General features: G+C 71.2%; 94 protein-coding genes, 2 tRNA genes and 4 pseudogenes (2 of these 100 running past the window's edge). 29 read left to right on the top strand and 71 right to left on the bottom strand.

Annotation, left to right across the window (positions count from 1 at the left end; all coding sequences use genetic code 11):
* Both AQI70_RS04405 and AQI70_RS04410 read left to right on the top strand, forming a co-directional pair.
* Positions 1–220, top strand: the end of a protein-coding gene (locus tag AQI70_RS04405) for an oligopeptide/dipeptide ABC transporter ATP-binding protein (RefSeq protein WP_208607277.1). 791 nt of this gene lie to the left of the window's left edge; 220 of the gene's 1011 nt are visible here — the last part of the coding sequence; its start codon lies beyond the left edge, outside the window; its stop codon occupies positions 218–220.
* Complete coding sequence (locus AQI70_RS04410) at positions 217–1152, top strand: dihydrodipicolinate synthase family protein (RefSeq protein WP_062144348.1); 936 nt, start codon at positions 217–219, stop codon at positions 1150–1152. The genes AQI70_RS04405 and AQI70_RS04410 overlap by 4 nt, the downstream gene beginning before the upstream one ends.
* 188 nt (positions 1153–1340) lie before the next feature.
* On the opposite strand, the pseudogene AQI70_RS40875 reads toward AQI70_RS04410, so the two are convergent.
* The 7 genes and pseudogenes from AQI70_RS40875 to leuA form a co-directional block, all read right to left on the bottom strand.
* A pseudogene (locus tag AQI70_RS40875) lies at positions 1341–1541 on the bottom strand (hypothetical protein); the annotation flags it as partial.
* On the bottom strand, positions 1537–2727 hold the full coding sequence (locus AQI70_RS04415; RefSeq protein ID WP_062144351.1) for a sialidase family protein: 1191 nt from the start codon (positions 2725–2727) through the stop codon (positions 1537–1539). The gene AQI70_RS04415 and the pseudogene AQI70_RS40875, both read right to left, overlap by 5 nt.
* A gap of 39 nt (positions 2728–2766) precedes the next feature.
* A complete protein-coding gene (locus tag AQI70_RS04420; protein ID WP_062144355.1) occupies positions 2767–3426 on the bottom strand; it encodes a response regulator in 660 nt (219 codons plus the stop codon).
* Positions 3423–4619 (bottom strand): sensor histidine kinase, encoded by a 1197-nt coding sequence (locus AQI70_RS04425; protein WP_244181469.1) that lies wholly within the window; start codon positions 4617–4619, stop codon positions 3423–3425. Before AQI70_RS04425 ends, AQI70_RS04420 begins: the two co-directional genes overlap by 4 nt.
* Before the next feature lie 119 nt (positions 4620–4738).
* A complete protein-coding gene (locus AQI70_RS04430; protein WP_107116897.1) occupies positions 4739–6814 on the bottom strand; it encodes an MMPL family transporter in 2076 nt (691 codons plus the stop codon).
* Between the two features lie 168 nt (positions 6815–6982).
* Entirely contained in the window at positions 6983–7681 is a 699-nt protein-coding gene (locus tag AQI70_RS04435; protein ID WP_062144361.1) for a TerB family tellurite resistance protein, read from the bottom strand.
* A gap of 272 nt (positions 7682–7953) precedes the next feature.
* Positions 7954–9675, bottom strand: a complete 1722-nt coding sequence (leuA, locus tag AQI70_RS04440; protein WP_062144364.1) for a 2-isopropylmalate synthase — start codon at positions 9673–9675, stop codon at positions 7954–7956.
* 341 nt (positions 9676–10016) lie between these two features.
* Between leuA and AQI70_RS04445 the strand changes: the two genes are divergently transcribed.
* From AQI70_RS04445 to AQI70_RS04460, 4 genes are read left to right on the top strand one after another with little or no spacing between them, the layout of a single operon-like run.
* Complete coding sequence (locus AQI70_RS04445; protein WP_062145076.1) at positions 10017–11087, top strand: M4 family metallopeptidase; 1071 nt, start codon at positions 10017–10019, stop codon at positions 11085–11087.
* A gap of 21 nt (positions 11088–11108) precedes the next feature.
* A complete protein-coding gene (locus tag AQI70_RS04450; protein WP_004001392.1) occupies positions 11109–11375 on the top strand; it encodes a protealysin inhibitor emfourin in 267 nt (88 codons plus the stop codon).
* Between the two features lie 46 nt (positions 11376–11421).
* Positions 11422–12738: a GH1 family beta-glucosidase gene (locus tag AQI70_RS04455; protein WP_062144367.1), complete on the top strand. Its 1317-nt coding sequence runs from the start codon at positions 11422–11424 to the stop codon at positions 12736–12738.
* Positions 12735–13976 carry an MFS transporter gene (locus AQI70_RS04460; RefSeq protein WP_062144370.1) on the top strand — a complete coding sequence of 414 codons (1242 nt, stop codon included), beginning with the start codon at positions 12735–12737 and terminating at the stop codon, positions 13974–13976. The genes AQI70_RS04455 and AQI70_RS04460 overlap by 4 nt, the downstream gene beginning before the upstream one ends.
* Positions 13977–14073: 97 nt before the next feature.
* On the opposite strand, the gene AQI70_RS04465 is transcribed toward AQI70_RS04460, so the two are convergent.
* Positions 14074–14928, bottom strand: coding sequence for an NAD-dependent epimerase/dehydratase family protein (locus AQI70_RS04465; RefSeq protein WP_062144373.1), 855 nt, complete (start codon positions 14926–14928; stop codon positions 14074–14076).
* A 119-nt stretch (positions 14929–15047) separates the two neighbouring features.
* On the opposite strand from AQI70_RS04465, the gene AQI70_RS04470 reads away from it, so the two are divergent.
* Together AQI70_RS04470 and AQI70_RS04475 are read left to right on the top strand one after the other, a co-directional pair.
* Positions 15048–15896 carry a helix-turn-helix transcriptional regulator gene (locus AQI70_RS04470; protein WP_062144377.1) on the top strand — a complete coding sequence of 283 codons (849 nt, stop codon included), beginning with the start codon at positions 15048–15050 and terminating at the stop codon, positions 15894–15896.
* Positions 15897–16307: 411 nt separating this feature from the next.
* Entirely contained in the window at positions 16308–16784 is a 477-nt protein-coding gene (locus tag AQI70_RS04475) for a hypothetical protein (RefSeq protein ID WP_062144380.1), read from the top strand.
* A 90-nt stretch (positions 16785–16874) separates the two neighbouring features.
* On the opposite strand, the gene AQI70_RS04480 is transcribed toward AQI70_RS04475, so the two are convergent.
* Both AQI70_RS04480 and AQI70_RS04485 read right to left on the bottom strand, forming a co-directional pair.
* Positions 16875–17213 carry a P-II family nitrogen regulator gene (locus tag AQI70_RS04480; protein ID WP_062144382.1) on the bottom strand — a complete coding sequence of 113 codons (339 nt, stop codon included), beginning with the start codon at positions 17211–17213 and terminating at the stop codon, positions 16875–16877.
* Positions 17210–18535, bottom strand: a complete 1326-nt coding sequence (locus tag AQI70_RS04485) for an ammonium transporter (protein WP_062145078.1) — start codon at positions 18533–18535, stop codon at positions 17210–17212. The genes AQI70_RS04480 and AQI70_RS04485 overlap by 4 nt, the downstream gene beginning before the upstream one ends.
* Positions 18536–18700: 165 nt before the next feature.
* Between AQI70_RS04485 and era the strand changes: the two genes are divergently transcribed.
* The 5 genes from era (at position 18701) to AQI70_RS04510 (ending at position 24316) form a co-directional block, all read left to right on the top strand.
* Positions 18701–19663: a GTPase Era gene (gene era, locus AQI70_RS04490; RefSeq protein WP_107116898.1), complete on the top strand. Its 963-nt coding sequence runs from the start codon at positions 18701–18703 to the stop codon at positions 19661–19663.
* Positions 19664–19995: 332 nt separating this feature from the next.
* Positions 19996–22143, top strand: coding sequence for a PhoH family protein (locus AQI70_RS04495; RefSeq protein WP_062144388.1), 2148 nt, complete (start codon positions 19996–19998; stop codon positions 22141–22143).
* A 15-nt stretch (positions 22144–22158) separates the two neighbouring features.
* On the top strand, positions 22159–22656 hold the full coding sequence (ybeY, locus tag AQI70_RS04500; RefSeq protein ID WP_004001382.1) for an rRNA maturation RNase YbeY: 498 nt from the start codon (positions 22159–22161) through the stop codon (positions 22654–22656).
* Positions 22653–23960 carry a hemolysin family protein gene (locus tag AQI70_RS04505; RefSeq protein WP_062144390.1) on the top strand — a complete coding sequence of 436 codons (1308 nt, stop codon included), beginning with the start codon at positions 22653–22655 and terminating at the stop codon, positions 23958–23960. Before ybeY ends, AQI70_RS04505 begins: the two co-directional genes overlap by 4 nt.
* Complete coding sequence (locus tag AQI70_RS04510; protein ID WP_062144393.1) at positions 23957–24316, top strand: MmcQ/YjbR family DNA-binding protein; 360 nt, start codon at positions 23957–23959, stop codon at positions 24314–24316. The genes AQI70_RS04505 and AQI70_RS04510 overlap by 4 nt, the downstream gene beginning before the upstream one ends.
* Positions 24317–24436: 120 nt before the next feature.
* Here the strand turns inward: AQI70_RS04510 and AQI70_RS38335 are convergent.
* Positions 24437–24610, bottom strand: a pseudogene (locus AQI70_RS38335) (MFS transporter); the annotation flags it as partial.
* A 6-nt stretch (positions 24611–24616) separates the two neighbouring features.
* Here AQI70_RS38335 and AQI70_RS40005 point away from each other — a divergent pair.
* Both AQI70_RS40005 and AQI70_RS04515 read left to right on the top strand, forming a co-directional pair.
* A pseudogene (locus AQI70_RS40005) lies at positions 24617–24752 on the top strand (XRE family transcriptional regulator); the annotation flags it as partial.
* A gap of 28 nt (positions 24753–24780) precedes the next feature.
* Positions 24781–25134, top strand: a complete 354-nt coding sequence (locus tag AQI70_RS04515) for a cytidine/deoxycytidylate deaminase family protein (protein WP_004001377.1) — start codon at positions 24781–24783, stop codon at positions 25132–25134.
* Between the two features lie 28 nt (positions 25135–25162).
* On the opposite strand, the gene AQI70_RS04520 is transcribed toward AQI70_RS04515, so the two are convergent.
* Complete coding sequence (locus AQI70_RS04520; RefSeq protein WP_062144395.1) at positions 25163–25546, bottom strand: nuclear transport factor 2 family protein; 384 nt, start codon at positions 25544–25546, stop codon at positions 25163–25165.
* A gap of 112 nt (positions 25547–25658) precedes the next feature.
* Between AQI70_RS04520 and AQI70_RS04525 the strand changes: the two genes are divergently transcribed.
* On the top strand, positions 25659–26456 hold the full coding sequence (locus AQI70_RS04525; protein WP_062144397.1) for a VOC family protein: 798 nt from the start codon (positions 25659–25661) through the stop codon (positions 26454–26456).
* Positions 26457–26484: 28 nt separating this feature from the next.
* Here the strand turns inward: AQI70_RS04525 and AQI70_RS04530 are convergent, their stop codons facing one another.
* The 3 genes from AQI70_RS04530 to AQI70_RS38955 all read right to left on the bottom strand — a co-directional run bounded on the left by AQI70_RS04530 (position 26485) and on the right by AQI70_RS38955 (position 29409).
* On the bottom strand, positions 26485–27600 hold the full coding sequence (locus tag AQI70_RS04530; RefSeq protein WP_062144400.1) for a carbohydrate kinase family protein: 1116 nt from the start codon (positions 27598–27600) through the stop codon (positions 26485–26487).
* A 211-nt stretch (positions 27601–27811) separates the two neighbouring features.
* On the bottom strand, positions 27812–29101 hold the full coding sequence (locus AQI70_RS04535) for a glucarate dehydratase family protein (RefSeq protein WP_062144403.1): 1290 nt from the start codon (positions 29099–29101) through the stop codon (positions 27812–27814).
* Entirely contained in the window at positions 29098–29409 is a 312-nt protein-coding gene (locus tag AQI70_RS38955; RefSeq protein WP_159042608.1) for a hypothetical protein, read from the bottom strand. The genes AQI70_RS04535 and AQI70_RS38955 overlap by 4 nt, the downstream gene beginning before the upstream one ends.
* Before the next feature lie 103 nt (positions 29410–29512).
* On the opposite strand from AQI70_RS38955, the gene AQI70_RS04540 reads away from it, so the two are divergent.
* Positions 29513–30307, top strand: coding sequence for an IclR family transcriptional regulator (locus AQI70_RS04540; protein ID WP_062144406.1), 795 nt, complete (start codon positions 29513–29515; stop codon positions 30305–30307).
* Between the two features lie 439 nt (positions 30308–30746).
* A complete protein-coding gene (locus AQI70_RS38960) occupies positions 30747–30908 on the top strand; it encodes a hypothetical protein (RefSeq protein ID WP_159042609.1) in 162 nt (53 codons plus the stop codon).
* Here the strand turns inward: AQI70_RS38960 and AQI70_RS04545 are convergent.
* From AQI70_RS04545 to AQI70_RS04565, 5 genes are all read right to left on the bottom strand, one after another.
* Positions 30901–31893 carry an adenosine deaminase gene (locus AQI70_RS04545; protein WP_062144409.1) on the bottom strand — a complete coding sequence of 331 codons (993 nt, stop codon included), beginning with the start codon at positions 31891–31893 and terminating at the stop codon, positions 30901–30903. The two genes, AQI70_RS38960 and AQI70_RS04545, sit on opposite strands and share 8 nt — an antisense overlap.
* A gap of 20 nt (positions 31894–31913) precedes the next feature.
* Positions 31914–32819, bottom strand: coding sequence for a ribonuclease Z (locus AQI70_RS04550; protein WP_062144412.1), 906 nt, complete (start codon positions 32817–32819; stop codon positions 31914–31916).
* A 12-nt stretch (positions 32820–32831) separates the two neighbouring features.
* Positions 32832–33185, bottom strand: a complete 354-nt coding sequence (locus tag AQI70_RS04555; RefSeq protein ID WP_062144416.1) for a histidine triad nucleotide-binding protein — start codon at positions 33183–33185, stop codon at positions 32832–32834.
* A gap of 116 nt (positions 33186–33301) precedes the next feature.
* On the bottom strand, positions 33302–36568 hold the full coding sequence (locus AQI70_RS04560) for a S41 family peptidase (RefSeq protein ID WP_079051136.1): 3267 nt from the start codon (positions 36566–36568) through the stop codon (positions 33302–33304).
* 74 nt (positions 36569–36642) lie between these two features.
* A complete protein-coding gene (locus AQI70_RS04565) occupies positions 36643–37140 on the bottom strand; it encodes a hypothetical protein (protein ID WP_062144419.1) in 498 nt (165 codons plus the stop codon).
* 326 nt (positions 37141–37466) lie between these two features.
* On the opposite strand from AQI70_RS04565, the gene AQI70_RS04570 reads away from it, so the two are divergent.
* Entirely contained in the window at positions 37467–37859 is a 393-nt protein-coding gene (locus AQI70_RS04570; protein ID WP_062144421.1) for a hypothetical protein, read from the top strand.
* Here AQI70_RS04570 and AQI70_RS04575 read toward each other — a convergent pair.
* The 5 genes from AQI70_RS04575 to hrcA form a co-directional block, all read right to left on the bottom strand.
* Positions 37801–38193, bottom strand: a complete 393-nt coding sequence (locus AQI70_RS04575; RefSeq protein WP_062145083.1) for a VOC family protein — start codon at positions 38191–38193, stop codon at positions 37801–37803. The two genes, AQI70_RS04570 and AQI70_RS04575, sit on opposite strands and share 59 nt — an antisense overlap.
* Before the next feature lie 20 nt (positions 38194–38213).
* Positions 38214–38963 (bottom strand): 16S rRNA (uracil(1498)-N(3))-methyltransferase, encoded by a 750-nt coding sequence (locus AQI70_RS04580; protein ID WP_062144424.1) that lies wholly within the window; start codon positions 38961–38963, stop codon positions 38214–38216.
* Complete coding sequence (locus AQI70_RS04585) at positions 38960–40045, bottom strand: nitronate monooxygenase (RefSeq protein WP_062144427.1); 1086 nt, start codon at positions 40043–40045, stop codon at positions 38960–38962. The genes AQI70_RS04580 and AQI70_RS04585 overlap by 4 nt, the downstream gene beginning before the upstream one ends.
* 148 nt (positions 40046–40193) lie before the next feature.
* A complete protein-coding gene (dnaJ, locus tag AQI70_RS04590) occupies positions 40194–41330 on the bottom strand; it encodes a molecular chaperone DnaJ (RefSeq protein ID WP_004001361.1) in 1137 nt (378 codons plus the stop codon).
* On the bottom strand, positions 41331–42347 hold the full coding sequence (hrcA, locus tag AQI70_RS04595) for a heat-inducible transcriptional repressor HrcA (protein WP_062145086.1): 1017 nt from the start codon (positions 42345–42347) through the stop codon (positions 41331–41333). It abuts the gene before it with no gap.
* Positions 42348–42511: 164 nt separating this feature from the next.
* On the opposite strand from hrcA, the gene AQI70_RS04600 reads away from it, so the two are divergent.
* Entirely contained in the window at positions 42512–43255 is a 744-nt protein-coding gene (locus AQI70_RS04600) for an MBL fold metallo-hydrolase (protein WP_062144430.1), read from the top strand.
* Between the two features lie 42 nt (positions 43256–43297).
* Complete coding sequence (locus AQI70_RS04605; RefSeq protein WP_062144434.1) at positions 43298–44113, top strand: DUF3097 domain-containing protein; 816 nt, start codon at positions 43298–43300, stop codon at positions 44111–44113.
* Here AQI70_RS04605 and AQI70_RS04610 read toward each other — a convergent pair.
* From AQI70_RS04610 to AQI70_RS04620, 3 genes are all read right to left on the bottom strand, one after another.
* Positions 44091–44669, bottom strand: a complete 579-nt coding sequence (locus AQI70_RS04610) for a Uma2 family endonuclease (protein ID WP_062145087.1) — start codon at positions 44667–44669, stop codon at positions 44091–44093. The genes AQI70_RS04605 and AQI70_RS04610 overlap by 23 nt on opposite strands.
* Before the next feature lie 100 nt (positions 44670–44769).
* Positions 44770–46002, bottom strand: a complete 1233-nt coding sequence (hemW, locus tag AQI70_RS04615) for a radical SAM family heme chaperone HemW (RefSeq protein ID WP_062144437.1) — start codon at positions 46000–46002, stop codon at positions 44770–44772.
* Positions 46003–46029: 27 nt separating this feature from the next.
* Positions 46030–48048: a SpoIIE family protein phosphatase gene (locus AQI70_RS04620; RefSeq protein ID WP_425264602.1), complete on the bottom strand. Its 2019-nt coding sequence runs from the start codon at positions 48046–48048 to the stop codon at positions 46030–46032.
* 651 nt (positions 48049–48699) lie between these two features.
* Between AQI70_RS04620 and AQI70_RS04625 the strand changes: the two genes are divergently transcribed.
* On the top strand, positions 48700–52833 hold the full coding sequence (locus AQI70_RS04625) for a HAMP domain-containing protein (RefSeq protein ID WP_208607278.1): 4134 nt from the start codon (positions 48700–48702) through the stop codon (positions 52831–52833).
* Between the two features lie 12 nt (positions 52834–52845).
* Positions 52846–53418, top strand: coding sequence for a response regulator (locus AQI70_RS04630; protein WP_062144444.1), 573 nt, complete (start codon positions 52846–52848; stop codon positions 53416–53418).
* Positions 53419–53516: 98 nt separating this feature from the next.
* Here AQI70_RS04630 and AQI70_RS04635 read toward each other — a convergent pair whose 3' ends face one another.
* Together AQI70_RS04635 and lepA are read right to left on the bottom strand one after the other, a co-directional pair.
* Positions 53517–55391: an AMP-dependent synthetase/ligase gene (locus AQI70_RS04635; RefSeq protein WP_062144447.1), complete on the bottom strand. Its 1875-nt coding sequence runs from the start codon at positions 55389–55391 to the stop codon at positions 53517–53519.
* Positions 55392–55662: 271 nt separating this feature from the next.
* Positions 55663–57531: a translation elongation factor 4 gene (gene lepA / locus AQI70_RS04640; RefSeq protein WP_062144450.1), complete on the bottom strand. Its 1869-nt coding sequence runs from the start codon at positions 57529–57531 to the stop codon at positions 55663–55665.
* 246 nt (positions 57532–57777) lie between these two features.
* Here lepA and rpsT point away from each other — a divergent pair, with 246 nt between their 5' ends.
* Entirely contained in the window at positions 57778–58044 is a 267-nt protein-coding gene (gene rpsT / locus AQI70_RS04645) for a 30S ribosomal protein S20 (protein ID WP_004001350.1), read from the top strand.
* A 185-nt stretch (positions 58045–58229) separates the two neighbouring features.
* On the opposite strand, the gene AQI70_RS04650 is transcribed toward rpsT, so the two are convergent.
* The 10 genes from AQI70_RS04650 to leuS form a co-directional block, all read right to left on the bottom strand.
* Positions 58230–58628 (bottom strand): nuclear transport factor 2 family protein, encoded by a 399-nt coding sequence (locus AQI70_RS04650; RefSeq protein WP_062145092.1) that lies wholly within the window; start codon positions 58626–58628, stop codon positions 58230–58232.
* Positions 58629–58775: 147 nt separating this feature from the next.
* A complete protein-coding gene (locus AQI70_RS04655; RefSeq protein ID WP_062145093.1) occupies positions 58776–59171 on the bottom strand; it encodes a nuclear transport factor 2 family protein in 396 nt (131 codons plus the stop codon).
* A gap of 119 nt (positions 59172–59290) precedes the next feature.
* Entirely contained in the window at positions 59291–60280 is a 990-nt protein-coding gene (gene holA, locus AQI70_RS04660; protein WP_208607279.1) for a DNA polymerase III subunit delta, read from the bottom strand.
* A gap of 81 nt (positions 60281–60361) precedes the next feature.
* On the bottom strand, positions 60362–60607 hold the full coding sequence (locus AQI70_RS04665; protein WP_062144456.1) for a hypothetical protein: 246 nt from the start codon (positions 60605–60607) through the stop codon (positions 60362–60364).
* On the bottom strand, positions 60604–61452 hold the full coding sequence (locus AQI70_RS04670) for an arylamine N-acetyltransferase family protein (protein ID WP_062144459.1): 849 nt from the start codon (positions 61450–61452) through the stop codon (positions 60604–60606). The genes AQI70_RS04665 and AQI70_RS04670 overlap by 4 nt, the downstream gene beginning before the upstream one ends.
* Positions 61453–61456: 4 nt before the next feature.
* On the bottom strand, positions 61457–64129 hold the full coding sequence (locus AQI70_RS04675) for a ComEC/Rec2 family competence protein (RefSeq protein WP_062144462.1): 2673 nt from the start codon (positions 64127–64129) through the stop codon (positions 61457–61459).
* Positions 64126–65298 carry a ComEA family DNA-binding protein gene (locus AQI70_RS37020; protein ID WP_079051137.1) on the bottom strand — a complete coding sequence of 391 codons (1173 nt, stop codon included), beginning with the start codon at positions 65296–65298 and terminating at the stop codon, positions 64126–64128. The genes AQI70_RS04675 and AQI70_RS37020 overlap by 4 nt, the downstream gene beginning before the upstream one ends.
* Positions 65299–65490: 192 nt before the next feature.
* Positions 65491–66336, bottom strand: coding sequence for a DegV family protein (locus AQI70_RS04685; RefSeq protein ID WP_062144469.1), 846 nt, complete (start codon positions 66334–66336; stop codon positions 65491–65493).
* A gap of 92 nt (positions 66337–66428) precedes the next feature.
* Entirely contained in the window at positions 66429–67166 is a 738-nt protein-coding gene (locus AQI70_RS04690) for a hypothetical protein (protein ID WP_079051161.1), read from the bottom strand.
* 123 nt (positions 67167–67289) lie between these two features.
* On the bottom strand, positions 67290–70163 hold the full coding sequence (leuS, locus tag AQI70_RS04695; RefSeq protein WP_062144475.1) for a leucine--tRNA ligase: 2874 nt from the start codon (positions 70161–70163) through the stop codon (positions 67290–67292).
* 469 nt (positions 70164–70632) lie between these two features.
* Between leuS and AQI70_RS04700 the strand changes: the two genes are divergently transcribed.
* The gene (locus AQI70_RS04700; RefSeq protein WP_208607280.1) at positions 70633–71955 is read left to right on the top strand and encodes a ferric reductase-like transmembrane domain-containing protein; all 1323 of its coding nucleotides are present in this window, start codon (positions 70633–70635) and stop codon (positions 71953–71955) included.
* Positions 71952–73571: an NADH-quinone oxidoreductase subunit NuoF family protein gene (locus tag AQI70_RS04705; RefSeq protein WP_062144481.1), complete on the top strand. Its 1620-nt coding sequence runs from the start codon at positions 71952–71954 to the stop codon at positions 73569–73571. Before AQI70_RS04700 ends, AQI70_RS04705 begins: the two co-directional genes overlap by 4 nt.
* Before the next feature lie 121 nt (positions 73572–73692).
* Here the strand turns inward: AQI70_RS04705 and AQI70_RS04710 are convergent.
* The 9 genes from AQI70_RS04710 to AQI70_RS39500 all read right to left on the bottom strand — a co-directional run bounded on the left by AQI70_RS04710 (position 73693) and on the right by AQI70_RS39500 (position 79032).
* A tRNA-Ala gene (locus AQI70_RS04710) sits at positions 73693–73765 on the bottom strand.
* A 234-nt stretch (positions 73766–73999) separates the two neighbouring features.
* A complete protein-coding gene (locus AQI70_RS04715; RefSeq protein WP_003976229.1) occupies positions 74000–74233 on the bottom strand; it encodes a hypothetical protein in 234 nt (77 codons plus the stop codon).
* Positions 74234–74738: 505 nt separating this feature from the next.
* A tRNA-Ala gene (locus AQI70_RS04720) sits at positions 74739–74811 on the bottom strand.
* 109 nt (positions 74812–74920) lie between these two features.
* Positions 74921–75592, bottom strand: a complete 672-nt coding sequence (locus AQI70_RS04725; RefSeq protein ID WP_062144484.1) for a histidine phosphatase family protein — start codon at positions 75590–75592, stop codon at positions 74921–74923.
* A complete protein-coding gene (gene rsfS, locus AQI70_RS04730) occupies positions 75583–76029 on the bottom strand; it encodes a ribosome silencing factor (RefSeq protein WP_004001332.1) in 447 nt (148 codons plus the stop codon). The genes AQI70_RS04725 and rsfS overlap by 10 nt, the downstream gene beginning before the upstream one ends.
* Positions 76030–76142: 113 nt before the next feature.
* Positions 76143–77834, bottom strand: coding sequence for an LCP family protein (locus AQI70_RS04735; protein WP_062144487.1), 1692 nt, complete (start codon positions 77832–77834; stop codon positions 76143–76145).
* Positions 77835–77859: 25 nt separating this feature from the next.
* A complete protein-coding gene (gene nadD, locus AQI70_RS04740; RefSeq protein WP_004001330.1) occupies positions 77860–78498 on the bottom strand; it encodes a nicotinate-nucleotide adenylyltransferase in 639 nt (212 codons plus the stop codon).
* Between the two features lie 80 nt (positions 78499–78578).
* Positions 78579–78743, bottom strand: coding sequence for a hypothetical protein (locus AQI70_RS39495; protein WP_004001329.1), 165 nt, complete (start codon positions 78741–78743; stop codon positions 78579–78581).
* Positions 78744–78873: 130 nt separating this feature from the next.
* Positions 78874–79032, bottom strand: coding sequence for a hypothetical protein (locus tag AQI70_RS39500; RefSeq protein WP_004001328.1), 159 nt, complete (start codon positions 79030–79032; stop codon positions 78874–78876).
* A gap of 124 nt (positions 79033–79156) precedes the next feature.
* Between AQI70_RS39500 and AQI70_RS04745 the strand changes: the two genes are divergently transcribed.
* Positions 79157–80266: a M48 family metallopeptidase gene (locus AQI70_RS04745; RefSeq protein WP_079051138.1), complete on the top strand. Its 1110-nt coding sequence runs from the start codon at positions 79157–79159 to the stop codon at positions 80264–80266.
* 750 nt (positions 80267–81016) lie between these two features.
* On the opposite strand, the gene AQI70_RS04750 is transcribed toward AQI70_RS04745, so the two are convergent.
* The 5 genes from AQI70_RS04750 to proB all read right to left on the bottom strand — a co-directional run bounded on the left by AQI70_RS04750 (position 81017) and on the right by proB (position 86357).
* Complete coding sequence (locus tag AQI70_RS04750) at positions 81017–82090, bottom strand: SCO2583 family membrane protein (protein ID WP_062144493.1); 1074 nt, start codon at positions 82088–82090, stop codon at positions 81017–81019.
* 121 nt (positions 82091–82211) lie between these two features.
* The gene (locus AQI70_RS04755) at positions 82212–82787 is read right to left on the bottom strand and encodes an SCO2584 family spore wall biosynthesis protein (protein ID WP_062144496.1); all 576 of its coding nucleotides are present in this window, start codon (positions 82785–82787) and stop codon (positions 82212–82214) included.
* Between the two features lie 206 nt (positions 82788–82993).
* Positions 82994–84280: a glutamate-5-semialdehyde dehydrogenase gene (locus AQI70_RS04760; protein WP_004001324.1), complete on the bottom strand. Its 1287-nt coding sequence runs from the start codon at positions 84278–84280 to the stop codon at positions 82994–82996.
* An 81-nt stretch (positions 84281–84361) separates the two neighbouring features.
* Positions 84362–84796, bottom strand: coding sequence for a hypothetical protein (locus AQI70_RS04765; protein ID WP_004001323.1), 435 nt, complete (start codon positions 84794–84796; stop codon positions 84362–84364).
* Between the two features lie 454 nt (positions 84797–85250).
* Positions 85251–86357 (bottom strand): glutamate 5-kinase, encoded by a 1107-nt coding sequence (proB, locus tag AQI70_RS04770; RefSeq protein WP_062144499.1) that lies wholly within the window; start codon positions 86355–86357, stop codon positions 85251–85253.
* Positions 86358–86600: 243 nt separating this feature from the next.
* Between proB and AQI70_RS04775 the strand changes: the two genes are divergently transcribed.
* On the top strand, positions 86601–87980 hold the full coding sequence (locus AQI70_RS04775; RefSeq protein WP_062144502.1) for a polysaccharide pyruvyl transferase family protein: 1380 nt from the start codon (positions 86601–86603) through the stop codon (positions 87978–87980).
* Between the two features lie 231 nt (positions 87981–88211).
* Complete coding sequence (locus tag AQI70_RS04780; RefSeq protein WP_062144504.1) at positions 88212–90257, top strand: hypothetical protein; 2046 nt, start codon at positions 88212–88214, stop codon at positions 90255–90257.
* Here the strand turns inward: AQI70_RS04780 and AQI70_RS04785 are convergent.
* From AQI70_RS04785 to AQI70_RS04865, 17 genes and pseudogenes are all read right to left on the bottom strand, one after another.
* On the bottom strand, positions 90226–91449 hold the full coding sequence (locus AQI70_RS04785) for a glycosyltransferase family 2 protein (RefSeq protein WP_062144507.1): 1224 nt from the start codon (positions 91447–91449) through the stop codon (positions 90226–90228). The two genes, AQI70_RS04780 and AQI70_RS04785, sit on opposite strands and share 32 nt — an antisense overlap.
* A gap of 221 nt (positions 91450–91670) precedes the next feature.
* A complete protein-coding gene (locus tag AQI70_RS04790) occupies positions 91671–93752 on the bottom strand; it encodes a hypothetical protein (protein ID WP_062144510.1) in 2082 nt (693 codons plus the stop codon).
* Positions 93753–93899: 147 nt separating this feature from the next.
* Positions 93900–95399: a bifunctional cytidylyltransferase/SDR family oxidoreductase gene (locus tag AQI70_RS04795; RefSeq protein WP_062144513.1), complete on the bottom strand. Its 1500-nt coding sequence runs from the start codon at positions 95397–95399 to the stop codon at positions 93900–93902.
* A 183-nt stretch (positions 95400–95582) separates the two neighbouring features.
* Positions 95583–96776 (bottom strand): hypothetical protein, encoded by a 1194-nt coding sequence (locus AQI70_RS04800; protein WP_062144516.1) that lies wholly within the window; start codon positions 96774–96776, stop codon positions 95583–95585.
* A 92-nt stretch (positions 96777–96868) separates the two neighbouring features.
* Entirely contained in the window at positions 96869–98428 is a 1560-nt protein-coding gene (locus AQI70_RS04805) for an alkaline phosphatase D family protein (protein WP_062144519.1), read from the bottom strand.
* Positions 98429–98636: 208 nt separating this feature from the next.
* Positions 98637–100124, bottom strand: coding sequence for an FG-GAP and VCBS repeat-containing protein (locus AQI70_RS04810; protein ID WP_062144522.1), 1488 nt, complete (start codon positions 100122–100124; stop codon positions 98637–98639).
* Positions 100125–100164: 40 nt separating this feature from the next.
* Complete coding sequence (locus AQI70_RS04815; RefSeq protein WP_062144525.1) at positions 100165–101682, bottom strand: FG-GAP-like repeat-containing protein; 1518 nt, start codon at positions 101680–101682, stop codon at positions 100165–100167.
* Between the two features lie 50 nt (positions 101683–101732).
* Positions 101733–103160 (bottom strand): FG-GAP repeat domain-containing protein, encoded by a 1428-nt coding sequence (locus AQI70_RS04820; protein WP_159042610.1) that lies wholly within the window; start codon positions 103158–103160, stop codon positions 101733–101735.
* A gap of 262 nt (positions 103161–103422) precedes the next feature.
* The gene (obgE, locus tag AQI70_RS04825; protein ID WP_062144531.1) at positions 103423–104868 is read right to left on the bottom strand and encodes a GTPase ObgE; all 1446 of its coding nucleotides are present in this window, start codon (positions 104866–104868) and stop codon (positions 103423–103425) included.
* 135 nt (positions 104869–105003) lie between these two features.
* Positions 105004–105258, bottom strand: a complete 255-nt coding sequence (rpmA, locus tag AQI70_RS04830; protein WP_004001310.1) for a 50S ribosomal protein L27 — start codon at positions 105256–105258, stop codon at positions 105004–105006.
* A gap of 14 nt (positions 105259–105272) precedes the next feature.
* On the bottom strand, positions 105273–105593 hold the full coding sequence (gene rplU / locus AQI70_RS04835; protein ID WP_004001309.1) for a 50S ribosomal protein L21: 321 nt from the start codon (positions 105591–105593) through the stop codon (positions 105273–105275).
* 236 nt (positions 105594–105829) lie between these two features.
* A complete protein-coding gene (locus AQI70_RS04840; RefSeq protein ID WP_062144534.1) occupies positions 105830–110089 on the bottom strand; it encodes an Rne/Rng family ribonuclease in 4260 nt (1419 codons plus the stop codon).
* 262 nt (positions 110090–110351) lie between these two features.
* Positions 110352–111134: a TIGR03936 family radical SAM-associated protein gene (locus AQI70_RS04845; protein ID WP_062144537.1), complete on the bottom strand. Its 783-nt coding sequence runs from the start codon at positions 111132–111134 to the stop codon at positions 110352–110354.
* A 48-nt stretch (positions 111135–111182) separates the two neighbouring features.
* Positions 111183–112295, bottom strand: a complete 1113-nt coding sequence (locus AQI70_RS04850; RefSeq protein WP_062144540.1) for a hypothetical protein — start codon at positions 112293–112295, stop codon at positions 111183–111185.
* A gap of 80 nt (positions 112296–112375) precedes the next feature.
* The gene (locus AQI70_RS04855) at positions 112376–113554 is read right to left on the bottom strand and encodes a M20 family metallopeptidase (RefSeq protein ID WP_062144543.1); all 1179 of its coding nucleotides are present in this window, start codon (positions 113552–113554) and stop codon (positions 112376–112378) included.
* 38 nt (positions 113555–113592) lie between these two features.
* Positions 113593–113901 (bottom strand): annotated as a pseudogene (locus tag AQI70_RS04860) (AbgT family transporter); the annotation flags it as partial.
* Positions 113902–114080: 179 nt separating this feature from the next.
* Positions 114081–115343 carry the 3' portion of a TIGR03960 family B12-binding radical SAM protein gene (locus AQI70_RS04865; RefSeq protein ID WP_062144549.1) on the bottom strand. 711 nt of this gene lie beyond the right edge of the window, so 1263 of the gene's 1974 nt are visible here — the last part of the coding sequence; the start codon falls outside the window, past its right edge — the gene reads right to left on this strand; the stop codon is at positions 114081–114083.

Below are 115343 nucleotides of genomic sequence, written 5' to 3' on the forward strand. Positions count from 1 at the left end.
CCCGCTGGCCGGGCCGGTCCCGTCGGCGACCCGGCCGCCGAGCGGGTGTCCGTTCCGGACGCGGTGCTGGAAGGCGGACGCCGTTTGCGCGGAGGTGATGCCGCCGTTCGTGGCCGCGTCGGCCCCGGAACACCGTTACAGGTGTCACCATCCAGTGGAGGAAGGCGAGGCCACCCGCGACCTCGTACGACAGAGCCACCACTCCAGGGAGCCTTCATGACGATCCCCACCCCGCTCACCGGTGTCGTCCCGCCCGTCTGCACGCCCCTGACACCGGACCGCGAGGTGGACGTCCCGTCCCTGCTCAGGCTGGTCGACCACCTGGTGGAGGGCGGGGTGCACGGCCTGTTCGTACTCGGTTCGACCTCGGAGGTGGCGTATCTGACCGACCGGCAGCGGCGACTGGTGGTCGAGGCCGTGGCGGGGCATGTGGGCGGCCGGCTCCCGCTGCTGGCCGGCGTGATCGACATGACGACGCCGAGGGTGGTGGACCACGTGCGCGAGGTCACCGCGGCGGGTGCGGACGCGGTCGTGGCGACGGCGCCCTTCTACGCCCGCACCCACCCCGCCGAGATCGCCCGCCACTACCGCCTGATCGCGGCGGCCTCCCCCGTCCCCGTCATCGCCTACGACATCCCGGCCGCCGTCCACACCAAGCTCCCCGCCGACGTGATCCTGGACCTCGCCGCCGAGGGCACGGTGGCCGGCCTGAAGGACTCCAGCGGCGACCTGGCCGGGTTCCGCCAGGTCGTCACCGGCGCGCGCAGCCGTCCCGACGTCACGGGCTTCAGCGTACTGACCGGCTCGGAACTCCTCATCGACGCCGCCCTCGCGCTCGGCGCCGACGGCGCGGTGCCGGGTCTCGCCAACGTCGACCCGCAGGGCTACGTCCGGCTCGACCGCCTGTGCCGGTCCGGCGACCAGGAGGCGGCCAGGGCCGAACAGGAACGCCTGTGCGCCCTGTTCGGCATGGTGACCGTCGGGGATCCCGCGCGGATGGGCGGCGGCTCGTCGGCGCTGGGCGCGTTCAAGGCGGCGCTGTATCTGCGGGGGGTCATCGAATGTCCGGTGACGGCGGAGCCTCAGGTGCCGTTGTCTGCGGAGGAGGTGGAGCGGGTGGGGAAGTATCTGGCGGGGGCGGGGTTGCTGTAGGGCGGTTCTCGCCCCCGCCGCCCCTACCCGTCCCATCCTCCAGGGGCTGCCGCCCCTTCGACCCCGCCAGGGGGCTCCGCCCCCTGGACCCCCGCTCCTCAAACGCCGGAGGGGCTGGTTTTTCGGCGCCGACGGCATCATGCAGCCCGTCCGGCGTTCAAGGACGAGGTTGCACCGTCCCGAACCCCCGCCCACCCGTAGGGGGCCGCCACCTCTCGGCGCCGGTGCGCATCATTCAGCCCGTCCGGCGTTTGAGGACGAGCCCCCTTCAGGGCCGAAGCGGGGGTCTGGGGGCCGCAGGCCCCCAGCGGGGTCGAAGGGGCAGCGCCCCTGGAGGATGGGACGGGTAGGGGCGGCGGGGGCGAGGAACCCCGGCGGTGACCGCTATCTCAGGTCAGCCACCGGCAGTCGTCGGAACTCGATCGTCTCGTACGTCCCCGTCAGCCCCGTCTCGTACAGGACCCCGACCGTGCGCCGGCCGAGCGGCACCAGGTCGGAGTAGGCCGCCCGCCGCTCGGAGAGCGTCCGCGCCTTCGTGAAGGTCGCTCCTCCGTCCGTGCTGCGCCATACGGCCATCGCCTGGCGGGCGGTGGGCACGGACGGGGCGGAGAAGAGCAAGGGGGAGCCACGACCGGGGAGTTGGAGGACGCTGCCCTCCACCACCGGGACGTCGTTCAGGGTGGGCTGGACGGTGTACGGACGGTCCAGCGTCTCGGCGCCGTCGCTCGAGTGGCTGTCGAGCCGGTTGCCGGTGCTCGTGCCGTGCTGGTCGCGGGCGCTGAAGTACAGCCTGCCGTCGGGGAGTTCGGCGGCCGTGGACTCGTTGGCGTTGGCGAGGCCGTCGTAGGAGTCGTCCACGAAGCCGACCCGCCAGTTCCGTCCGCCGTCGTCGCTGTAGATGGCATGCGCACCGTAGTACCTGGGTTCCTGGCCGGTGTCCGCCGAGCCGGCCACGGGTGCCGCCGAGTGGTTGGACGGGACGACCAGCCGCCCCGCGTACGGCCCCCGGCGGAGCGCGATCGCATGGCCCGGCCCCGTCGCGTACCAGCGCCAGTTCGCCGGTTTCACCTGCCGCGTGATGTCCCGGGGAGCGGAGAAGTGCCGGCCGTCGTCAAGGCTCCGCTGGACGAACACCCGGCGGCTCTGCTCCGGCGTCGCCTCCCCCCGCATGATCTCCGCCTCCGTCACAGCACCGCTGTTGTAGGAGGTGACCAGCACGACCGCGCCGGTGCGCGGATCCACCACCGGCGCCGGATTGCCCAGGGTGTCCCCGTTCCCGGCGGCGACCACTGTCAGCGGCCCCCAGCTGCAACCCCCGTCGAGCGATCGCCTGAGGACGACATCGATGTCCCCGGTGTCCCCGGCACCGTCGTGCCGGCCCTCGGCGAAGGCCAGGACCGTGCCCCGCGGGGTCGTGATCGTCGCCGGGATGCGGTAGGTGTCGTAGCCGCCCTCGCCCGAGACATACGGGACGGAGGACGTGCAGCCGGTGGCCGCCGAGGCGGGTGCGGGCACGGTGAGCGGGACAGTCAGGAGGACCGCGGTGGCCAGGAGTGTGCGGCTCAGGATGGTCATCGAGCTCCCTTGACGGAGTGTCAGACATTGACCTGTCCGTCACAGGGTGCCCGGTGCCACCAGCCCCGACTCGTACGCCACGATGACCAGCTGCGCCCGGTCCCGCGCCCCGAGCTTCCCCATGATCCGGCTGACATGGGTCTTCGCGGTCAGCGGGCTGAGCCCCAACGCCTCCGCGATCTCCGCGTTGTTGAGCCCGCGCGCGACCAGCGTCAGCACCTCGCGCTCGCGTTCGGACAGGCATTCGGGCCCGCCCGCCGCGGGTGCGGACGGGCTGCGCAGGAACCGCTCGATCAGCCGTGCCGTCGGCCCCGGCGACAGCAGGGACTCCCCCGCCGCCACCGTGCGGATGGCGTCGAGGAGTTCGGCCGGCCGGGTGTCCTTGACGAGGAATCCGGAGGCACCGGCCCTCAGCGCGTCCACGATGTTCTCGTCCGTGTCGTAGGTGGTGAGGACCAGGACCCGCACCCCGGCCAGGTCCTCGTCCGCCGCGATCAGGCGGGTCGCCTCGATGCCGTCGAGGTCGGGCATGCGGATGTCCATCACGACGAGGTCGGCGCGGGCGCTGCGGGCCAGCTCCGCGGCCTCCCGGCCGGTGGCCGCCTGGCCGACCACCGTCATGTCCGGGGCCGACTCGACCAGCATGGCGAACGCCTCCCGGACGAGCGTCTGGTCGTCCGCGAGCAGGACGCGGATCATCGGTCTCCTTCCCGGCCGGTCCCGAAGTCCGTTCCTGTCGGCAGTACGGCGCTCACCCCGAAGCCCCCCTCGTCGCGTGGTCCGGCGTCGAGTGTGCCACCCACGCTGCGGGCCCGCTCCCGCATGCCGATCAGGCCGTAGCCCGGGTTCCGCGCCCCGGGGGCGGGGCCCGAGCCGTCGTCGGCGACCGACACGCGCAGGGCGCCCTGCTCCTCGTACAGTTCGACGCGTACGGCCGGTTCGGGCCCCGCGTGCCGGACCACGTTCGTCAGCGCCTCCTGCACGATCCGGTACGCGGCCGCCCCCACGGCGGGCGGCGCCTGACGCACCCGTACCGCCGACTCGACCCGCGCCCCCGCCAGCCGCGCCGCCTCCACCAGGTCGGGCAGACCGTCGAGCCCGGGCAGGGGGCCGCGTGCCTCGCCCGCCACGCCCTGTTCGCGCAGCACCTCCAGCGTCGTACGGAGTTCACCGCGCGCCGTGCGGCAGGTCTCGGCGATGTCGTCGAGCGACTTGGCGATCGTCTCGCGGTCCAGCCGCTCCGGGTCCGCCGCCAGGACATGCGCGGCCACCGACGTCTGCACGCCGATCAGGGTGATGCTGTGGGCGAGCAGGTCGTGCAGGTCGCGGGCGATGCGCAGGCGTTCCTCGGCGACCCTTCTGCGGGCCTCCTCCTCGCGGGTGCGTTCGGCTCGTTCGGCGCGCTCGACGATGGCGGCGACGTACTGGCGGTAGTAGCGGACGTCGATGCCGCAGAAGAGGAACGCGACGACCCAGCCGGAGATCCGCAGGACCTCCATGGTGCCGTCGGGGTTGGTGAGGGCGTTGAGGGCCAGCGTCACGCCGAGGACGGTGGCGCCGGTGAGCAGCGTGCGGCGCACCGTGCCGGTCGCCGCGACTGTGTACAGCACCACCATGGTCGCGAGAATGGGCGCGGCGTGGTTGTTCTCCAGGGCGTGGTACGGCGTGATGCAGACCATCACCACGAGCAGGACCAGCACCGGGCGGCGGCGCCGCCACACGAGGGGCACGTGCGCGGCGAGCAGCAGGGTCCAGCCCAGCGCGTCGGGCCGGAGCTCCTGGTCGCCGAACAGGGCCATGCCGGTGGCGAGGGCGGCCCACGCCACGGCCAGCAGCGCGTCGTTGCGCGTGCGATGCGGGGCGGTCAGGGGGTCGCGGTTGACCGCCGCCATGATCCGCTCGCCCACGCGGGGCCTGCCCGCCGCTGTCGTCGTCTGCCGCACCGGCTCATCCTCCGCCACGCGGGCGCCCCTCCGGGAGGGGAGGGACGCCCGGACGGTGCGGGGGAGGCTCACACCGGCTCCGGCTGGCGTTCCCGCCGCACCGCGGGCTCCGGCGCCCGGGAGAGCGCGCCCGGCCACCACACCTTGCGTCCCAGCGCCACGCTCGCGCTGGTGACCAGGTAGGTGCGGACCAGGAAGGTGTCCAGCAGCACCCCGACGGCGATGACGAAGCCCAGTTCGACGAGCGGCACCAGCGGCATGCTGGTGAGCACTGCGAAGGTGGCGGCGAGGACGAGCCCGGCGGAGGCGATGACGCCGCCCGTCGTGCGCAGCGCGGTGAGCGCGGCCGACGCCGGTTCGGCGCCCTTGAGGGACTCCTCGCGCATCCGGTGCATCAGGAAGATGCCGTAGTCGACGCCCAGCGCCACCAGGAACACGAAGGACAGCAGCCCCAGCCCCGGATCCGTGCCCTCGAAGCCGAAGACCGGCCCGAAGACGAGTCCGCCGATGCCGAGCGCCGCGCCCCACACCGCGACCACGGCCGCCACCAGCATCAACGGCGCGACGAGCGAGCGCAGCAGGGCGATGAGGATCAGCAGCACGGACAGCAGCACGAGCGGTACGACGACCAGGCGGTCCCGGGCGTTGGTGTCCTCCAGGTCGAGCTGCTCGGCGCTCGGCCCGCCGACGTAGGAGCCGTCGAGCCGGTCGCGCAGGGCCTCGATGGTGGCGGTCTCCCCGGCCGACTGGGGCGGTGCGGTGGCGAGGACGGAGATCTCGGTCCAGCCGTTTCCGGTACGTCCCTCTCGCGCGCTGTCGACGCCCCGGGTGCCGCGGATCGACGCGAGCGCCTCCTCGGCACGGTCTTCCGGTGCGATGACGGTGATGGGCTGGGTGCCGCGCTCTGGGTAGGCCTCGGCGAGCGTCTGCATGGCGGCGACCGCGTCGGGCTTGCTGGTGAAGGAGTCCTCCTGCTTGAGGCTGCCGGGCAGGTTCAGGGCGCCGAGGGCCAGCGCGCCGAGCAGGACGGCGCCGCCCGCGAGGACGGCCGACGGCCGGCGTCCGGCGGAGCTGCCCATCGCGGTGAACAGGGACCGGCGGGCCTTGGGCGTGCTGCCGTAGCGGGGCACGAGCGGCCAGAACACGCGGCGGCCGAGCAGGACGAGGATCGCGGGCAGCAAGGTCAGCATGGCGGCCAGCGCGCACAGCACACCCACCGTGCCCAGCGGGCCCATGCCCCGGCTGGAGTTGAGGTCGGCGGCGAGCAGGCACAGCAGTCCGGCGGCGACGGTACCGGAGGAGGCGAGCACGGCGGGCCCGCAGCCCCGGAGCGCGGCGGCCATGGCGTCGTATGGCCGCTCGATGCGGCGCAGTTCCTCGCGGTAGCGGGAGACGAGCAGCAGGGCGTAGTCGGTGCCGGCGCCGAAGACCAAGATGGTCATGATGCCGGAGCTCTGGCCGGAGACGGAGGTGCCGAACCACTGGTTGAGCCCGTACGCCACGCCCATCGACAGATAGTCGGCCGTCCCCGCGACGGCGAGCGGCACCAGCCACAGGAAGGGGCTGCGGTAGATGAGGATCAGCAGCAGGGCCACGACGCCCGCGGTGGTGTAGAGCAGCGGTCCGTCGAGCGAGTTGTAGACCTCGGCGGCATCCGTGGCGAGTGCCCCCTCGCCGCCGACGTCGACGCTCAGTCCGTCGCCGCCCCGCGCGATGTCCCGGACGGAGTTGACCAGTTCGTCGCGGGCCTCCTCGTCCTGGCCCGGTTCGGTGCTGGCGACCGGGTACATCAGGGTGGTGCCGTCCTGGGACGGGATGCCCCGGGGTTCGCCGGTCAGTTCGTGCGCGCTCGCGATCCGGTCGATCTGGTCGGCGGCGGTCGCCTTGTCGGCGGCGGTCAGTCCCCCGTCCCGGTGGTAGACGACGACCATCTCGGTCGCCTCGCCGCCGGGCAACTGGTCCTGGATCTTGGCCACTTGGGTGGAGTCGGCGCTCGCCGGCAGATAGTCGACGGCGCGGTCGCGCTGGACGTCCGCCAGCTTCGACGCGAACGGTGAGGCGATCGCCAGCACGGCGATCCACAGCCCCAGCACGATCCAGGGCACGGCCCGCCTTCGCCGTGCAGCTGTCCTTACGGCCCCCATCTGACGGGCCTCCCTCCGGGTCGGGTGTCCGGTCCGGTTCCAGACTCCCGGCGGAAAGGGGCCGGATCGTCGGACGGGAGGGCGAGTTCGGGAGTACTGCCGGGGACGGCTGAACGGCGGAATTACTCCCCTGGGAGTACTGCGGGGCGACGACTGTCCCGCGGCCGGCTACGACGGTGTGCGTGCCGCCGCCGCCAGCAGCCGTGTCACGTCCTCGGCGCAGATGGTGAGGGCGGCGCCGACGGTCGCGAGGACATCGCGCTCGGCGGGTGTGTAGGGACCGTCGGCCAGCGCGATCCTGGCCCCCTGGAGGAGGATCGACTCACGGCCGGGCGGGGCGAGGTGCGGGGCGAGGGGGTCCAGGGCCTCGTGGAGCTCTATGGCCAGCCCGGCCCCGCAGGGCTCGGAGAAGACCCGGCCGGTGTCGGCGGCCAGCGCCTCGACCAGGGTGTTCAGCTGGTCCTCCGTGCAGTCGTCGAAGCCGGCGGCGCGCACGGCGGCCGCCGCGGTCTCCAGGGACGTACGGGAACAGGTGCCGCCCGCCGCCAGTACCGCCAGGGCGACGGTGTGGACGGCGTCGCGGAGCATCGCGGAGAAGCGGGTGGTGGTCGGATGGTCGAGGACGTCGGTGCCGAAGTGACGGCGGCAGGCCGCGCACTCCACGACGGGACCGGTCTCGCCGCGCGGCAGGACGGGCACACCGAGGAAGGTGAAGCGGCGGTGTCCGGTCAGCCGCTGGTAGTTGCGGTCGCCTCCGCAGCCGGGACAGAAGAACTCGCCGTCACCGGCGGCCGACCACGCGGTGCGGGTGCCCAGGATGCGCGCAAGCCTGGCGGCACGGCCGTCTCGTCCCCGTCCTGGCAGCACGTCGCACCTCCGTAACCACGCGGCCACATCGCCGCGCTTGCGTGATGTTAGCCACATTGCGGAGGCACAGTCATTACCCCGGACGAGACCTTTCCGTGACCTGCACAGGTCAATGGCCGAAACCGAACGGGCCCCGCCCGCCGACAGACGGCGGACGGGGCCCGAAAACCCGGGTACGGCAACGCCCTAAAGGGGCGCGGGGAACTGCGCGACAAGCCACAGCGAGCCCGCAGTCACCCACTCATCAGTGGGCCTACGGCGAGAGTGAACCGTCAACGAGCGGCCCGGTTGACGGCGGACACAACCGCCTTCAGCGAGGCCCGCGTGGTGTTCGCGTCGATACCGATGCCCCACAGGACCTTGCCGTCGATCGCGCATTCGATGTAGGAGGCGGCCTGCGCGGAGGCGCCCTCGCTCATCGTGTGCTCCTGGTAGTCCAGCAGGCGTACGTCGATCCCGACGGACTGCAGGGCGTCGAAGAAGGCCGAGATCGGACCGTTGCCGGAGCCGGTCAGGACGGTGTCCTCGCCGTCGACCGTGGCCTCCACCTTCAGCGTGTCCACGCCGTCGGTGTCGGTCGTCGACTGGTTGTTCTTGACCTGGATCCGGCCCCAGGGGTTCTCCGGGTTCGGCAGGTACTCGTCCTGAAAGACCGACCAGATGTCGGCGCCGGTGACCTCGCCGCCCTCGGCGTCCGTCTTCGCCTGGATGATCCTGGAGAACTCGATCTGCATCCGGCGCGGCAGGTCCAGCTTGTGGTCGTTCTTCAGGACGTACGCGATACCGCCCTTGCCGGACTGCGAGTTGACGCGGATGACCGCCTCGTACGACCGCCCGACATCCTTCGGGTCGATCGGCAGGTAAGGCACCGCCCACTCGATGTCGTCGACCGTGACGCCCTTGGCGGCCGCGTCGGCCTCCATCGCGTCGAAGCCCTTCTTGATGGCGTCCTGGTGGGAGCCGGAGAAGGACGTGTAGACCAGGTCGCCCACGTACGGGTGGCGCGGGTGGACCTCCATCTGGTTGCAGTACTCCCACACGCGACGGATCTCATCGATGTCGGAGAAGTCGATCTGCGGGTCGACGCCCTGGGAGAACAGGTTCATGCCCAGGGTGACCAGGTCGACGTTGCCGGTGCGCTCACCCTGCCCGAACAGACAGCCCTCGATGCGGTCGGCGCCGGCCATCAGCGCCAGCTCGGCCGCCGCCACGGCCGTACCGCGGTCGTTGTGCGGGTGGACCGACAGGCAGACGTGCTCGCGGCGGGAGAGGTTGCGGCCCATCCACTCGAAGCGGTCGGCGTGCGTCGACGGCGTCGAACGCTCCACGGTGGCGGGCAGGTTGAGGATGATCTCGCGGCCCGGGCCGGGCTGCCAGACGTCCATGACCGCCTCGCAGACCTCCAGTGCGAAGTCCAGCTCGGTGTCGGTGAAGATCTCGGGGCTGTACTGGTAGCCGAACTCGGTCTCCGGGCCCAGCAGCTTCTCCGCGTACTCCATCACCAGGCGGGTGCCGTCGACGGCGATCTGCTTGATGTCGTCCTTGGAACCGCGGAACACCACCCGGCGGAAGACGGGGGCGGTGGCGTTGTACAGGTGGACGGTGGCGCGCTTGGCGCCCTTCAGCGACTCGACGGTCCGCTCGATCAGGTCCTCACGGGCCTGGGTCAGTACGGAGATGGTGACGTCGTCGGGGATGGCGCCCGGTTCCTCGATGATCGACCGCACGAAGTCGAAGTCCGTCTGTCCCGACGCCGGGAAGCCGACCTCGATCTCCTTGTAGCCCATCTTGACCAGCTGGTCGAACATCCGGCGCTTGCGCTCGGGCGACATCGGGTCGATCAGGGCCTGGTTGCCGTCGCGCAGGTCGGTGGAGAGCCAGCGGGGAGCGACGGTGATCCGGTTGTTCGGCCAGGTCCGGTCGGGGATGTCGACCTGCTCGTAGCGGCCGTACTTGTGGATCGGCATGGAACTGGGCTGCTGGCGGTTCGCCATGATTGCGTGGGCTCCTCGTGAAGTCCGGAAAGTCCCGGTGTCCGGAAGGACGGCCGACGACGCAACGCCAAAGCTCCGCGGGGAGGGAGTCGGCCTATGACTACAGGCCCTCGCCGCGGCAGCTAAGGAGAAGCAGCCCGAAACGCATGATGCTCCGCATGCTAGCCGAGCCGCTCCCGTGTGCGGGATGCCGTATCAGTATGCGGGACCCCGGGGACGAAATGGGGCAAAAAGTGCTCCATACCACTTCGTCACGGAGCGTGCAGCTCCCTGTCCGCATATTTCACCAATCATGGTTGCGGCTGGTGACACACTCATGACGCAGTGCAATGGTGCCGGGTATGACGACGAACGGGGGCTTCGAGCCCGTCTTCTGCACCGTCGTACCGCCACACGTCCTCGACAAGCTGGCACGGAACGACGACCCCGCACTCTCCGGTCCCGCCCGGCGGACCCTGATGCGCGACAGCGAGCTGCGCGGCCGGCGCCGCGTCACGACCGAGTTCGCCCTCGCGGCCGCCCCGACGGCGAAGGCACCGTCGGACCAGCCGCTGCGCACGATCTACGACGCCGAGCACGGGACCGCCCTGCCCGGCACCAAGGTCCGCGGCGAGGGCGGCGAGCCCGGCCGGGACGCCACGGTCAACCGCGCCTACTCCGGGCTCGGCGCCACCTTCGACCTCTTCCTCAAGGCCTACCGGCGCCACTCCATCGACGGCGACGGCCTGCCCCTGAACGCCACCGTCCACTACGACGAGAACTACAACAACGCCTTCTGGAACGGCGAGCAGATGGTGTTCGGCGACGGTGACGGCGAGATCTTCCTCGACTTCACCATCCCGATCGACGTCATCGGCCACGAGCTCACCCACGGCGTCACCCAGTACACGGCCAACCTCACCTACTACGGCCAGCCCGGCGCCCTGAACGAGTCGATGTCGGACGTCTTCGGCTCCCTCATCAAGCAGTACACGCTCGGCCAGACCGCCGCCGAGGCCGACTGGCTGATCGGCGCGGGGCTGCTCGCCCCGAGCGTCTCCGGCAAGGCCCTGCGCTCCATGAAGGCCCCGGGCACCGCGTACGACGACGACGTGCTCGGCAAGGACCCGCAGCCCGCGACCATGGACGACTACGTCCGCACCGGCCGCGACAACGGCGGCGTCCACATCAACTCCGGCATCCCCAACCACGCCTTCTACCTGGCCGCCACCGCCCTCGGCGGCCACGCCTGGGAGAAGGCGGGACAGATCTGGTACGACGTCCTGACCGGCGGCGAGCTGTCGGACCGGGCCATGTTCACCGACTTCGCGGGGCTCACCGTCAAGGCCGCGCGCGAGCGCTTCGGTGACGGCGGCGATGAGTTCCAGGCCGTGCAGAAGGCCTGGGAGCAGGTCGGGGTGCGGATCCTGTGAGTCCGTACTAGACAGGGACCCATGCGTATTCAGGTGCGGCGCACGGGCGGATTCGCGGGCATCGAGCGGCATGCCGAGGTGGACACCTCGGGGCGGCCCGACGCCCAGGAGTGGCACGCCCTGGCCGAGCGCGCGGTCGCGTCCGGCCGGGGCACGCCTCCCATCGGGGTGCCGGACGGCTTCAGCTACCAGATCACCGTGGACGGCAAGACGGTGTACTGCGCCGATCCCCGGCTCACCGACGAACAGCGCAAGCTGATCTCCAGAGTGCTCAAGGAAGGCGCGTAACGGGCAGTTCCCGCCGGGGCGTTGACTTCCGTTACCGCCGGTACGGATGATCCGGCGCATGGCGACTGACCCGATACCCCAGTTCCCGGCCGGCTTCCTGTGGGGCGTCTCGACCTCGGCCCACCAGATCGAGGGAGCGGCGGACGAGCGTGAGAAGTCCGTGTGGGACGCCTTCACGGCCGAGCCGGGAAGGGTGAAGGACGGTTCCACGGCCGAGGTGGCCTGCGACCACTACCACCGCTACCGCGAGGACGTGGCCCTGCTGGCCGGCCTCGGCGTGGACGCGTACCGCTTCTCGGTCTCCTGGCCCCGGGTGAACGCGCCGCAGGGCCTCGACTTCTACGACCGCCTGGTGGACGAGCTGTGCGCGGCGGGCGTACGGCCGGTGCCGACGCTGTTCCACTGGGACCTTCCCCTCACGCTGGACTGGCTCGACCGGGACACGGCCGCCCGCTTCGCCGAGTACGTGTCGGTGGTCGCCGAGCGCCTGGGCGACCGCGTCACGAAGTGGATCACCCTCAACGAGCCCGCCGAGCACACCCTGCTGGGCCACGCCCTCGGCACCCACGCCCCGGGCAGGCAGCTGCTCTTCGACGCCCTCCCCGTCGCCCACCACCAGCTGCTGGCCCACGGTCTCGCCGTACGGGCCCTGCGCGCGGCCGGCGCCACGGACATCGGGATCGCCAACTCGCACGGGCCGACCTGGCCGGCGTCGCGGGAACAGGCGGATGTGGAGGCGGCGGACTTCTACGACGTCCTGCTCAACCGTCTCTTCGCCGATCCCCTGCTGCTGGGCGCATACCCGGCCGGGCTCGGCGAGTTGATGCCGGGCGACGTCGAGTCGGACCTGAAGGTCATCGCGGAGCCGCTGGACTTCTACGGCGTCAACTACTACGCGCCGACCCGCGTGGGCGCCCCGCAGGGCACCGAGACCGAGTTCGGCGGGGTGAGCATGCCCGCCGAACTGCCCTTCTCGGTGCGGGAGATCGAGGGCGTGCCGACGACGGACTTCGGCTGGCCGGTGGTCCCCGAGGGCCTGACGGAGCTGCTCACCGGCTTCCGGGAACGCTACGGCGACCGGCTGCCGCCGATCGTCGTCACCGAGAACGGCTGCTCGTACGAGGGCATCGACGACCAGCGGCGGATCGCCTACCTGGACGGCCACATCCGCGCGCTGCACCGGGCGGTGGATGCGGGCGTGGACGTGCGCGGATACTTCGTCTGGTCGCTGCTGGACAACTTCGAGTGGGCCGAGGGGTACGCGCGGCGGTTCGGGCTCGTCCATGTGGACTACAAGACGCTCACCAGGACCCCGAAGGCGTCCTACGCCTGGCTGCGGGACGTGCTCCGGGCACAGGGATGACAGCCGACGCCCTGGCCGAGCCCGTCGACCGGGTCGGCCGGGGCTGGACGGCCGCGTTGTCGCTGGCCAACGTGGCGATCTGGGTGGGCTGGTACGGCCCGCTGCAGATCCTGCTGGCCCAGCAGGCGGCGGCCTTCGCGCCCGGCACGGGGATGTCGAAGGAGACGCTGCTGGCGTGGGTGACCGGCGCGGGCGCGGCGGTGTCGCTGGCGGCGAACCCGCTCTTCGGCGCGCTGTCGGACCGCACCACGGCCCGCTGGGGCCGCCGTACCCCGTGGATCGTGGCCGGTGCGGCGGGCGGCGCGCTGTCGTTGCTGCTGCTCGCCGGTGCGAGCGGGCTGTGGGCCATGGCGGTCGGCTGGTGCCTGGTGCAGCTGACCCTGAACGCGGCCTTCGCGGCGGTGACGGCGGCGGTGCCGGACCGGGTGCCGCGGCTGCAACGGGGCGCGGTGGGCGGCTGGTTGGGGGCGGCGCAGATCCTCGGGGCGGTCGCCGGGACGGGGCTGGCGACGGCGGCAGGCGGGATCGCGGCGGGGTATGCGGCGTGCGCGGTGTTCGCGGTGGTGGGGGTGCTGCCGTACGTGCTCGGGTACGGGGATCTCCGGCTGGACGTCGCGGACCGGCCGCCCTGGTCCTGGCGTTCGTTCGTACGGGGCTTCTGGCTGAGCCCGCGCCGCTACCCCGACTTCGCCTGGGCCTGGCTGACCCGCTTCCTGATCAACCTCAGCAACGCGCTGGTGATCCTCTACCTCCTCTACTACCTGCGGGACCGTCTGCACCACGCCGACCCCGAGCAGGGCGTCCTGGTCCTGACGGCGGTGAACAGCGTGACGCTGCTGGCCACGGTCGTGGTGGGCGGCGTGTGGTCGGACCGGCTGGGGCGGCGTAAGCCGTTCGTGAGGTGGTCCGGGGTGGTGATGGCGGCGGCCACCGGGCTGCTGGCTGTCTGGCAGACCTGGCCGAGCGCGATCGTCGTGGCGGCGCTGCTGGGGCTCGGCCTCGGGGTGTTCATGTCGGTCGACTTCGCCCTGATGACGGACGTACTGCCGAAGGCCCTCGACCGCGGCAAGGACCTCGGCGTCATCAACGTCGCCAATGCCCTCCCCCAGGTGGCGGCCCCCGCCCTCGCCGCGCCGATCGTGACGCACCTCGGTGGTTACCGCGTGCTGTACCTGGCGGCGGCGGGGGTCGGGCTGGCGGGGGCCGTCCTGGTGGGGCGTATCAGAGGCGTGGACTAGGCGCGCCCCAAAGGGGCGCGGGGCCGTGTTGAATAGCGGCTACCGCCGCGTGGGCGCGACCAGCCACAACGGACCGGCAGACGACCACCGGCCCCGATCAGAGCACTCCGGCATCCCTCGCAGCGTAGACCGACGGGTACAACGGCCGATAACCCAGCTCCCGCCGAATCCGCTCCGTGGAGGTGATCGCCAGCCACGGGTCGGGATCGGTGCGGGTGTACAGCTCGGCGGGGACCTCGACACCGTTGAGCTGGTGCAGTTCGACCGCCGTGACCGGGGCGTCGTCGGCGATGTTGTAGATCCGGCCGGCGATGCCCGGCGCGTGCAGGACGCGCAGCAGCCCCTGGGCGACGTCCGCGTGATGGCCCATGTGCAACCGCTGGGTCGCCGCCCAGTTCCCGGCCCACATCAGGGACTGGGCGAGATGCGGATCGCCCTCGCCGTAGACGAAGGGGAGCCGGGCGACGCGCACGTCGAGGCCCTCCAGTGCGAGCAGCTCCCGCTCGGCCCGCGCCTTGGACTCGGGGTAGGCGCCCCACATCGCCCCGCCGGGCCGGCTCTCGTCGTCCTCGGTCAGCGGCCGGCCCCGTCCGGCGCCGTACACCAGCCCCGTGCTGACCTGCACGAACCTCCGCACCCCGGCCGCCTGTGCGGCGCGGCCCAGTTCCACGGCCGCGTCCCGGTTGACGGCCCACGCCTCCTCGTCCGGCACCCCGCGGAAGGACGCGGCGACGTTCACGACGGCGTCCACCCCGGCGACCGCCTTGCCGAGCGCCTCCGTGTCGCGCAGGTCCCCGACCACGACCTCGGCGCCCAGCCCCGCGAACGGCTCGCCGCGCGCCGCGTCCCGCACCAGGACCCGTACGCCCTCCCCCGGCCGGGCCTGCGCCAGCAGCCTCGGCACAAAGCGTCGGCCGACCTGCCCCGTCGTACCGGTCACCAATGTCAGCATGATCTGCTCCTCTCGTCGCCGACCAGCCTCCGCCGGAGCGGGTACGAGCGGGAGAGACCTGTTGATCAGGGGATCGGCAGTCCCTGGATAAGGCGCGGGAGCTGCCGCAGGCTGGATGGGTGAACCGAGCCGAACTCGCCGACTTCCTGCGCCGTGGCCGTGCCCGGCTGACCCCGTCGGACGTGGGCCTGACGCCGGGCACCCGGCGTCGCACGCCCGGCCTGCGCCGGGAGGAGGTGGCGCAGCTGGCGGGCATGTCGGTGGACTACTACACCCGCCTCGAACAGTCCCGCGGCCCACACCCGTCCCGCCAGATGCTGACGGCGCTGGCCCGCGCGCTGCGCCTGACCGACGTCGAGCAGGACCACCTGTTCCATCTGGCCGGCGAGGAACCCCCGCGCCGCGAGACGGCGTCGGCGCATGTGCGTCCCGGGCTGCTGCTGATCCTGGACCGGCTGCACGACACACCGGCGCAGGTGGTGAACGACTGCGGCGAGGTGCTGGCCCAGAACGCGATGGCGCGAGCGCTGGTCGGCGATGTGCTGTCCCGCCCGCGGCGCGAGCGCAACCTGACCCGCCTGTTCTTCCTGGACCCGACCGCCCGCGCACTCTTCCCCCAGGAGGACCTCACCGGCCATGCGCGCGCCCATGTGGCCACCCTGCGCGCGGTGGCCGCGGCTCGCCCCGACGACCCGGAGCCGGCCGCGCTGGTCGCCGAACTCCGGGAGGCGAGCGAGGAGTTCGCCCGGCTGTGGGACGAACACGAGGTGTCCCAGCGCAACAGGGCGACGAAACGCTTCGTGCACCCCGTGGTCGGCCTCCTGGAACTGGACTGCGAGGTCATGGTCAGCCACGAGCACCACCACCTCCTGGTCGTCCACACCGCCCGCCCGGGCACCGCCGCGTACGAGCGCCTTCAGCTCCTGCGGGTGGTGGGCCTGCAGGACATGTCACCCAGCAAGGCCTGACCGTACGGAACGGGCCGCCCGCTCCGGATCCGAGCCGCCGTCTTCCACCCTCCCTCCGGAGCCTCCGGAGCACGCGGGCGACTGGCTGGCCCCCGACCGCTTCCACCCGTCGGCGGAGGGCTATCGGGCCTGGGCGCGGGTGCTGGCGGCGCGGCTCGCGACGCTGACGGAGGCGGCGGTGCAGCTGACGGAGGCGGCGGTGCCGCTGAGTCGACCCGTTAGTTGACCCGTGAGTAGTTGAGGCCGGAAATCACCCTTGCCGACCCTCACCCCAGGCGCATCAATGGAAACGACGGTTCCGACGGACCGTCAGATTCAGTTCTCCACGCAGTGTGTCCGCATCCACCTGCCGAGCAGTTCCCCCCACCCCCACAGCAGGAATTCCCCCACCTCGAAAGGGAGCGGATCCCCATGAGACGAACGCGTATCGGAGCAGGTGCGGCACTGGCGGCCGGGGCCCTCGCGGTCACCGGACTGGCCTTCGCGCCCGCCGCCCTCGCCGTCACCCCCGCCACCGCGACCATCACCGCCGACTGCGGCAGCTTCGGCGGCGGCGAGGCCACCCTCACGGCGACCCAGAACGGCACCGCCGCCACCCTCACCGTCAACTCCTCCGCGATCACCGCGCCGATCGCGCTCGGGGAGGACTCGATCTCCTCGACGCTCACCCTGGTGAAGGCGGGCGGCGGCACCGTCGCCTTCACCGGCACCGAGAACCCGGCGATGGCCGCCGGCGACCCCGTCCAGGTCGGCCCGCTCAGCGGCACCGTCGCCTCCGGGGACAGCCTGGAGGCCTTCGGCGGCTCGCTGAAGATGACCGTCTTCGGCATCACCATCACCTGCACGGCGACCGGGCCGCAGTCGCCGGGCCCGTTCGTGTTCGACTGAGGCGCGTGAGGAGCTGACGGGGCGCGGTCCCGGCGCTGTACGGCTATAAGGCGTGGCGGCTTTGCTGCTTGGCGGCTAAAGCTGTACGGCTTACAGCGCGTCGGGACCGCGCTCGCCCGTCCGTACGCGTACGACCGTCTCGACCGGCACCGCCCAGACCTTGCCATCGCCGATCTTGCCCGTCTGGGCGGCCTTCACGATCGCGTCGATGACGTCGTCGGTCGCCGCGTCCTCGACGACGACCTCGATGCGGACCTTCGGCACCAGGTCGACCTGGTACTCCGCGCCCCGGTACACCTCGGTGTGGCCGCGCTGACGGCCGTAGCCGCTCGCCTCGGTCACGGTCAGGCCGTGCACGCCGAGTTCCTGGAGGGCGGTCTTGACCTCGTCGAGCCGGTACGGCTTGACGATCGCGGTGATCAGCTTCATGCCTGCTTCTTGACCTTCTGCGGGGCGGGGACGGAGGAGGGGACGGACGAGGTGGCCGTGACCGGGGCGCCGTGCCCCAGGACCCCGTGATCGTAGGCGCTCTCGGCGTGCACCGTAAGGTCCAGGCCGGTGTGCTCCTGCTCCTCGCCCGCCCGGAAGCCCATGGCCCTGTCGATGACCTTGCCGATGCCGTAGGTGACGAGGAAGGCGTACGCGGCCACGGCCACGACGGCCACCAGCTGCTTGCCGAGCTGCGCGAGTCCGCCGCCGTAGAGCAGGCCCTCGGCGCCGCCCGTCATGGTGGCCGTGGCGAAGACGCCGATCAGCAGGGTGCCGATGACACCGCCGACCAGGTGGACACCGACGACGTCCAGGGAGTCGTCGTAGTTGAGCTTGAACTTCCAGCTGACGGCGTAGGAGCAGACGACACCGGCGGCCAGGCCGATGACGAGCGCGCCGAGCAGGGAGACCGAGCCGCAGGAGGGGGTGATGGCGACCAGACCGGCGACCGCGCCGGAGGCCGCGCCCAGCGTCGTCGGGTGACCGTCGCGCTTCTGCTCGACGAAGAGCCAGCCGAGGAGGCCGGTGCAGCCGGCGGCGAGGGTGTTGAGGAAGGCGGCCGCGGCGAGGCCGTTGGCTCCCAGGGCCGAACCGGCGTTGAACCCGAACCAGCCGAACCAGAGCAGACCCGCGCCCAGCATGACCATCGGCAGGTTGTGCGGCCGCATGGCGTCCTTCTTGAACCCGAGCCGCGGACCGAGGACCAGGCAGAGGGCGAGGCCCGAGGCACCGGAGGTGATCTCGACGGGCAGACCGCCGGCGAAGTCGAGGGCGCCGAGGCGGTCGAGGATCCAGCCGCCGGGGCCCCAGGTCCAGTGGGCGACCGGAACGTATACGAGCAGCGCCCAGACCGGCACGAAGACCATCCAGGCCCCGAACTTCGCCCGGTCCGCGACCGCGCCGCTGATCAGGGCGGCCGTGATGATCGCGAAGGTGAGCTGGAAGGTGGCGAAGAGGAGGGTGGGGACGGTGCCCTGGACGCTGTCGGGCGCCAGGCCCGCCATCCCGGCGTGATCGAGGCCGCCGATCAGCCCGCCGCCGATGTCGTCGCCGAAGGCGAGGGAGTACCCGCAGGCCAGCCACACGATGGTGACCAGGGCGATGGACACGAAGCTCATCATCAGCATGTTGAGGACGCTCTTCGTGCGGACCATGCCGCCGTAGAAGAGGGCCAGGCCCGGGGTCATCAGCAGGACGAGGGCGGTGGCGGCGAGCAGCCAGGCGGTGTCGCCGGTGTCGACGCCTGCGGCGGCGAGGGTCATGGTCGTCTCCATCGGGGTGGGGGCTCGACAGAGATTCACCGGCCTGCGTTTCCGGGCACGTACGGATGTGTTTCGGTGAGGTTTCATTGCGCCGGGGTTTCCGACATCTCACGGGACGGGAGGTGAGGTGCCCGTGGTACGGCGGGCACTTGTGGATCAGGGAGAATGGGCCCCATGAGCGTTCGAACCCAGTCATCCGAGCAGCCGGCCGAGGCTCCCCACCGCGCCGGCTTCGCCTGCTTCGTGGGCCGCCCCAACGCGGGCAAGTCCACCCTCACGAACGCTCTGGTCGGGCAGAAGGTGGCGATCACCGCCAACCAGCCGCAGACGACGCGGCACACGGTGCGGGGCATCGTCCACCGCCCCGACGCCCAGCTGATCCTGGTCGACACCCCCGGGCTGCACAAGCCGCGCACGCTGCTCGGCCAGCGGCTCAACGACGTCGTACGGACGACGTGGGCCGAGGTCGACGTGATCGGTTTCTGCCTTCCGGCGAACGAGAAGCTGGGCCCGGGTGACCGCTTCATCGCGAAGGAACTGGCGTCCATCAAGAAGACGCCGAAGATCGCGATCGTCACGAAGACCGACCTCGTGGACGGCAAGACGCTGGCCGAGCAGCTCATCGCCATCGACCAGCTCGGCAAGGAGCTCGGGTTCGAGTGGGCGGAGATCGTGCCGGTGTCGGCGGTCGGCGACAAGCAGGTGGACCTGCTGGCCGACCTGATCGTCCCCCTCCTGCCGGAGGGGCCGGCGCTCTACCCCGAGGGTGACCTCACCGACGAGCCGGAGCAGGTGATGATCGCGGAACTGATCCGCGAGGCCGCGCTGGAGGGCGTCCGCGACGAGCTCCCCCACTCCATCGCCGTCGTCGTCGAGGAGATGCTTCCCCGCGAGGACCGCCCCGCCGACAAGCCCCTCCTCGACATCCACGCCTTCGTCTATATCGAGCGCCCCAGCCAGAAGGGCATCATCATCGGCCCCAAGGGCAAGCGCCTGAAGGAGGTCGGCATCAAGTCCCGCAGGCAGATCGAGGCGTTGCTGGGGACGCCGGTGTTCCTGGACCTCCATGTGAAGGTGGCGAAGGACTGGCAGCGGGACCCGAAGCAACTGCGCCGCCTGGGCTTCTGACGAAGTCCCCTCGCCCCCGCCGCCCCAGAAGGGGCTCCGCCCCCTGGACCCCCGCTCCTCAAACGCCGGAGGGGCTGGTTTTCAGCCCGTCCGGCGTTTGAGGACGAGGCCCGTTCAGGGCCGAAGCGGGGGTCTGGGGGCGGCAGCCCCCAGGGGACGGGAATGGGTAGGGGCGGCGGGGGCGAGGAAAACGGGCGCGCGTCGTGAGAAACCTCCCCCGCGAAAAGTCCTACGGCGTTGTCAGTCCCCCGGCGTACTCTTGAAATCGCCAGGCCGCCCATGTGGCGGGCGAGTCGTATCGAGGAGGACGAGCAAGGCCACAGAGCCGGCCCATGACTCAGACACCCACAGCTCACACACCCGCGCAGGGGCAGGCGAGAGCACAGTTCACCGTCCCCGCCCAGCACCCCATGGTGACCGTGCTGGGGTCCGGCGACTCCCTCCTGCGCGTGATCGAGAAGGCCTTCCCGGCGACCGACATACACGTCCGGGGCAACGAGATCAGCGCGGTCGGCGACGCTCACGAAGTCGCCCTCATCCAGCGCCTGTTCGACGAGATGATGCTGGTGCTCCGCACCGGGCAACCGATGACGGAGGACGCAGTGGAACGCTCGATCGCCATGCTCAGGGCGAGTGAGAACGGGGAGGGACCGGAGGAGACCCCAGCCGAGGTCCTCACCCAGAACATCCTCTCCTCGCGCGGCCGCACGATCCGCCCCAAGACCCTGAACCAGAAGCGATACGTCGACGCGATCGACAAACACACGATCGTCTTCGGTATCGGTCCCGCCGGTACCGGCAAGACCTACCTCGCCATGGCCAAGGCGGTGCAGGCCCTCCAGTCCAAGCAGGTCAACCGCATCATCCTGACCCGGCCGGCGGTGGAAGCGGGCGAGCGGCTGGGCTTCCTGCCGGGCACGCTGTACGAGAAGATCGACCCGTATCTGCGCCCCTTGTACGACGCGCTGCACGACATGCTCGACCCGGACTCTATTCCGCGGTTGATGGCGGCGGGGACCATCGAGGTGGCGCCGCTGGCATATATGAGAGGTCGTGCGCAACCGCGTTTCACGAACGTCCTCACTCCCCATGGCTGGCGCCCCATCGGCGACCTCCAGGTCGGTGACTTGGTCATCGGCTCCAACGGTGAGCCGACTCCGGTCCTGGGCATCTATCCGCAGGGCGAGAAGGACATCTACCGAGTCACGGCCCAGGACGGCTCCTGGACGCTGTGCTGCGGCGAGCACCTGTGGACGGTCAGGACGCGCGACGACAAGCGCCGTGACAAGCCGTGGCGGGTCCTGGAGACCCAGGAGATGATCGGCAACCTCCGGGCCGCACACGCACGGCGGTACGAGTTGCCGATGCTCACGGCGCCGGTGTGCTTCCCGGAGCGTGAGGTCCCGCTGGACCCGTACGCTCTGGGGCTGTTGCTGGGCGACGGTTGCCTCACGGGTTCCACGACTCCCTCCTCCGCAACGCAGGATCCGGAGCTGGCCGAGGCGCTGGAAACCGCGCTGCGTGGTGTCACGGTGCGGCACAAGGGCGGACCCGACTATGTCCTCAACCGGACTAAGTCTCCCGGCGACGTGATGACCATGGAGAACCCTGTCACGCGGGTTCTGCGGGAGCTGGATCTGCTCCGCACTCGCTCACACACCGAATTCGTCCCGGACGACTACCTGTACAACTCCGCCGAGGTCCGGCTGGCCGTACTCCAAGGTCTACTCGACTCAGACGGTGGTCCGGTCACCCAGGCGGACCGCACGTGCCGCATCCAGTACACGACGACGTCGATCCTGCTGCGGGACGACGTGATCTCGCTCGTGCAGTCACTGGGCGGCGTTGCGTACACCCGTCGCCATGCTGCCGAGGGCCGTAAGCCGGGCTTCGCCAGCGGCCGGGACGTCGCATACCGCCGTGACGCCCACATCATCGACATCCGTCTCCCCGAAGGCATCGAGCCCTTCCGCCTCGCCCGCAAACGAGACAAGTACGACGCGGCCGGCGGCGGCGGACGCCCGATGCGCTTCATCGACAGCATCGAGCCCGCGGGCAGGGAGGAGACCGTCTGCATTCAGGTGGCAGCGGAGGACTCCCTCTACGTCACCCAGGACTACCTGCTGACACACAACACCCTCAACGACGCCTTCATCATCCTCGACGAGGCCCAGAACACCAGCCCCGAACAGATGAAGATGTTCCTCACCCGCCTCGGCTTCGACTCGAAGATCGTCATCACCGGTGACGTGACCCAGGTCGACCTCCCGGACGGCACCAAGTCCGGTCTGCGGCAGGTGCAGGAGATCCTGGAGGGCGTCGAGGACGTCCACTTCTCCCGGCTGTCCTCGCACGATGTGGTCCGGCACAAGCTGGTGGGCCGTATCGTCGACGCGTACGAGAAGTACGACACCAAGCACGGCACCCAGAACGGCACGCACAAGGGCCGGGGCGGCAAGGCCGGGCACAAGGGGAAGTAGAGAACACGCACGACCATGTCGATCGACGTCAACAACGAGTCCGGCACCGAGGTCGACGAGCAGGCGATCCTCGACATCGCCCGCTACGCGCTCGCGCGGATGCGCATCCACCCGCTCTCCGAGCTCTCGGTGATCGTCGTGGACGCCGACGCCATGGAGCAGCTCCACATCCAGTGGATGGACCTGCCCGGGCCGACCGATGTCATGTCCTTCCCGATGGACGAGCTGCGTCCGCCTTCGAAGGACGACGACGAGCCCCCGCAGGGGCTCCTCGGTGACATCGTGCTGTGCCCGGAGGTCGCCGCGAAGCAGGGGGCGGAAGCGCCCACGCAGCACTCCATGGACGAGGAGCTCCAGCTGCTCACCGTCCACGGTGTGCTGCATCTGCTCGGGTACGACCACGAGGAGCCGGACGAGAAGGCCGAGATGTTCGGCCTGCAGGCCGCCATCGTGGACGGCTGGCGCACGGAGAAGGGTCTGACCGGGCCCTCCCCGGCGCCGACCGTGTCATGAGTCTCGCCCTCGTCTCCGGCGCGATCGCCCTGGTGGTCGTGGCCTGGCTCGCCGCCTGCGCGGAGGCGGGGCTGGCGCGCGTGTCCAGCTTCCGCGCCGAGGAGGCCGTACGAAGCGGCCGCCGCGGCAGCGCCAAGCTCGCCCAGGTCGCCGCCGACCCGACGCGCTATCTGAACGTGGCGCTGCTGGTCCGCGTCGCGTGCGAGATGGCCGCCGCCGCGCTGGTCACGTACGCGTGCCTGATAGCGATCGACGGCACCACGCAGGCCCTGCTCGCCGCGATCGGCGTCATGGTCCTGGTGTCGTACGTCGCCGTCGGCGTCTCCCCGCGCACCATCGGCCGCCAGCACCCGCTGAACACGGCGACGGCGGCGGCGTATGTGCTGCTGCCGCTCGCGCGGATCATGGGGCCGATCCCGTATCTGCTGATCCTCATCGGCAACGCCCTCACCCCCGGCAAGGGCTTCCGGCGCGGGCCCTTCGCCTCCGAGGCGGAGCTGCGCGCGCTGGTGGACCTCGCCGAGCAGGAGCAGCTGATCGAGGACGACGAGCGCCGTATGGTGCACTCGGTGTTCGAGCTGGGCGACACGCTCGTGCGGGAGGTCATGGTCCCGCGCACCGACCTGATCGTGATCGAGCGGTACAAGACGATCCGACAGGCCCTCACCCTCGCGCTGCGCTCCGGTTTCTCCCGTATTCCGGTCGTCGGGGAGAGCGAGGACGACGTGGTCGGGATCGTGTATCTGAAGGACCTGGTCCGCAAGACGCACATCAGCCGGGAGGCGGAGAGCGAGCTGGTGTCGACGGCGATGCGGCCCGCGTTCTTCGTGCCGGACACCAAGAACGCCGGGGACCTGCTGCGCGAGATGCAGAAGGAGCGCAACCACGTCGCCGTCGTCATCGACGAGTACGGCGGCACCGCCGGGATCGTCACGATCGAGGACATCCTTGAGGAGATCGTCGGCGAGATCACCGACGAGTACGACCGTGAACTGCCGCCGGTGGAGGATCTGGGCGAGGACCGCTACCGGATCACCGCCCGGCTGGACATCACGGACCTCGGCGAGCTGTACGGCCTCGACGAGTACGACGACGAGGACGTGGAGACGGTCGGCGGGCTGCTGGCGAAGGCGCTCGGCCGGGTGCCCATCGCCGGGGCGTCGTCGGTGGTCGACCTGCCCGACGGCCGCGGGCTGCGGCTGACGGCGGAGGCGGCGGCCGGCCGCCGGAACAAGATCGTGACCGTGCTGGTGGAGCCGGTGGCCCCCGTCACGGCCCCGGAGGAGGAGACGAAGCCGGAGTGACCCCCGAGGAACTGCGCGCCTTCTGCCTGTCCTTCAACGCCGCCGTGGAGGACTTCCCCTTCGCCCCGGAGATCTCGGTCTTCAAGGTCCGGGGCAAGATGTTCGCCCTGAGCTGGATCGACGCCCGGCCCCTGAAGGTCAACCTCAAGTGCGATCCGGAGGACGCGGTCCGGCTCCGCACCGAGCACCCCGGCCTGATCGCGCCCGGCTACCACATGAACAAGCGGCACTGGAACACGGTGACGGTCGACGGTGAGCTCCCGGATCGTCTCGTCCGGGAGCTCATCGAGGACTCGTACGACCTGGTGGTGGCCGGTCTGCCGAGAGCCGAGCGGCTCCGCCTCGACCGCCCCTGAGCCCCCCCCCCCCCCGCACAGTTCCTGGCGGGTGTGGCCGGACGGGTTCTGGAAGCCGCCCGCTGTGTGACGGCCGCGGCGCACGGGTGGGGCGTCCCGCGCGACCGACCGGTGTGTCGCGTCGGTGAGGACGCCGCCCGCGACCATGCCGATGGTGAAGCCGAGGGACATCAGCGTCCCGGAGATGCCGAGGGCGCGGTCCCGGGCGGGGCCCTCGGTGAAGGTGGTGGTCAGCAGGGACATGCCGGTCGGGACGATGACCGCCGCGCCGAGGCCCTGCAGGCGGCGGCTGGCCGCCGTCCGCTGGTCGGGCTGCTGTGCCTGGAGTCGATCGTGCTGCACACCCCGCTGGACGAGGCGAACACGGCGGCCAAGCTTCAGTGGCTGGCGTCGCCGGAGGGACGGCGGGGGGGCGATGTACCCCGTGGCCGGGTAGGGCGGGCGTCGGTTCGTATGCTCAGGTCATGACCGACAACAGTGCGCTTGACCCCGAGGACCGCAAGATCGTCACCCTGGCCCGTTCCGCGCGGGCCCGCAACGGTGTGCCCGAGGGGGCGGCCGTACGGGACGAGACCGGCCGTACGTATGTCGCCGGGACCGTCGCCCTGGACTCCCTGAAGCTGAGCGCGCTGCGGACGGCGGTGGCGATGGCGGTGGCCTCGGGCGCGAAGTCGCTGGAGGCGGCTGCGGTGGTCACGGAGGCCGAGGGCGCCTCGGACGAGGACCGGGCGGCGGTGCGCGACCTCGGGGGGCCGCAGACGCCGGTGCTGGTGGCGGGGCCGGACGGGGCGGTGCGTACCACGGTGACGGCGGGCTGAGGGCCGGGGCCGACGGGCCGCGGGGCGCTCAGGTCCGGGCGGCGGCGGTGATGTGGCTGAGCACGCAGAGCCAGCGGTCGTTCCGCCGTACGAAGACGTCGGTCGTCCACTCGTCGGCGTCGAAGCGCTCGCCCCGGTAGTGGGCCGTGTTCGTCACCCGCGCCGTCACCACCGCCGAGTCGCCGTACACCCGGACCCTGGGCTCGCCGACGAGGTCGAACGCCGAGTGGGTCAGGTCGCCGGACTCGACCAGCGCGAGGAACTGCTCCCTGGTGGAGATGCCCGACTCGGAGACGATGACCCAGTCGTCGGCCATGAACTCGGCGATCCGAACGGCGTCGTTGGAGACCATCGCCGCCGCCCAGCCGTGTGCGGCGGCGGTGAGTCGGGCCGTACGCGCGTCGTCGCTCATGGCCGGATGGTAACCACAGCGGGCCGCCCCGGCGCCCGGGGAGCATCCGACGGGCGAGTGTCGGTGCCGGGTGTCACGCTGAGGTCATACCGGTCTGCGAAAGGGCATCGTCATGATCACCACTGACCTCACCCCCGGCGCACCCTGCTGGCTCGACCTCGGTGCCCCCGACGTCGGGGCCGCCGCGGCCTTCTACGGCTCGGTGCTCGGCTGGGAGTACGAGTCCATGGGCGAGGCGGGCGACTTCGAGGGCGGGATGTTCAAGAAGGACGGCAAGACCGTCGCCGGGCTCGGCAAGCTCACCGAGGAGGGCGCGCGCTCGGCGTGGATGATCTACTACACCGTCACCGACGCGGACGCCACGACCCAGGCGGTGGAGCGTGCGGGCGGCACGGTGCGGGTGGCGCCGAGAGACCTCGACGACTGGGGCCGGATGGCGCAGTACAGCGACCCGCTGGGCGGCCAGTTCGCCGTCTGGCAGCCGGGGAAGGACTCGGGCTTCGAGCTGGCGGACAAGCCGGGCTCGCTGTCGTGGACCGAGCTGTTCACGAGCGACGCGGCGGCCGCGAAGGAGTTCTACGGCGGTGTCTTCGGCTGGCAGTTCAGCGACATGGAGCTGCCGGGCGGCGGGGGTACGTACACCCTGATCACACCGGCCGGGCTGCCCGAGGAGCGTATGCAGGGCGGCCTGATGGAGCTCCCGGCGGAGAACCTGGAGCTGACGAACGGGCGGCCGTACTGGCACCCGGTCTTCAACGTCACCGACTGCGACGCCTCGGTCGCCCAGGTCACCGAGAACGGCGGCAGCGTGCAGATGGGGCCGGAGGACGTGGAGGGCGTGGGCCGGCTGGCCGTCTGTCTCGACCCGTCGAACGCGGACTTCGTGGTGCTGAAGCCTGCCGACGGCTGAACGGCCCGCGCTCTGTCCTCACCCGCTGTCAGGCCGACCGCCGGAACCCGATCGTCGGCACCGCCCGCCGCAGCGGCCACGGTCTCGTCTCCTCCGCCGGCACCAGGCCCGCCAGGAACGCGTACCGGCGCAGCGCCTCGGGGTCCTGCTGGTCGAGGGACTGGACCTTGCGCCACCAGGCGCCGATCTCGGCCCAGCCGGGTGCCGAGAGGGAGCCGCCGAACTCCTGGACCGAGAGGGCGGCCGTCAGGCCCGCGAAGGCCAGGCGGTCCGCCAGCGGCCAGTCGGCCAGCGTGCCGGTGACGAAGCCGGCCACGAAGACGTCCCCCGCGCCGGTCGGGTCCAGGGCCTCCACGGCGATCGCGGGGACGACGGCGGTCTCCCCGGTCCGGCCGTCCACCGCGTAGGCGCCCTCCGCGCCGAGGGTGACCACCGCGACCGGCACATGGGCGGTGAGGGCGTGGGCGGCCTCGCGGGGGCAGTCGGCGCCCGTGTACCGCATGGCCTCCTGCGCGTTCGGCAGGAACGCCTCGCAGTGTTCGAGATCCGCCAGCCCCGCCAGGTCCCACGCCCCGGTGTCGTCCCAGCCGACGTCGGCGAAGATCCGGGTGCCCCGGCGCGCGGCCTGCGCGATCCAGGGGGCGCGCTTGCCCGGCTCCAGGGAGGCCACGGCGGCACGCGCGTGGGGCGGGCGGTCCGGCGCCTCCTCCTGGACAAGGGCAGCCTCCGGGGGCGGCTCGTGGCCGTGGGAGACCATCGTGCGCTCGCCCTCGTACGCCATCGAGACCGTCACCGGCGAGTGCCAGCCGGGGACCCGGCAGGACGAGGAGAGGTCGATGCCCTCGCCCTGTTCCAGCGCGTCCCAGCAGTAGTCGCCGTAGTGGTCGTCGCCGAAGGCCGCCGCGAGGGACGTCCGCAGGCCCAGGCGGGCCAGTGCCGTCGCCATGTTCGCCACGCCGCCGGGGCTGGACCCCATCCCGCGCGCCCAGGACTCGGTCCCGCGCACCGGGGCCGAGTCGAGGCCGGTGAAGATGATGTCGAGGAAGACGGTGCCCGTGAGATACACGTCCCAGGGCGGGTCCGCGGGGGTGCGCAGGCGGGCGAGGGGGTCGACCTGGGCCCGGCGGTACGTCCCTCCTGCCATGGACGACGGCCCGTGGGGCGAGGGTCCCTTTCCGTTGGGCGCGATGGGCGTGGTCACGGTGCGCTCCCTGACGTGGTGCTGATCTGGCCAGTGTGCACCACGCCACCGACAACGCCACCGGGCCACCGACGACGCCACCGGACCACCGACGACGACGCCATCGGACCACCGACAGGCGCCACCGCGATCCCGCCCGAGCCTCCCGTCGCTGCTACCAGCGCGGCACCGAGGGCGTCACCCAGCCCGGGTCGGCGACCCGCATCGCCGCCGCGTCGTCGCGGTCCCGGAGGCAGCCGTCGTCATCCAGCCACCGCCGGTGCAGCTCCGCCAGCCGGTCCCGGTCCAGCTCGACCCCGAGTCCGGGCGCGTCCGGTACGGCGACCCGGCCGCCGTCGAAGGTGAGGCGCTCGGTGAGGACGTCCTCGGACTGCCAGGGGTAGTGGGAGTCGCAGGCGTGGTGGAGGTTCGGGACGGTCGACGCCACGTGGGTCATCGCGGCCAGGGAGATGCCCAGGTGGGTGTTGGAGTGCATGGACACCCCGACGCCGAAGGTGCGGCAGATCGCCGCCAGCTGCTGGGTGTTGCGCAGCCCGCCCCAGTAGTGGTGGTCGGAGAGGACGACCTGGACGGCGTCCCTGGTGAACGCCTCCTTGATCTCCGCGAACGTCGTCACGCACATGTTGGTCGCCAGCGGCACCCCGGTCCGCGCGGCGACCTCGGCCATGGCGGCCGTACCGAGGGTCGGGTCCTCCAGGTACTCCAGGACGTCCCCGAGCTCGTGCGCCACCTTCAGCGAGGTCTCCACGGACCAGGCCCCGTTGGGGTCGAGGCGCAGGGGGTGCCCGGGAAAGGCCTCCGCGAGCGCCCGTACGGCCGCGATCTCCTCGTCCGGCGGGAAGACGCCGCCCTTGAGCTTGAAGGAGGTGAACCCGTACCGCTCCGTGAACCGCCGGGCCTGCTCGACGACCCCGGCCGGGTCGACGGCGGCGCCCCAGTCGTCCTTCTCGGCGCGGACGCCCGCCGGATGGCCGGCCCACTTGTAGAACAGGTAGGCGCTGTACTCGACCGCGTCCCGCACCTTGCCGCCGAGCAGCGCGTGCACGGGCAGCCCGAGCGCCTTGCCGAGGGCGTCGAGGCAGGCGACCTCGAAGCCGGAGACGACGGACAGCCGCAGCTTGTCGGCGGTCTGGACACCGCGCAGCCCGCCGACGTCGACCTGCCCCGACACCCGCGACCGATCGACGACCACCTCGTCCGCGACGACGAACAGGCCGTTGAGGTCGCTGACTTGACGTCCGATCAGCTTCTCCGCGAACGGCCGGGCGAGCTCCAGGTACTTGGTGTCGCCGTATGTCTCGCCGATGCCGGTGGTCCCGTCGGCCGTCTCGACCTCCACGATCAGGCGGGGCGTGTACGGCTGGTGTACGCCCTGGGTGTTCAGCAGCGGCGGGTCGGCGACCAGGATCGGCGTCAGGCGGACATCGGTGATCGTGAGGTTCACAGTGCGGCTCCTACGAGGTCGGGTCCGGCGGCGAGGAGAGTGCGCAGGTCGGCCAGGCCGGCGGCCGACGGGTCGGTGAGCGGGACGTAGAAGTCGCGCAGCAGCAGGAGGTGACGACCACCCGGTACGCGTCCTCGTCCAGCGAGAAGAACTCGCCCGGTGCCGCAGGCGGGCTGCATCGATATGCGACTACCGCCGGGTGGCGGCGCCGGGGCCGGTGGCGAGCTGGGCGGCGACATGGGTGCGCCGTCCCGCAGCGGTCGCGCCACGGCGGCGGACGTCGTCCCCGTGCCCGTGTCGAGAGCCACCGTTACCGATCTCCCCCTGTAGACGCCATCCATATATGAAAATGGAGATTAGATAGGCGAACACGGACCGTCAATGCCGGTGCCCCCCGATTACGATCGGCACATGTCGGAGACAGGGAGTGCGCCGGGCGGCGTCCGCGAGGTGAAGTCCGCGGCGCGCACGGTCGAGTTGCTGGACCTCCTCGCCGCCCGCGGCGACCGCCCGGCCCGCCTCCAGGAGCTGGCCGACGCACTCGACGTGCCGCGCAGCTCCATGTACGCGCTGCTGCAGACCCTGATCTCCCGCGGCTGGGTCCGCACCGACATCACCGGCTCGCTCTACGGCATCGGCATCCACGCCCTGCTCACCGGCACCAGCTACCTCGACTCCGACCCGCGCGTCCGCGCCGTACGCCCGTATCTCGACGAGGCGTCCGACGCGCTGGGCGAGACGATCCACATGGGGCGCCTTGACGGCCGGGACGTGGCCTACCTGGCGACCCGCGAGTCGCACGAGTACCTCAGGACGATCAGCCGCGTCGGCCGCCGCCTCCCCGCCCACGCGGGCGCGCTGGGCAAGGCACTCCTGGCCGAACGCCCCGACGACGACCTCCCCGAGGGCCCGTACCAGGCCCTCACCCCCAACACCCACACCACCCGGGACTCCCTCGCGGCGGACCTCGCCGAGGTGCGGGCACGCGGCTATTCGGTCGACCGCGAGGAGGGCGTCCTCGGCATCGTCGGCTTCGGCTTCGCCCTGCGCTACGACGCCCCCGCCCAGGACGCGATCAGCTGCTCGGTGCCGGTGGCCCGGCTGTCGGCGGAGCATGAGGAGCGGATCGTCGCCGTGATGCGGGAGATCAGGGCGAAGATCGAGGCGACGGCGCCTGCGGCGGGCGGAGCAGTGCACTGGCGTTAGCGCCCGTTCGCCCGGTACGCGACGTCGGCGCGTAGCGGACACACCCCGTAGTGGACGGGTGCACCCCCACGGTCCCGCAGTCGCCCACGGCGGGAAGGGGACGTGCCGGGGGGTGTCCGCCCGCAGTGGCCGGCGTCAAGGAAACAGCACCGCCTGGCCTACGCCAACCGCCGGTCCGAGGACGGACACCCCCCGGCGCGGCGCCGACCCACAAACCGACCGCAGGCGCCGCGCGAACCCCCACCACACCGCACAGGCGCCGCAGGCACAGACAGGCACCCCCACCGAACCCGCACAGGCCGCCGCAGGCATCCCCGCCCCACCACCGGAGCTACTCGCACCGGACCACCACAGTGGGCCTCCTCGGCGTCTCCGCCCTCGCGGGCGCCAGTCATGGGCGCGGTCCTCGCGGCCGGGCTGCTGGTCGTCGCCGCCACCGATGACAGCCGTGGCGCTGGGCAGGCGCCCCCGGCAGCCGGAGCAGACCGTGGCGGTCATGGAGGCCGTGGAGGCCACGGGGCTTGTCGTGGTCGTCGAGCTTCCGCTGGACACCGCCGAGGCCGCCGCGCCCGTCCCCGACCGGCTGGCCGAGGCTACGTGAACTCGTACGCCTCCACCTCGGCCAGATACCGCGCCCGCCGCTCCTCGTCGTCCTCCAGGAAGGAGGCGAGGAAGGAGTTGCGGGCGAGTTCCCGGAGCCGTTCCCCGGTCAGGCCGAGGGTCTGTCGTACGGCGTCGAAGTTGTCGCCGGCGTAACCGCCGAAGTAGGCCGGGTCGTCGGAGTTGACCGTGCACAGGAGCCCGGCGTCGAGCATCGCGGGCAGGGGGTGGTCGGCGAGGGTGTCGACGGTGCGCAGCCTGACGTTCGACAGCGGACACAGGGTCAGCGGCACCCGCTCCCGCACCAGCCGCTCGACCAGCGCCGGGTCCTCCACGCACCGCAGCCCGTGGTCGACGCGCTCGACGCCGAGGACGTCGAGGGCCTCGGTGATGTAGGCGGGCGGCCCCTCCTCGCCCGCGTGCGCGACGCGGCGCAGGCCGAGGGCGGCGGCGGCCTCGTAGACCTCGCGGAACTTCACCGGCGGGTGCCCGACCTCGGCGGAGTCCAGGCCGATGCCGGTGATCCGGTCGAGATACGGCTCGGCGGCGCGGAGCGTCGCCATGGCCGACTCGGCGGAGTCGTCGCGCAGGAAGCACATGATGAGCCGGGTGGAGACACCGTGCCGGGCCTCACTGCGCTCCAGCGCCCGCCACAGCCCCTCGACGACCGTGCCCAGTTCCAGCCCCCGCTTGGTGTGGGCCTGCGGGTCGAAGAAGATCTCCGCGTGCCGCACCCCCTGGGCGGCGGCGCGGGCGAGGTAGGCGTCCGTGAGGTCCGCGAAGTCCTGCTCGGTGCGCAGGACGGCCATGAGCTCGTAGTACAGGTTCAGGAAGGACTGGAGGTCCTCGAACTGGTAGGCCTTGCGGAGCTCCTCGGTGTCGGCGTACGGCAGCTCGACGCCGTTGCGGGCGGCCAGTTCGAAGGCGAGCTCGGGTTCGAGGGTGCCTTCGATATGGAGGTGCAGTTCTGCTTTCGGGAGAGGCATCGAAGAATGGTACGGCGGTATTACCGACGTTTCGGTACCGGCACCCGCAGCAGGTCGTGCGCGACCGTCAGCTCCCCCTCGAAACCGGCGGCCCGCGCCTGCCGTTCGAACTCGTCCGGCTCGGTATAGCGCTGGCTGAAGTGGGTGAGGACGAGATGCCGTACGCCGCAGTCGCGGGCGACGCGCGCGGCCTGACCGGCGGTGAGATGCCCGTGCTCGACGGCGAGTTCGATGTCCTCCTCCAGGAAGGTGGACTCGATGACGAGCATGTCGCAGCCGTCGGCGAGGGCGTACACGCCGTCGCACAGCCGTGTGTCCATGACGAACGCGAACCGCTGCCCGCGCCGGATCTCGCTCACCTCTTCGAGGGAGACCCCGCCGAGCACCCCGTCCCGCTGGATCCGCCCGACGTCCGGCCCCTTGATGCCGTGCGCGGCGAGCCGCTCGGGCAGCATGCGGCGGCCGTCGGGCTCGACGAGGCGATAGCCGTACGACTCGACGGGATGCGACAGCCGGGCTGCTTCCAGCGTGTAGCCGCCGGTGTCGGCGAGGACGCCGTCCTCGCTGACCGGCATCTGCTCGATGTCGACGGTCTCCCGGTAGGCGGTGGCGTATCGCAGCCGGTCGAAGAAGCGCTGGCCGGAGCGCGGGTAGTGGGCGGTGACGGGGTGCGGGACCTTGTCGAGGTTTATCCGCTGGATGACCCCGGCGAGGCCCAGCGAGTGATCCCCGTGGAAGTGGGTGACGCAGATCCGGTTGAGGTCGTGCGCCGCCACTCCGGCCCGCAGCATCTGCCGCTGCGTGCCCTCGCCGGGATCGAACAGAATCCCCTCCCCGTCCCACCGCAGCAGATAGCCATTGTGGTTGCGGTGCCGGGTCGGGACCTGGCTCGCGGTCCCCAGGACGACCAATTCACGTACGGACACGGCGATTTCCGCTTATCCGGGGGGCCACTGCAGGCCACGGCCACCGAGGACGTGCGCGTGGGCATGCCAGACAGTCTGACCGGCGCCGGCACCCGTGTTGAAGACGATGCGGTAGCTCTCCAGCTTGTCCTCGTCGGCGACGGACCGGGCCTCGCGCAGGACGTCCGCGGCGAGCGTCGGCTCGGCGGCGGCGAGAGCCGCGGCGTCCGGGTAGTGCGCCTTGGGAATGACCAGGACATGGGTGGGCGCCTGGGGGTTGATGTCCCGGAACGCGACGGTCGTCTCCGTCTCCCGCACGATCGTCGCCGGGACATGTCCCTCGACAATCCTGCAGAACAGACAGTCGTCCTGCGGCTCCCCTGCCATGTTCCCTCCGGAGGTCGGGCGATCTTCAGGAGGCATCGTATCGTCGTCGGCCGCGGGCGCCCGTGGGCTCGTCGCGCCCACGCGGCGCGGCCGCATGCCGATACGGCCCGACGGCCTCAAGCGGTGGGCAGATCCGGCGGTGTCTTCGCCGGACTGGTCTCCAGACTCTCCAGCGCGATCCGGATCGCCTCGTCCAGTTGGGCATCCCGCCCGGCCACCCAGTCCTGCGGCCGCTGAAGGACCTCCACGTCCGGGTCGACGCCGTGGTTCTCGACATCCCATCCGTACCCGTCCAGCCAGATGGCGTACTTCGGCTGGGTGATCAGCGTGCCGTCGACCAGCCGGTACCGGCTGTCGATGCCGATCACGCCACCCCACGTCCGCGTCCCCACCACCGGCCCGAGCCCCAACGCCTTGATCGCCGCGTTGACGATGTCCCCGTCGGACCCGGAGAACTCGTCCGCCACGGCCACCACAGGCCCCCGCGGGGCGTCCGCGGGATAGCTGTACGGCCGCATCCCGCGCGGCAGTTCCCACCCCACGATCCGCCGCGCGAGCTTCTCCACGACCAGCTGGGAGGTGTGCCCGCCGCCGTTCTCCCGCACGTCCACGACGAGCCCTTCCCGCGCCACCTCGACCCGCAGGTCACGATGGATCTGGGCCCACCCCGGCGCCTGCATGTCCGGCACATGCAGATAGCCGAGCCGCCCGCCGGACTTCTCATGGACGTAGGCCCGCCGGTCCGCCACCCACGCGTGGTAGCGCAAGGGCTGCTCGTCCGCGATCGGGATCACGACCGCGTGCCGCACGTCCCCGCCGCCCGCCGGCGAGATCGTCAGCTCGACCGCCTTGCCCGCCGTGCCGACGAGCAACGGCCCGGGCCCGGTCACCGGATCCACCGGCACCCCGGCCACCGCCACGATCGCGTCCCCGGCCCGCACCGCGACCCCCGGCGCGGCCAGCGGCGCCCGCGCCTCGGGATCGGAGGTCTCCGAGGGGAGGATCCGGTCGATACGCCAACTGCCGTCCGGGTGGCGGGATATGTCGGCGCCGAGCAGGCCCTGCCGCGGCCCGCCGCCGTACCCGCCGCGCGGCGCGACGTACGCGTGCGAGGTGCCCAGCTCGCCCTGCACCTCCCACAGCAGGTCCATCAGGTCGTCGTGGGTCGCCACCCGGTCGAGCAGCGGGCGGTAGCGGTCCAGCACGCCCGCCCAGTCCACGCCGTTCATGTCCGGCCGCCAGAAGTGGTCCCGCATGATGCGGCCGGTCTCCTCGAACATCTGCCGCCACTCCGCCGACGGGTCGACCCGCTGCCGTACGCGCGTCAGGTCCACGGTGATGTTCGAGTCGCTGTCGTCGTCGCCGGAGGCCCGCCGGTCGCTGGGGACGACCTTGAGCCTGCCGTCGGTCCACAGCAGCACCCGCTTGCCGTCGCCGCTGACCTCGAAGTGGTCGGCGTCGTCGGCGAGATGCTCGACGCGCCGCTGGAGGAGGTCGTAGCGCTCCAGCTCGGTCTTGGGCTCGGGGTCGTCCGGCGTGGCCCGGGCGGCGCCGAGCGCGCCCCGCACCGGGTGCCGCAGCCACAGGACGCCGTCCTTGGCGGCCCGCAGATTGGTGTAGCGGGCGGCCTCGACGGGGAACGGCACGATCCGGTCGGCGAGCCCTTCGAGGTCGATGCGGGTGGCGGGGGTGCCCTCGCTGTCGGGCGTCTCGTCCTTGTCGGGCGCGTCGAAGGGGCGGCCGTGCCGCTGCGGGCCGAAGGGGGACGGGGTGGTCGCGGCGAGGGTGATCAGGTGCGGGCGGGAGCCCACCACGAAGGCCAGGTCGAAGACGTGCTCGTCGTAGACCGGGTCGAAGGCCCGCGTGGACAGGAAGACCAGGTGTTTGCCGTCCTGGGTGAAGGCGGGGGCGTAGTCCTGGAAGCGCAGCGGGGTCGCCTCGGACACCGACAGGTCGGTGGTGTTGGCGAGCTTGAGCTGGCACAGCGGGCGCGGTCCGGGGTGCGACCAGGCGAGCCAGGCCGAGTCGGGTGAGAAGACCAGCCCGGACACGTCACCGTCCGCGCTGCGGTCGACCTCGCGCACCTCGCCGCTCTCCCGCTCGACGAGCAGCACCCGACCGTCGTGCGCGGCGACCGCGGCTCGGCTGCCGTCGGGCGCCATGGCGAGTTCCAGCACCCGCCCGAGCTGCCCGGCGGCGAGCCTGCGCGGCGTGGCACCCGGGGTGAGCCCGGTGGCCGGTGCGAACTCCAGCGCGTCGTCGCCCTCCGCGTCCGTCACCCACACCACCCACTCCTCGCCCTCCGCCCGGAAGGTACGCGGCAGCCGGGCGCGCACCCCGGGCTCCGCGGCGAGCGCTCGGGCGGGACCGGACCGGTGGGTGACCCAGTGCACGGCACCCCGGACACAGACCGCGCTGCCCCGCGCGGTGTGGTCCGGCGCGGCCTCCCCGAAGGCGCGCGCGGCGTTCAGCGGGTAGGGCTGCCGGTCGGTGCGCTGCCCGCCGAGCCGGATGTCGAGCCTGCGCGGCTCGGCCCCGTCGAGGTCGTCCAGGAGCCAGAGTTCACCGGCGCAGGCGTAGACGACCCGGGTGCCGTCGCTCGCGGCATGCCGGGCGTAGAAGCCGTCGAGGGGGGTGTGCCGTCGTAGCTCGGACCCGTCGGCGAGCGACGAGTACACCGCCCCGACGCCTTCGTGGTCGGAGAGGAAGGCGAGCCTCCCCCACTCTCGGCTTCGCTCGAGCGGGGGGACCCCCATCCCCACCCACACGGGGTACTCGATGTTCCCGTCCAGCTCCTCGTGCAGCCGTACGAAGTCGCCCTCGCCCTCCCGGTCGATCCACAGCTTGCCCGCCGTGCCGCCCCGGTAGCGCTTCCACCGTGCCGCCTCCAGCCCCATGGGCGCGGACGCGAGCACCAGGTGCGGCCCGAACGCGACGTCGCCGACGGGGCCGTACGGCAGGGTGGTGGCCGGTCCGCCGTCGAGCGGGATCGTGCGGGCCCAGGTGCGGCGGCTGCTCGCCTGGCCCTGGGCGCTGATCGCGAGGACCCGGCCGTCGGGCGTCCAGCCGCGCACGCGGGTCTGCCAGCTGCCCCAGTGGGTGAGGCGCCTGGCGGGGCCGCCGTCGACCGGCGCGATGTGCACCTCGGGAGCGCCGTCGCGGGTGGAGGTCCAGGCGACGGTCGTGCCGTCGGGCGAGATGCGCGGCAGGGAGACCGGCACGTTGTCGGCGCTGACCCGCCAGGCGCGGCCGCCGTCGAGGGGGGCGAGCCACACGTCGTCCTCGGCGGTGAAGGCGACGAGGTCGCCGTGCACATGCGGATACCGCAGGTAGGAGGCCGGGGACGGGGCGGAGGTCGTAACAGACGTCGCGGACTGTGTCACCCGATCACCCTAAGCAAGGGCGGCCGTCACGAACAGGTCTTTTGATCACTTGCCCGAACTCCCTTCGGCCGCGGTCACTTGCCCTCGGGCCAGCAGTTCGGGTGCTCCTTGCAGTAGACGGTCCTGGTGACGGTCACCGTGACGGTCGGGCCGGGCTGCTGTCCGCCCCCGGGCGGGTCGACGGGGGACGGCGTGGCGTCGCAGTCGCCCAGGCCGTTCACATGGAACCACTCCTTGCCGTCGATCTTGGCGACGAGGTCCCCGCGGACACAGGCGCCGCTGACGGCCCGGGTGATCCTGCCGGTGACGGTGATGTCCTTGCCGTCGGTGGTCTCCCCCTCGCAGTCGACCTCGACCACGGTTCTCTCGCTCGCCGTGGCCCCGCCGGGGCTGTCGCCGTTGTCGTACGAGCCCGTGCAGTTGAGCCACCGGACGTCGGCCTTCTGCCGCTCCAGCTCCTTGGTCACGGCCTGGTCGGTCGTGAACGCGACGGTCGCGGTGTTCAACCCGCCCGGATCGCAGGCGACCGCCCCGCCGACGGCGAACAGGGCGAGACCCGCCGCAGCCGCCACCCGCGGCCCTGTCGCGCGACGACCCGCACGACGACCTGAGCGACTGCCCGTGCGACCCGTACGACCCCAAATCCTCCGGAACGCCCGCATGGAGGGCAGCCTGCCACTGTCCCGGCCGACGCGGTAGGGCGCATACGGCCACTCCTCGCTCCCGCACGTCAGAATCGGGGATTCACTCAACTGACCATGCTCCCGAGGAGTGTTGGCGCCCTCGCCGCCCCCACGGACCTCCAGCCGCAGGACCGGCCAGTCCCTCCCCGCGGGACCCGGCACGCCGGTCCACCGACCCGGAGCGGAGGCCCTGCCCGGCGCCGTAGCGTGACGGGATGGGCAACGACCGCCGGCTGCGAAGGCTCGTCGTGGACGAGCGGACGACGTATCTCTGGAGCGTGCGGCACCAGCACGCGGACGGCGACGTGTGCCGCGAGGTCCTGCACCTGACCCTGGACGGTGTGCGTACCCGGATCGTCTTCCGGGAGGGTGCGGGCCGGGCCGTCTCCGGCGGCTACTCCTACGTCGGATGCGTGGCGACCGGCCCCGGGAAGCTGCTCAACCTGCGCGAACCCGGTGTCGTACGCGGGCTCGTCGACGAGGCGACGGCCCGTGGACTCCTGCCGGGGGCCGTGGAGGTGGACGGCTGGGAGCTGTTCGACGCCGTCCTCAGCCGCGCAGCAGCAGCCACTCCTGCAGCTCCACCAGGTTGCCCTCCGGGTCCTTGAGGTGGGCGACGCGCATGCGGTCGGTCATGGGGGCGGGGCCGTGCAGCAGGGTCGCGCCGCGCGAGGTGATCTGCGCGCAGTAGGCGTCCAGGTCGTCGACCCGCAGCACCACCAGTGAGCGATGGCCGGTGGCCTCGTCGCCGAGCTCGCCCAGCACCTCGGCCATCATCGCCCGGTCCTGGAGGGCGATGCCCGCCGAGCCGACGGCGGGGCTGAACTTCTCGTACGGCCCGTTCGCCGCGCCCGACTGCGGCTTGAGGCCGAGGACATCGGCGTAGAAGCGGTAGCAGGCGGCGAAGTCGGTGACCATCAGCCGTACTTGGGCGAGTTCCACGGCGAACATCCCTCCCGGTGTCAGGACCAGCGGCCGGTGCGGCCGAGCAGCAGGGCCGTCGCCGCGGTTCCGGCGGTGGAGGTGCGCAGGACGGTACGGCCCAGCCGGTACGCCTTCGCGCCCGCCTCCTCGAAGAGGGCCAACTCCTCCGGCGCCACCCCGCCTTCGGGCCCGACGACGAGCACGATCTCGCCGGACGAGGGGAGCTCGGCGGTCGCGAGCGGCTCGCTGCCGTAGTCGCGTTCCTCGTGCAGTACGGCGGCGAAGTCGGCCTCGGCGAGCAGCGCCGCGACCTGCTTGGTGGTGGCCGCGTCCGCGACCTCCGGGAAGCGCACCCGGCGGGACTGCTTGCCGGCCTCGCGGGCGGTGGCCCGCCACTTGCCGAGCGCCTTCAGGCCCCGCTCGCCCTTCCACTGGGTGATGCACCGGGCGGCCGCCCAGGGCACGATCGCGTCGACGCCGGTCTCGGTCATGGTCTCGACGGCGAGCTCACCGCGGTCGCCCTTGGGCAGGGCCTGGACGACGGTGATACGGGGCGACTGCGCCGGCTCCTCGGCCACGGCACCCATGTGCACGACGAGCCGGTCCTTGCCCTCGGTGTCGACGACCTCGCACTCGGCCCAGCGGCCGGCGCCGTCCGTGAGGACGACGGTCTCTCCGGGCCTTAGCCGCTTCACGGAGACGGCGTGCCGCCCCTCGGGCCCGTCGAGGACGTACCGCCCGCCGCCACCGGCGTCGAAGTGCTCGACCACGAAAACGGGAGCCGTCATCGCCCCGCACCGCCCTTCGGAACGGCAGACAACGCTGTCGCCGCCGCATCGAGCTCGGCGGCCAGCACCTCCACCAGCTGCCCGGCGGGCAGTTCGCGGGCCATACGGTGCCCCTGCCCCGCCCACAGCGCCATGCCCTGCGCGTCACCGGACGCGGCGGCCTTCTTGCGCAGGGGCGAGGTGAGGTGGTGGACCTCGGGATAGGCGGCGGGGGCGTACGGCCCGTGCTCGCGCATGAAGCGGTTGACGAGACCACGGGCGGGGCGTCCGGAGAACGCCCGCGTCAACTCGGTGCGGACGAACAGCGGGTTGGTCAGTGCCTGCTTGTGCAGGGCGTTGGCGCCGGACTCCGGGGTGGCGAGGAAGGCGGTCCCGAGCTGGGCGGCACTGGCGCCGGCCGCGAGCGCGGCGGCGATCTGGCTGCCGCGCATGATGCCGCCGGCCGCGACGATGGGCAGGCTCACGGTCTCCCGGATCTGGGCGATGAGCGACAGCAGCCCTATGCCGGTGCCGTCGGTCTCGGGGTGGTCGCGGTGAGTCCCCTGATGGCCACCGGCCTCGACCCCCTGTGCGATCACCGCGTCGGCGCCTGCCCGCTGCACGGCGAGGGCCTCGTCGGGCGTGGTGGCGGTGACCAGAGTGAAGGTTCCGGCACGGCGGAGCGACTCCAGCACCTCACCGCTCGGCACGCCGAAGTGGAAGGAGGCCACCGGCACCGGGTTGTCGAGCAGCACGGCGAGCTTGGCGTCGTACCCGTCGTCCCGCCCGCTGTCCGGGTCCCCCAGCTCGGTCTCGTACCAGGCGGCCTCGCCGGCCAGCTGGTGTGCGTAGACGTCCACGGCCGCGGCGTCGGCGTACTCGGGCTGCGGCATGAAGAGGTTGACCCCGAAGGGCCGGCCCGTGAGCCCCCTCAGCTGCTTGATCTCCTGGTACATCCCGTCGGCCGTCTTGTACCCGGCGGCGAGAAATCCCAGCCCGCCGGCCTCGGACACGGCAGCTGCGAGCTGCGGCACGGAGACGCCGCCTGCCATGGGGGCCTGCACGATCGGGTGAGGGAAGAGATCGGTCAGCGCGGAGGACATGACGGCATGTTGTCACGTCCCCCGAACAAGTCCGAATCGGCCCTTCCCCTTGGCATGGGCCATCACTTTCGGACGCCGGTCAGCCCATCCGGCCCGTCCGCCCTTCAAGCCGACGGGGGGCGAAACCCAACCCGCCGCACCCTCACCGTCAACGACCGTTGAACGCGTCCTTCAGCCGCGAGAACAACCCCTGCTGCCCCGGCTGGAACTGCCCCTGAGGCCGCTCCTCACCCCGCAGCTTGGCCAGCTCCCGCAGCAACCGCTCCTGCTCGGGATCCAGCTTGGTCGGCGTCTGCACCTCGACGTGCACGATGAGGTCACCGCGCCCGCCACCCCGCAGATGCGTCACACCCCGCCCGTGCAGCGGAATCGACTGACCGGACTGGGTACCCGGCCGGATGTCGACCTCCTCCAGCCCGTCCAGCGTCTCCAGCGGCACCTTCGTACCGAGAGCCGCCGCGGTCATCGGAATCGTCACCGTGCAGTGCAGATCGTCGCCGCGCCGCTGGAAGGTCGGGTGCGGCAGCTCATGGATCTCGACGTACAGGTCACCGGCGGGACCACCACCGGGCCCGACCTCGCCCTCACCGGCGAGCTGGATCCGCGTGCCGTTGTCGACACCGGCCGGGATCTTGACCGTCAGGGTCCGCCGCGACCGCACGCGCCCGTCACCCGCGCACTCGGGGCACGGCGTCGGCACGACCGTCCCGAAGCCCTGGCACTGCGGACACGGCCGCGAGGTCATGACCTGGCCCAGGAAGGACCGTGTCACCTGCGACACCTCACCGCGCCCGCGGCACATGTCACACGTCTGCGCCGAGGTCCCCGGCGCCGCGCCCTCACCGTTGCAGGTGTTGCAGACGACGGCCGTGTCGACCTGGATGTCCTTCGTCGTACCGAAGGCCGCCTCGTCGAGCTCGACCTCCAGCCGGATCATCGCGTCCTGGCCGCGCCGCGTACGCGAGCGCGGACCCCGCTGGGACGCCGTACCGAAGAAGGCGTCCATGATGTCCGAGAAGTTGCCGAAGCCACCGGCCCCGAAACCGCCGGCTCCCGCGCCGCCCGCCTGGGACAGCGGGTCGCCGCCGAGGTCGTAGACCTGCTTCTTCTGCGGGTCCGACAGCACCTCGTAAGCGGCGTTGATCTCCTTGAACCGCTCCTGGGTCTTCGGATCCGGGTTGACGTCCGGGTGCAGCTCGCGCGCGAGCCGCCGGAAGGCCTTCTTGATCTCTTCCTGCGACGCGTCGCGACGCACGCCGAGAACGGCGTAGTAGTCCGTGGCCACTTACGACTCCGCCAGGATCTGTCCGACGTACCGTGCCACTGCGCGTACCGCTCCCATCGTTCCCGGGTAATCCATGCGGGTCGGTCCGACCACGCCGAGCTTGGCGACTGCCTCGCCGCCCGAACCGTAGCCGACCGACACCACGGACGTGGAGTTGAGTCCCTCATGGGCGTTCTCGTGGCCGATGCGCACGGTCATGCCCGAATCCTTGGCCTCGCCCAGCAACTTGAGGAGCACGACCTGCTCCTCAAGGGCCTCCAGGACGGGCCGGATGGTGAGGGGGAAGTCATGTCCGAAGCGGGTGAGATTGGCGGTGCCGCCGATCATCAGCCGCTCCTCGTTCTCCTCGACGAGCGTCTCCAGGAGGGTGGAGAGCACGGTCGAGACGGTGCCGCGGTCCTCTATGTCGAAGGCCTCGGGGAGGTCCTCGACGAGCCTCGGCACATCGGTGAAGCGCCGCCCCGCGACCCGGCTGTTGAGCCGCGCACGCAGATCCGCGAGCGAGGCCTCACCGAACGGCGCCGGGCAGTCGATCATCCGCTGCTCGACCCGCCCGGTGTCCGTGATCAGCACGAGCATCACCCGCGCGGGCGCGAGCGACAGCAGCTCGACATGCCGGACGGTGGACCGGGTCAGCGACGGATACTGCACGACGGCGACCTGCCGGGTGAGCTGCGCGAGCAGCCGCACGGTCCGCGCCACCACATCATCGAGGTCTACGGCGCCCTCGAGGAAGTTCTGGATGGCACGCCGCTCCGGCGGGCTCATCGGCTTGACGCCGGCGAGCTTGTCGACGAACAGCCGGTAGCCCTTGTCGGTCGGGATCCGACCGGCGCTGGTGTGCGGCTGCGCGATGTAGCCCTCGTCCTCCAGGGCCGCCATGTCGTTGCGGACGGTCGCCGGGGAGACGCCGAGGTTGTGCCGCTCGGTGAGCGCCTTGGAGCCGACCGGCTCCTCCGTCCCGACGTAGTCCTGGACGATGGCGCGCAGCACCTGAAGCCTGCGTTCACTCAGCATCTCGCGCACACCTCCAGAAGTCGTTCCCCTTGGCGCTTGCCTGGCACTCTGTCTGCCCGAGTGCCAGCCGTCCCCGGCCCAGTGTACGGCGGTGGGGTACGCCCCGGGCAAGGCCGGTCCGGCACCACCGTGCTCGTTGGTGGTGTCCCCGCTAGCGTCGCCGTATGACGGTGACTTGGGAAGAGCTGCGGTGGGAGCGGCTGGCGGCCGGGGTGGGCCGGTGCCGGCTCCCGGTGTGGGACTGCACTGCCGGGCTGGTCGTGGGGCGGGACACGGCGCTGGTGATCGACGCGGGGTCGAGCCTCGGGGAGGGCGCGCGGTTGCGGACCCAGGCGCAGTGGCTCGCGGGTCACCGTGTGACCCATCTCGCGCTGACGCATCCCCATTTCGATCATGTCTTCGGGGCGGCGGCGTTCGCGGGCGCGGAGATCTTCGGCGCTGTGGGCCTGGACACGGTGTTCGCGCAACGGCACGCGCGCGAGGAGCTGCGGGCGGACGCGGTACGCAACGGCCTGGACCCGGCGTCGGCGGAGGAGGCCGTGGACGCCCTGGTCCACCCCCACCACCAGGTGAGCGGCGAGTGGACCCTCGACCTGGGCGGCGGCCGTCAGGTCCTGCTGGCGAACGTCGGCCCGGCGCACACGGCCCACGACCTGGTCGTGCTCGTGCCTGGCGAGCTCCCCGGCGACCGGGAGGTGGTCTTCTGCGGCGACCTGGTGGAGGAGTCCGGCGAACCCCAGGCCGGCCCCGACGCCGTACCGTCCCACTGGCCGGCGGCCCTGGACCGCCTCCTGGACCTGGGCGGCGAGGACGCGCTGTACGTGCCCGGTCACGGAGCGGTGGTGGACGCGGCGTTCGTACGACGCCAGCGGGACGCCCTCGCGGCCCGTTTCGGCGTGTCGCGTTGATCTGCGCTCCCTGACGGCCGGGCTTCTCCTATCGTCACTCGAATGCGCCAGTACTCACCGGACCTGACTCCCCCCTGGAAGAAGCCCAAGCCGGTCCCCGAGGTCCCGGCGGAACCGGGCCTGGTGGTCGAGGAGCCCGGCACCGGTTTCTGCGGCGCGGTCATCCGCTGCGAGGCGGGCACGGTGACGCTGGAGGACCGCTTCGGCAAGCACCGGGTGTTCCCGCTGGAGCCGCGCGGCTTCCTGCTGGAGGGCAAGGTGGTGACCCTCGTCCGGCCGACGTCCTCGGCTCCGGTACGTCCCACCCGTACGGCGTCCGGTTCGGTCGCCGTCCCCGGCGCACGCGCGCGGGTCGCCCGCGCCGGCCGTATCTACGTCGAGGGCCGGCACGACGCCGAGCTGGTCGAGAAGGTCTGGGGCGACGACCTGCGCATCGAGGGCGTGGTGGTGGAGTACCTGGAGGGCATCGACGACCTGCCGTCGATCGTGGCCGATTTCGCGCCGGGTCCGGATGCGCGGCTGGGGGTTCTGGTCGACCACCTGGTGCCGGGCACGAAGGAGTGGCGCATCGCGGAGGCGGTGACCAGCGAGCACGCCCTGGTGGTGGGCCACCCGTACATCGACATCTGGGAGGCGGTGAAGCCGTCGTCGCTGGGGATCGCGGGGTGGCCGAAGGTGCCGCGCGGGCAGGACTGGAAGACGGGGGTGTGCCGGGCGTTGGGGTGGCCGTCGGAGAACACCGGGGCGGTGTGGCAGGCGATTCTGGGGCGGGTGGGGTCTTACAAGGACCTGGAGCCGGCGTTGTTGGGGCGGGTGGAGGAGCTGATCGACTTCGTCACGGGTAGCGGTGGGGCCTGACGTCGGGGAACGTTCCGAACTCGCTGGTGTCCAGTTCGATTCCCAGATTCTCCAAACGGATCGGATCTCCGAACTTGATGATCTCCTGGCTGAGGTAGTTGGCGTCCTCACCCTCGCCCGCAGGCTTCGTCAGCAAGACGCACTGCGCCATGATCGGGTCGAGGATGAGGTAGGCGGGGATCCTTCCCGCCGCGTAGATCGAGCGCTTGACCACGTAGTCCTGGTGGACGCTGGACTTTGAGACGACCTCGACCACCGCTGTGACCAGCGCTGACGGCAGGAGATGCCCCGAAGCAGGCAGTACGTCCGGCGCCGCGACAACCAGGTCCGGGATGGGCACACTCTCCTCGCCGACGATGTCGACGTCCTGAGTCTGGATGGGATACCAGCGGTCCATGGGAATCTGCCGCTGTGTATGCAGCACGATCAGGTTGTGCACCAGATCTGGGCTGGCCATCATCACGATTACCCCCCGGAGGAGCTCAGCCTTGACGCCCTCGGGAGGCTCGAACATGTCGAGGTAATGGGCCATTCCACGCTCGTCCACAGCGGTCATCTCCGTGGCCTCCGCATCCGCCGCGTCCTTTTGGCGGCAGCCTACGAACACAGGTTAGAGGCCGAACCGCAGTTCCGGGGCGATTCAGTCGCCCGAGTGATCAGTCCACCAAGTCCCTGACCACCGCATCAGCCAGCAACCGCCCCCGCAACGTCAGCACCGCACGCCCTTCCGCATACGGCCCCTCCTGCAGCAGCCCCTCCCCCAGCGCCCGCCGGGAAGCCGCCAGCCCCTCCCCCCGCAGCAGATCCAGCGGCACCCCCTCCCGAAGCCGCAGCTCCAGCAGGATCCGCTCGACCCGTCGGTCCTCCTCCGACAGAAGCTCACGCCCCGCCCCCGGCGACCGCCCCGCCGCCAGGGCCGCCGCGTACGCGCCAGGGTGCTTCATGTTCCACCAGCGCACCCCGCCCACATGGGAGTGCGCTCCCGGACCCGCGCCCCACCAGTCGGCGCCTCGCCAGTACAGCTCGTTGTGCAGGCAGCGGCCCGCTTCCGAGGTCGCCCAGTTGGACACCTCGTACCACTCGAAGCCCGCCTCCGACAGCGCCGACTCCGCGATCAGGTACCGGTCCGCATGGACGTCGTCGTCCGTCATCGGGACTTCGCCCCGACGGATACGACGGGCCAGCTGCGTACCCTCCTCCACGATCAAGGCGTACGCGCTGATGTGGTCCGGCCCCGCACCCAGCGCCGCCTCCAGCGACGCCCGCCAGTCGTCGTCCGACTCCCCCGGGGTGCCGTAGATCAGGTCCAGGTTCACGTGCGCGAAGCCCGCCGCGCGGGCCTCCGCCACGCACGCCTCCGGGCGCCCCGGCGTGTGCGTCCGGTCCAGCACGCGCAGCACGTGCTGCTTCGCGCTCTGCATGCCGAAGGAGATCCGGTTGAAGCCGCCCTCGCGGAGGGTGGCCAGATACGCCGGGCCCACCGACTCCGGGTTCGCCTCCGTCGTGATCTCCGCGTCCGGTGCCAGCCCGAACTCGTCGCGGATCGCCCCCAGCATCCGTACGAGATCGTCGGCGGCCAGCAGCGTCGGCGTACCGCCGCCGACGAAGACCGTGCGGACCTCGCGCGGGTCGTCGCCGAGGACCTTGCGGGCCAGGCGGATCTCGTCGATCAGGGTGTCCGCGTAGTTGTCGCGGGAGGCCAGGACGCCGCCCGTGCCGCGCAGCTCGGTCGCCGTGTAGGTGTTGAAGTCGCAGTAGCCGCAGCGGGTCGCGCAGTACGGGACGTGCAGGTAGAAGCCGAGGGGGCGGTCGGCGGACCCGGCGAGCGCGTGTGCGGGCAGGGCGCCGTCGGCGGGGACGGGCTCGCCGTCGGGGAGTGCGGAGGGCATGGGTTCTATTGTCCCGTACCCCGCCGGTTACTCGGCCTGCAGCACCAGCAGCGCCAGATCGTCCTCCGGCGGACGGCCGCTGAACTCGTGCACCAGCCTGCGGATCCGTTCCGCGATCAGCTGGGCGTTCAGCCCCGCGCACCCGGCGAGCGCGGTCGCCAGCCCGTCGCCGTCGTCGAACTGGCGTGAGCCGCTGCGCCGCTCGGTCACCCCGTCGGTCACGCACAGCAGGGTGTCGCCGGAGCGCAGCTCGAAGGTCTCGCTGGTGTACGTCGCGTCCTCGACGACCCCGAGGAGGGTCTGCGGCTGCGCGGCCGTGTGGACCTCGCCGCCCGCGCCCAGCAGCAACGGCAGCGGGTGTCCGGCGGAGGCGAGGGTGCAGCGGATGCCGTCGTCGACGGGGGTGAGTTCGCCGTACAGCAGGGACAGGAAGCGGGTCTGCGGGCCGTCGCCGGGTGGGACCGGGCCGACGAGGGCGCGGGCGGCGGCGTCGGCGGCCTCGGTGGCGTCGTCGAGGAGGAGCTGGTTGAGGCGGTCGAGCACGTCGGCGACGCGGTAGCCCTCGCGGGCGAGGAGCCGCAGCCAGGGGCGTGCGATGCCGATCACCACGGCGGCCTCGGGGCCCTTGCCCTGGACGTCGCCGATGGCGAAGCACCAGCGTCCGTCGCCGGCCGGGAAGAGGTCGTAGAAGTCGCCGCTCGGGCCGCCCTTGTCGCACGGTTCGTAGACCAGGGCGCTGGCCACTCCGGGGATCTCCGCGACGGCGCCGGGCAGCAGTCCGCGCTGCAGGACCCGGCTGATGGTGACCTGCCGGGCGTACTGGCGGGCCGCGCCGATGGCGAGGGCCACCCGGCGGCTGAGGTCCTCGACGAGCCCGGTGATCTCGTCGGGGAAGCGCGCGAGTCCGGCCCGGCCGATGACCAGCGTGCCCAGCGGGCGGCCACCGGCGATCAGGCGGTACGCGAGCGCCGTACCGCGCGCCCCGCGGGCGCCGAGCGCCGCACCGGGCCAGGGATAGGGCACGGGCCCGGTGCGGTGGTGGTCGGGCGGATGCGGTGGCTCCTTCTCCAGGGTGCGGCGGAGTTCCTCGATGAGGTTCTCGGAGCCGTGCCAGACGCGGGCGAGCCGGGGGCCCGTCCCCGCCATGCCGTCCGCCGGCCAGCCGCTCCCGCCGTCGGCATCGCCGGCGTCGCCGGATCGGGGGTATCCCCAGCGGCCGGCGACCTCGTCCTCCAGCCACACCGCACACCAGTCCGCCAGCCGCGGCACGATCAGCTGGCCGGCGAGGGCGGCGACCAGGTTCTCGTCGAGCTGCCCGGCGAGCAGGTCGGAGGCCTCGGCGAGGAAGGACAGGGCACCTCGGTTGAGCCAGTCCCGTTCCCGCTCGCGAGGGGGGTGCCCGCGCTCGGATTCGGCCGAGAGCGGCGGCGGCTCCGGCGCGAGGATCTCGGCGACGCGCAGCCCGCGCTCCAGCGCGCGCTCCTCGGCGCACGCCTCGATGTCGTCCTTGGCCGCCACCGGGTCCTCGGCGGGCAGCCGGGCCCACACGGTCTTGGCGCCGGTGCGATAGGTGACGCCCCAGGACTCGGCGAGCCGGGACACCAGCCGCAGGCCGCGCCCGTGCTCCGGTGTCTCGTACGGCGCGTCGAGCTCCGCGTCGCGCGGGGCGCGCGAGGGGTGATGGTCCAGCACCTCGACGAGCAGGGCGCCGGTGTCCTCCTCCAGCCGACAGGCGAGCTCGACCTCGGTACCGGCGTGCACGACGGCGTTGGTGACAAGCTCGCTGACGGCCACGACGGCGTCGTCGACGAGCCGGTCACTGACGTGTTCGGTGCCGGGGAGACCGGACGCGGCCCACTCGGTGAGCGCGGCCCGCACGAGGGCGCGGGCCGATCCCGGGGAGAGGGGGCTGCCGGGGAGGGTGGTGCGGGTCTCGGGGTGCGGGTGTGTGGTGGGGTCGACGCGGGGGTGTGGGTCGGGGGCCGGGCGGGGGTGTGGGTCGGGGGCCGGGCGGGGGTGCGGATCGGGGTCGACGCGCGGGTGCAGATCGTGGTCCACGCGCGGGTGCGGCTCGTCGTTGACGCTTGGCTGTGGCTCGTCGTTGACGCGCGGATGAGGCTCGTCGTGGACGCGCGGGTGTGTCCAGAGGCCCACGCACGGGTGTGGCTCGTGGTCCACGCGCGGGTGCGGCTCGTCGTTGACGCTTGGCTGTGGCTCGTCGTTGACGCGCGGATGAGGCTCGTCGTGGACGCGCAGGTGTGTCCAGAGGCCCACGCGCGGGTGTGGCTCGTGATCCACACGCGGGAGGGGATCGCCGTCCACGCACAAGGGCGCGTCGGCGTCCACGCACAAGGCGGTGTCGCCGTCCACGTGCGACAGCGCCCCGCCATTGTCCGCGCCCGCGTGTGCGGCATCGTCCGCACCCGGGTGGGCGGCGTCGTCCGCACCCGGGCGGGAGGCATCGTCCGCGCCCGGGCGGGTGCCGTGATCCGTGCGCGGGCGTGCGCTCTCCTCCGAGCGCGGGCGCGCACTCTCGTGCGCAGGCGCATCAGAGGCACGGGTAACGGTTTCCCGTTGCGCCGGAATGGCCCCCATGGACAGCTCCCCGAACGGTTCGGACGATTACGCCTCAGTCGACGCCGACAGAGTGACAGACTGGCCACGCCCATAAGCACCGAGTTACCGAAGTGGGCCGCCATGAGTGAGAACCGTGCTACGCGCGTGCTCGAAGAAGGACAGAAAGACGGTCAAATTCGAGCATCGGATCTGCGCCCCCTGCTCGCCGCGATGACCGCCGCCCGGGACGGCGACTTCCGCAAGCTCCCGGAGACCGGCGACGGGATGGTGGCCGAGCTGACGGCGGTCTACAACCAGATCATGGACCGCAGCACACACTTCAACGGCGAAGTGCAGCGCGTCAAAAGGGAGCTGGTGCGGCACGGCCGGCTCGACGAGCGCCTCTCGGCGAGCCCGGGGCAGGGCGACTGGACGACCCGCGTCAACGACGTGAACCATCTGCTCGACGCCCTGGTGGCCCCGGCGGCGAACGCGACGCGCGTACTGGACGCCGTGGCCGGCGGCGACCTCACCCAGCGCGTCGACCTGCACGACGGCACCCGTCAGTTACGCGGTGACCTGCGCCGCCTCGGCCGTGCCGTGAACAAGATGGTCGACCAGCTCTCCCTGTTCACCGGCGAGGTGACCCGGGTCGCCCGCGAGGTCGGCACCGAGGGCCGGCTGGGCGGCCGGGCCAAGGTGCAGGGGCTGTCGGGCAGTTGGCGGGACGTGACCGAGGCGGTCAACACGATGGCGGCCCGGCTGACGGCGCAGGTGCGCGACATCGCCCTGGTGACCACGGCGGTGGCCCGCGGCGACCTGACCCGCACGGTCACCGTCGAGGCGACCGGCGAGCTCCTCGAACTCAAACTGACCGTCAACACGATGGTGGACCAGCTCTCCGCCTTCGCCGACGAGGTCACCCGCGTCGCCCGCGAGGTCGGCACCGAAGGCCGGCTGGGCGGGCGGGCCCAGGTGCGCGGCGTGAGCGGCGTCTGGAAGGACCTCACCGACAACGTCAACTTCATGGCGTCGAACCTGACCTCTCAGGTCCGCAACATCGCCCAGGTCACCACGGCCGTCGCCAACGGCGACCTGAGCCAGAAGATCACCGTCGACGCCCAGGGCGAGATCCTCGAACTCAAGTCGACCATCAACACCATGGTCGACCAGCTCTCCGCCTTCGCCGACGAGGTCACCCGCGTCGCCCGCGAGGTCGGCACCGAAGGAAACCTCGGCGGACGCGCCCAGGTACGCGGCGTCTCCGGCGTATGGAAAGACCTCACCGACAACGTCAACTTCATGGCGGACAACCTGACCTCCCAGGTCCGCAACATCGCCCTCGTGTCCACCGCCGTGGCCCAGGGCGACCTCGGCAAGAAGATCACGGTGGAGGCGAAGGGCGAGATCCTGGAGCTGAAGTCGACCATCAACACGATGGTCGACCAGCTCTCCGCCTTCGCCGACGAGGTCACCCGCGTCGCCCGCGAGGTCGGCACCGAAGGAAACCTCGGCGGTCAGGCCCAGGTGCGCGGCGTGAGCGGCGTCTGGAAGGACCTCACCGACAACGTCAACTTCATGGCGCTGAACCTGACCTCCCAGGTCCGCAACATCGCCCAGGTCACCACCGCCGTCGCCAACGGCAACCTCTCCAAGAAGATCACGGTCGACGCCCGCGGCGAGATCCTGGAACTCAAGGACACCGTCAACACGATGGTGGACCAGCTGCGCGCCTTCGCCGACGAGGTCACCCGAGTGGCCCGCGAGGTCGGCACCGACGGCCGGCTCGGCGGCCGGGCCCAGGTGCTGGGCGTCTCCGGGGTCTGGCGGGATCTGACCGACAACGTCAACTACATGGCGGACAACCTGACCTCCCAGGTGCGGAACATCGCCCAGGTCGCCACCGCCGTGGCCCAGGGCGACCTCTCCAAGAAGATCGACGTGGACGCGCGCGGCGAGATCCTGGAGCTCAAGACCACCATCAACACGATGGTCGACACCCTGTCCTCCTTCGCCGACGAGGTCACCCGAGTGGCCCGCGAGGTCGGCACCGAGGGCCAGCTAGGCGGTCAGGCGAGGGTCGAGGGCGTGTACGGCACCTGGAAGCGCCTGACGACCAATGTGAACGAACTCGCCCTGAACCTGACCACCCAGGTCCGCGCGATCGCCGAGGTCGCCTCCGCCGTGGCGCAGGGCGACATGTCCCGCTCGATCACGGTCGAGGCGCGCGGTGAGGTCGCCGAGCTGAAGGACAACATCAACCTGATGGTGGCCAACCTGCGTGAGACGACCCGCGCCAAGGACTGGCTGGAGTCCAACCTGGCCCGCCTGGCCGCGCTGATGCAGGGCCACCGCGACCTGATGGAGGTCGCCGACCTGCTGCTGCGCGAGCTGACGCCGCTGGTCAACGCCCAGTACGGCGCGTTCTTCCTGGCCGACCCGGACGGCGAGGGAGCCTCGCTCCATGGCACGGTTCCGGCGAAGGGGCTCGCGTTCATCGCCGGGTACGGCTCGGCCCAGGGCGCCACCGTGGAGACGGGGGGCCTCCCGGTGCACGGTCTGGTCCAGCAGGCGGCCCGCGAGAAGAAGCGGATCCTGGTCGAGGAGGCCCCGCCGGACTACATCAAGATCAACAGCGGGCTGGGTGAGGCGGCCCCCACCAGCGTCGTCATCATCCCGATCCTCTTCGAGGACAAGCTCCTCGGCGTGATCGAGCTGGCGTCCTTCTCCCGCTTCTCCGACGTCCACCTGGCGTTCTTCGACCAGTTCGTGAACACCATCGCCGTCGCGATCAACACGATCATCGCCAACTCCCGTACGGAGTCGCTGCTCGGCGAGTCCCAGCGCCTCGCCAGGCAGCTCCAGGAACGCTCGGACGAACTCCAGATGCAGCAGGCGGAGCTGCAGCGCTCGAACGCGGAGCTGGAGGAGAAGGCGGCGCTGCTGGCGACCAGCTCCCAGTACAAGTCGGAGTTCCTGGCGAACATGTCGCACGAACTGCGCACCCCGCTCAACTCCCTGCTGATCCTGGCCCGTCTGCTCTCCGACAACCCGGACGGCCACCTGTCCGACCAGGAGGTGCAGTTCGCGACGACGATCCACCGCTCCGGCTCGGACCTCCTCCAGCTGATCAACGACATCCTGGACCTGTCGAAGATCGAGGCGGGCCGGATGGACGTACGCCCGAAGAAGCTGCCGCTCATCAAGCTGCTGGACTACGTCCACGCCACGTTCCGCCCGCTCACCCTCGACCGGGGGCTCGCCTTCGAGGTGTCGGTCGGCGAGAACGTGCCGCGTGAGATGTACTCGGACGAGCAGCGCCTGCAGCAGATCCTGCGCAACCTCCTGTCCAACGCGATCAAGTTCACCGCGGCGGGCAAGGTGGAGCTGCGGGTGAACCGGATGAAGGATCCCGAGCACCACCTGGTCCGCGAGAGCGACGACGTGATCGCGTTCGCGGTGTCCGACACCGGCATCGGCATCGCGCGGGAGAAACTCCCGGTGATCTTCGAGGCGTTCCAGCAGGCCGACGGCACCACCAACCGCAAGTTCGGCGGCACGGGCCTCGGCCTGTCCATCAGCCGGGAGATCGCGGGCCTGCTGGGCGGCCGTATCGTCGCCGAGAGCGAGCCCGGCACGGGCTCCACGTTCACGCTGTACGTCCCGGTCGTCAGCCCCGGCCACGCCGCCACCGGCCCGGTGCCCGAGGACCGTCCGCTGCCGGCGCCGGAGCAGCTGTCGGCCGAGTCCTTCCCGTCCGCCCACGACGCGGACGACGCCTGGCCGACGCCGACCAAGCTGGAGGCCTGGCTGACGGGCCGGGCGGGCCGGGTCCTGCCGGGCCGGCGGGTGCTGATCGTGGACGACGACATCCGCAACGTCTTCGCGCTCACGCATGTCCTGGGGCGGGTGGGCATGCCGGTCCTGTACGCGGAGAACGGCCGCGAGGGCATCGAGACGCTGGAGCGCAGCCCCGACGTCGAACTCGTCCTGATGGACATCATGATGCCGGAGATGGACGGCTACGAGACGATCTCCGCCATCCGCCGCACCCCGCGCTGGGCGGACCTGCCCATCGTCGCGCTGACCGCGAAGGCCATGCCCGGCGACCGTGAGAAGTCCATCGCGCGGGGCGCCAACGACTACGTACCGAAGCCGGTGGACGTGGATCGGCTGCTGACCGTCGTCTGCGACCTCCTGGACCCCGAGGGCGCGGACGGTACGGCCGCGGACGCCCCCACCGCGCAACCGGCGGTTCCGCCGACGACCGAATGAGGCCGATTCACCATGACCGCTGAGGCAGCGACCGACGAGCGCGCCGGCATCCTCCTGGTCGACGACATGGAGGATAACCTGATCGCCCTGGAGGCCGTACTCGGGTCCCTCAACGAGCCGCTCGTACGCGCGCGTTCGGGCGAGGAGGCGATGAAGGCGCTGCTGCGCCGGCGCTTCGCCCTCGTCCTGCTCGACGTACGCATGCCCGGCATGGACGGCTTCGAGACCGCCACGAACATCAAACGGCTCGACCAGACCAAGGACGTCCCGATCATCTTCCTGACCGGCGCGGACGACGAGCCCGGCTACGCCTTCCGCGGTTACGCGACGGGCGCGGCGGACTATCTGACCAAGCCGTTCGATCCGTGGGTGCTGCGGGCGAAGGTCAGCGTCTTCCTGGACCTGCACCGCAAGGGCCAACAGCTGGAGCGCCTGCTGGCCCAGCGGCAGGCCCGCAACGGGGACATATGCACCCGGCTGGCCGCGCTGGAGGAACAACTCGCCGCCGACGACCCGGACCTGCCGACACTGCGCACCCAGGTGAAGGAGCTACGGCACCTGGTCAGCAGGGGGCAGGGGATCTGACCTGAAGGGGCGCGGGACCGTGTCGATGCGCGGCTTTGCCGCGTGGGCGCGACCAGCCACGACGAACCGTCAGCCACCACACAGTCCCGCGCCACCCCCTACGCTTCGCGCGTACCGGCGTACATCTCGTCGATGAGGTGCTTGTACTCCCGCTCGACCACCGGCCGCTTCAGCTTCAGACTCGGCGTGATCTCACCGTGCTCCACATCGAGATCCCGCGGCAGCAGCCGGAACTTCTTGATGGTCTGCCACTTCTGAAGCCCCTCGTTGAGCTTCTTGACGTAGCCGTCGACCATCTCGACGGTGGCCGGGTCGGCGACGATCTCCGCGTACGACTTGTCCTCCAGGCCGTTCTCCTTCGCCCAGCCCGTGATGGCGACCTCGTCGAGCGCGATCAGCGCCGTGCAGAAGTTCCGGTCGGCGCCGTGCACCAGGATGTTGGAGACGTAGGGGCACACCGCCTTGAACTGTCCCTCGACCTCGGCGGGCGCGATGTACTTGCCGCCCGACGTCTTGATGAGGTCCTTCTTGCGGTCGGTGATGCGCAGATAGCCGTCGGGCGACAGCTCGCCGATGTCACCGGTGTGGAACCAGCCGTCCGACTCCAGCACCTCCGCGGTCTTCTCCGGCAGCCCGTGGTAGCCCTCCATGATCCCGGGGCCCCGCAGCAGGATCTCCCCGTCGTCCGCGATTCGGACCTCCGTGCCGGGCAGCGGCTTGCCGACCGTGCCGGTGCGGTAGGCCTCACCGGGGTTGACGAAGGACGCGGCCGAGGACTCGGTGAGGCCGTAGCCCTCCAGGATGTGGATGCCGGCGCCGGCGAAGAAGTAGCCGATCTCGGGCGCGAGGGCAGCGCTGCCCGACACACAGGCGCGCAGGTTGCCGCCGAAGGCCTCGCGGATCTTGGCGTACACCAGCGCGTCGGCGACCTTGTGCTTGGCGCCGAGGCCGAACGGCACGGAGTGGCTGCCGGTGCGCCGGAAGTTGTCCTGCGAGACCTTGGCGTACTCGCGGGCGACCCCGGCCGCCCACTGGAAGATCTTGTACTTGGCGCCGCCGCCCGCCCGGGCCTTGGCGGCGACCCCGTTGTAGACCTTCTCGAAGATGCGTGGCACAGCCGCCATGTACGTCGGCTGCACGACCGGCAGATTCTCGATGATCTTGTCGACGCGGCCGTCGACGGCGGTGACGTGGCCGACCTCGATCTGCCCGGAGGTGAGTACCTTGCCGAAGACGTGCGCGAGCGGCAGCCACAGGTACTGCACGTCGTCGGGGCCGACCAGACCGGTCGCGGCGATCGCCTTCGCCATGTACGCCCAGTTGTCGTGCGGCAGCCGTACGCCCTTGGGGCGGCCGGTGGTACCGGAGGTGTAGATCAGGGTGGCGAGCTGGTCCTTGGTGATCGCGCCGACCCGCTCCTTGACCAGGTCGGCGTCCTTCTCCAGCCGGGCCGCGCCGCGCTTCTCCAGCTCGTCGAGGGTGAGGATCCAGTCGGCGGTCTCGACGCCGGCCGGGTCGATGACGACGACATGCGTCAGGTTCGGCAGTTCGGCACGCTTCTCCCGCGCCTTGGCCAGCTGGGCCGCGTCCTCGGCGATGAGCACCCGGCTCTCGGAGTCGGAGAGGATGTACGCCGACTCCTCGGCGTTGGTCTGCGGGTAGACGGTGGTGGTGGCGGCGCCGGCGCACATGATGCCCAGGTCGGCGAGGATCCACTCGATCCGGGTGGACGAGGCGAGGGCCACCCGCTGCTCGGGCTGGACGCCCAGCTCGATGAGCCCGGCCGCGATCGAGTAGACCCGCTCGGCGGCCTGCGCCCAGCTCAGCGACTTCCAGTCCTCGGGGCCCTCACCGGAGGCCGGCGGTACGGGATAGCGGTATGCCTCCGCGTCCGGCGTGGCCGCCACGCGCTCCAGGAAGAGGGTCGCCACGCTCGGCGGACGGTTCTCGATCAGTGTCTGTGTGTCGCTCACGACATCCTCCGGGCCCGCGACAGTGCGGCTGGCTCAGCAGCCGGCATCACAGCCGGCTCATTACGGCGGTTTTCACATGCGAGGTGTTGTTTAACTCGCGAGTAACTATCGAGCAGGGATCAGAGTAAAGGTCGACAGGCCACCGCGTAAGGGTCCGCGGCCTGTCACTTCCTACAGACAGCGACGTTACGCACGCGTAGGGGCCCGCCGCACTTTCACACGACGGACCCCTGTTGCGGCGATTTGCCAGGCAACGCTCTGTTACCGGTGGTTACTTCTTGCCCTTGCCCGACCCCGCGCTGTCATCACTGCTCAGTACGGCGATGAAGGCCTCCTGCGGAACCTCCACGGAACCCACCATCTTCATCCGCTTCTTGCCTTCCTTCTGCTTCTCCAGCAGCTTGCGCTTACGGGAGATGTCACCGCCATAGCACTTGGCGAGGACGTCCTTGCGGATGGCGCGGATGGTCTCGCGGGCGATGACCCGGGAGCCGATGGCGGCCTGGACGGGCACCTCGAACGCCTGCCGCGGGATCAGCTCCTTGAGCTTGGCGACGAGCCGTACGCCGTACGCGTACGCCTGGTCCTTGTGGGTGATCGCGGAGAAGGCGTCCACCTTGTCACCGTGGAGCAGGATGTCGACCTTGACCAGGCTGGAGGTCTGCTCGCCGGTGGGCTCGTAGTCGAGCGAGGCGTATCCACGGGTCTTGGACTTCAGCTGGTCGAAGAAGTCGAAGACGATCTCGGCCAGCGGCAGGGTGTAGCGGATCTCGACCCGGTCCTCGGACAGGTAGTCCATGCCGAGCAGGGTGCCGCGCCGGGTCTGGCACAGCTCCATGATCGAGCCGATGAACTCGGTCGGCGCGAGGATCGTGGCGCGTACGACGGGCTCGTAGACCTCGTTGATCTTGCCCTCGGGGAACTCGCTCGGGTTGGTGACGGTGTGCTCGCTGCCGTCCTCCATCACGACCCGGTAGACCACGTTGGGCGCGGTGGCGATCAGGTCGAGGCCGAACTCGCGCTCCAGCCGCTCACGGATCACGTCGAGGTGCAGCAGGCCGAGGAAGCCGACGCGGAAGCCGAAGCCGAGCGCGGCGGAGGTCTCCGGCTCGTAGACGAGCGCGGCGTCGTTGAGCTGGAGCTTGTCGAGGGCCTCGCGCAGCTCGGGGTAGTCGGAGCCGTCCAGCGGATACAGGCCGGAGAAGACCATCGGCTTCGGGTCCTTGTACCCGCCGAGGGCCTCCGTCGCGCCCTTGGCCTGGCTGGTGACGGTGTCACCGACCTTGGACTGGCGGACGTCCTTCACACCGGTGATGAGGTACCCCACCTCACCGACGCCGAGGCCGTCGGCGCCCAGCATCTCGGGCGAGTTGGTGCCGATCTCCAGCAGCTCGTGCGTGGCGCCCGTCGACATCATCCTGATGCGCTCGCGCTTGTTGAGCTGGCCGTCGATGACACGGACGTACGTCACGACGCCACGGTAGGAGTCGTAGACGGAGTCGAAGATCATCGCGCGGGCGGGGGCGTCCTTGACGCCGACCGGCGCGGGGACCTCCTTGACCACCCTGTCGAGCAGGGCGTCGACGCCGACACCGGTCTTTGCGGAGACCCGGAGGACGTCGTCGGGCTCGCACCCGACCAGGTTGGCGAGCTCCTCGGCGAACTTCTCGGGCTGCGCGGCCGGCAGGTCGATCTTGTTCAGTACGGGGATGATCGTGAGGTCGTTCTCCATCGCCAGGTAGAGGTTGGCGAGGGTCTGGGCCTCGATGCCCTGGGCGGCGTCGACGAGGAGGATGGTCCCCTCGCAGGCGGCGAGCGACCGCGAGACCTCGTACGTGAAGTCGACGTGCCCCGGGGTGTCGATCATGTTGAGGATGTGCGTGTTGCTCTTGTCGTGGGTCGGAGCCCACGGCAGACGCACCGCCTGGGACTTGATCGTGATACCGCGCTCACGCTCGATGTCCATCCGGTCGAGGTACTGAGCACGCATCTGCCGCTGCTCGACCACACCGGTCAGCTGGAGCATCCGGTCGGCGAGCGTGGACTTGCCGTGGTCGATGTGCGCGATGATGCAGAAATTGCGGATCAGAGCCGGGTCGGTACGGCTCGGCTCGGGCACATTGTTAGGGGTCGCGGGCACGCAGGGTCCTGTCTCTTGAGGCGCCTTATGCCTCGGGTCGGATCGATACGTAGCTTCCATGGTCCCACGGGCGGCGACCCGGGGCTGGTTTGGGCCATTCTCCGGGCCACTGGTAGCCTGGGTGGCTGTGTCTCATGCCCTCTCAGCGCGAGGCACACCCCAAGAAAATCACCTGGTACGGGACCCGGAGTCATCCTTGTCCGGAGTCCTCGCGGCCCCGTGCCTGAACCTGAAAAGGCTCAATCAGTGGCGAACATCAAGTCCCAGATCAAGCGGATCAAGACCAACGAGAAGGCTCGGCTGCGCAACAAGGCCGTCAAGTCCTCCCTGAAGACCGCGATCCGCAAGGCCCGTGAGGCCGCTGCCGCGGGTGACGTCGAGAAGGCCACCGAGCTTCAGCGCGCTGCGGCGCGTGCGCTCGACAAGGCCGTCTCGAAGGGCGTCATCCACAAGAACCAGGCCGCCAACAAGAAGTCGGCGCTTGCTTCCAAGGTCGCGTCCCTCAAGGGCTGACACCTTCCTCTGATCTGATCGCCGGAAGGACCCAGAGCGGGCCCTCTCTCATCCGCTCCCGACCGGCACCCGAGTTCGTTCGCGGCCTGCGTTCGCCACGCGGGAACGAGCTCAACGGCTTCAACCGAAGGCCCCGGCACCTCGCCCTTCCCCAGGGCGGGCGCCGGGGCCTTCGGCATGCCGGCTCACGACCAGAAGTCGTTGACCGCGTCGATGTCCGCGACACACTCGTCGAGATCGGTGATCTTGTCGCCGACGATCCGGAAGACGATGCCGCCGTCCTCGTCGATGTGCTTGTCGCCGCGGTCAGCGGTGAAGTGGTGCACGGACATGGCGTGCCCGCGGCCGTCGACGAATATGTCGCGCAGCTCGACCTGGAACGACCCGTCCGTCTCCGAGTAGAGCCGGCCGTAGTAGCCGTCGAGGATCGAGTCGATGCCCTTGAAGTCCCCCGACAGCGGGTGGGAGCCGGGTACATGGTGCGTACAGTCCCCGGTCATCATCCCGCGCAGGGTGTCCATGTCTCCGCGCTGGAAGGCCTCGTAGCCCGTGCGGACGAGAGCTGCGTGCGGGTGTTCAGCCATGGCGATCGCCACCTTTCCGCGTTCGGCGGGTACGGCTGATACGCACGATTCTCCTCTTCACCGCAGAGCGGGCTACTCGATCACCCTCGATCTCCCTCGATCGCCCTCGCTCACCCAGTCAACGCCGTGCGGTCGACGTGCCCGGACTCACGACCAGAAGTCGTCGAGCGCGTCGAGGTCATGGAAGCACTCGTCGAGATCGGTCGCCTTGTCTCCGACGATCCGGAAGACGATCCCTCCGTCGAGTTCCATGCGCTTGCCCCGGCGCTCGGCCGTGGAGTGGTGCAGGGACACCGCGTGGCCTCGGCCGTCGACGAGGACCTGCCGAAGCTCCACGTTCAGTGTCCCGTTCGTCTCCTCGAAGATCCGCCGGAACACATCGAGGACCGCGTCCTGGCCCTTGTAGTCACCCGCGAGCGGGTGAGTACCGGGGAGGTGATACGTGCAGTCCCCGGCCAGAAGCGTGCGCAGGCTGTCCAGGTCACCGGAGGTGAAGGCCTCGTAGCCCCTGCGGACGAGAGCTGCGTGCGGGTGCTCGGCCATGCCGATCGCCACCCTTCCGTCATATCCGTCGTGCTCGGCGATTCAGGCTGTACGCACGATTGTCCTCGCGGTCGCCACCATGGCCACTGGATCATGCCCGCCGCGCACCTCGGCGCCGGTCAGCCGCGTCCCCTGGAACGCGCCGCCCGCGCGATGATCACGACCGCCTTCTCCAGGGCGTACTCGGGGTCGTCCCCGCCGCCCTTCACTCCGGCGTCGGCCTCGGCGACCGCCTGCAGCGCGACCGCCACTCCGTCGGGCGTCCAGCCCCGCATCTGCTGCCGTACGCGGTCGATCTTCCACGGGGGCATGCCCAGCTCGCGAGCGAGGTCGGCGGGCCGGCCGCCGCGCGCGGAGGACAGCTTCCCGATGGCCCGCACGCCCTGCGCGAGCGCACTGGTGATCATGACGGGCGCCACGCCCGTCGCCAGCGACCACCGCAGCGCCTCCAGCGCCTCCGCCGCCCGCCCCTCGACCGCCCGGTCGGCCACCGTGAAGCTCGACGCCTCGGCGCGACCGGTGTAGTACCGCCCGACGACGGCCTCGTCGATGGTTCCCTCGACATCGGCGACCAGCTGACTCACCGCGGACGCCAGCTCCCGCAGATCGCTGCCGATGGCGTCGACGAGCGCCTGGCAGGCCTCCGGCGTCGCGGACCGCCCGGTCGCCCGGAACTCGCTCCGCACGAACGCCAGCCGATCCGCCGGCTTGGTCATCTTCGGGCACGCCACCTCGCGCGCTCCCGCCTTGCGCGCGGCGTCGAGCAGCTTCTTGCCCTTGGCCCCACCGGCATGCAGCAGCACGAGGGTGATCTCCTCGGCCGGCGCCCCCAGATACGCCGTCACGTCCTTGACCGTGTCGGCCGACAGGTCCTGCGCATTGCGCACGACCACGACCTTGCGCTCCGCGAACAGCGACGGACTGGTCAACTCGGCCAGCGTGCCGGGCTGCAACTGCTCCGGGTTCAGGTCCCGCACATCCGTGTCGGCATCGGCGGCCCTGGCGGCGACCACCACCTCCCGCACGGCACGATCGAGCAGCAGCTCCTCTTGCCCCACGGCGAGCGTCACGGGAGCGAGGAGGTCGTCATTCGCAGTCTTCCTGGCCATCGCGACAAGCATGGCATGGCGGACTGACAACGGGGGCGGGGAGCCGGGGCCGGGCCCCGGGCGCCGTGGACACCGTGTGAGCTACGGCTCCTCGCGCCACCCGTCCCACTCCCCCGCGAACTCGTCCAGCTCCCCCGGGTCGAGCCGCCCCTCCTCGTCCCGCAGCACCACCAGCCACTGCGCGTCCTCGGCGTCGTCCTCGCCGGCCAAGGCGTCCCGCACCAACCGCGGCTCCTCGTCGATCGGGAACCGCTCCCCGAGCGCCTCGGCCACCTCCTCCGCCGCGTCACGGTCGGGCAGCACCAGCACATGTCTCACATCACTCACGGAGCAATTCTCAGGCACCCGGCATCCCGCACCGTCGGCACCCGGTCCAGCTCGATCCCGAACCGCTCCCGGTACACCGTAAGCACCTCCTCGTCCGTGCCCAACTCCTCCTTCTTCCGTGTCCCGTCGGCCGCCGTCACCTTGAACGTCCGGCCGCTGAGCGTGATCCGCCCGCCCTCCTCGGTGACCCGCGAACACACCAGCGACTGCGTGAAGTGCGAGCCCGGCGAGGTGCTGTGCCACCACGCCCCGGCCGCGAAGTCACCGAGCGCCCGCGGCCTCCGCTCCAGCCGGTACTCCGGTCTGCCGTCCAGGACGACGTCCAGATCCGCCGCCTCCGCCGCGTCGTGCCCGCCGCGCACCCCGGCCGCGTCCGGCCCGGCCTCGACGATCCGGAACACACCGGCCGGATCCATCTGCTCACCCCGCGCCTCGAACGCCAGCGGATAGTGACTGTGCGCCCCGAAACCGACATCGGCCAGCCATGTGCCCCCGTCCACCGTCCGCACCTCCAGCGCCATGTGGTCGAAGGGGATCCCCAGCCGCCCCTCCGTCCCGTGGACCCGCGCCGCCAGCAGCGTCACATCGAAGCCAAGCGCGGTGAGCAACGCCCCGAACGCCCCGTTCAGTTCGTAGCAGAACCCACCCCGCCTTGCCCCCACCACCTTGTCCAGCAACCGCTTCTCCGCCAGGACGATCTCCTCGCCGAGGTGGATCGACAGGTTCTCGAAGGGCACGGTCTGCAGATGGCGCAGATGCAGCTCGCGCAGCACGTCCACGGTGGGCCACGCCGGGTGCTCGACCCCCAGGCGACGGAGATAGGCATCGACCTCAACGGAATCCATGACCTCAGTCTCCCGCCACCCGCAGCTCCGCGCCCGCGCCCGCGACGGCCAGCGCCCCGTCCCGGTCCGTGCGCAGCACCACCGCGCCCTGCGCCCGCAGCGCCGCGACCGTACTGGGGGCCGGGTGTCCGTACGGGTTGTCCGCGCCGGCACTGATCAACGCCAGCCGTGGCGCCGCCCGGCGTATCAGCTCCGGGTCCTGGTACGCCGAGCCGTGATGGGCGACTTTGAGGGCGTCCACGCCGGCCAGCAGCGCCCCCGCCGGTGATCTCAACAGGGCCTGCTGAGCGGGGGGTTCGAGGTCTCCGAGCAGCAGCAGCCGCAGCCCGGCCGACCGGACCAGCAGGGTGACACTGGCGTCGTTCGGACCGTCCGGGGCCGGTGCCGGGTGGGGCGGCGGCCACAGCACCTGCCAGCTCAGCGCCCCGGTACGCCGCTCCTCCCCGGCGGCGGCCCGCGTCAGGGGAATGCGCCGCGCGGTCGCCTCCCTGCGCACGAACTCCACCTGTCCCTCGGGCTCCTCGTGCCCGGTCGTCTCGATGGCGCCCACCGCGCGGCCCCGCAGGACGCCGGGCAGGCCCGCCACATGATCGGCGTGGAAGTGGGTCAGCACGACGAGCGGGATCCTCGTGATGCCGAGCGTGCGCAGGCACCGGTCGACCAGCGTCGGATCGGGTCCGGCGTCCACGACCACCCCCGTCCCCTCGCCCGCCGCGAGCACCGTCGCGTCGCCCTGCCCCACGTCGCACATGGCGAACCGCCACCCGGGCGGCGGCCACCCCGTGACCACCCTGGTCAGCGGCGGCGGCTGCACCACCACCAGCAGGAGCAGCACCCCGCAGACAGCACACCACCAGGGGTGGCGCAGCAGGCGCCGACCGGCGAGCAGGCCGACCACCGTGGCGAGGGCGAGCAGCGCCGCTCCGGTCCAACTGCCGGGCCAGTCCACACCGGCCCCGGGCAGGGCGGCTCCCGTACGGGCGATGTCCGCGATCCACCCGGCCGGCCAACTCGCGCACCAGGCGAGCGCCTTGGCCACCGGCATCGCGAGCGGTGCCGTCGCCAGCGCCGCGAAGCCCAGGACCGTGGCCGGCGCGATCGCGAACTCCGCGAGCAGATTGCACGGGACCGCCACCAGACTCACCCGAGCCGACAGCACCGCCACGACCGGCGCGCACACCGCCTGCGCGGCAGCCGCGGCCGCCAGCGCCTCGGCCAACCGCGGAGGCACCCGGCGCCGCCGCAACGCCGCGCTCCACCGGGGCGCAAGGGTGAGCAGGGCGCCCGTCGCCAGGACGGAGAGCAGAAAGCCGTAGCTGCGGGCCAGCCATGGGTCGTACAGCACCAGCAGCAGTACGGCCGTCGCCAGCGCCGGGATCAGCGATCTGCGGCGTCCGGTCGCCAGGGCCAGCAGCGCGACCGCGCCGCAGGCCGCGGCCCGCAGCACACTCGGGTCCGGCCGGCACACGACGACGAACGCGAGGGTGAGCGCACCACCGAGCAGCGCGGTCGACCGGAGGGAGATGCCGAGGCGGGGCGCGAGGCCACGGCGCTCGGCCAGCTGGGCCAGGCCGGGCGGGCCGAGGAGCAGGGCGAGGATGATCGTGAGGTTGCTGCCGGAGACGGCGAGCGTGTGCGCGAGGTCGGTCTCCTTGAACGCCTCGTCCAGTTCCGGGGTGATCCGCGAGGTGTCGCCCACGACCAGGCCCGGCAGCAGCGCCCGCGCATCCGCCGGCAGCCCGTCGGTCGCGTCCCGCAGCCCGGCCCGCAATCGCCCCGCCAGCCGCTGCGCCGCCGACGGCTCCCCCACCACCTCCGGCACCGCCGGGTTCCGCACCCGCAGCACGGCCGCGATCCGGTCCCCGTCCGCCGACGCGGGCGCCAGCCGCGCGGTCACCCGCAGCCGCGTGGACGGCAGGAGCCCCAGCCAGGGCGAACGCCGACCGCCAGCGGACATCGACGCCCGCTCGACGGTCCCGGATGCCCTCTGCCCCACGTCGACGGTCCCGGATGCCCTCTGCCCTGCGTCGACGGGCTCCGCGGACCCCGATCCGCCGTCGACGATCATCAGCACCGGCGCCCGCGTCGCCACCGCCGTGCCGTCCGTCCGCTCGACCCGCCGTACGTCAGCGTCGATCAGCACGGAGGTCGGCGCCAGGTGATCCCCTGTGACCCGGGGCCGGGTGAGTCGGGGATCGGAGGTGACCTCGACCTCGGCGGTCACGGTGGCGTACCCCCGCGCCAGCTCGGGCACCGGCCCACGTCGCAGATCGGCTCCGTGCAGCCCGGCGGAGACGGAGGCCGCGGCGACGCAGAGCAGCACAGCGGCGACCGCGGTACGTGGCCAGGTGAAGCGCGCAGGCACGGGGGCAGACGCAGGCACAGGCACAGAACCCTGCCCCAGCTCAGCCTCCCGGCCCTCAACCCGCCCACCCCGCCGCCCCAGCAGCGTTAAACCTGCCGCGAGCAGGCAGACGACCACCGCACCGGCCACCCACACCGGTGGTGCGTCCAGGGCCAACGCCGCCGTGGCCCAGGCCGCGAGCGCGGGTGGGACGAGTCGGAGGTCCGTCGGTCCCTCCTGTCGGGGGTGGGAGGCGCCGAGCCGTCGTCCGGAGGCGGCGTGGACCGCGCTGCGGGGGGCCACGAGGCCGGGTGTGCGGACGTCGCGGCTCATGGTCGTACGAGATTCTGCAGATCGGCGAAGCGGCGGTCGCCGATGCCATTGACCTCGCGCAGTTCGTCCACCGAGCGGAAGCCGCCGTGCTGGGTGCGGTAGTCGATGATGTGCTGGGCCAGCACCGGGCCGACGCCCGGGAGCGTGTCGAGCTGGTCCGCGGTGGCGGTGTTGAGGGAGACCGGCCCGGCGGGCGCCGCCCCGGCGACCGCCGCACCGCCCGGGACCGTGCCCGCGGCTGTTCCGGGGGCGGGGGTCGGTCCGCCGACGATCACCTGCTCGCCGTCCACCAGGAACCGGGCCCGGTTGAGGCCGTCGGTTTTCGTGCCAGGCCGTACCCCACCGGCCGCGCGCAGTGCGTCGGCCACACGCGAGCCCGCCGGCAGGCGATGGATGCCCGGCTCGCGCACCTTGCCGCTGACGTCCACCACGATCTCCGCCGCGGCCGTGCCCGCAGCACCTGGCGCACCGGCCGCCGAAGCCCCCGACGCGGCTTCCTCCCCCTGCTGCCCTCCCCCGTACGGGGCCGCCGCCCGCACAACCTCGGGCGCCCGCACGGACTGCGCCCGGCCGGCCCAGAAGTGCTGCACGGCGAACCCCGCAGCGAGGACGAGCACCACGGTGAGCGCGACCACGCTCCGCCGCTCCAGCCCACACCGCGCCTGCAACCACACCGGCATCCGCTCCCGCAAAGCCAACCCGGCCCGCGCCCGCCAGTCCCCGGCTCCCGCTTCCCCGGCCCCGGCCCCGGCACTGGACCTGAACCCAGCCCCAGTCCCAGCCTCGACCGCAGCCCCAGCCTCAGCCTCAAGCGCAGCCCTAGCCCCAGCCCCGCCCTCGCCCCCGAAGTCAGCCCCATGACCGCCCCCGTCGGCCGCACCGGCTCCGGGCATGTCCGCGCTCAGCGGCGCATCCGGGCCCCGGGACCAGTCGGCGCGCCGGTCATCCGCCGCCCGACCGGGCGGCCCCGCTCCCGACTCCCGCCACTCCCCGGCCCGTTCGGCGAAAATCACCTCCGCCCGGCGTCGCAGTTCCTCCGCAGACGCATACCGCTGCCGTGCCCGGCCCCGGACCTGCATGCGTCGGCGGCGGGCGCGGCCGTCGGAGTGGGGGCCGCGGCCCGGGCCGCTGGTTGCCGTCGTGGTGCGTGTGCGTGATCGAAGTGCCATGCGACGAGGATCGGACACCTCGGCACACCGGCGATGATCTTGCCCAAATCCCGGGGATTACCACCCAGTTGTGGATAACTCCGCCACCCACACGAGTGACTCACCCACCAGCCAAAGGCCCGTCACCCGACGCGTCCCTCAGCCCAGGCCAACCCCCCACGGCCAGCCGCCCTTTCTCCGGCGGCCACCCGTTCACCGAGGCGAAACGACAACCCCCAGCAGCCCAGGCCCGGTATGCGCCCCGATCACCGCCCCGACCTCGCTCACATGCAGGTCCGCCAGCCCACGCACCCGTGCCCGCAAGCGGTCCGCCAGTGCCGACGCCCGTTCGGGAGCGGCGAGATGGTGCACCGCGATGTCGACCTGCGCGCTGCCCGCCCGTTCGGCGGCGATCTCCTCCAGGCGGGCGATGGCTTTCGACGCCGTCCGTACTTTCTCCAGGAGTTCGATACGCCCGCCGTCCAGTTGCAGCAGCGGCTTCACCGCGAGCGCGGAGCCCAGCAGGGCCTGCGCGGCGCCGATGCGGCCCCCACGGCGCAGATAGTCGAGGGTGTCGACGTAGAAGTAGGCGGCGGTGCCCCCGGCCCGCTTCTCCGCGGCGGTCACGGCCTCGTCCACCGTGCCGCCCGTCTCCGCCGCCTCGGCCGCGGCGAGCGCGCAGAAGCCGAGCGCCATGGCGACCATCCCGGTGTCCACGACCCGCACCGGCACCGGCGCCTCGCGCGCCGCGAGAACCGCCGCGTCGTAGGTGCCGGAGAGCTCGGCGGACAGGTGCAGGGAGACGATGGCGGTGGCGCCGGACTCGGCGACCCTGCGGTAGTGCTCGGCGAAGACCTGAGGGCTGGGGCGCGAGGTGGTGACGGGGCGTCGCTTCTGCAACGCCTGGGCGAGGGAACGGGTCGAGATCTCGGTGCCCTCGTCCAGCGCCTGGCCGCCGAGGACCACGGTCAGGGGTACCGCGGTGATGCCGTGGCGCTCCATCGTCCGCGGCGGCAGGTAGGCCGTTGAATCGGTGACGATCGCGACATGGCGGGACATGAGCTGGAGGTTACCTGGCGTAGCGCCCGGGCGGCAGCCCGACCCCGCTCAGCCGGTGGTGCCTTGACCGGATCATCGTGTGCTCATGGGGCTCAAGTCGTGCTCTCCGGGCGGGTCTTCTTCTGCCAGGGGTACGTCGGACGAGGGCCGGGCGGTGTGATGGCGGGCCGCGTCGGCTCCTCGGCCCGCTGCGACCGAGGGGTGTCCGACCAGGTCTGCTCGCTGGTCACCCCGGCCTCGGTGGCCGGCGCCTCCGGCCACGGAGGCGGCGTCGACGACGACTCCGTCGTCTGCCAGTGCCGCAGAGCGCCGGTCTCCACATCGATCTGCGCGCTGAGGGTGTCCAGCTCGTCCTCGGCGAAGCGGCGGGCCCGGTCGCGGGCCGCCCAGCGCAGCGAGTCCGCCGACCGGACGATCCGCTCGGTGCGCTCGCGCAGCTCGGGCAGCCGCTCGGCGAGCGTCGCGCGGTCCGGCTCGGACTCCAGCCGCCGCAGCTCGGCGTCCAGTTCGTGCCCGTGCGCGCTGAGGCGGTCGAAGAGGCCGAGGGACTCCTTGAGGGACTCGTCCTCGGCCACGCCCGCGTGCAGGGCGTCCTGGGTGGCCCGCATGGAGGTGCGCAGCTTCAGCCGCAGCTGGGCGAGCTCGCCGGCCGGGCCGGGCTGGGCGAAGGACTTGGCCCGCAGGGTGTGGTCCTCGACCGTGCGCCGGGCCTGGGCGATGCCGTCATCAACGCGGCGTTTGGCGGCGCCGACGACCTTCACCGTGGCGTACGCGCCGAGCACGACCAAGAGCACGAAGAGCAGGGCGACCACTGCGAACACTGCATCCACGAGCTTCTCCTCCAACCGGCTTCGACACGCCGCGTCACTCTTCAACGGTAAACGCAACAGGCAGGTCCGGAGTTCCAGCAGAACCCCGAACCTGCCCGTAGGGGATCACCCCGAGCCGGATGCCTACGCCGGAACGATGTTCACCAGCTTCGGCGCCCGCACGATCACCTTCCGGATCCCGGCGCCGTCCAGCGCCGCCACGACCTTCTCGTCGGACAGCGCGACCTTCTCCAGCTCCTCCTCGGAGATGGCCGGCGAGACCTCCAGGCGGGCCTTGACCTTGCCCTTGATCTGCACGACGCAGGTCACGGTCTCGTCCACGACGTACGCCGGGTCGGCGACCGGGAAGTCCTGGTGGACGACCGAGTCGGTGTGGCCCAGCTTGCGCCACAGCTCCTCGGCGATGTGCGGGGCCAGCGGCGCGATCAGCAGGACCAGCGACTCGGCGACGGAGCGCGGGATCGCACCGCCCGCCTTGGTCAGGTGGTTGTTCAGCTCGGTGACCTTGGCGATCGCGGTGTTGAACCGCATGCCCTCCAGGTCCCCGCGCACCCCGTCGATCGCCTTGTGCAGGGCCCGCAGCGTCTCCTCGTCGGGCTCGGCGTCGACGACCGTCACCTCGCCGGTCGTCTCGTCGACGACGTTGCGCCACAGCCGCTGCAGCAGCCGGAACTGACCGACCACCGCGCGCGTGTCCCACGGCCGGGACACGTCCAGCGGGCCCATCGCCATCTCGTACAGCCGCAGCGTGTCGGCGCCGTACTCGGCGCAGATCTCGTCCGGAGTGACGGCGTTCTTCAGGGACTTGCCCATCTTGCCCAGCAGCCGGGAGACCTTCTCGCCCTGGTAGTAGTAGGCGCCGTCGCGCTCCTCCACCTCGGCGGCAGGCACCGCGATGCCTCGGCTGTCGCGGTAGACGTAGGCCTGGATCATGCCCTGGTTGAACAGCTTGTGGAACGGCTCCGCGGAGGAGACGTGCCCCAGGTCGTACAGCACCTTGGACCAGAAGCGGGCGTACAGCAGGTGCAGCACGGCGTGCTCGGCGCCGCCGACGTACAGGTCGACACCGCCGTGCGGCCGGTCCTCGCGCGGGCCCATCCAGTACTGCTCGATCTCCGGGTCGACCAGCTGCTCGCTGTTGTGCGGGTCCAGGTAGCGCAGCTCGTACCAGCAGGAACCGGCCCAGTTGGGCATGGTGTTGGTCTCGCGGCGGTACCGCTTCGGCCCGTCGCCCAGGTCCAGGGTGACGTTGACCCATTCCTCGTTGCGCGACAGCGGCGTCTCGGGCTGGGTGTTCGCGTCGTCCGGGTCGAAGGTGCGCGGGGAGTAGTCCTCGACCTCGGGCAGCTCCAGCGGCAGCATCGACTCGGGCAGGGCGTGGGCGATGCCGTCCTCGTCGTAGACGATCGGGAAGGGCTCGCCCCAGTAGCGCTGGCGGCTGAACAGCCAGTCGCGCAGCCGGAAGTTGACGGTGCCCTCGCCGATGCCCTTGGACTCCAGCCACTCGGTGATGCGCGCCTTGGCCTCGACGACGCCCAGGCCGTCCAGGCTGACCTCGTCGTTCGACGAGTTGATGATCTTCGCTTCGTACGACGAGAAGGCGTCCTCCCACGTCGAGGTGTCCGTGCCCCGCCCGTCGGTCGGCTCGACGATGCAGTGGATCGGCAGCTCGAAGGCGCGCGCGAACTCGAAGTCGCGCTGGTCGCCGGCCGGGACGGCCATGATCGCGCCGGTGCCGTAGCCCATCAGGACGTAGTCGGCGATGAAGACCGGGATCCGCTCGCCGTTGACCGGGTTGGTGGCGTACGAGCCGATGAAGACGCCGGTCTTGTCCTTGGCCTCGGCCTGGCGCTCGACGTCCGACTTGGAGGCGGCCTGCGCGCGGTAGGCGGCGACGGCCTCGGCCGGAGTGGCGTGGCCGCCGGTCCACACGTCGTGCGTGCCCTCGGGCCAGGCGTCCGGGGTGAACTTCTCGACCAGCGGGTGCTCGGGTGCCAGCACCATGTACGTCGCGCCGAACAGGGTGTCCGGGCGCGTGGTGAAGACGGTGATGCGCTCGCCGTCGATCGGGAAGTCGACGCGGGCGCCCTCGGAGCGGCCGATCCAGTTGCGCTGCTGCAGCTTGATGGCCTCGGGCCAGTCCAGCTCCTCCAGGTCCTCCAGCAGGCGGTCGGCGTAGGCGGTGATCCGCATGTTCCACTGGCGCAGCTTGGCCTTGAAGACCGGGAAGTTGCCGCGCTCGGAGCGGCCGTCGGCCGTGACCTCCTCGTTGGCCAGGACCGTGCCCAGGCCGGGGCACCAGTTGACCGGCGCGTCGGAGGCGTAGGCCAGGCGGAACCCGCCCAGGACGTCGGCGCGCTCCGCGGCGCTCAGCTCGCTCCACGCGCGCGTGGTCCCCGGTACGGCACGCTCACCGGACTCGAACTGGGCGACCAGCTCGGAGATCGGGCGGGCCTTCTTCGCCGCGTCGTCGTACCAGGAGTTGAAGATCTGCAGGAAGATCCACTGGGTCCACTTGTAGTAGTCCGGGTCGATCGTGGCGAACGACCGGCGCTTGTCGTGGCCCAGGCCCAGCCGGCGCAGCTGGGCCTTCATGTTCTCGATGTTGGCCTCGGTGGACACGCGCGGGTGGGTGCCGGTCTGCACGGCGTACTGCTCGGCGGGCAGGCCGAAGGCGTCGAAGCCCAGAGTGTGCAGGACGTTGTGGCCGGTCATGCGCTGGAAGCGGGCGAAGACGTCCGTGGCGATGTAGCCCAGGGGGTGACCGACGTGCAGGCCCGCACCCGAGGGGTACGGGAACATGTCCATGATGAACTTCTTGGGCCTGGCGACCAGCTCCGGGTCACCCGCCAGATCACCCTTGGGGTTCGGTGCCGCGTAGGTGCCCTCGGCGTCCCAGAAGTCCTGCCAGCGTGCCTCGATGTCGGCCGCCATGGCGGCCGTGTAGCGGTGCGGCGCTGCCGCCTCGGCGGCGGCAGCGGGGTTCGTCTCGCTCATGATCCTCAAAGCTCCATCGATCGTCTCTGCCAGCGGCTGCGATTCCCGAGAAACGAAAAATCCCCTCGCACAGGAGGGGACGCCGCGCCGATTCCGACCATCCGATTCGCCCGGTGGTCGGGACTGATCAGCGCGGCTCGCTAAGCAGAAGGCGTACGGCACGCATGGCGTCAGGGTACCGCAGCGCCGGAGCGGGTCGCGACGGACTTGCGGCCCGGGGCGCGCGGGGCGCGAGGAATAGGCGCGCGTGAACAATGGCGCCCCCGGTTCCGTACTTGAGGGTTGTGAAGACCCGGAAAAGCTGAACAACGTTCAATTGTTACCTGGCGTAACAGTCGCTAAGGGACAACGCGAGACCCTCGCAGCCCGTAGATAACAACGCAATAACTCAAACGCCGTACCCCTCGGTATGGAGCCACTTAGAGTGCGGCAGCGGGACCGCCTTCCCGAACCGCTCGGAGTTGCCCCCATGAACCCTCGTCGTAGTAACAGTTCGCTCCCCCCAACGGGCCGGTCGGCCTACGGGGTGGCGACCGCTGCTGTTCTGCTGCTCATACCCCTGGTCGTGCTGCTCGGCGGCACCTGGCTCCAGGAGTTCCTCAACTTCGGCGCCGGAGTCCTGTCGCTCGTCTGCCTCACCTGCTCGGTGATCTGGGGTCTCGTCGCCCAGGACCGGATGATCCTCAACACCCGCCAGCGGATCATCGCGCAGGGCATCCACCGGGTGACCGCCGTGGCCGCGATCGCGTTCCTCCTGGTGCACATCGGCGTCAAGCTGGCACTGGACCACGCCAGCCCGATCGCCGCGCTGATCCCGTTCAGCCTCGTGTTCTTCGGCGGGAACGAGATCCCGGGCAGCGCCTTCCTCATCGGCCTGGGCTCCCTGGCCGCCCTGCTCATGATCTTCGTGGGCGTCACCGGCGCGCTGCGCAACCAGTTCGCCTCCCCAGCGCCGATCGCCGCACGCTGGCGCGCGATGCACATGCTGGCCTACCCCGCCTGGTGCGCCGCCCTGATCCACGGCCTGTTCGCCGGCCGCCCGGCGGCGACGTTCTTCATGGTCTGCTACGAGCTGTGCGTGGTCGCCGTCGCCGCGGCCCTCGCCCTGCGCGCCGCCCCGCGCCCCTACAAGCGCAAGGTCGCCGACCGGATCGCCCAGATCATCGGCAACGACGTGCCCGCGGGCCGCGAAGACCTGGAGGAGAGCCGCGCCAGGGCGGCGTCCGGGTCCGCGCTGCCGGGCTACGAGAGCCGGCGCCCGCGGCGGCCGTCACGCGACGAGCGGACGGGCCCCCTGCCCGGCATGCCCTCCCACGCCCCCACCGCCGCGGACTCCACCGGCGGCTTCGCCGCGGCCTACCGGGCCGTGTCCCCACGCTCGCGCAGGCAGCAGCAGCCCTTCATGGCGGACCAGACCTCGCGCATGGACCTGCCCCTGGACATGCAGCCGACCGAGGCGATCCCCCGCTTCGACGGCGGCTCGGGCAGCACCTCGGGCAGCTGGCCGATCCCCTCCCCGCCGCCGGTCGGCGAGGCCCCCCCGTCGGCCTACGACCCGCTCAACGACACCGGATACAACATCCCGGTCTACGGCAATTCGGGCGCCGCGGGCTATGGGTCGAGTGATGTGTACGACACCGCTGAGACGAACGCCGTCTTCGGTACGTACAACCAGAACGACACGTACAACAACAGCGGTCCCGCCACTGAAACACTGCCCGGTGCCTCCTACGACTTCGACGCACCGGGTTCGGGCGAACCTTGGAACACGCCTTCCGGAGGCTTTAAGTGAACGAGGCCCTGCCCGACGTCCCCGAAGTCCGCGTCGTCGGCCTTCCTCAGCTGACGTCGGGCTTCGACCTTGTCGAAAGACTCGATCTGCCCATGCATCTGAAGGTGCACGGGCCGCTCGAACCGATGGGCGGCGAACAACTCGCGAAGCTCGCCGAGAACATCAACCTGAAGGGCCGCGGCGGCGCGGGCTTCCCCTTCCACCAGAAGCTGCGCTCGGTCGCCGAGTCCGCGATCAAGCGCGGCGTGCGGCCGGTCGTCGTCGTCAACGGCAGTGAGGACGAACCGGCCTGCCGCAAGGACACGGTGATGATCAACCGTGCCCCGCACCTCATCCTGGACGGCGCCCTGCTGTGCGCCGAAGCCCTGGGTGCCCGCACGCTCGTGGTGGGGGTCACCCGGGAGTCCACCCAGCGCTCCATGGAGGCCGCGCTCGCCGAACGCGGCCTCAGCAACAGCCGCCGCTCCGCTCTACGCGCGTGGGTGCAGCGCAACCCGGTCCGTATGGTCACCGGCGCCGCCGCCTCCCTGATCCGCTCCATCGACGGCGGCCCGGCGATCCCGCCCGGCCGCAAGGTCAGCGCCTCGCAGAACGGCGTCGGCGGCGCACCCACCCTGCTGTCCAACGCCGAGACGTTCGCCCAGCTGGCCATCGCCGCCCGCATCGGCCCGGAGCGCTACGGCAACACCGGCCTGTACGACGAGCCGGGCACCGTCATGCTCACGGTGTCCGGCGCCGTCGCCCGCCCGATGGTGATCGAGGTCCCCACGGGCGTACCGCTGCGCTACGTCCTCCAGCTCGCCGGCGCCCCGCCCGTCCCGCAGGGCGTGCTGACCGGCGGCTACCACGGCAAGTGGATCGACGCGGCGACGGTCGACGAGGCCATCGTCTCCCGCAACTCCCTGGACGCGGTGGGCGGTTCGCTGGGCGCCGGCGCGATCCTGCCGATCAGTCAGGAGACCTGCCCGCTGGGCGAGTCCCTCCGCGTCGCCCAGTGGCTGGCCGAGGAGAGCGCGGGCCAGTGCGGCCCCTGCTACCTCGGCCTGCCGGCCGCCGCGCGCGGTCTGGAGGACATCCTCAACGGCGGCGGTCCCGCCGCCCTGGAGGCGCTCAAGCAGGTCGCGCAGAACGTGAAGCGGCGCGGCGCCTGCTCGCACCCGGACGGCTCCGCGATGTTCCTGGAGTCGACCATCAAGGCGTTCACCGACGACCTGGCGGCGCATGTCCTCGGCAACGGCTGCGGACGGCCCGTGGAGGGCGTTCTGCCGCTCCTCGAGGGCGGCAGGGCGCCTACGGGCATCCCGGGCGGCGGCGAGTCGGAGGAGAACGGCCCCAGCCGCCAGAAGATCTTCGTCGACTGGACGCTGTGCCGCGGCCACGGCCTGTGCGCGGACATCCTCCCGGAGGTCTTCCAGCTCGGCGCCGACGGCTTCCCGACCGTCGCCCAGGCCAGGGTGCCGCGCTACGCCGAGGCCAAGGCCCTGCGGGCGGTGCGCCGTTGCCCGGCCCTGGCGCTGCGCATCGAGGAGGACACGCGCGCGCAGGACTCGTCCCGCAGCAATCTGCCGGTCCTCTCCCAGGGCCGCGGCAGGCGGGCACTGGGGCGCGGCAACTGAGCACGCGCGCGTGAAGGGGCCGTCCGGATCGGACGGCCCTTTTTCAACGGCCTCTGAAAACAGGGTTCTCGGCCCAAACGAAAGATCCCGCCGGATCGACTGACCCGGCGGGATCTTGCTGTGGAGCTAAGGAGAATTGAACTCCTGACCTCCTGCATGCCATGCAGGCGCTCTACCAACTGAGCTATAGCCCCTTGCTTTGGTCCGCCCGGTTTCCCCGGCGGCGACGCCAACATTACCCGGCGACGGGCCCAGCACCAAATCGTTTCCGATCCGCCCCGCCACAGGCGCTGACGTCGGCTTCCTCGGGCCGGGCGGCCTGCTGGCGCCGGGGGGTGCGTCGCCTGCGCCCGGCCCCGGGCAGCATGAACTGCGTCACAACGGCGTCGAGTTGCCGTCGCCGCCCGCCCGCGCCCCAGGGGGCGTGTTCAGGCCGTGACGAAGGAATAGAAGCGCTTGAGGGTGCAGTGTTCCTCCAGGAGGCGGCCGTAGATCGGTTCCCCCTCGAGTTCACGGTAGGTCTCGATCGGGTCGCCTTTTATGATCAGCGCCCGCGCGCATTCCTCGCACCAGTACTGGTAGTCGGGGTTCACCGGTTCCATGTCGCGGACGATCGGCGTTCCGCTGCCGCACCAGTCGCACTTTCGCCTGTGTGCACCCATCGATCAGCTCCAGCTGTGGCCGCAGGCCGTGCACACGTAGGAAATCCCGCCGTTGTCACCGAGCAGCTGGGCGACATGGACGGAGCCGCAGGAAGGGCAGCTGAGGCGGGTGATCGTATCCCGTGTCAATGCCGCTTCGAAGAGGTGACCGACCTCTCCGAGGATGCTCGCAGGCATCGCTACTCCCTCCCGTCGGGCCGCGCCCCCTTCCGGCCGTTTGATTCTGCCACGGCCGGACCAATACGGTCAGCGACGCCTCAGTACCAGTCCGGACACGGCAGCCTCCGCGACCGTACGAACCGCGCGAACCCGCACCCCGAAGCGCCTCATGAGAGGTATACGCCTGGCGGGCCCAAGTCACTCAAGCCGAACCGGAACAGTTCGGCGCGGGTCGCTGCCGCGCCCGAACCGGACGCATGAGCCCGGCCGTTGATCCGAGCGCCTGCCACGGATACCAGAAGATCCCGCCGATCAAAGCGATCGGCGGGATCTTGTTGTCTCGCTGTGGAGCTAAGGAGAATTGAACTCCTGACCTCCTGCATGCCATGCAGGCGCTCTACCAACTGAGCTATAGCCCCTTGCGTTCGTTCTCCGCCGCTCGGCGGGGCGAACAAGAAGAACTTTAGCCTGCGACCTGCCAGAAAGTGAAATCCGGGTCCCGGGTCGCCCCGACCGGGACCCCCGACGTCAGTCGTCGTCGCCGAGAACCGGCTCCGGCAGGGTGCCGGCGTTGTGCTCCAGCAGACGCCAGCCGCGGGCTCCCTCGCCCAGGACTGACCAGCAGCAGTTGGAGAGGCCGCCGAGGGTCTCCCAGTAGCGGGCCTCCAGGCCCAGGAGACGGCCGATGGTCGTACGGATCGTGCCGCCGTGGCTGACGACGACGAGGGTGCCGTCGTCGGGCAGCTTCTCGGCGTGCCGGAGCACCACGGGGGCGGCACGGTCGGCGACCTCGGTCTCCAGTTCGCCGCCGCCGCGGCGGACCGGCTCACCGCGCTTCCACGCGGCGTACTCCTCGCCGTGCCGCGTGATGATCTCCTCGTGCGTCAGGCCCTGCCAGACGCCGGCGTAGGTCTCGCGCAGCCCCTCGTCGTGCGTGACCTCCAGGCCGGTGAGCGCGGCGAGCTCGGCGGCCGTGTGCGCGGCGCGCTGGAGGTCGGAGGCGATGATCGCGTCAGGCTGGAGGCCCGCCAGCAGCCGGGCGGCGCGGCGGGCCTGGGAGACGCCGGTCTCGGTGAGGGCGACGTCCGTGGTGCCCTGGAAGCGGCGCTCCACGTTCCAGGAGGTCTGGCCGTGCCGCCACAGGATGACGCGGCGGCCCCGCCCCGGCTTACCGGCCTCGCTGAAGGAGCTCACCGCCACTCACCGCCCAGCTCGGCCTCCTCCTCGGCGGCCTGCAGCTTGGCGTGCTCCGCGGCCTTGCCGCGGGTGGCCTTGGCGTCGTCGGGCAGCTCCAGTTCGGGGCAGTCCTTCCACAGCCGCTCCAGCGCGTAGAAGACGCGCTCCTCGCTGTGCTGGACGTGCACGACGATGTCGACGTAGTCGAGCAGCACCCAGCGGGCCTCGCGGTCGCCCTCACGGCGCACCGGCTTGGCGCCGAGCTCCTTCAGGAGCCGCTCCTCGATCTCGTCGACGATCGACTTGACCTGGCGGTCGTTGGGGGCGGAGGCCAGCACGAAGGCGTCCGTGATCGACAGGACGTCGCTGACGTCGTAGGCGATGATGTCGTGCGCGAGCTTGTCGGCGGCTGCCTGGGCGGCGGTGTTGACGAGCTCGAGAGAACGGTCGGTAGCGGTCACTACAAGGCTTTCGGTCGGCGGTCACTTGGTACCAAGGGTCTCACGGACCGCCGACAGCACCCCACGTGATTACCGGCTCACGTGGGGTGGCCTGCGGCTATGGGTACCCACGGCTACGAGGAGGCCGGTTCGTAGTCCTGGCCCAGCACCACCGAGACATCCGCGTTCGCGGTCACCTCGCCCTTGGCGACCGCCCCGGAGGGCAGGCCCAGGGTCTTGGCGACCTCGGTGGCGTTCTCCTTGTCGGCGGCGTCGGCGTAGACGACCTTCGACGTGGCGGCCGTGGACGCCGTACCGCCTTCCAGGAAGGTGAAGCCGCCGTTCAGCAGCACCACCCGGGCCTTCTCGGTGTTGTCCTTGGCCCCGCTGGCGTTGCGGACGGACACGCGGACGGCGGCGTCCTTGTCCGGGCTCTTGGCGGTGCCTCCGAGGACGTCCCTGACGACGCTTGAGCTCGCCTGGGCGCTCAGCGTGCCGTCGGTCTGGACGGGCAGCAGGGCCGTCCGGTAGTCGCCGCCCTTGGCGAGGTCGGCGAGCTTGGCGAGGAAGGCGCCGAGGTCCTTGTCGGTCAGCGGCGGCTCGATGATCATGCCCAGCGTCTGAATGGTGACCGTGGCGCCCTGCGTGTCCGAGGTCAGCTTGCGCAGCACGCCCTGCATGACCTGCCCGAACCGCTCCAGCTGGGCGTTCTGGGCCTCGCCCGAGGCCTGGTAGGTGGCGTAGGCGACGGCCATCTTGCCGCTGAGGGTCTGGTCCTTGCCCTTGCGCACGAGTGGCGCGGCGCCCTTGGATTTGGCGTCCGGGTCGGGCACGTCGGTGTTGGTGTCGACCTCGATGTTGCCGATCAGGTCGACGAGGTTCTGCAGATAGGGCGTGTCCAGGCGCCAGGTGCCCTGGATCTCGGTGCCGAGGACGGTGTCGATCGCGTCGCGTGTGCCGGAGGAGCCGTCGTCGTCGACCGACTTGGCGAGGGTGGTCGTGGTGCCGTCGTCGCCGGTCAGGGCGAGGGAGTTGGGCAGCAGGACGGTGGTGCCCTGCTGGGTGGTGGTGTTGTCGACGAGCAGCGCCGTGGAGGTGCCGCCCTTCTTGGTGTTGTGCAGATGGACGACGATCACGTCGCGCTTCTGGGCGCCGACGGCCGTCCCAGTGCCGGTCTTCTCGTCGGAGGACGACAGCGCGGGCAGCTTCCCGGCGTACCAGAGGTAGCCGACACCGCCTGCCGCGACGAGCGCCATGACGACCGCGAGGGCGATCACGCGCGCGCGTGCCCGTCGCTTGGCCTCCTCGCGGCGCTCGGTGCGGTTCTCGGTGAACTTCAGCCAGTCGATGACGTCCTCGGAGTCCGCGTCGGGCTCCTCGACGAAGGCGAACTGCTCGGTGCGGTAGTCCCGTTCGTCCCGGTCCTGGGTCTGCGGGACCTCGACCGGCCCGGCCTGGTGCGGGATGTAGGCGGTCTGCTCGGCCACCCGGTGCTGCTGACCGCTGGTGGCGGTACGCCCGTAGGGGTCGTACGGCGGCGAGTGCGCGCCGTGCTGCTGGTGCGTGCCGGTGCCGTACGCGTCGTAGGCGGGCGTGGGCGGCTGCTGGCCGGTGTCACCGGCCGCGTAGGGGTCGTACGGCGGGACCGGCTGCTGCCGGCCGGTCGCGTACGGATCGTAGCCGTAGCCCTGCTGTGCGTACGGGTCGTACGGCTGCTGCTGCGCCGGGAGCTGTCGGTACACCGGCTGTCCGTACTCGTCGTAGCCGACGAGTTCGTACTGGTCGGCCCCGTATTCCGCGGCTCCCGCGTCGTATCGGTCGTTCACCGTCGCCCCTCTCGGCTCACTAGCCTCACTCGCCGCGGTACAGCTCGCGCTTGTCGATGTAGCGCACGACTCCGTCCGGCACCAGATACCAGATGGGGTCGCCCTTGGCGACTCTCGCGCGGCAATCGGTGGACGAGATGGCCAGCGCGGGCACTTCGACCAGTGAGACGCCGCCCTCCGGGAGGCCGGGGTCGTTGAGGTGGTGGCCGGGCCGGGTGACCCCGATGAAGTGCGCGAGGGAGAACAGCTCCTCCGAGTCCCGCCAGGTGAGGATCTGGCCGAGGGCGTCGGCGCCGGTGATGAAGAAGAGGTCGGTGTCGGGGTTGAGCGCGCGCAGGTCGCGCAGGGTGTCCACGGTGTACGTCGGGCCGCCGCGGTCGATGTCGATGCGGCTGACGGAGAACTGCGGGTTCTCGGCCGTGGCGATGACCGTCATCAGATAGCGGTCCTCGGCCGGGGAGACATGCCGGTGGCTCTTCTGCCACGGCTGACCGGTCGGCACGAACACGACCTCGTCGAGGTGGAACTGCGCGGCGACCTCGCTGGCCGCGACGAGGTGGCCGTGGTGGATCGGGTCAAAGGTCCCGCCCATGACGCCGAGGCGGCGCTTGCCGCGGTTCGACGGGCCGTTTCCGGGGCCGGTAGGCATGTCCTGCTCTCCCATGCGTGCAGACCCTACCGGCCCCGCCTGAGGGCTCCGGCCGACCGCTGTCCGGGGGGACCGGGAAAAGGCCTGGCCAGGATTCAGCGGTCGCGGTTGAAGCGGGTGGTGATCCACAGCAGAAGGAGCAGGATGACGAACGCGCCACCCCCGGTGAGCAGCGGGCTGAGGCTTTCGTGGTTGCCACCGTGCTCCTCGCCCTCGGCGGCGAGGGTGACCAACTGGGCAGCGGCGCTGTGGAAGCTCATCTTCGGCGTGACCTATCCGGGTGTGGGCGGGATAAAGATGTCGGCTCATCGTAAGCGGGTGCCACGACGGCGATCACGCCGACTCCACTGTCGGGGAACCTCCGAGGCCGCGGGGAACCTTCCCGGAGGCTCAGTCGTCCTTCCGCCTGTAGCCCCGCAACAGGAACCACGCGGTCAGCACACAGCCCACGACCATCACGATCAGTACCACCCGGAGCAGATTCCCCGCCCCCTGCTGCTCGGCGGCGCGCGCGGCCTCGGTGAGCCAGGCGGCTGGGTTGTGCTCCATGGCGCGGAACTCCTTCGCTGTAGTGCCCGTCCACGGTAACTCCGCCTAGGCTGGGCTCTGCTTCGGGGGTGCAAAGGGCAGAAAAAGGCTCCGCAAAGGGCCGCACAGAGCCATCCACACGCACATGGGGGAAGACATGTCCGACGGCCACGAGCACAACGGGCACGAGAACGTGCCGAGCAGGCAGCGCAGGCGTTTCCCGGGGATCTCCTCGCGTGCGTACGAGCACCCGGCGGACCGCTCGGCCCTGGTGGCCCTGCGGAAGCTCAGCGGCTTCGACACGGTCTTCAAGGCCCTGAGCGGCCTGCTGCCCGAGCGCAGCCTCAGGCTGCTGTTCCTGTCCGACTCGGTGCGGGTGTCGGACCAGCAGTTCGCCCATCTCAACGACATGCTGCGGGACGCCTGCTACATCCTGGACCTGGAGAAGGTCCCGCCGATGTACGTCAACCAGGACCCGCAGCCGAACGCGATGTGCATCGGCCTTGACGAGCCGATCATCGTGGTGACCACCGGCCTGGTGGAGCTGCTCGACGAGGAGGAGATGCGGGCGGTGATCGGCCACGAGGTGGGTCACGCCCTCTCCGGCCACTCCGTCTACCGCACGATCCTGCTCTTCCTCACCAGCCTGGCGGTCCGGGTCGCCTGGATCCCGCTGGGCAACATCGCGATCATGGCGATCGTGACGGCGCTGCGGGAGTGGTTCCGCAAGTCGGAGCTGTCCGCTGACCGGGCGGGGCTGCTGGTCGGCCAGGACCTCCAGGCGTCGATGCGCGGGCTGATGAAGATCGCGGGCGGCAACCATCTGCACGAGATGAACGTGGACGCGTTCCTGAAGCAGGCCGAGGAGTACGAGGCGGGCGGCGACCTGCGCGACTCGGTCCTGAAGATCCTGAACGTCCTGCCCCGCTCCCACCCCTTCACCACGGTCCGGGCGGCCGAGCTGAAGAAGTGGGCCGAGTCCCGCGACTACCAGCGGCTCATGGACGGCCACTACCCGCGCCGCTCGGAGGACAAGGACACGTCGGTCACCGACTCCTTCCGCGAGTCGGCGTCCCACTACGCCACCCATGTGAAGTCCTCCAAGGACCCCCTGATGAAGCTGGTCACGGACCTCGCCGGCGGCGCGGGCGACCTGGGAGGCCGGGTCCGGCGGGGCTTCGGCGGCTTCACGAGCACACCCCCCAAGGACGAGCCGAGGCACGACGCCCCGGACGACGGCGACACCGAGAACTGACGGCCCGGAAGGGACCACACGGTCGACAGCACGTCCACAGCGCCGGCGCCCGGCAATCCCACCCCGTCCGGCATCCAGCACGCCCGGCAGGCCCCCCGCTCAGCCGCGCGCCGGGGAGCACGGCCGGTGCTCCAGCAGCCACCCAGCCAGGCGGTCACTTCCCAGCGCCGGCCGGTGCATTTCAGCCCATCCGGCCCCTGACGACGAGACCACACCATCCCAAGCCCCCACAGCAGCCGGTCACCTCCCCGCGCCGGTCCAGGCAATCTCAGCCCAACCGGCCTCTGACGACGAGACCACGCCATCCCGAGCCCCCACCCACCCGCAGGGACTCGCAGCCTCAGCGGGCGGTCACTTCCCAACGCCGGCCGGTGCATTTCAGCCCATCCGGCGCCTGAGGACGAGACCACGCCATCCCGAGCCCCCACCCACCCGCAGGGGCTCGCAGGCTCAGCGGGCGGTCACCTCCCAACGCCGGCCGGTGCATTTCAGCCCATCCGGCGCCTGAGGACGAGACCACGCCATCCCGAGCCCCCACCCACCCGCAGGGGCTCGCAGATTCAGCGGGCAGTCACCTCCCCCGCGCCGGTCCAGGCAATCTCAGCCCGTCCGGCGTTTGAGGACGAGGCCCGTTCAGGGCCGAAGCGGGGGTCTGGGGGCCGCAGGCCCCCAGACGAGCCCGGGGTCGAAGGGGCGGAGCCCCTGGGGGATGGGACGGGTAGGGGCGGCGGGGGCGAGAAACCCCCCGGCTCACACCTTCGGCTGCGACCCCACCGCCAGCGACCCGCACAACGCCGTCGCCCCACCCGTCGCATACGGGTCGGTCCCCGCCGGGCCCCCCTCCTTGGCCGTCTGGCCGGCCAGCAGCGGATGCAGACGGTTGGTCGAGTCGTCGGCGCAGGACAGCGGCCCTGCCTGGACATAGGAGACGACCAGCTGCGCCTGGTGCAGCCGCAGGTCCTCACGGTCGAACCGGAAGTGCAGCTCGCGCCGGACGGTGAACAACGACGCCTCGGTGCTCTTCTCCCCACCGGTGGCCCGCAACGCGTACACGAACGTGTGGTCCGCCGTGACCTCCAGCGTGGAGGAGTCGGTCTCCGCGGCCTGGAGCGTCCCCTGCACCCGGATCTTGCGATCGGCCAGCTCGGCCTGGGAGGGATCGAAGCGAACCAGCCACCCGGTCGGGGCATGCCGGCCGTCCGCGGCCGGGTGGGCGAAGCTCTGGTCGAACTGGTCCAGTTGTTCGGGGTCCAGCAGCACCCGCACCGGACGGGTCTGGTCGCCGGTCAGCACCTCGGGATACAGCGCGGACCGCACGATGTAGTCCTTCGCGATGCTCAGCGCGTTCGTCACCTGACTGTCCGAGAAGTGCGCGGTACGCCGCGCGGCCGGCAGCGGAACGCCCTCCGCGCCTATCCGGAACTGCGCGGCGGGACTGTTCGCGTACAGGTGTTCGGTGTCGGTCGCTCCAGGCACCTTGCCCTGCGGGGCGAGCGGAATGACGGTCATCCGCAGCGGCTCGGCGGGCGGCCCGGAAGTGGCAGGGGTCTGGTACGGATGCCGTGCCCCCATATAGATCGCCGTGCCGAAGGCCACGGCGATCAGGAACACCAGGACCAGCGCCTGCCGGGACAGCCCCCGGCGACGGGGCGGACGGCGGCGTACCGCGGGCGCGTGGTCGGCTATGCGCTCCTGCGCGGAGAACTCCTGGAGGCGGGCAGCGCGGACGAACGACTCGTCGAAGACGACGGATCGGTATTCGTCCTCCGCACCACCGGGGCCGCCCTCGGGTGTCCCCTCAGGTGGGTCGCCAGGCCCTCCCATATCTTCAGGGTAGGTCGCGGGGAGCTCGGGTAAACGCCGTGCTACACGACAAGTTCTGACAGGTTCTCACCAGGACGGTCAGGCGGCTGTCAGCAGCGTTCAGGCCGTCGCTCGGGGCCGTTCAGGGCGTCCGCGGGATCGCCGAGATGGCCGGCTGGGAGTGGTCGGCGGAGGCGGACGGAGCCGCTCCGCTGCCCTGCTCCAGCCCGGTGGACGCGGGCGGCGTGATCTGGTCCCGGCTGTTGGAGGAGGCCCCGCGGTAGACCGCGGTGAAGGCCAGCGCGACCATGCCGATGCCCATCACGAGCGCGAGGACCCAGGCGACGGGACGGTGCCAGCGGACCTGCTTGCCGTACGCCCCCGGGGCGCCGTAACGGCCCTCCAGGATGTCCGTGTCATCCAGGTCGTCGAGGTCCGGATCATGGCCGAAACCGGGGTGGCCGCCGGGGCCGTACCCGTCCTCGTACCGCTCGCCGCGCCCGTGTGCCCGGCGGGCCTCCGCCTCGGAGGCCTCCGCTCTCGCCTGGGCGGCGGCCAGGAGGCGCTCGACGGCGGTCGGCTCGTGCACCACGGCCGCCCGTACGAAGGCCTCGTCGAAGACCACGGAGGCGAACTCTTCGTCCGACACCCCGCGGTCGTGGTCGTCGTCGGGCTCCCAGCCGTCAGGGAACGGCGTGCCCCCCACGTCCTCCGGCACGGATCCAGAGTAGACCTGGGGGGTCAATTTGGGCAGACGGTATGGAAATTCATCCGCCTTGTGAGACGCCTCTCGTGCGGCACGGAGGCAGTCCGGGGGCGCGTGTCGGACGCATATGCCCTGGCCGCGCGCCCCGCGCCGCAACGCCCTCCGATGCGCCCCCGAACAGCGGGGCACGCCCCCGACCGAGGTTTTCCTCCCGCGGCTCAGCGGCGCACGTGCCCGTCCCCGGTGACGATGTACTTCGTGCTGGTCAGCTCCGGCAGCCCCATCGGCCCACGGGCGTGCAGCTTCTGCGTGGAGATGCCGATCTCCGCGCCGAAGCCGAACTGGCCGCCGTCCGTGAAGCGCGTGGAGGCGTTCACCGCGACCGTGGTGGAGTCGACCAGCTGGGTGAAGCGGCGGGCGGCCTGCTGCGAGGTGGTGACGATGGCCTCGGTGTGGCCGGAGGTCCACAGGCGGATGTGCTCGACGGCCTTGTCCAGGGAGTCCACGACCGCGGCGGCGATGTCGTACGACAGGTACTCGGTCTCCCAGTCCTCCGCGGTGGCCTCGACGACGGTCGCCTTGGAGTCCTTGGCGTACGCCAGCACCCGCTCGTCGGCGTGCACGGTCACCCCGGCCTCCGCGAGGGCGTCCAGGGCGCGCGGCAGGAACTCGGGCGCGATGTCCTGGTGGACCAGGAGGGTCTCGGCGGCGTTGCAGACGCTGACGCGCTGAGCCTTGGAGTTGATCAGGATCTCGATGGCCATGTCGAGGTCGGCGTGGGCGTCGACGTAGACGTGGCAGTTGCCGGTGCCGGTCTCGATCACCGGAACGATGGACTCCGAGACGACCGTCTGGATCAGGGAGGCGCCGCCGCGCGGGATCAGCACGTCGACGAGCCCGCGGGCCCGCATCAGCTCGCGCACGCTCTCGCGGCTCTCGCCGGGCACGAGCTGCACGGCGTCGGCGGGCAGCCCGGCCCCGCCCACGGCGTCGCGGATCACCCGGACGAGAGCGGTGTTGGACTCGTACGCCGAGGCCGAGCCGCGCAGCAGTACGGCGTTGCCGGACTTCAGACACAGGGCTGCGGCGTCCACGGTGACGTTCGGACGGGCCTCGTAGATGATGCCGACGACACCCAGCGGGACGCGGACCTGGCGCAGGTCGATGCCGTTGGGAAGCGTGGACCCGCGGACGACCTCGCCGACCGGGTCGGGCAGCGCGACGACGTCCCGTACGTCGGCGGCGATGGCCCGCACACGCTCCGGCGTCAGCGTCAGCCGGTCGATGATCGCCTCGCTGGTGCCGGCCTCACGGGCCTTGGCGATGTCCTTGGCGTTGGCCTCGACGATCTCGCTCGTACGGACCTCCAGGGCGTCCGCGATGGCGAGCAGCGCGTCGTCCTTCTCGGCCCGCGGGAGCGGGGCGAGGTCGGCGGCGGCGGCCTTGGCACGGTAGGCGGCCTGGGTGACCGGGGACATGGAGTCGTACGGGGAGAGCGTGGTCATGCTTGAAGGGTAGTGCGCTTCCGAGGCCCGCTCCTCGCTCATTCCAAACCCCGAGACAAGCGCACAGGTGGGGCAAGGTTCTCAAAAGGGATGGACGCCCACCGGGGTCGCCGGTAGCGGCCCGTAGCCCTCGGCGATGCGCTGGTGGTAGGTCTCGCGGTCGATGACCTCCAGGCCGACGATCTCCCAGGGCGGCAGTCCCGCGGTCTGCCGGTGCTCGCCCCACAGACGCAGGGCGACGGCGGCCGCGTCGTGCAGGTCGCGGGCCTCCTCCCAGTAGCGGATCTCGGCGTGATCGTTGGCGTATCTGCTGGTCAGCAGAAAGGGGTGGTCATGGGCGAGCTGTTCGAGGGCGCGCCGCACCTCCTTCAGCGGGGCCTCCCGGCCGGAGACGCTGAGGGTGACGTGCCACAGGCGGGGCAGGTCCTCGGGCTCCTTGTACCGGTCGCCGGCCGCGACGCTCGTCAAGGCGCGTTCCTCGCCGACCGTGCGGGACGCCGCCGCCCCAGGGCGCACTCGTCTCACGACGGCCTCCTTTACGCAAGGGTCGAGCAGTGCTCGCGCGAAATGTGTCCCTGAAACAAAGTTGAGCAGGCCGCAAGCAATCGCGGGGCGATTTTGCGGAACGTCCACCTCAGGGCGACGTCTGCAACGGGGCGTTCCCCCCGTTTTCGGCCGGGGGTCCGGGGGTTGCCCCCCGGGGCAATGCAGCGCGGAACGTCCACCTCAGGGCGACGTCCACAACGGGGCGTTCCCCCCGTTCTCGGCCAGGGATCCGGGGGTCACCCCCCGGGGCAATGCAGCGCGGAACGTCCACCTCAGGGCGACGTCCACAACGGGGCGTTCCCCCCGTTCTCGGCCAGGGATCCGGGGGTCACCCCCCGGGGCAATGCAGCGCGGAACGTCCACCTCAGGGCGACGTCCACAACGGGGCGCCCCCTCCGCTTCGGGCGCCGCCGCCCAGCCGCACTCAGGGATGCAGGATCACCAAGTCGTCCCGGTGGACAACCTCACGCTCGTACTCCGCCCCCAGTTCCCGCGCCAGTTCCCGGGTCGACCGGCCCAGCAGCTGCGGGATCTCCTTGGCGTCGAAGTTGACGAGCCCACGGGCGACGGCACGCCCCCGGGTGTCCCGCAGTTCGACCGGGTCGCCCGCGCTGAACTCCCCTTCGACGGCGGCGATCCCGGCCGGCAGCAGTGACTTGCGGCGCTCCACGACCGCCCGTACCGCGCCGTCGTCCAGCGTCAGGGAGCCCTGCGGGGTGGACGCGTGCTGCAGCCACAGCAGCCGGTCGGCGGAGCGCTTGCCGGTGGCGTGGAAGTAGGTGCCGGTGTCGCCCCCCGAGAGGGCCTCGGCGGCGTGGATCGCGCTGGTGAGGACGACCGGGATACCCGCGGCGGCCGCGATCCGGGCCGCCTCGACCTTGGTGACCATGCCACCGGTGCCGACGCCGGCCTTGCCCGCGCTGCCGATCTCGATCCCCGCCAGGTCTGACGGCCCCCGCACCTCCGCTATCCGCGAGGTGCCGGGCCTGCTGGGGTCGCCGTCGTACACGCCGTCCACGTCGGACAGCAGCACCAGGAGATCCGCCCGTACAAGATGAGCCACCAGGGCGGCGAGGCGGTCGTTGTCGCCGAAGCGGATCTCGTCCGTGGCGACGGTGTCGTTCTCGTTGACGACCGGGAACGCGCCCATCGCGAGGAGCTTGTCGAGGGTGCGCGAGGCGTTGCGGTGGTGGGCGCGGCGGCTCATGTCGTCGCTGGTCAGCAGCACCTGCCCGACGCGGACGCCGTAGCGGGCGAAGGAGGCGGTGTAGCGGGCGACGAGGAGGCCCTGCCCGACGCTGGCGGCGGCCTGCTGGCGGGCCAGGTCCTTGGGGCGGCGGCGCAGGCCCAGCGGGGCGAGGCCGGCGGCGATGGCGCCGGAGGAGACGAGGACGATCTCCCTCTCCCCACCGCTGCGGCTCTTGGCGAGGACGTCGACGAGCGCGTCCACGCGGTCGGCGTCCAGGCCGCCCGACGCGGTGGTCAGCGACGAGGACCCCACCTTCACGACGATCCTGCGGGCCTCGCCCACGGCCTGCCTTGCCCCTGCCACCTGTGCTCTTTCCCCTCGCGCGCGTCCGGTTCCCCTGTCCGGCAATCTACGCGAAGCGGCTCGGGCGGCGCGCGCGCATTCCAGCCCCCGGACGGGCAGGGCGTAGCAGTTTGTTCACGCTTCGCATACGGCAAAAAGGTTGCGTTGGTTGCCTATAGAAAACAAAGACCACGCAAACATAATTTGAACCCTGTGCCACACAATGCTCACCAGGCTTCCCGCGTGAAGCGCGTCCTCCTGCGTTCGGGAAAGAGTCCCTACGACGTCGTCTCCATCGAGGAGGCCCTGCACAGGGACGTCATCGCCACCAACTCCGGCAACCTGATCTTCAGTGACGCCACCCACAAGATCCTCGAAACCCCGCGCACGGAGGTCGTCTCGAACGGCATCCGCACCGACGTCTCGGCGGCGGGCCGGATCAACGAGGAGTACGACGCCTTCGTCGTGCCGCTCGCCAACGCGTTCCGGCCATCGTTCGAGGCGCAGTTGAAGCGATTGACGCGGCTGATCGGCAAGTTGCGCATACCCGTGGTCGTCGTGGGGGTCGGCGCCCAGGCCGGGCTCGGCTACAACGCGGCGCGTCTGAAGGGCATCGAGCCCGTGGTGCGCGAGTTCGTCTCGGCCGTGCTCGACCGCAGCGCCTCGATCGGGGTGCGCGGCGAGTTCACCGAGAAGTACCTGAAGGACCTGGGGTTCCGGGACGTCGAGGTCATCGGCTGTCCGTCGCTGTTCCTGTACGGCAAGGACCTCACCGTCACCAAGCGGGAGCCGGCCCTCGGCCCCGGCTCCCGGATCGCGGTCAACGGCTCGCACAGCGCGGTGAGGTCCCAGGGCCTGGACCGGGTCATCACCCGCGCCCACGCGCGCTATCCGTACCTGCGGTTCATCGGCCAGAACCTCAGCGACGCACGGCAGCTGCACTGGCGGGACCTGTCCGACCCGAACGGCCGGGTGACGGCGATGCCGACCCACCCCGATCACCCGATGTACCGGGAGGACAAGGTCCGCGTCTACATCGACCCGGTCACCTGGATCGACGACCTGCGCACCTTCGACTTCTCCTTCGGCTCCCGCATCCACGGCAACATCGCCGCGCTGCTCGCGGGCACGCCGGCGACCGTGCTGTGCGGCGACTCGCGCACGCTGGAGCTGTGCCGCTACTTCGACATCCCGCACCGCAGGATCGACAAGCTGCCCGAGGACCTGGACCCGGCACAGCTCTACGAAGAGGCCGATTTCGGCGCCCTGATGGGCAGCCATCAGGAGCGGTTCGAGCGGTTCACGGCGTTCCTGGACCACAACGGCCTGGAGAACACGTTCACGCACGGCGACGGCGGCGCCGCCTTCGAGGAGCGCATGCGCTCGTTGAGCTTCCCGGCGGGCATCCGCCCCTGGAACGACGCCGACCTCGCCTCGCTCACCACCCGGTTCGGCTGGCTGCAGAGCCGTATCAGCGAACTGGCCACGGACAACGACCGGTTGAAGCGGGAACTGACCCGCGCCACCGATTCGGGCACGGCACTGCCGGCGTCCGTGTACCGGCGCGCACGCCGTGTGGTGGGGCGCCCCATCCGCCGGGCGCTCCAGTCGGGACGGCAGTAGCGGGGCTCCTGAGCGGTGCGCTTCGGCAGCCCCCCCCCCGCCCCCCAGGGGCGCGGGGCTGGGGTGATGTGCGGCTCCGCCGCGATGGGCCGCGACCAGCCACGATGGCGCGGCGGACGGCCGACGGCACAGGGCGCCACTCCGGGCGGAGCGCCATGTGCGTGTCGTCTGCAGGTCGGCGCGCGTTAACCCGGTCGCACCAGTCCCGCGCCGACCTTGGAGTGACCGCAGTTGCCCACACCCCTGTCCCGCATCCCGGCGAGAGCGCTCGTCACGGCTCTCCTGGCCGCCGCCTTCGGCGCCCAGGCCGTGGCGGCGCTGCGCCCGCACGTCCCGCTGCTGCTGGCGGCGACGGTCACCTCCCTGGCCGTCGAGGGCGTGCTGTACCGCTGGCAGCGCGGCATGCTGTCCGTGTTCGCCAAGTCGCACGCGGACATCACCGTGCGGCATGTGCTGCGGGACCTGCTGCTGGTGGTGGGTCTGCTGCGGCTCGGCGAGCAGCAGCGGGAGACGCTGTACGCCCCGCTGGTCGCGGGCCTGCTCGCCTTCTACGCGCTGCACTGCGTGATCCAGGCGCTCTCGGTCCTGGTCCGGCGCACCCGCACCCTGCCGGTGATCACCCGTAACATCGACGCCTCCGCCCTGCGCCTGTCCCCCGCCCCGCCCCTGCTGCTGCGCCGCCCCGGCCACCGTCTGCTGGTCTTCGGCCTCCCGGCGACGGGGGGCCTGCTGGCCACGGCCGCCATCGACGACCCCCGCTGCGCCGCGCTCGGCATCGCGCTCTCCCTGGGGCTGGCCCTGCTGGGCCTGTACGACCTTCTCGTACGGCTGCTGCCGAGCCGTCGTCCGGCGGGCGAGCGGGAGGCGCTGGAGTGGCTCGACGCCTGGCTGGCCAAGTACCGGCCGACGGTCGGGCTGTACTTCTCCGGCGGGGCGTCCTCGGCGTACCAGGCGAACATGTGGCTGGAGCCGCTCGCCGAGCTGGAGGGCCGTCCGCTGATCGTGCTGCGCGAGCGGTTCATGGTGCAGAAGATCGCGCCGACCGACGTCCCGATCCTGTGCCTGCCGAAGGTCTCCACGCTGATGCGGCTGGAGCAGTCCACGCTCCAGGTCCTCATCCACCCCGCCAACTCCGGCAAGACCTCCCAGGTGCTGCGCATCCCCACGCTCAAGCACACCTTCGTCAACCACGGGGAGAGCGACAAGCTGTCGTCCTGCAACCCGTACGCGAAGGCCTACGACGAGGTGTGGGTGGCCGGTCCGGCGGCGCGGGAGCGGTACGCGATGGCCGAGGTCGGCGTGGAGGACAAGGACGTGGTGGAGATCGGCCGCCCGCAGCTGGACGCCGTACGGCCGTACTCGGGTCCGCCGGCCGGCGCGTGCACGACGGTTCTGTACGCGCCGACCTGGGAGGGCTGGGACGGCAACCCCGGCAACACCTCGGTCATCGAGGCCGGCGAGAACCTCGTACGGGCGCTGCTCGCGGACCCGGGCGTGCGGCTGCTGTACAAGCCGCATCCGCTGACCGGGTCGGTGGATCCGCGAGCGGGGGCGGCCGATCTGCGCATCCGCGAGCTGATCAGGGCCGCGAACCGGGAGCGGACGGGAGAGCGACCGCGCGACACCGGTGAGCTCGCCCTTCGTACCCGCGAGCTGGACCGCCTCACCACGACCGACGTCCGGGCGAGCGCCGATCAGCTGGAGCGGATGATGCTGCAGGCGGCGCCCGAGCCGGGCCGGGCGCAGGCGGTGGCGCGTGCCATGGCCGCCTGGGAGGAGGCGTACTGGGCCTCGCTGCCGGAGTGGGAGCACCAGGTCGTCATGGATGCCCGGCCCACGCTGTACGCCTGCTTCAACCGGGCCGATCTGCTCATCAGCGATGTGTCGAGCGTGATCAGCGACTTTCTGGCGAGCGGGAAGCCGTACGCCGTGGCGAACACCAGCGGCCTCGCGGAGGACGTGTTCCGCAAGGCCTTCCCGACCGTGCGCGCGGCGACCGTGCTGACGCCGGACGCGGCCGGGGTGCCGGAACTGCTGGAGACGGTGCGGCACCCCGAGCGGGACCGACTGGTCGAGGCCCGGGTGGAGTTGAAGCGCCACCTGCTGGGTCCTGACGAGCCGCCGTCACAGGTGCGCTTCAACGAGGCCGTGCAGGCGCTGTGTTCGGCGGCCCGGGAGCACCGGGTGCGGATGGAGGAGCGGCTGGCGGCGGAGATCCCCGAGATCCCGGACCAGCGCCGGTCCCTCACGCCGCAGCAGCCCGCCCGCCCGGTGTAGCCCCGCCCGAGCGCAGCACCCGGCGCGCCTTGCGCACCGCCCGCCGCAGGAACGAGTCCACGCCGCCCTCGCGGTAGCCGGGGAAGGCGCGGGCCTCGCGCGGTTCGGCGAGGTACACGGAGTCGGGTATCCCCGCCGCGGCGTCCCGGAAGTGCGGGTAGGCGAGGTAGACACGGCGGCCCTTCCTCTCCAGGAGGGCCGCCGGCTGCTTCTTGGCCTTGATGAACTGCACGACGGGCAGCAGGAGTTCGGGGCGCTGTTCGGCGACCAGGTGCAGCCGCAGGCGCTCCTCGACCTTGAGGCGGCGGGCGACACCCGGGGTCCAGTGGGCGTCCATCAGGGGCTTCGCCAGTTCCAGCTTGTGCTGCCGGACCTTCTCGCTGTCCTTGGCGTACTTGGGCCCGAACTGCGGCAGCAGGGTGATGAGGAAGGGGCGGACCATGAGCAGGTCGCGCCGCTCTCCCGCGGGGACGAGCTCGGATATCAGGTTCATCAGGGCGCGCGCGGAGTCGAAGCGGAGGGTGTAACCACCGCTCTTCGTCACATGCTTGCCGTCGTCGCGGCCCACCAGGTAGTAGCAGGTGTAGTCGGCGATCACGGATACGCCGTCGGCCCGCAGATAGGCCTCCATCGTGAACAGCGCGTCCTCGCCGGTCCACAGGGACTCGTCGAAGCGCATGTTGTGCCGGGTCAGCAGCTCACGGCGGAAGAGTTTCTGCGCGCTCAGCGTGAACTTGATGTTGGAGGAGAAGACGTCGGTCCTCTCCAGCGTCCTGCCCCACATCGACTTGGGCGCGGTGCGGTTGACGCCCTCGACCCGGCCGAGCACCACGTCGGTGCCGTTCTTGTCGGCCATCGCGACCATGCGCTCCAGGGCCTCGGGGCCCAGCCGGTCGTCGGCGTCCAGGAAGAAGACGTAACGCCCGGCCGCCTTGCCCAGACCGACGTTACGGGGGCCGCTGGGGCCGCCGGAGTTCTCCTGCCGGATCACGGTCACCGGCATTGGGGCGCGGGCCGCGAACTCCTCCAGGCACTCCCCCGTGCCGTCCGTCGAACCGTCGTCGACGGCGATGACCTCGATGCGTTCCGGGTCGATGGTCTGTGCCTCGACGGACGCCAGGCACTCGACCAGGTACGGCATCGCTTCGTACGCCCCGATGATCACAGTCACATCAGGCTGCGTGACGGTCACGTTTCCCCCTTGTCAACGGGAAATTTCCCCCGTATCGCCTCATTCACTACCTAGTAGACGACTGGGCCATGCAAGCGGTTGCCTCACGCCCCTGCTTTTGTGACCCAGCACACAGAGCGAGTTGACATGGACTCAGGCTATTCGGGAAACGTAAGAGGCCCACTAGAAACGGCGCGGCCCCCGAGGATCACTCCTCGGGGGCCGCGCCGTGAGTCCGCAGGTCAGGCCGGCACATCGTCCCCGGCTGCCGCCACCCGCTGCCCGGGTACGGTCGCCGGCACTGCCTCGGCGGCTCCGGCCGCCGTCCGTGACTCCTGGCCGACGTTGCGCGTCTCGGCCTTGATCGCGAGGTTCGCCACCGCGGTGTTGAACTGCTCGATGGACGTCGGCTCGTCCGGGCCGAGCAGGTACCGCTTGAGGTCCTTGCGGTCCTCGGCCAGCGGGTCGGCCGACGGGTCGCGTACGGCGTCCAGCAGCTCGCCCAGCTCGGCCGCGCTGTTGGACAGGATCGTCGCGGCACGCACCGCCGTGTTCTGCCGCTTGAACTCCTCCACACCCAGCTCGGCGGAGTCCGTGACGGCGTACGGCTTGCCGCTGGCGATGAAGTCGGAGACCACGCTGGAGATGTCGGAGACCATCGCGTCGGAGACGTTGAAGCAGTCGTACAGGCGCGGCTCGGCACCCGTGATGACACGGTGCTCGTGGCTGCCGAAGGAGCGCCAGTAGGCGTCGTTCCACTCGGCGCGCAGCCGGGCGATCTCCTCGTGCCTGGCGAGGTCGACCAGGCCGTCCCGGGTGGCCACGGCCTCGTCGCCGGCGCCGTTGCCCTTGCCGCCCTTGACCTTGCCGGACAGCTCGGCGAGCCGGGCCTCGATACGGGCGAGCTCCGCCTTGGCGGCGGCCTGCGCGGCGGTGTCGGCCTGGAAGCGCGGGTCGGCGGCGCGCTCGGCGGCGGCCTGCTCGACCAGGGCGGTGATCCGCTTGTGCGCGGCGCCGGCCTCCTTGCTGACGGTGCCGGTGAAGGGGTGCGGCTTGTACAGGACGCGGACCGGCGGGTCGGCCTGCACCAGCTTGCTCACGATGTTCTCACCGGCCAGCACGATCGAGGTGTTGCCGGGGTTGCCGTCCCAGCCCTCCCAGGTCGGCGCGTAGAGCACGGTCGGGATACGTCCCTCCGGCACGCCCTGCCGGCTCTGGATGGGCGCAAGCTGCGGGCGGCCGACCTCCACGATGTCCTCGTCGCGGACGCCGACGTCGGCGATGGCGTAGCGGTCGCGGCCCGCGCGGCCGGCGGTCCACACCTCGTCGTAGACCTTGCTGTACGGGTTGACACTGGCCAGCTTGTCGCTGTCTCCGTGGCCGATGAAGACGTGCTTCATGGTCGGGACGCGCAGCAGGTGGATGTTCTTGCCGACGTTCGCCGCGTACAGCGCGACCCGCACGTTGGACAGGTCCATGTTCATCAGGTGCACCCCTCCGGGCACGCAGATGACGGGGACCGTGGTGGGCGCCAGGTTGTTCAGGATGACCCGCTCGCGCAGGATGATCAGCGGCTTGGAGTCCAGCTTCTCCATGGTCTCCAGCCACATGTTGACCTGGTAGGCGGAGTCCTTGGAGCCGGAGAAGTACAGCACCGTCTCGGGCCGGTACTCGGCCAGCCAGTCGTCGACGGCGGCCAGGACGGTCTCCGCGTTCGGCGGGATCTTCCGGCCGCGGACGTACGGCATGAGCGCCAGCACGTACAGGCAGCCCAGGCCCACCGTGAGGCCGATGCCGACGAAGCCGGCGACGGCCGACTCCAGGACGGCGGAGACGAGGATGCCGATGACGGCCGCGAGGTCGAGGTGCAGCATCTTCTCGGCGGAGCGGTGCAGCAGCCTCCGCGGCGGGGCGTCCGGGATGCGGATGCGCGAGGCGAGGTCGACGTTGCGGGTGGCGACCGGCATACGGCGGCGGTTGCGGATCAGGGTGACCAGCGCGCCGTGCGGGGCCTGGAGGCCGTAGAACGCTATGAAGCAGGCGATCGCGCCGTAGTAGATCAGGTCGTCCGCGAGGCCGAGCCGGGCCAGCAGCAGGATCAGCAGCAGCTGTCTGATCAGGAAACGGATCGACAGACCGGCCCGGACCTTGCTGAGGCGGTTGACCAGATAGCTGCCCTTGCGGTGCAGATAGTGGTCCGCCAGGTACGTCACGGCGGCCGCGGCCGCGAAGGCGGGAACGCTCGGGACGAGCGCGGCCAGCATGAGCGCCGGGAAGCCCAGGATCATGAGGGCCGCCGCGGCCAGCTCGGCCGGGCTGCCCACCCGGGCGACGCGAATAGCGGTGGATATCACGGAGAACCTGCTCAGGGGGAGGGGCCGGTCTGAAGAAGGAAGGACTCAGGCCCCTGTGAATTCTTCGTGACCGAAGAATCGCAGAGGCCTGAATTCCATAAGGCTATTAACTGTTGATTATGCCATGCCATCCTGGCGGTCCAGGACACTGGCCAGCGCCTGCTCGAACCCGGACGCCTTGCCCGCGGCGGCCGTCGGGTCCTGCTGGCGGACGTCGATGACATGGCCGGTCAGCTCGGACAGCAGCACGTCGAGGGAGGTGCGGGCGACGGCCTCGGAGGAGAGCAGGGTGCCCGCGGGCTCCTGGCCGAAGGCCTTGGTGCGCATCGGGGTCGCGGTGCGCTCCGGGTTGATGCAGTTCACGCGGATGCCGTCGCCGGCCCACTCGTCGGACAGGGCCTGGGTGAGGTTCACCATCGCGGCCTTGGTCGAGGAGTAGAGGCTGTACTCGGCGCGTCCGCGGGTGTAGCTGCTGGAGGTGTACAGCAGCAACTGGCCCTTGGTCTCGGACAGGTACTTGTACGAGGAGCGCGCGATCTGCACCGGGGCGAGGTAGTTGACCTTCAGCGCCTCCTCGATGGTGGCGTTGTCGGTCTCGGCCAGCTTCCCTATGCGCAGCACACCGGCGGTGTTGACGACGTAGTCGATGCGCCCGGTCTCGGCGTAGGCCTTGGACAGCGCGTCGTCGACCTCCTCCGGGTTCTCCACGTGCGTGCCGGTGGTGGAGCGGCCCAGCGCGTACACCTTGGCGCCGTAGGACTCGGCGAGTTCGGCGATGTCCTTGCCGATGCCGTAGGAGCCGCCGAAGACGACGACGGTCTTGCCGGTCAGCAGCTGACGGTAGGCCTCCTCGCTCACCTGCTCGGGAGCGGCGGTGGAGGCCAGCTGGAAGAGCTTGTCGGCGATGAAGACGTCGACGGGCTGGGTGACCTTCATGTTGTACTCGTCACCCGCGACGACGTGGATCGGCACGTCCGGCAGGTACTTGAGCACGACGGAGCAGTCGTCCGTGGCCTGGAAGTTGGGGTCACCGGCCGCGACCGCGTAGGCGCGGCGGATCGTGGACAGCTTGAAGGCCTGCGGGGTCTGGCCGCGGCGCAGGCGGGAGCGGTCCGGGATCTCGGTGATGAACTCGCCGTCCTCGCCGTGCGTACGGGTCACGATGATGGTGTCCGCGGACGGGATGGCGACGTCGACGGCCTGGAAGCGCTCCAGCGCCGTCACGCAGTCGTCGATGACGCGCTGCGACAGCAGGGGGCGGACGGCGTCGTGGAAGAGGACGTTGAGGTCCTCGCCCTCGGCCAGGCCCTCGCCGAGGGCGGAGATGGCGCGCTCGGTGGTCTCGTTGCGGGTGGAGCCACCCTCGATGATCTTCTTGACCTTCTGGAACCCGGCCTTGGCGACGATCTTCTCGACGTCCGGCACATAGCCCGGGGCCATCAGCACGATGACGTCGTCGATCGAGTCGGCCTTCTCGAAGGTGGTCAGGGTGTGCTCGATGACTGCCTTGCCGGCGATCTTCAGCAGCTGCTTGGGGATCGACAGACCCACACGCTGGCCGGTGCCACCGGCCAGGATCACTGCGGTGGTGCGGGGCTTGGCTATGTGCTGGGACACAGGTGACCTACCTTGCGACGACTGGGAACTTGGAAATGCTCCCACTTGTGGTTACCGCAGTGCAAGGTGAGCGCCCCCGACTGCATATGTGCGCGCAACCTGTCATTCACCTTGTACGCATGGTCATTGTCGAGAGGTCCTGACGGCACCCGAGGCGAATTGCTGTGAGTAACGGCACAGCCTTCACCGAAGCCTCAGCCGCCTGAGGCAGCGGTGGCCGAGTACCCGCACGAGTTCCTTCGACGGTGTCTGGTGAACCGTACGCGACTTGGCGGGCGCGGCGTGCCGTACGGGTGCGGCGGCCGCCGCGGCGAGGGCCCCGTAAAGGGCCTGGGCCGCCGTTTCGGGGGCGATGCGCGGTGCGATTTCCGTACGGCCGACGGGTTTTTCCATGCTGGACAAAAGGTGCAAGTCGCCCACAACGCGCACTCCGCTCGCGCCGATACGTTCCGCCATCTCCGCCCCGATCCCGGCGGCGGCCTCGACGGCCCACCGCGGAGTGCCGATCTTCACGTCGTCGGGGCCGGGAGCGCACGCATTCTTCATATGCATCACGGCACCGTTCCGGACGAGTTGCGAATAGAGCTCCGCGGGCAGCTCATTGGCGCGGAATTCCTTATTAAGATTCCGCAGCATTTCGGTCTCGGCGAGGGTGAGCGAGCGATTCACCGCGTCCGCGACGGGGTGCAGAAGACGCGCGGGCAGTCCGAGCAGTGCCTCGAAGGTGCGCATCAGGCCGTCGCGGTCGCGGTCGTCCACCACGACGACGGTGACCCGCTGCGGGCCGACCACCCGGGCCCAGCGCCCGATCAGCCGGTCGTGCCGGTGCCGGCGCCAGAAACTGGGGTTGGGCTTTTCGTACGGCGGCTTTCCGAGCATGTGCTCCAGCCAGTCCTCGTAGCCCATGCGCAGGCCGTTCTGCACGTACTGCTGCCACTGCGAGGGCATGATCCTGGCCAGCGGGCGCAGGGTGACCAGGACGTGCACGCGGTCGCCGCCGAGCTGCCCGACGATCCGCTCGATCGTCTCGTCGTCGGGGGCGTCGGCGAAGAACTCGCTGCTGATCACGCAGGTGCGCCCGCCCGTCGCACGCACCCGCTCCAGCAGCCGCTCCCAGTGCCGCTCGGTGGGCTCGACGTCACCCATCATCCCGGTGCGGGCACAGGCGGCCAGGACCGCCTCCATGGGGTGCCGGGTGGTGGCCGGCCACTCGACGCCGTGCCGGGCCATGGCGTCCCTGGCCTCGAACAGCGCGCCCTGGATCGAGGTGGTGCCCGTCTTGTGCGGGCCGATGTGCAGCAGCCGGGTCCCGGCGGACAGCGGGGTGAGCACGCCGCCGCCGGCCGGGAGTTCATCTCTCGTGCAGTCCGTCTCCATGGTCAGAGGACGGTAAGAGCGCTTGCTGAGAGAGCGCTGAGAGTGACCTGGGACACGGATGAGTCCCAGCCCCCCATCAGGAGTCACCGGAGTCACACGACCTCGACGCCCGGCTGTCCCGCCTCCACCCGCAGCCGGGCCAGCGTGCTCGGCGTCGCCGTCGGCTGCCGGACGGTGTCCACGATCCTGACCTGAGCGTCGATGCCGTCGCGGCGGATGTCGAAGAGGTGGTAGCCCCGATGGGCGTCGAGCAGCTTCCAGTGCGGGTTGTCCGGGACGCGCGGGTCCCACTCCCGGTGGAAGGCGTCCTGGTCCTGGTCGCCGTTGCTGGAGATGGAGGTGCCCACGAACTCGGCGCCCACGACGGCGGAGTCCGGGTCGGCGTAGTCCTCCTTGAGGTCGCTGATCATCGTGAGGTGCCGGTCGCCGGTGAAGACGACGGGGTTGCGGACGTGCTTCAACTCGCCCATCAGTGCGTTGCGTTCGGCCTGGTAGCCGTCCCAGGCGTCGTAGTACCAGATCTTGCCCTCGCCGACCTTGAGATCGGTCTCGGCCATCATGATCTGGGAGCCGATCATGTTCCAGCGGGCCGGCGAGTGGCGCAGCCCGTCGATCAGCCACTCCCGCTGCTCGGCGCCGAGCATGGTGAGCGAGGGATCCTGGGCGCCTTCCTGGCTGGTGGCCTGGTCGCTGCGGTACTGCCGGGTGTCCAGCACGCTGAGCCGGGCCAGGCGGCCGAATTCGAGGCGGCGGTACATCTGGATGTGCGGGCCGTTCGGGATGGCGCTCGCCCGGACCGGCATGTGCTCGTAGAACGCCTGGTAGGCGGCCGTCAGCCGGGCCACGAAGGCGTCGTGCGGCTGCTTGTCCGGGTCCTGCGGGATCTCGCCGGCGAAGTCGTTGTCGACCTCGTGGTCGTCGAAGGTGACCACCCAGGGCGCGTTCGCGTGCATCGCGGCGAGGTCCGGGTCGGTGCGGTACTGGGCGTACCGGTTGCGGTACTGGACCAGGGTGTACGGCTCGTCGGTGCCCTCGTGGCGGCGCAGTGCCGTCGCCGACGGCCTCGACTCGTAGATGTAGTCGCCGACGAACAGGACGAAGTCCGGGTCCTGGGCCAGCATGTCGGCGTACGGCGTGAAGTAGCCGTGCTGCCAGTTCTGGCAGGAGGCCAGCGCCATCCGCAGCCGGCCGCCGGAGCTGTGCGGGTGGGGCGCGGTGCGGGTGCGGCCGGTGGGCGAGAGCTGGCCGCCGGCGCGGAAGCGGTACCAGTACGTACGGCCCGGGCGCAGCCGCCGTACATCCACGTGAACGCTGTGCCCCAGCTCGGGCCGGGCCTGGGCGACGCCCCGGCGCACCGGCTTTCGGAACCGTTCGTCCTCGGCTATCTCCCACTCGACCGAGACGGTGGTGTCGGGCATTCCGCCGCCGTTCAGCGGGTCCGGGGCGAGTCTGGTCCACAGGACGATGCCGTCGGGCAGCGGGTCACCGGAGGTGACGCCGAGGCTGAACACGCCGTCGGGCAGGGGCGTTTCGGTCGCCCGGGCCGTGGCCGGCAGCCACAGCTGGGCGGAGGCCGCGGCGCCGAGGACTGCGGCCCCCGCGGTCAGAAAGCGGCGTCGGTCGGGTGATACGGGCCCGGACGCTCCGGTCATCGGTGAACTCCCTTGCCTCGCTGGCCTCTTGGACTTCTGAAAGCTCACGCAGCCGGGCGGTCGGCCCGCTGAACCAGAGCCTTCGCGTGCATGACAAATGGGTAGACAACAGAAGACCCGTTGCGACACGGGAACAACAGGATGAACTTAGCCTTGTCGCAACGGGTCTGAAAGACCGTCAGTTAGTACCGGGCGGGTCCGGGGCGGGTCAGTTCGCGAACCCCGAGCCGAACCTGGCGTTCGTGCCGTCGGTGCCGAGGTACGTGTTGCCGAAGGCGCCCGTGGCGTTCGGCGTCACGATGAGGGCCGGGCTGGACTTGAAGTGCCAGATGAACCCGGAGCCGGTGTTCTCCCCCGGCGAGCCGACGGCCACATCGGCCAGCCCGTCGTGGTTGGAGTCGCCGAGGTGCACGGCCTTGCCGAAGACGTCACCCTTCTCGGCGGCCCCGGGCACATTGCCGGTGTCCTGCGTGACCACCCGGGCGCCGGTGCCGGTCAGCCCGGCGGCGCCGCCGTTCAGGACGACGACGGCGCCCGCGTCGGCGACGGAGCCCAGGTCCTCGCCGGGCACACCGGTGAGCACATCGGGGTAGCCGTCGCCGTTGACGTCGCCGATCTGGACGTCGGTGCCGAAGCGGTCGCCCTTCTCCGCCGTGCCGGGGACTCCGGCGCTGTCCTGGTGGAGGAAGACCGCCTCGACGCCGTCGGGTCCCTCGGGGGTGCCTGGGATCCAGGCGACCCGGCCGCCCTTGACGTAGGGGTTGTCCAGGTCGCTGTCGTAGCCGTCGACGGCACGGCCCACCACGATGTCGGCGTAACCGTCCTTGTCGAGGTCGCCGACGTCGAGGTTCTCGCCGCCCTGGAGGCCGGCCCCGTCGATGTCGTACACCAGCGTGTACGGCGTGAGCCCGTCCTTGGTGCCGTACCAGTACACGACCCGGCGGGAGTCGAACTCGTCACCGCTGTGCTCGGCGGCGACGACGTCGGTGATGCCGTCGCCGTTGACGTCACCGGCGGCCAGGTCCAGGACACGGCTGTCGTACGGGTCCTTCACGATCTGCTCGCCGCCGCCCGCGGAACCGTTCCGCCCGAAGGGCCCCTTGAGGACACGCAGGTCGTGCTCGTTCTGCACGGTCACCACGTCCGTCGCCCCGTCGCCGTCGATGTCGGCGACGGTGAGGTGGCCCTGGGCACCGAGGCGGTCATGGGCGCTCTTGCCGGTGGCCAGGGAGGAGGCCCCCGACAGCCCGTCGGCGCTGCCCCAGAGGACCTGCACATAACCGGAGTCGGTGCCCCCGGAGTCCGTGTCCTCGCCGCCGATGCCGACGATCAGATCGGCGTAGCCGTCCCGGTCGAGGTCGGCCGTGGTGAGCGCGCTGCCGAACTGGTCGTCCTTCTCGGCGGTGCCCGGTATGCCCGCGCTGTTCTGCGTGAACACCTTCCGGGCCCCGGTGACCCACCCGTACTGGGTGCCGTACCGCACGGCGACGAACCCGGCCTGTGTCCTGCCTCCGACGGTCGCCGAGGGCGCCGCGACGGCGAGATCGGCGTAGCCGTCACCGTTGAAGTCGTCCCGGAGCTCGGCGGTGGTGGGCTGGGTGTCGGCCACGGCGTGCGGCCCGGGAAGGGCGGCGGCTCCCGTGACGGCCAGGACGACGGCGAGACCCACGCGCCAGGCCCCCCGGTGTCTGCTCATGTCGCTCTCCTGTCTGCTGGTTGCGAGGAGGTGGCCGCCGTCAGTCGGCGACCGAGGCGCCGAAGCGGGCGCCGGCCGCGCGCAGGCCCATCGTGGTCGGGCCGAACGAGAAGGAGCCGCTCGCGGTGACGCCGCCGGAGGCCGAGGAGAAGACCCACACGGAACCGTTGCCGGCGTTCTCGGCGGGGGCGCCCACGACCAGCCCGTCCTTCTTGTCGCCGTTGGCGTCGACGAGGGCGGTCTGCTCGCCGAAGCGGTCCAGCTTCTCGGCGGTGCCGGGCACGCCGCTGGTGTTCTGGGTGAACGACTTGATGCCGGTGGCGGTCAGGCCGTTGGCGCTGCCGCGCAGCACGAGGACGCTGCCGGCGTCGGTGAGAGCGCCGAGGTCCTCGCCGGGCAGGCCCGTCGCCACGTCGAGATAGCCGTCGCCGTTGGTGTCGCCGACGGACAGGCCCGAGCCCATGCCGTCCCCGTGCTCGGCCGACCCCGGCACCCCGGCCGTGTCCTGGTTGATCCACACCGGCTTGCGGGTGGTGGAGACGCCGTCCGGGCCGCCGTACACGACGGCCAGCCCGCCGCCCCGGAAGGGGGGTTCGGCACTGTCGTACATGTCGTTGGAACGGCCGACGACGATGTCGCCGTATCCGTCCTTGTTCAGGTCACCGATCGCGGCGTCCTCGCCGCCGATGATGCCGCCCTGGGCATCCCTGAGCAGGCCCTTGGGGCTGAGGCCGCCGGGGCCGCCCGCGAGGAGGGCGGCCGCACGCGAGTCGGGCGAACCGTTGCCGCCCATGCGTACGACGAGGTCGGCGACTCCGTCGCCGGTGACGTCACCGGCCGTCAGCGAGTGGAAGTGCGTCGAGCGCTCGGGAACGACGCGGAAGTAGTCCTTCTTCACGGGCTGTCCGGCCCGGGTGAAGGGACCGTGCCACACCGTGCCGTCCCCGTTGTCCACGTCGGGGGTGTTGCTGTACCACTCGTCGGCGCTCGCCGTCACCACGTCCGGGTGCTTGTCGCCGTCCACGTCCGCGACGGTGAATCCGCCCTGCCACTCGAACTGCGGGGCCCAGGTCAGGGCCGTCGCCGTGGCCGAGAGCCCCTTGGGCCCGCCCCAGTTGACGACGAGGGCGTAGCCCTGGTCGATGTCCTCCCTGTACTCCCCGACGGTCGACAGCAGGTCCGCGTACCCGTCCCCGTCCAGGTCCGCGCTCTGCAGCTGTGTGCCGTGCCCGCTGTTGTAGGCGGGCACCGCCCGGTTCAGCACCTGCTTGCGCGAGGTCGACAGCCCCTGGGAGGAGCCGTACAGCACACTGACCGCGCCCACCTTCGTCTCGCCGTCCGGCGCCGTGCCCGGGGCGCCGATCGCCAGGTCGGGATATCCGTCTCCGTTGAAGTCGTCGTGCAGCCGCTTGGTGCTCGGCGTGGTGGTGGTCGCGGCCTCGGTGGCGGCGTTGACGGCGGGAATCGCCAGGGCGCCGGCGGCGACCGCGAGGCCGGTGGCGAGGACGAGCCGTCCGCGGCGGGAGAACGGGGTACGGCGGTGAGAAGGCGAAGCCATGTGATCCCTGATCCGGGTGAGTTGGGTGTGCTGGGGTGAAGGGCGGCGGGTCAGCGCGGGAACCGGTCGCCGAGGTGGGCGCCGCTCGGGACGGTGCCGAGGGCACGGGGGCCGAAGGCGAAGGAGCCCTTGGCCGTGACGCCGCCGGAGCCGGACCGGAACACCCACACGGCACCGGCACTCGTGTCCTCCTGGACCGCCGCCGCGACCGGCTCGGCCCGGCCGTCGCCGTTGCCGTCGACCACGTCGAGGTTGCTGCCGAAGAAGTCCTGGGTCTCGGCGGTGCCGGGCACGTCGGCGCTGTTCTGGCTGAAGACCTTGGTCCCGGCACCCGTCGGCCCGCCGGGTCCGCCGGGTACGACGGCGAAGGTGCCGGCGAAGTGCAGTCCGCCGAAGTCCTCACGGGGGATCCCGGCGAGCAGGTCGCCGTACCCGTCGCCGTCGACGTCCCCGATCGCCAGCGAGGAGCCGAAGTCGTCGGTCCTCTCCTGCACGCCCGGCACTCCGGGGGTGTCCTGGGTGATCACCTGGGGCGTCGCGGCGGCCGGGCCGCCGGTGGTGCCGTAGACGATCCTGAGGGCGTAACCGCCCATGACGAGGTCGGCGCGGCCGTCGCCGTTGAGGTCGCCGAGGGCCAGGGTGGCGTCGTGCGGGTCGATCCGCTCGCCCTGCGCGTCCTTGATCAGGACGGGCGGCAACAGACCGTCGCGGCTGCCGCGCACGTAGTTGAGGTAGTAGCCGTACTCGTGGTTGTCGTCCCAGTCGTACGCACGGGACATGCTGACGAGATCGGTGATGCCGTCCCCGTCCACATCTCCGGCCACCACGTCGAGGAGCATCATGTCCCCGTCGACGAGCTGGACGTCGCCGGTCGAGGCGGGCACGACATCCCGCCCGAAGGGACCGAACCGCACGGGACCGGCCCCCCTCAGGTCCTGGTGCCCGTCACCGTTGAAGTCACCGGCCAGGACGTCTCCGGCCTGATACGACTGGCTGCCGTGGGCGGGCATCACGTTGCCGGAGGCGAAACCGCCGGACCCGCCCCACAACACCGTGTGGTTGCCGTGCCGTGCGTTGCCGCCCTGCACCCACTGCTCGCCGGAGGCCTCGACGAGCAGATCGGTGAACCCGTCCCCGTCCAGATCGGCCGCGGTGAGCCCGGACCCGAAGTGATCGCTCGCCTCCGGAGTCCCCGGCACACCGGCAAAGGCCTGCGAGTACACCTTCTTGGAGACGGTGTTCAGCCCGCGCGGGCCCCCGTACAGCACGGCGACATAGCCGGCCTGGTACTTGCCGTCCACGGTGGCATCGGGTGCGGCGACGGCGAGATCCTCGTATCCGTCACCGTTGAAGTCCTGCCGCACGCCGGCCGCGGCGGCCTGGGCGTGCCCGCTCGGCACCACGCCCACACTCGCGGCGGCCAGAGCGACGGCGACCACAACCGTGCGCCGCATCCTGCGCGAAACAGCCTCGACCACGTCGACTCCGGGAATCTCAAGGGCAGTTGACCGCGGAGAGGGTGCAAGATCCTCATCCACGCGCCCAGTACGACTCACCGTGAGGCGAAGGGGTTGCCCTGAGATACGGCGCGAATTTTCCCGGCGTCAACCATTTCGGCCCGTCCGGCGACGGGGGACGAGGCCCGTTCGGGGACGAAGCGGGGGTCTGGGGACCGTCTGGGGACCACAACCCCCAGACGACGGCTACGACAACGCCGGACGCCGCTCGGGCCCGTCTTCCCTAGAACGGCTCGAAGTCGTCGAACTCCCGCACCGCTTCATCCCGCTCGGCCTGCCGGTCACGCCTGCGCTGCGCGGCCGGTCGCGGCGCGTCGAAGCGGTGGTCCTCGCCCCGGCGCCCGAGCATCTCCGCCCCGGCCATCACCGACGGCTCCCAGTCGAAGACGACCGCGTTCTCCTCGGGTCCGATGGCGACGCCGTCCCCGGACCGGGCCCCGGCCTTCATCAACTCCTCTTCCACACCGAGGCGGTTGAGCCGGTCGGCGAGGTAGCCGACGGCCTCGTCGTTGTTGAAGTCGGTCTGCCGCACCCAGCGCTCGGGCTTCTCGCCGCGCACCCGGAACAGCGGCTCCCCGCCGACGTCCTCGCGCGTCACGGTGAAGCCCGCGTCGTCGACGGCCTTCGGCCGGATCACGATCCGCGTCGCCTCTTCCTTCGGCTTCGCGGCCCGCGCCCTGGCCACCAGGTCGGCCAGCGCGAAGGACAGCTCCTTCAGCCCGGTGTGCGCCACCGCCGACACCTCGAAGACCCGGTATCCACGGGCCTCCAGATCCGGCCGCACCATCTCGGCGAGGTCCTTGCCGTCCGGTACGTCGATCTTGTTCAGGACCACCAGCCGCGGACGGTTGTCCAGCCCGCCGTACTCCCGCAGCTCCGCCTCGATGACGTCCAGGTCGGAGACCGGGTCACGGTCGGACTCCAGCGTCGCGGTGTCCAGTACGTGCACGAGCACACTGCACCGCTCGACGTGCCGCAGGAACTCCAGGCCCAGGCCCTTGCCCTGGCTGGCGCCCGGGATGAGCCCCGGCACGTCGGCGATGGTGTAGACGGTCGAACCGGCGGTCACCACACCGAGGTTGGGCACGAGGGTCGTGAAGGGGTAGTCGGCGATCTTCGGCTTGGCGGCGCTCAGCACCGAGATCAGCGAGGACTTGCCCGCGCTCGGGTATCCGACCAGCGCGACGTCGGCGACCGTCTTCAGCTCCAGGACGATGTCCCGGACGTCCCCCGGCTCACCGAGCAGCGCGAACCCCGGCGCCTTGCGCCGCGCCGACGCCAGCGCGGCGTTCCCGAGCCCGCCCCGGCCGCCCTGCGCGGCGACGAACGACGTGCCGTGCCCGACCAGGTCGGCGAGCACATTGCCGGCCCTGTCGAGCACGACGGTGCCGTCCGGCACGGCGAGGACCAGGTCCTGCCCGTCCTTACCGGACCGGTTGCCGCCCTCGCCCGGCTTGCCGTTGGTGGCCTTGCGGTGCGGGGAGTGGTGGTAGTCGAGCAGGGTCGTGACCGACTGGTCGACGGTGAGGATCACGTCCCCGCCCCGCCCGCCGTTGCCGCCGTCGGGCCCGCCGAGCGGCTTGAACTTCTCACGGTGGACGGAGGCACAGCCGTGGCCTCCGTTACCCGCGGCGACGTGCAGCTCGACGCGGTCCACGAAGGTGGTCATGGTTCAGTGCCTCCAGAAAACGTACGAATGTCTTTGGTCCAACAAGCGTGTCTTTGCTCTAACAAGCGAAAGGCGGACCCGCCTTCCCGACCGGGAAGTGAGGTCCGCCTCGCGAAAGTCGAACGAAACGCTCGGTCAGGCGACCGGGACGACGTTCACGACCTTGCGGCCGCGGCTGGTGCCGAACTGCACCGCACCGGCCTGCAGCGCGAACAGCGTGTCGTCGCCGCCACGGCCGACGCCGGCGCCCGGGTGGAAGTGGGTGCCACGCTGGCGGACCAGGATCTCACCCGCGTTGACGACCTGACCGCCGAAGCGCTTCACGCCGAGCCGCTGGGCGTTCGAGTCGCGACCGTTCCGGGTGGACGATGCGCCCTTCTTGTGTGCCATCTGTTCTCAGTCCCTTACTTCGCAGCCGTGGGGATCTCAGTGACCTTGATCGCCGTGTACTGCTGGCGGTGGCCCTGACGACGACGGTAGCCGGTCTTGTTCTTGTAGCGCAGAATGTCGATCTTCTGGCCCTTGTGGTGGTCCACGACCTCAGCCTGGACCTTGATGCCGGCCAGCACCCACGGGTCGCTGGTCACGGAGTCGCCGTCGACAACGAGCAGGGTCGAGAGCTCGACCGTGTCGCCAACCTTGGCAGTGGAAATCTTGTCAACCTCAACGATGTCACCGACAGCAACCTTGTGCTGGCGGCCACCGCTGCGCACGATGGCGTACACGCGGATCTCACTCTCTCGCTCGGGAACGGCACCCCCGCAGTCCAGCCGCCCGGCACGCGGGCGGCCTCTCCGGAACACCCTGTGCTCCGAAGGAAGAGGTTTACGGGGATGTGGCGCGCCTATATCCACGGACACGCCGACGGTCAAGGTTACGGGGCCGTGGCCGAGGGGGTCAAACCGGGCCGGGCCCCAGCGGTGTGCGGCCGATCACGTGGACCGACCGCACACCTCGCTGGTCAGCTCTCGTCGGTGGCGGCCGAGACCGTGGTCTTCTTCGCCGTCGACTTGGCCACGGCCGTCTTGGCGGTCTTCGCCGCCTTCTTGGCCGTCACCTTCTTGGCGGCCGTCTTCTTGGCCGCGGTCTTCTTGGTGGCGGCCTTCTTCGCCGTGGCCTTCTTGGCCGTCTTACGGGCCGTCTTCTTGGCCGGAGCCGCCTCCTCGGCGCCCTCCTCCGCGGCCGGGGCCTGCGCCGCCTCGGGCTCGGCCTGCGCCTCCGCCGCGGGGACGACCACGACGGCCGCCTCCGCGGGCGCGGTCGGCGCGGTGGCCTTGCGCACGGCACGGCGCCGCGGGCGGGCCGGAGCGGCGCTCTCGGCGACCGCCTCGGCCGGAGCCTCTTCGGCCTGCTCCGCCGGGGTCCCGGCCGGGGCCTCGGCCACCTGCTCGGGCGCCGGGGACGCCGCCTCGCCGACCGTCACCACGGCGGCCTCGGCCCCCGCGGGCGACCCGGCGGGCGCGGACACCTTGCGGGTCGCGCGACGCCGCGTACGGCCCTTGGGCGCGGGCTCCTCGGCGGCCGGCGCCTCCGGGGCCGGAGCCTCGGGCGCGGGGGCCTCGACGACCGCGTCCTCCACGGCCGCCGGCTCGGCCTTCGCCTCGGCGGCCGACTCCGGCTGCACCGGGCGCGCGACCTCCTCCTCGACGGTCACGTCCTGCGCCGTGGGAACGGCCTCGCTCTTCCTGGGCGCACCGGCCGGGGCCGACACCCGCCGGCCGCCACGGCGCCGCGAACGACCGCCGCGCGCGACCGCGGCCTCGGCCTCGGCGACGCTGCTGTACAGCTCCTCGTCGGGCGCGAAGGCGGGCTCGGGCAGCGCGACCGGCTCGGCGACCTCCGCGACGACCTCGGCCTCCGCCTCCGCCTCCGCCTCCTCCTCGGCCGTCTCCACCGGCTCGGCGGCGACCGTGGCCTCGTGCACCTGCTCGGGACCGGCACCGGCACGCGCGCGCTTCTTGCGCTTGCCGCCGCCACCGACGGCCGTCGGCTGCTCCATGTGCACGATGACACCGCGGCCGTTGCAGTGGACGCAGGTCTCGGAGAAGGACTCCAGCAGGCCCTGTCCGACCCGCTTGCGGGTCATCTGCACGAGCCCCAGCGAGGTCACCTCGGCCACCTGGTGCTTCGTACGGTCCCGGCCCAGGCACTCCAGCAGACGCCGCAGCACCAGGTCCCGGTTGGACTCCAGGACCATGTCGATGAAGTCGATGACGATGATGCCGCCGAGGTCGCGCAGCCGCAGCTGGCGGACGATCTCCTCGGCCGCCTCCAGGTTGTTCCTGGTGACCGTCTCTTCGAGGTTGCCGCCCTGACCGGTGAACTTGCCGGTGTTGACGTCGATGACGACCATCGCCTCGGTCCGGTCGATCACCAGCGAACCGCCGCTGGGCAGCCAGACCTTGCGGTCCAGCGCCTTGGCGAGCTGCTCGTCGATCCGGTACGTGGCGAAGACGTCGACCTCGCTGGTCCACTTCTGCAACCGCTCGGCGAGGTCCGGCGCGACGTGCGAGACATAGCCGTGGACGGTCTGCCAGGCCTCGTCACCGCTGACGATGACCTTGGAGAAGTCCTCGTTGAAGATGTCCCGGACGACCCGGACGGTCATGTCCGGCTCGCCGTACAGCAGCGTCGGGGCGTTGCCGTTCTTGGACTTCTTCTGGATGTCCTCCCACTGCGCCTGCAGCCGCTCGACGTCCCGGCGCAGCTCGTCCTCGCTCGCGCCCTCGGCGGCGGTACGCACGATGACGCCCGCGTCCTCGGGGACGATCTTCTTGAGGATGGTCTTCAGCCGGGCCCGCTCGGTGTCGGGCAGCTTGCGGCTGATGCCGGTCATGGAGCCCTCGGGGACGTACACGAGGTAACGGCCCGGCAGGGAGACCTGGCTGGTCAGACGGGCGCCCTTGTGCCCGATCGGGTCCTTGGTGACCTGGACGAGGACCGACTGGCCCGACTTCAGGGCGGACTCGATGCGGCGCGGGCCGTTGGCCATGCCCAGCGCCTCGAAGTTGACCTCACCGGCGTACAGGACGGCGTTGCGGCCCTTGCCGATGTCGATGAAGGCGGCCTCCATCGACGGCAGCACGTTCTGGACCTTGCCCAGGTAGACGTTGCCGACGTACGAGGTCGACTGCTCCTTGTTGACGTAGTGCTCGACGAGCACGTTGTCCTCGAGGACGCCGATCTGCGTACGGTCGCCGTGCTGCCGGACGACCATCACGCGCTCGACGGCCTCGCGGCGGGCGAGGAACTCGGCCTCGGTGATGATCGGAACGCGCCGACGGCCCTGCTCACGGCCTTCCCGGCGGCGCTGCTTCTTGGCCTCCAGGCGCGTGGAGCCCTTGATGGACTGCACCTCGTCGGACGGCTCGGCACCCTTTTCCCGCAGGGGACGGGGCTCGCGGACCTTGACGACGGTGCGCTCGGGGTCGCCCTCGCCGGGCTCGGTGTCGACGGTGGTGTCACCGGCGCGACGGCGACGGCGACGGCGGCGACGGCTGGTGGAGGTGGAGACGCCACCCTCCTCGCGGGCCTCGTCGGCGTCCTCTTCCTCCTGCTCGGCCGTGTCCTCGGCGTCCTGCTCGGCCTGCGCGGCGGCGAGTTCCTCGGCCTCGGCGTCCGCGGACTCACCGGCCTCGGCATCGGCGGCCTCACCACGACGGCGGCGACGGCCACCGCGCCGGCGACGCCGACGCGACCCGGTCTCCTCGGTCTCCTCGCCCTCGACGACGTCCTCGGCGGCCTCTTCGGCTTCCTCTTCCTCGGTCTCGTCCTCGGCGGCGGCCTCGACGGTCTGGGCCTCGGCCTCCTCGCCGTAGGCACCGCCACGGCGCCGACGACGCCGACGCGGGGTCTCGGGCTGCTCCTCCGGGAACTCCTCGACGTCCTCGGCCTCCGCCTCGGCGGCAGCCTCGGCAGCGGCCCGCTCGGGCGTCTGGAACTTCGGCTCGGTGAACACGGGCGCCTGGAACACGGCCACGGCGGGGCGCGCCGGCCGCGGTGCCTCGGCCGCCTCGGAGGCGGCGGGCTGTGCGGGCTCGGCGAACCCGGTGGCGGCCCGCCGGGCGACACGACGGCGACGGCGCGGGGCCGCTTCCTCAGCGGGCTCGGCGGGCTGGGCGGACTCGGCGGCGGGTGCCTCGGCGGGCACGCCGGTCCCGGTCACCGCGGCGGTCTCGACCTCGATGCCCGGGGTCACGGGGGTCTCCGCGGTCACCGGCGTCTCGGCCGGCGCGGGAGCCTCGGCAGCCGCGGGGGCCTCATCGGCGGCGGGCGCGGTCACACGGCGCGTGGCACGCCGACGGGTACGGCGCGGAGCGGCCTCCTCGGCGGCCTCGCCGGACTCGGCAGCCGCGACAGGCGCTGCTGCCTCAGCGGGCGCTGCCGCCTCGACCGAGGCCTCAGCGGCAACAGGGGCCTCGTCGGTCTCGGCAGCGGCAGGAGCAGCGGCAGGCGCGGCCACGCGACGCGTAGCACGCCGACGCGTACGGCGCGGAGCCGCCTCCTCGGCGGCCTCGGCGGCCTCGGCAGGCGCGGCGCTGTCAGCGGCGGCAGGCACCTCGGCGGCGGCAGGGCTCTCGGCTGGCGCACCAGCGGCACCGGAGACGACGGTCTCCGCGGTCTCCACCGCCTCCGTCGGCGCCGGAGCACCGGCAGGCGCCGACACCCGACGGGTCGCACGCCGACGCGTACGGGGCGGCGCCGCTTCCTCGGTCACCGCAGCGGCCGGCGCCTCGGCGGCAGCCGGGCTCTCCTTCTCGGCGACCGGCGCGGCGGCCGTCACCGGCACCACGGTCTCGGCGGCCTCGGCAGCCGTCGGCGACGCAGTCGGCGCGGACGCGCGACGCACCACGCGCCGACGCGGACGACCGGCGGGTGCGGCCTCCTCGGCGGGCTTCTCGGCAGCCTCTCCGGTCTCGGCAGCCGCTGCGGCTTCCGAGGACCCTGCTGCCTCTTCCGTCCCCTCAGCCTCAGCAGTCACCTCGGCCTCGACGGCCTCGATGTTCTCCTCGGGCTTCTCGGCCTCCGCGCTCTGCGCTGCCGCATCGGCGGGGTCGGCGACCGGTATGGCCGGCTCGACCACCTCTGCGGACTGCGGCTCGGCGGCAGCCGTCGGCGGTCCCGCCGGGCGGGACGCGGCACGGCGCCGCCGACGCGGCGGCAGGGTGTCGCTGGGGGTGTTCAGTTCGGAACCCTCATTGGGTTCGGTCGGCTCGAGCATGCGGGCGTTTCTCCCGTCAGGCTCCCGGGCGCCGCGCCTGGTCCGGCGATGTGCCGGTGACGTCCGCGGCTCGCGCATTGCGCGACTGCCGCCGTCCGGGGCGCGGGCGCCGCACGGGAGCTCTCTGTGTCCTGTCTCGCCGGTTCCGTACGCCTCATGCGTACGGCCTGGCGAAAGTCTTCTGGTCGGTGCGCTGCCCGACCCAGGTGGCTCCCGAGTACGAGGGCGGCGCTTCGACGACCGTCCCTACGCGGGACCTTCCTTACACCGGCGCCTTCGCGGCGGCAGCGGTCTCGGCCGTGGGTGGGGCCGTCGCTGCCTCGCGGTCGGGCGCGAGCGGGTCGGTCACCGTGCCGGTCTCCTCATCCAACAGCCCCTGCGCCAGCCTGGTCACCGCTGCGGGGACCGGCGGCGCCAGGTCGGCCACGGCGCGGAGACCGGACAGGACGTCGTCGGGTCGTACGGCAGGCGTCACGTGCCGAACAACCAGCCGCAGTATCGCACAGGGCTGGTCGGTCGGCCTATCAGCCTGCGAACTGTGCGTTTCTGTTCCGTTGCTGCTTTCCAGGTGGACGACCGCCGGGCGGGCGTCGAAAGTGCGCACGCCGTTCTTGGTCATGCGCTGGACCTCGACGGTCTCGGCGGCGTTGAAGGCCGCGACCGCGCGCTCGGCTTCGGCCGGGTCCACGCCGTCGAGCCGCAGCTCCCAGACGGACGCCGCGAGCCGGTCGGCGAGCCCGGAGGTCCGGGCCTCGACCGCCTCGATGACGTCGAGCCCGGCGGGCAGCGACTCGTCGAGGAGCACTCTGAGCTGTTCGGGATCGCGCGCCTCGGTGAGCGCGATCTCCAGGTACTCCGCCTCACTGCCCGTGCCGGTGGGTGCGGCATTGGCGTACGACACCTTCGGATGCGGTGTGAACCCCGCCGAGTACGCCATCGGCACCTCGGCGCGGCGCAGCGCACGCTCGAAGGCGCGCTGGAAGTCACGGTGGCTGGTGAACCGGAGGCGGCCGCGCTTGGTGTAGCGCAGTCGGATGCGCTGCACCGCGGGTGCGGGCGGCGGGCCTTCGGGCTGTCGCTTGCCCAGTGTCGTTCAGTCCTTCGTGAGAGCGGTCGTACTGCTACCAAGAGTACGTGTCTCGCGGCCGGGAGGTTCCCGCCGGGCCACCGCCTCCCGCTGCTCCGGCTCCCCGAACAGCATCCGCCGGAAGTCGGCCCGCGCCTGCCGTACGGACTCGCGGGCGGCGGTGAGGGCCTGCCGGGTGGCCCGGCTCACGCTGCGGGCGGCCTCGGCGACGGGCCGCAGCACCGCGTCCCGGACGACGTGCCCGATCGGTGTGAGCACCGTCCGGTACACCCACCGCACCGGCTCGACGAAGGTCCACCGCAAGAGCGTCGCGAGGAAGCGGCCGACGGCGAGCGAGATGCGCCCGGCGACCCGCCACGCGTGTCCGAGCGCGTCCCAGACCTCCCGGCCGATGACGGCGAGGAAGCGGCCGACGGGCGTGAGGACCCACCGGTACAGGCCCAGCGCGGGAAGCACGAACAGCACGCGGGCGGTCCAGTACAGGGCGATCCCGATTCCCGTGGCGACCGCGCTCACAACCCGCACGAGTCCCCTGGCGCACCAGGCGATCGCCCGGCCGACCGGCGTGAGGATCCACTCGTACACCCACAGGGCGGGGACGACGAGGAGATACCGCACCAACCACGCCACGGCGCCGAACACGCCGAGCCCGATCGCGGCGAGCACCGCGCCGAGCCCCCGCAGGACCCACATCACCGCATGCCCGACCGGAGTGAGCACGCGCGCGTACAGCCACGCCAGCCCGGGGCCGATCCCTCGCGCCAGCCACGCGCACGCGTGCCCGAGGGGAGTCAGCACGTACCGGTGGCACCACACCAGGGGCACGACGACGAGGACGTTCCCCAGCCAGGCCAGCCCCTTGCCGAGCGGCACTAGGAGGTACCGCCACAGTCCCACGAACGGCCACACGAACACCGCCCGCCCGAGCCACAGCAGTGCCCGCCCCACCGGCCGCAGCACCGTGTCGTTCAGGAACCGCCCGGCGACGACGAGCGCGTCCCACACCATCCGCACCGGCACGACCAGCACGAGCACGACGATCCGCACCGGGACGCGGATCGCGACCACCAGGCATCCTTCGGGGTCCTGGCGCCGCGGGGGCGGTTTTTCGAGATCCATATCGTCGTAGACGTCGGAGAAGCCCAGGTGGATGCAGCTCGGGCCGGGTGATGCGGATCGGTTACCGGGGGCCGGCGCGCCTACTGGGCGTGGGCCGTCAACAGCCCCGCCAGCAGTGCCGTACGCGAGGGGATGTGGTCGAGCAGGACGTGCTCGTGGCGGGCGTGGGCGCCGCCGCCGACCGCGCCCAGGCCGTCGAGGACGGGGCGGCCGAGCGCGGCGACGAAGTTGCCGTCACTGGCTCCGCCGACGGAGGTCTCGGAGACCGGCCGGCCGAGGTCGGAGGCGATCGACCGGGCCCGTTCGAAGAGGAGCCGGGACGCGGGGCCCGGCACCATGGGCGGGCGGTTCCAGCCGCCGGTGACGGTGATCCGGACGCGGGGGTCGGCGGGGCGCAACGCGGCCAGCGCGGCGTCGATCCGGGCCGCCTCGGCGGGTGCCGCGATGCGCACGTCGATACGGCAGTGAGCCCGCCCGGCGACGACGTTGCTCCCCGTACCGCCGCTGACCGTGCCGACGTTGACGGTCGTGCCGCGCTCCCGGTCGCCCAGGGCCGCGACGCGGGTGACCAGTTCGGCGAGGGCGTGCACGGCGCTCGCGCCCGCGTACGGGTCGAGACCCGCGTGGGCCTCCACGCCCACCACCGTCACCTCGAACAGTCCGACGCCCTTGCGGGACGTCTTCAGCGCCCCCTCCTGCCCGGCCGCCGCCTCGCACACCAGCGTGGCCGCGGCGTCCTCGCTGAGCCGCTCGATGTGCGGGCGGGAGGCGGGGCTGCCGATCTCCTCGTCGCCGTTGAGGAACAGCCGTACCGCGGGGCGCGGCAGGTCCAGTTCGCGCAGCAGCCGCAGCGCCCACACGGCCTGCACCAGGCCGCACTTCATGTCGAACACGCCCGGCCCGCTCGCCGAGCCGTCGTCGGTGACCCGGAACGGCCACTCGGCGAGGGTGCCGGCCGGCCACACGGTGTCGTAGTGGCACAGCACCAGCACGGTCGCGGCCCCCGGCCCGGCCGCCGCAGGATGCGGCGAGCCGGAGTACAGCAGTTCCAGCATGTCGCCGTGCGGGCCGCCGTCGTGCCGTCGGAGCAGGTCGGGCGGGCCGAGCCGTCGGTGCGTCCACCGCTCCACGGCCGCGAGGCCCTTGTTCAGCAACTCCTTGTCACGGCTGGGGGTTTCCAGCTCGACCAGGGTGCGCAGGTCGCCGGTGATCTCGGGCAGGGCGGTGCGGGCCAGGGACTCGACGCGATGCAGGGACACGGGCGGCTCTCCTCGGACGTACGGACGTGCGGTGACGGTCAGCGGACGGGGACTCCCGGCCCGAGTGGTATGCCCAGCGCCCACCAGGCGTAGAACAGCAGCGTCCAGGCCGCCAGCATGGCCAGGCACAGCGGCAGGGTCAGGGAGAGCAGCGTGCCGATGCCGGCCGAGCGGCGGTAACGCTGGATCACGCCCAGGGTCATGACGAAGTAGGCGCTCATCGGGGTGCCCGCGTTGGTGCAGGAGTCGGCGATGCGGTAGACCGCCTGGGTCACCTCGGGCGGGATGTCCAGGAGCATGAACATCGGCACGAAGATCGGGCTGACCAGGGCCCATTGCGCGCGACCGCGCGGACGGCCGCCTGGGCGACACCCTCCCGTGACGTCTCGGCCCATGTCGGCACGGGGCTCGAAGGCCCCGACGAAGCCCGCGCCGGCGGTGGGCCTGCCCACTCCGGTGAGCGGCTCGCACCCTCAGCTCCAAGAACAGAGGGCCCCCGACCACCCGGCCGAGGGCCCCGCTCGCCTCAGTGCGAGTGCCCGCTCGACGCCGTCGCGGCGTTCTTGACCGTCAGAGGCAGCAGCTTCTTGCCGGTCGGGCCGATCTGGATGTGCGTGTCCATCTGCGGGCACACCCCGCAGTCGAAGCACGGCGTCCACCGGCAGTCCTCGACCTCGGTCTCGTCGAGGGCGTCCTGCCAGTCCTCCCAGAGCCAGTCCTTGTCCAGCCCCGAGTCCAGGTGGTCCCAGGGAAGGACCTCCTCGTAGGTGCGCTCGCGGGTGGTGTACCAGTCGACGTCGACGCCGAAGGGGGCCAGCGCCTTCTCGGCGCAGCTCATCCAGCGGTCGTACGAGAAGTGCTCGCGCCAGCCGTCGAAGCGGCCGCCGTCCTCGTAGACCGCGCGGATGACGGCGCCGATCCGGCGGTCGCCGCGGGACAGCAGGCCCTCCACGATGCCCGGCTTGCCGTCGTGGTAGCGGAAGCCGATGGAGCGGCCGTACTTCTTGTCGCCGCGGATCTTGTCGCGGAGCTTCTCCAGCCGGGCGTCCGTCTCCTCGGCGCTCAGCTGCGGGGCCCACTGGAACGGGGTGTGGGGCTTGGGGACGAAGCCGCCGATCGAGACCGTGCAGCGGATGTCGTTCGAGCGGGAGACCTCGCGGCCCTTGGCGATGACCTTGGTCGCCATGTCGGCGATCTGCAGGACGTCGTCGTCGGTCTCGGTCGGCAGGCCGCACATGAAGTACAGCTTCACCTGGCGCCAGCCGTTGCCGTAGGCGGTGGCGACCGTGCGGATCAGGTCGTCCTCCGAGACCATCTTGTTGATGACCTTGCGGATGCGCTCCGAGCCGCCCTCGGGGGCGAAGGTCAGGCCCGAGCGGCGGCCGTTGCGCGTGAGCTCGTTCGCCAGGTCGATGTTGAAGGCGTCCACGCGGGTCGACGGCAGGGAGAGGCCGATCTTGTCTTCCTCGTAGCGGTCGGCCAGTCCCTTCGCGATGTCGCCGATCTCACTGTGGTCGGCCGAGGAGAGGGACAGCAGGCCCACCTCCTCGAAGCCCGTCGCCTTCAGGCCCTTGTCGACCATGTCGCCGATGCCCGTGATCGAGCGTTCCCGCACGGGGCGCGTGATCATGCCGGCCTGGCAGAAACGGCAGCCTCGGGTGCAGCCGCGGAAGATCTCCACCGACATGCGCTCGTGGACCGTCTCCGCGAGCGGGACGAGGGGCTGCTTCGGGTAGGGCCACTCGTCGAGGTCCATGACCGTGTGCTTGGACACACGCCACGGGACACC

The organism is Streptomyces curacoi (assembly GCF_001513975.1).
In the GTDB taxonomy this organism is placed as follows: domain Bacteria; phylum Actinomycetota; class Actinomycetes; order Streptomycetales; family Streptomycetaceae; genus Streptomyces; species Streptomyces curacoi.

Bases quoted from the DNA above. Each gene is read 5' to 3' on its own strand.
- AQI70_RS04410 (WP_062144348.1), top strand. From the start codon at position 217: ATGACGATCCCCACCCCGCTCACCGGTGTCGTCCCGCCCGTCTGCACG.
- AQI70_RS04415 (WP_062144351.1), bottom strand. From the start codon at position 2,727: ATGACCATCCTGAGCCGCACACTCCTGGCCACCGCGGTCCTCCTGACT.
- AQI70_RS04420 (WP_062144355.1), bottom strand. From the start codon at position 3,426: ATGATCCGCGTCCTGCTCGCGGACGACCAGACGCTCGTCCGGGAGGCG.
- AQI70_RS04425 (WP_244181469.1), bottom strand. From the start codon at position 4,619: ATGGCGGCGGTCAACCGCGACCCCCTGACCGCCCCGCATCGCACGCGC.
- AQI70_RS04430 (WP_107116897.1), bottom strand. From the start codon at position 6,814: ATGGGGGCCGTAAGGACAGCTGCACGGCGAAGGCGGGCCGTGCCCTGG.
- leuA (WP_062144364.1), bottom strand. From the start codon at position 9,675: ATGGCGAACCGCCAGCAGCCCAGTTCCATGCCGATCCACAAGTACGGC.
- AQI70_RS04445 (WP_062145076.1), top strand. From the start codon at position 10,017: ATGACGACGAACGGGGGCTTCGAGCCCGTCTTCTGCACCGTCGTACCG.
- AQI70_RS04450 (WP_004001392.1), top strand. From the start codon at position 11,109: ATGCGTATTCAGGTGCGGCGCACGGGCGGATTCGCGGGCATCGAGCGG.
- AQI70_RS04455 (WP_062144367.1), top strand. From the start codon at position 11,422: ATGATCCGGCGCATGGCGACTGACCCGATACCCCAGTTCCCGGCCGGC.
- AQI70_RS04460 (WP_062144370.1), top strand. From the start codon at position 12,735: ATGACAGCCGACGCCCTGGCCGAGCCCGTCGACCGGGTCGGCCGGGGC.
- AQI70_RS04465 (WP_062144373.1), bottom strand. From the start codon at position 14,928: ATGCTGACATTGGTGACCGGTACGACGGGGCAGGTCGGCCGACGCTTT.
- AQI70_RS04475 (WP_062144380.1), top strand. From the start codon at position 16,308: ATGAGACGAACGCGTATCGGAGCAGGTGCGGCACTGGCGGCCGGGGCC.
- AQI70_RS04480 (WP_062144382.1), bottom strand. From the start codon at position 17,213: ATGAAGCTGATCACCGCGATCGTCAAGCCGTACCGGCTCGACGAGGTC.
- AQI70_RS04485 (WP_062145078.1), bottom strand. From the start codon at position 18,535: ATGACCCTCGCCGCCGCAGGCGTCGACACCGGCGACACCGCCTGGCTG.
- era (WP_107116898.1), top strand. From the start codon at position 18,701: ATGGGCCCCATGAGCGTTCGAACCCAGTCATCCGAGCAGCCGGCCGAG.
- AQI70_RS04495 (WP_062144388.1), top strand. From the start codon at position 19,996: ATGACTCAGACACCCACAGCTCACACACCCGCGCAGGGGCAGGCGAGA.
- ybeY (WP_004001382.1), top strand. From the start codon at position 22,159: ATGTCGATCGACGTCAACAACGAGTCCGGCACCGAGGTCGACGAGCAG.
- AQI70_RS04505 (WP_062144390.1), top strand. From the start codon at position 22,653: ATGAGTCTCGCCCTCGTCTCCGGCGCGATCGCCCTGGTGGTCGTGGCC.
- AQI70_RS04515 (WP_004001377.1), top strand. From the start codon at position 24,781: ATGACCGACAACAGTGCGCTTGACCCCGAGGACCGCAAGATCGTCACC.
- AQI70_RS04520 (WP_062144395.1), bottom strand. From the start codon at position 25,546: ATGAGCGACGACGCGCGTACGGCCCGACTCACCGCCGCCGCACACGGC.
- AQI70_RS04525 (WP_062144397.1), top strand. From the start codon at position 25,659: ATGATCACCACTGACCTCACCCCCGGCGCACCCTGCTGGCTCGACCTC.
- AQI70_RS04530 (WP_062144400.1), bottom strand. From the start codon at position 27,600: ATGGCAGGAGGGACGTACCGCCGGGCCCAGGTCGACCCCCTCGCCCGC.
- AQI70_RS04540 (WP_062144406.1), top strand. From the start codon at position 29,513: ATGTCGGAGACAGGGAGTGCGCCGGGCGGCGTCCGCGAGGTGAAGTCC.
- AQI70_RS38960 (WP_159042609.1), top strand. From the start codon at position 30,747: ATGACAGCCGTGGCGCTGGGCAGGCGCCCCCGGCAGCCGGAGCAGACC.
- AQI70_RS04545 (WP_062144409.1), bottom strand. From the start codon at position 31,893: ATGCCTCTCCCGAAAGCAGAACTGCACCTCCATATCGAAGGCACCCTC.
- AQI70_RS04555 (WP_062144416.1), bottom strand. From the start codon at position 33,185: ATGGCAGGGGAGCCGCAGGACGACTGTCTGTTCTGCAGGATTGTCGAG.
- AQI70_RS04570 (WP_062144421.1), top strand. From the start codon at position 37,467: ATGGGCAACGACCGCCGGCTGCGAAGGCTCGTCGTGGACGAGCGGACG.
- AQI70_RS04580 (WP_062144424.1), bottom strand. From the start codon at position 38,963: ATGACGGCTCCCGTTTTCGTGGTCGAGCACTTCGACGCCGGTGGCGGC.
- AQI70_RS04585 (WP_062144427.1), bottom strand. From the start codon at position 40,045: ATGTCCTCCGCGCTGACCGATCTCTTCCCTCACCCGATCGTGCAGGCC.
- hrcA (WP_062145086.1), bottom strand. From the start codon at position 42,347: ATGCTGAGTGAACGCAGGCTTCAGGTGCTGCGCGCCATCGTCCAGGAC.
- AQI70_RS04600 (WP_062144430.1), top strand. From the start codon at position 42,512: ATGACGGTGACTTGGGAAGAGCTGCGGTGGGAGCGGCTGGCGGCCGGG.
- AQI70_RS04605 (WP_062144434.1), top strand. From the start codon at position 43,298: ATGCGCCAGTACTCACCGGACCTGACTCCCCCCTGGAAGAAGCCCAAG.
- AQI70_RS04610 (WP_062145087.1), bottom strand. From the start codon at position 44,669: ATGACCGCTGTGGACGAGCGTGGAATGGCCCATTACCTCGACATGTTC.
- hemW (WP_062144437.1), bottom strand. From the start codon at position 46,002: ATGCCCTCCGCACTCCCCGACGGCGAGCCCGTCCCCGCCGACGGCGCC.
- AQI70_RS04625 (WP_208607278.1), top strand. From the start codon at position 48,700: ATGAGTGAGAACCGTGCTACGCGCGTGCTCGAAGAAGGACAGAAAGAC.
- AQI70_RS04630 (WP_062144444.1), top strand. From the start codon at position 52,846: ATGACCGCTGAGGCAGCGACCGACGAGCGCGCCGGCATCCTCCTGGTC.
- AQI70_RS04650 (WP_062145092.1), bottom strand. From the start codon at position 58,628: ATGGCTGAACACCCGCACGCAGCTCTCGTCCGCACGGGCTACGAGGCC.
- AQI70_RS04655 (WP_062145093.1), bottom strand. From the start codon at position 59,171: ATGGCCGAGCACCCGCACGCAGCTCTCGTCCGCAGGGGCTACGAGGCC.
- holA (WP_208607279.1), bottom strand. From the start codon at position 60,280: ATGGCCAGGAAGACTGCGAATGACGACCTCCTCGCTCCCGTGACGCTC.
- AQI70_RS04670 (WP_062144459.1), bottom strand. From the start codon at position 61,452: ATGGATTCCGTTGAGGTCGATGCCTATCTCCGTCGCCTGGGGGTCGAG.
- AQI70_RS04675 (WP_062144462.1), bottom strand. From the start codon at position 64,129: ATGAGCCGCGACGTCCGCACACCCGGCCTCGTGGCCCCCCGCAGCGCG.
- AQI70_RS37020 (WP_079051137.1), bottom strand. From the start codon at position 65,298: ATGGCACTTCGATCACGCACACGCACCACGACGGCAACCAGCGGCCCG.
- AQI70_RS04685 (WP_062144469.1), bottom strand. From the start codon at position 66,336: ATGTCCCGCCATGTCGCGATCGTCACCGATTCAACGGCCTACCTGCCG.
- leuS (WP_062144475.1), bottom strand. From the start codon at position 70,163: ATGAGCGAGACGAACCCCGCTGCCGCCGCCGAGGCGGCAGCGCCGCAC.
- AQI70_RS04700 (WP_208607280.1), top strand. From the start codon at position 70,633: ATGAACCCTCGTCGTAGTAACAGTTCGCTCCCCCCAACGGGCCGGTCG.
- AQI70_RS04715 (WP_003976229.1), bottom strand. From the start codon at position 74,233: ATGGGTGCACACAGGCGAAAGTGCGACTGGTGCGGCAGCGGAACGCCG.
- nadD (WP_004001330.1), bottom strand. From the start codon at position 78,498: ATGGGAGAGCAGGACATGCCTACCGGCCCCGGAAACGGCCCGTCGAAC.
- AQI70_RS39495 (WP_004001329.1), bottom strand. From the start codon at position 78,743: ATGAGCTTCCACAGCGCCGCTGCCCAGTTGGTCACCCTCGCCGCCGAG.
- AQI70_RS39500 (WP_004001328.1), bottom strand. From the start codon at position 79,032: ATGGAGCACAACCCAGCCGCCTGGCTCACCGAGGCCGCGCGCGCCGCC.
- AQI70_RS04745 (WP_079051138.1), top strand. From the start codon at position 79,157: ATGGGGGAAGACATGTCCGACGGCCACGAGCACAACGGGCACGAGAAC.
- AQI70_RS04750 (WP_062144493.1), bottom strand. From the start codon at position 82,090: ATGGGAGGGCCTGGCGACCCACCTGAGGGGACACCCGAGGGCGGCCCC.
- AQI70_RS04760 (WP_004001324.1), bottom strand. From the start codon at position 84,280: ATGACCACGCTCTCCCCGTACGACTCCATGTCCCCGGTCACCCAGGCC.
- AQI70_RS04800 (WP_062144516.1), bottom strand. From the start codon at position 96,776: ATGGAGACGGACTGCACGAGAGATGAACTCCCGGCCGGCGGCGGCGTG.
- AQI70_RS04805 (WP_062144519.1), bottom strand. From the start codon at position 98,428: ATGACCGGAGCGTCCGGGCCCGTATCACCCGACCGACGCCGCTTTCTG.
- AQI70_RS04810 (WP_062144522.1), bottom strand. From the start codon at position 100,124: ATGAGCAGACACCGGGGGGCCTGGCGCGTGGGTCTCGCCGTCGTCCTG.
- AQI70_RS04815 (WP_062144525.1), bottom strand. From the start codon at position 101,682: ATGGCTTCGCCTTCTCACCGCCGTACCCCGTTCTCCCGCCGCGGACGG.
- obgE (WP_062144531.1), bottom strand. From the start codon at position 104,868: ATGACCACCTTCGTGGACCGCGTCGAGCTGCACGTCGCCGCGGGTAAC.
- rpmA (WP_004001310.1), bottom strand. From the start codon at position 105,258: ATGGCACACAAGAAGGGCGCATCGTCCACCCGGAACGGTCGCGACTCG.
- AQI70_RS04840 (WP_062144534.1), bottom strand. From the start codon at position 110,089: ATGCTCGAGCCGACCGAACCCAATGAGGGTTCCGAACTGAACACCCCC.
- AQI70_RS04850 (WP_062144540.1), bottom strand. From the start codon at position 112,295: ATGGATCTCGAAAAACCGCCCCCGCGGCGCCAGGACCCCGAAGGATGC.